A 112,320-nucleotide genomic window follows, 5' to 3' on the forward strand; every position below is an offset into this window, starting at 1 on the left:
CGGGACCGTGAACTTCGACGGCCTGATCGTGATCGGCGAGGGCGAGAAGGACAACGCACCGATGCTGTTCAACGGAGAGCACGTCGGAAACGGTCGGGGACCGGCGTGCGACATCGCCGTCGACCCGATCGACGGCACCTCCCTCACCGCGGCGGGCCGCCAGAACGCGCTCTCGGTGATCGCGGTGTCCGACCGCGGCACCATGCTCGACGCGTCCAGCGTCTTCTACATGTCCAAGATCGTCAGCGGTCCCGAGGGCCGCGGGGTCATCGACCTGTCGCAGTCGATCGGCGACAACATCCGGGAGCTGGCGAAGGCGAAAGGCAAGCCGGTGGGCGAGATCCGCGTCGCCGTGCTCGACCGGCCGCGGCACGAGGGCCTGATCGACGAGATCCGTTCGGCCGGCGCCGGCACCCGGCTGCTGCTCGACGGCGACGTCGCGGGCGGCATCAACGCGGCCCGCTACGAGACGCGGATCGACATGTGCATCGGCACCGGCGGCAGCCCCGAGGGCGTCGTCACGGCCTGCGCGATCAAGGCGCTCGGCGGCTTCATCGAGGGCCGGCTCGCGCCGAAGGACGACGAGGAGCGGCGCCGCGGCGAGGCCGCCGGGCTCGACATGAACCGCATCTACGACGCCGAGGGACTCGTCGCGGGCAACAACACGATGTTCGTGGCCACCGGCGTCACCGACGGCGGCCTGGTCGAGGGCGTGCGGCGCAAGGGCCCGATCATCCGCACGGAGTCGATCGTGCTGCGCTCCCGATCGGGCACCCTGCGTCGCATCGTCAGCGACCACGTCGCCGAGCGCTGGTTCTAGCCGCGGCGCGCGGCCCTCGTCCGCCCATCCGCCCTGCCCACGTCCCGGGTGTAGGGGAAGGTGCCGCCCGTAGGGCTCACCACGCGTGTCGGCCCTACGCCCGGCACCATCCCCTACGCCCGGCACGGCGCGGGGAAGCGGGGGCGGCTGCTCAGTCGACGGCGCTGAGGCGCGGGCGGTCGTCGGCCACGAGCTCCGCGGCGGTGAGCGGGCGGGGCACCACGTCGATCGGGGTGGGCTCGCCGAGCACCGCGACCTCGTCGAGGCGCCCGATCTGGCGGGCCGTGACGAGCACCCGCGTCTCCAGGGTGCCGACGAACTCGTTGTAGGCGCCGACGGACCGCTCGAGCGCCGCGCGCAGCTTCTCCGCCTTGCCCGCGAGGCCGCCGATCCGCTCGTAGAGGGTGCGGGAGAGGTCGAACAGCCGCCGGGCGTCGTCCGTGAGCGCCTGCTGCGTCCAGGTGTAGGCGACGGTCTTCAGCACGGCCCAGAGGTTCACGGGGGAGGCGAGCGCCACCCGCTTGCCGAAGGAGTAGTCGAGCAGCGACGGATCCGCGGACAGCGCCGCGGACAGCAGCGACTCGGACGGCAGGAACGCCACGACGAACTCGGGGCTGTCGATGTCGGTCCAGTAGCCCTTCGACGCGAGGGCGTCGATGTGGGCCCGGAGCGCCTTCACGTGGTCCTTCAGCAGCGCCTCACGCCGCGCGCCCTCGGCCCCTTGCGCGCCTGCCGGGATCTCGTTCGCCTCGATGAAGGCCGCGAGCGGCACCTTCGCGTCGACGGCGATGCACTTGCCCTCTGGCAGCCGGACGACGAGGTCGGGGCGGCGGGCGCCGTCCTCGTCGCGTGTGGTGACCTGCATGTCGAAGTCGACCCGGTTCGTGAGCCCTGCCGCCTCGACGAGGCGCCGCAGCTGCGTCTCGCCCCAGGCGCCGCGCACCGAGTTGCTGCGCAGCGCGGAGGCGAGCGACTCGGCCGTCGCGCGCACCTGCTCGGTCGAGCTGCGGGTCTGCAGCAGCTGCTGCTCGATGGCCCCGTACTGCGCGGCGCGCTGCTGCTCGAGCTCGCTCACCTTGCCCTGCATCGTGCGGAGCGTCTCCTGCACGGGCGCGAGGGCCTGCAGCACCCGCGCCTCCTGCCGGTCGCGCTCGGCCTGCTCGCGGCTGCGCTCGCCGGCGTCGGCGAGCTGCCGGCGGAGAGCGCCGATCGTCGCCTCGTGGGAGGCGAGCTCCGCCTCGAGGCGGGCCCGCTCGTCCGCCGACTCGGCGCGGGCGCGGAGCAGGTCGGCGGCGTGCTGGGCGGCGATCACCTGGGGGTTCGACTCGCCGTGCGTGCGGCGCAGGGTGACGGCGAGCGCGCCGAGCAGGGCGCCGACCACCAGGCCGAGGAGCAGGAGCAGGACTTCCATGCGGCGCACGCTGCCAGGCGCCTCCGACAGCGCCCGGCGGTCAGGCGAACAGGACCGGCCGGATGCCGCGCTCCGGGTCGAGCGGCGTGAGGCGGCTCAGCTCCGAGCCGACCGCGCCGAGCAGCGCGGGCACGTCGGACGCCCCGTGGCACCGCGCCGCGTGCACGACGATCGCCGCGCAGGCCTCCGCGTCCGCGATCGGGTCGTGGTGCGGGAAGTCCTCGAAGCCCGCCGCGCGCGCCGCCATCGGCAGCCGGTAGGAGTGCAGGGCGTAGGTGCGCCGGGCGATCTGCAGGCTGCAGAAGTAGTCGAGGGCGGGGGTGCCGACGCCGGTCGCGAAGCACGCGGCGCGGATCACGCCCATGTCGAACCGGGCGTTGTGCGCGACCACGGGCCGGTCGCCGAGCGCCGCGAGCAGGTCGTCCAGCTGCTCGGCCCAGCCCGCCGCATCCACCACCTGGTCGGGCGTGACGCCGTGGATGCGGATGTTCCACTCGCTGAACGCGTCGTGCCCGGCGGGCGGCCGGATCAGCCAGCCGCGCTTGTCCACCACCTGGCCGTCCTCGACGACCACCACCCCGACGGAACAGGCGGAGGCGCTGGACGGCCCCGCCGTCTCGAAGTCGACGGCGGTGAAGTCCAGTGGCACGGCACGGATGCTCGCAGCCCCCACCGACACCGCCGCAGGCCCGTCGCGCCGTTCCGGAGAAATCGGGCGACACGCCGGGTCTCGCGCCCTCAGCACGGCGCGTCGCGCAAGAACTCCGGAACGGCGCGATGAAGGCCGCCGGACGGGCGCCCATCCGCCACCGTCTACGGTTGACGGCCGTGGCTCTCACGATCGGCATCGTCGGACTTCCGAACGTCGGCAAGTCGACGCTCTTCAACGCCCTGACCAGGAACACCGTGCTCGCGGCGAACTACCCGTTCGCGACGATCGAGCCGAACGTCGGGGTCGTGGACCTGCCGGATGCGCGCCTGAAGACGCTCGCCGACCTGTTCGACAGCGAGCGGATCGTCCCTGCCGCGGTCTCCTTCGTCGACATCGCGGGCATCGTGAAGGGTGCGAGCCAGGGCGAGGGGCTCGGCAACCAGTTCCTCGCGAACATCCGCGAGGCGGACGCGGTCGCGGAGGTCGTGCGCGCGTTCGCCGATCCCGACGTGGTGCACGTCGCCGGCGCCGTCGACCCCGCCGGCGACCTCGAGACCATCAGCACCGAGCTGATCCTCGCCGACCTGCAGACGCTCGAGAAGGCGGAGCCGCGGGTCGAGAAGGAGGTGCGTGGCAAGCGCGCCCCGCAGGAGGTGCTCGACACCATCCGGGCCGCGCAGGCCGCCCTGAACGCCGGCACCCGGCTGGCCGCGGCCGGCATCGACCTCGCCCCCATCCGCGACCTCGGCCTGCTGACCGCGAAGCCCGCGCTGTTCGTCTTCAACGTCGACGAGGCCGTGCTGAACGACGAGAGCCGCAAGTCCGAGCTGGCCGCGCTCGTCGCGCCGGCGCCCGCGGTGTTCCTCGACGCGAAGATCGAGTCGGAGCTCATCGACCTCCCGCCCGAGGACGCGGCCGAGCTGCTCGCCTCGACCGGCCAGACCGAGAGCGGCCTCGACCAGCTCGCGCGGATCGGCTTCGACACCCTCGGCCTGCAGACCTACCTCACCGCCGGCCCGAAGGAGGCCCGCGCCTGGACGATCCGCCGCGGCGCCCACGCGCCCGAGGCGGCCGGGGTCATCCACACCGACTTCGAGAAGAAGTTCATCAAGGCCGAGGTCATCGGCTTCCAGGACCTCGTGGACGCGGGCTCGATCGCCGAGGCGCGCGCCAGGGGCCGCGCCCGCATCGAGGGCAAGGACTACGTCATGCAGGACGGCGACGTCGTCGAATGGCGGCACGGCTGACGGCCACCACCGCCTGAGCGCGGGTCGTCAGCGCGTCAGCGCCACCAGGCCGTCCCGAGCGGACGCACGCTCCCGCTCGACCGCCTCCACCGCGGATGCGAGCAGCGCCGTCACCTGCTCGGCGTCGCGTCCGGCGCGGTCGTTCCACGCCGTCAGCTCCCGGACCTGCACGGCCGCCTCCTCCGGCGAGCGCTGCCACCGCAGTGCCTCCCCGCCCCCGTGCACCCCGCGCCACGTCGCCTCGACGGCGGGCCGCAGCACCTGCGACGTGGTGCCGCCCGCGCCGACCACGAGCGCGCCGACGAGGCAGGCCCGCGTGACGGCGTCGAGCGGCACCGTGTGCGCCGCGCTCGAGCCCGCCGTCAGCTCCCGGCCGTCCGCGTCGCGCCATGCGAACCAGGTGTCCTGCAGCCAGCCCCGGGACACGACGTCGCCCGCGACCGTCAGCGCCTCGCTGGTGAGGGCGAGCACCGCGAGCCGTGCGGTCGCCCGGTCGATCGATTCGAGCCTCCGCCGCTCCGCCCGGGCTCGCGAGCGTTCGGTCAGCAGTCCGTGGAGCACCGTCATCGCCGCATTGTCGTCCCGGGCACCGCGGCCGAGAAGGGGTGGCGGCCCCCGATCCCGCGAAACGCCTGCATCCGCCCGCGACGTGGCCCGATTCGGGCGAGACCGGGCGGTCGCTTCAGCGCAGTCGTGATTGGCTTCGCGGATGCGACCCGTCGCCATGTTCCCGCTCGGCTCGGTGCTGTTCCCGCACATGCCGCTGCCGCTGCGGATCTTCGAGCCCCGCTACCTCGCGATGCTCGCCGACATCCTGAAGGAGGAGCCGGCGGAGTTCGGGGTGGTCCTCATCGAACGCGGGCAGGAGGTCGGCGGCGGCGACGTCCGCGTCGCGACCGGCACCCTCGCCCGGGTGGCCGACCTCGACACCGCCGACGACGTGGTGCTGATGATCGCGCAGGGGGCCGCCCGCTTCACGGTGGAGGAGTGGCAGGACGACGACCCCTACCCGAAGGCGATCGTGCGGGAGCTGCCCGAGCCCCCGTGGGACCCGGCGCTCGAGCCGCTGCGCCTGCAGGCCGACGCGCTCGTGCGGCGGGTGCTGAAGCGGCTCGCGGAGGAGGACCTGTCGCCGTGGCCGGCGGATGTGGGCCTCGACGAGGATCCCGCCGCCGCCTGCTGGCAGCTCGCCGCGATCGCCCCGCTGAACGAGATCGACCAGCTGGAGCTGCTCCGCAGCGACTCGTACGAGCGGCTGCTCACGCGCCTCGTCGAGATGGTCACCGAGGTCGACGAGACGTACTGATCGGCCCTGCCGCTGTCCGGGCGCGCGGCTAGACTCCGGATCACAATCGAACACGTTCGGCCGTACGGCCGGCGCGGGAGAGCCGGCCCCGGTCGGCACCGAAGGAGCAACTCCCCGGAATCTCTCAGGTCCAGCACCGCGTCGGATTGGCCGCTCTGGAAAGAGGAGCCGCACCTCGGGTGCCGGCTCCCGCCCACGGTGAAAGGTGCGGTCCTGCCGCGCCGAAGCTCTCAGGCGCAGCGACAGAGGGGGATCGGCCGGCACGTCCGGCACCACCGAAGCTGGAGAGAGCCCTCCCGATGTCCGATCCTGAGCACCGCGACCCCGAACGCCGCCGATCACCGCTGCACGAGGTGCACGCCGCCGCCGGCGCGACCTTCACGGAGTTCGCCGGCTGGTCCATGCCCCTGAAGTACGGCAGCGAGCTCGCCGAGCACGCGGCCGTCCGCTCCGCCGCGGGCCTCTTCGACCTCTCGCACATGGGCGAGATCGTCGTGCTCGGCCCCGAGGCGGCCGACGCCCTCGACGCCGCCCTGCTCGGCGAGGCCTCCGCGATGGAGACGGGCCGGGCGAAGTACACCCTGATGCTGAACGCCGAGGGCGGCGTGGTCGACGACCTCGTGCTCTACCGCACCGGTCCGGACCGCTTCCTCGTGGTCGCGAACGCGGCGAACCGGGAGCTGGTCGCCAGCGAGCTGCGCAGCCGGGCGATCGGCTTCCAGGCCGAGGTGCAGGACGAGTCGGACGACATCGGCCTGATCGCCCTGCAGGGCCCTCGCTCGCTCGAGGTGATGACGGAGGTCGGCGGGTTCTCGGCCGACCAGGACGAGCGCACCGAGCAGCGCTTCGTCGAGCTCATCACGGGCCTGCGCAACTACCGCTTCCTCGCCGCCTGGTACCTCGGGCACCCCGTGCTCGTCGCCCGCACCGGCTACACCGGCGAGATCGGCTACGAGCTCTACGTCGCCCCCGGGCTGCTGCCCGAGCTCTGGAACGCCCTGCTCGAGACGGGAAGGGGCTCCGGCGTGCTGCCGGTCGGCCTGGCCGCCCGCGACACGCTGCGGCTCGAGGCGGGCATGCCGCTCTACGGCAACGAGCTCACGGCGCTCACCCGGCCGCAGCAGGCGGGCCTCGGGCGACTCGTCCGGCCGGAGAAGTCCGCCGACTACGTCGGCCGCAGGTCCGTCGAGTCCTTCGATCCCGCCGGCCACCGGATCCTCGTCGGCCTCGTCTCCGAGGGCCGCCGCGCCGGCCGCCACGGCTACGCGGTCCGCGCCGGCGACGACGTGGTCGGCGAGGTGACGAGCGGTGCCCTCAGCCCGTCGCTCGGGCACCCGATCGCGATGGCCTACATCGATCCGGATGCGATCTCCCGCGACCTCGCCATCGACGTGCGCGGCACCGCGCTGCCCGCCCGCGTCGTCCCCCTCCCGTTCTTCACCCGACCCGATCGAAAGGCCTGACATGACCGGCGAGCAGGATCTGCAGTACACCGCGGAGCACGAGTGGGTCGACGCGGACGGCGACACCGCCACCGTCGGCATCACCGCCTACGCGGCCGCGCGCCTCGGCGACATCGTGTACGTCGAGCTGCCGGGCGTCGGCGACGAGGTCGTCGCCGGCAGCGTGGTCGGCGAGCTCGAGTCGACGAAGTCGGTCGGCGAGCTCTACGCCCCCGTCACCGGGGTCGTCACCGAGGTGAACGACGACGTCGCCTCCTCGCCGGAGGTCGTGAACAGCGACCCGTTCGGCGCCGGCTGGCTGCTCCGCGTCCGCATCACCGAGACGCCCGAGCTGCTCGACCACGCCGCCTACCAGCAGCTGACAGGAGAGGCATGACCGACATCGCCGTCCGCCCCGCGCGGATCCGCACCGGGGAGGCCGGCGCGGCCTTCGCCCGCCGCCACATCGGCACCACCGGCGAGACGCAGGGACGGATGCTCGAGGCGATCGGCCGATCGTCGCTGCAGGACCTGCTCGGCGCCGCCGTGCCCGACGCGATCAAGATCGACGCGGACGCGCCCTCGACGCTGCCGGCCGCCGCGACCGAGGCGCAGGCCATCGCGGAGCTCCGCCGGATCGCGGCGAGGAACACGGTGCGCACCTCGATGATCGGCCTCGGCTACTCGGGCACCGTCACGCCCGCGGTCATCCAGCGGAACGTGCTCGAGAACCCCAGCTGGTACACCGCCTACACGCCGTACCAGCCCGAGATCTCGCAGGGCCGCCTCGAGGCGCTGCTGAACTTCCAGACGATGGTCGCCGACCTCACCGGGCTCGACACGGCCAACGCGTCGATGCTCGACGAGGCCACCGCGGTGGTCGAGTCGATGCTGCTCGCCCGCCGCGCGAGCAAGGCGCGCACGAACCGCTTCGTCGTGGACGCCGATGCGCTGCCGCAGACCCTCGCGGTGCTCGCCGGCCGTGCCGCCGCAGTCGGCATCGAGCTCGCCGTCGCCGATCTCGCCACCGACGGGCTGCCCGACGGGGACTGCTTCGGCGTGCTGGTGCAGTACCCGGGCGCATCCGGCCGGGTCGCGGATCCGCGTGCGGTCATCGAGGCCGCCCACGAGCGCGGCGCCCTCGTCGTCGTCGCCGCCGACCTCCTCGCGATGACGCTGCTCGTGCCGCCCGGCGAGCTCGGGGCGGACGTCGCCGCGGGCACCACCCAGCGCTTCGGCGTGCCCATGGCGATGGGCGGCCCGCACGCCGGCTACCTCGCCGTGCGCAAGGGCCTCGAGCGGCAGCTGCCGGGGCGCCTCGTCGGCGTCTCGGTGGACGCCGACGGCGCTCCCGCCTACCGGCTCAGCCTGCAGGCCCGCGAGCAGCACATCCGGCGGGAGAAGGCCACGAGCAACATCTGCACCGCGCAGGTGCTGCTCGCCGTGATGGCGTCGATGTACGCCGTCTACCACGGGCCGGCCGGGCTCACCCGGATCGCGCAGGACGTGCACGACACCGCCCGACGGGCGGCCGCATCGCTGAGCGCCCGTGGCGCCGAGGTGCTCACCGAGGCGTTCTTCGACACGATCCAGGTGCGCGTGCCCGACGCCGCGGCGATCGTGCAGCGGGCGTCCGAGCGCGGCATCTGGCTGCGCCGCGTGGACGCCACCACCGTCGCGGTCGCCTTCGACGAGGTCACCGCCGCCGCGGAGTCCACGACGATCGGGCACCTGCTCGCCGTGTTCGGGCTCGAGGACGCCCCGTTCGACGACTCGGATCCGCTCGGCGGGGTGCTCGCGCATCCGCTGCACGCCGGGGACGCCGCGGTCGACGTGCACCTGCCGCACCGGCTCCCGGCCGGGCTCGGCCGCACGAGCGCGTTCCTCACCCATCCGGTGTTCACGACGTTCCACTCCGAGACGGCGATGATGCGGTACCTCAAGTACCTCGCCGACCTCGACTACGCGCTGGATCGGGGCATGATCCCGCTCGGCTCGTGCACGATGAAGCTGAACGCGGCGACCGAGATGGCCGCCGTGACCTGGCCGGAGTTCGCGGACCTGCACCCCTTCGCCCCCGCGGAGGACGTCGCCGGCTCGCTCGAGCTCATCGGGCAGCTGGAGGGCTGGCTCGCCGAGCTCACCGGGTACGACGCCGTGAGCCTGCAGCCGAACGCCGGCAGCCAGGGTGAGCTCGCGGGGCTGAACGCCATCCGCGGCTACCACCGCGCGAACGGGGACGAGCAGCGGATCGTCTGCCTCATCCCGTCGAGCGCGCACGGCACGAACGCGGCGAGCGCGGTGCTCGCCGGGCTCAAGGTCGTCGTGGTCGCCTGCGACGAGCTCGGGAACGTGGACCTCGCCGACCTGCGCGCGAAGATCGCCGAGCACGCGGACGCGCTCGCGGCGCTGATGATCACCTACCCGTCCACGCACGGCGTCTACGAGCACGAGGTGCGGACGGTCACCGACGCCGTGCACGCGGCGGGCGGCCAGGTCTACGTCGACGGCGCGAACCTCAACGCCCTGCTCGGCCGGGCGCGGTTCGGTGACTTCGGCGGCGACGTCTCGCACCTGAACCTGCACAAGACGTTCTGCATCCCGCACGGCGGGGGCGGTCCCGGCGTGGGGCCCGTGGCGGCGAAGGCGCACCTCGCGCCGCACCTGCCCTCGCATCCGTTCGCGCAGCAGCCGGACCCGAGCGCCCCGTTCGCGCCCGGCCGGTTCGGCGGTGCACCGGTGTCGGCGGCGCCGTTCGGCTCGCCCGGCATCCTGCCGATCTCGTGGGCGTACGTGCGGATGATGGGCCTCGACGGCCTGCGCGCGGCGACCGACGCGGCGGTGCTGGCGGCGAACTATGTGGCGGCGCGCCTCGGCGACGCCTACCCGGTGCTCTACCGGGGCGACGACGGCCTGATCGCGCACGAGTGCATCCTCGACCTGCGCCCGATGACGGCGGCGACCGGGGTGACCGTGGACGACGTGGCCAAGCGCCTCGTCGACCACGGCTTCCACGCGCCGACGATGTCGTTCCCGGTCGCCGGCACCCTCATGGTCGAGCCGACCGAGAGCGAGGACCTCGCCGAGATCGACCGCTTCATCGACGCGATGCTCGCCATCCGCGCCGAGGCGGATCGCGTGGGCGCGGGGGAGTGGCCGGCGGACGACAACCCGCTGCGGGGCGCGCCGCACCCGGCGCACATGGTCAGCGCGACGGCGTGGGACCACCCCTACACGCGCGAGGAGGCCGCGTACCCGTTCGAGGGCGGCGTGCACGGCGCCGACCGCCTGCGGGCCGTCCGGGGCAAGTACTGGCCGCCGGTGCGCCGGATCGACCAGGCCTACGGGGACCGCAACCTCGTGTGCCTGTGCCCGCCCGCGGAGGCCTTCGAGGACTGATCCGCACGGCACACCGCCCGTCCCGGCCGCATCCGCCCGGGACGGCACGCGAGGGTCAGCAGAGGTCGGTGACGGTCCTGCTCCCGCCGTCCCAGAGGCGGGCGCCTGTGATGCGGCACGGCAGGGGCGGCCCGCCGGCGTCGAGCGCGGCGCCGAGGCGCTCCGCCTCGATCCGGCGCGCCAGGGTGACGTGCGGCGTCCACGCGTCGGGCCGGGTCTGCGCGACGACCTCCGCCTCGGAGGCGTCGGCCGCGATCGCGCGGTGGACGGCGGAGTGCACGGTCAGGAGGGGCCGCGACGGGACGACGAGGCGGGCCAGCACCCACCGGTGCCGGTGGCCGCCGAACAGGACGGGTGCCCCGACCTCGGCGGCGAGGCCCCGCTCCGCGAGGTGCCAGCCGCGGAACACCGCCCGCAGCGCCTCCACCGCCGGCAGCAGGCCCGTCTCGGCCACGGCCACGGTGACGTGGGGCCGGTTCGAGGCGCCCTCATGCGAGGCGAGGCTCGGCAGGCCCGCGTCGGCGAGCGCGGCCCAGCCGTCGCGGATGCGCTGCTCCGCGTCGGGATCGAGCAGCAGCTCGACGCTCTGCACCATGGGATCGAGCCTACGAGGCGGCCATGCGGGTGAGCTGCACCCGGGTCTCGGCGTCCTGGAGCCCGAGCCGCCGGTCGAGCCCGAGCGCCGGGCCGTCCGCCTCGGCGACGACCAGGCCGACCTCGCGGAGTCCCAGCCACACGGCGCTGCCGGTGCACGGAGCACCACCGATCGCTCCGCGTCGAAGCCGGCGGCGATCCAGGCCGCCTCGTCCAGCCGGGGCATCCGCGTCGTCGACGCCGACCGCGACGAAGTCGAGGCCGGGGAACGCGTCGCGGTGCCGCTGCGCCCACGCGCCCGGGTCGCCCGGCTCCTCGCCGGCGTCGGCGAGGAGGAAGTCGGCCCATCGGAAGGCCGGGTCCGCGGGGGTGGGGACGATCCGGTATCCGTCCGCCTGCTCGACCTCGCCGCCCTCGGCCCGGCGCGCGACGAGGTCGGTGGCGAAGGCGAGCGACGCGGCCGTCAGGGCAGCAGGCCGGGGGCGATCGACTTCAGCAGGTCGTAGCCGACGAAGCTGACGAAGTCGAGCAGGAAGTGGGCCACGACCAGTGGCGCGACGCGCCCGAAGCGACGGTAGACGAGGCCGAAGACGAGCCCCATGATCGCGTTCCCGAGGAAGCCGCCGAAGCCCTGGTACAGGTGGTACGAGCCGCGCAGCACGGCGCCGGCGACGAGGACCGCCCACGGCCGCCAGCGCAGGTCGTCGAGCCGCGCGAAGAGGAACCCGACCACGATCACCTCCTCCTGCAGCGCCGCCCGGAGCGCGGACAGCACGAGGACCGGGATGGCGTACCAGTGCGGATCGAGACCGGAGGCCTGCACCTTGACGTCGAGGCCGAGGTGCACCGCCGCGAGGTAGAGGCCGAGTCCGGGCACGCCGATGAGCAGCGCGAGCAGGACCCCGCCGCCGAGGTCGGCGAGCGGCTTCCTCCCGTCGAGCCCGATGCGCCGGAACGGGTTCCCGTCGGTCGTCCACAGCAGGTAGAGCGCGAGCGCGACTGGCACGAGGTCGAACCCGATGCCGAGCAGCTGGTAGATCAGGTCGAAGACCGCCCGGCTGCTCCGGCTCGGGTTCAGGGTGGTGCTCTGCTGGTTCAGCGGTGCCCGGGTGAGGGCATCGGCGAGCTGCACCACCGCGTACACGCCGGACTGCCCGAGCGAGACCCCGAGCACGAGGAGCAGCTCGAGCCCTGGCCGGGTCCGACGGGCGCCGCCGAGGGGCGTGCCGGGTGGCTCCAGGGCGCTCACCGCACCTCCTGGGAGCACGCCAGGGGGCGTGTCGGACCTGTTCCGGAGTTTCCCGTGCGTTCACTCGCCTCGGCAGCGAGCGTGCGTCGAGTGGCCTGGAAACGCAACATCGTTGCCAGAACCTGCACCTTCCCGGTGCAATCGGTTTCTGGCATGTAACGAAACCCCCGCTCGTTTTGGTCCGGCTCCACGCGATCCTTACGCTACCTTCGACCTCGCCGGAGTCGACGTCGATCGGGCCATGCCCTGCGACGCGACGCCGTGCGAACACGCAGCACAGTCGGCGGGCGGATCCGTACAGGATCCGGAGAGGATGCGGCCATGAGTATCAGCGGCCCGACCGAGCTGGAAGTCGTCGGCAAGGAGGACGGCCTCAGCGGCCCCGGCCTGGACGACCCGAGCGCTGACACCGGCCCCGGCGCGATCCAGGGGCGGTCGCTGACCTCCATCGCCTGGCGGCGCCTCCGTCGTGACCGGCTCGCCCTCGCCGGCGGTGTCGTGATCGTCCTCTTCGTGCTGGCCGCGATCTTCGCCGGCCCGATCACCGCCCTCTACGGTCAGGACTACACGCAGTCCAACAACACCGGCCCGCACAGCCTGCTCGACCCGCTCGACTCGATGCCGCTCGGCGCGTTCGGTGGCATCAGCGCGACGCACTGGCTCGGTGTCACGCCGGTGACCGGACAGGACATCTTCGCGCTGCTCATCTACGGGGCGCGCACCTCCCTGATCATCGCCGGCGCCGCGACCGCCCTGTCGCTCGTGCTCGGTGTCACGCTCGGGGTCGCGGCCGGGTACTACCGCGGCTGGGCCGACAACGTCATCTCGCGCACGATGGACGTGCTGCTGTCATTCCCCGTGCTGCTGCTCTCCATCTCGCTGATCACCGTCGTCAGCTTCATCAGCAACACCGAGTTCGTCCGCTTCGGCGTGATCATCTTCGTGCTCGGATTCTTCGGCTGGCCGTACATCGGCCGCATCGTCCGCGGGCAGGTGCTGTCGCTCCGCGAGAAGGAGTTCGTCGAGGCGGCCAGGTCGCTCGGCTCGAGCAACTTCCGCATCATGGCGCGGGAGCTGGCGCCGAACCTCGTCGGGCCGATCCTCGTCTACACGACGCTGACCATCCCGAGCAACATCCTGGGTGAGGCGGGGCTCTCGTACCTCGGCATCGGCGTCACGCCGCCCACCTCCTCGTGGGGCCAGATGATCTCGGACGCCTCGCAGTACGTGCAGGTCGATCCGATCTACCTCTTCCTCCCCGGCCTCGCGCTCTTCATCGCGGTGCTCGCGTTCAACCTGTTCGGTGACGGTCTGCGCGACGCCCTCGATCCGAAATCCACCCGATGACCGGGTCCAGTTGTGCGGTCGTGCGGCGCCGCGGAAGCGCCGCCGCATCACCGCCCGGCCTCACGAGGCCGAACCCCCGCAGCGGATCCGCTGCAGACACAGCACAGACGAGAGGAAACCTTTCTCGATGAGGTACAAGCGAAGGGCGGCGGCGACGCTGACCGTCCTCACGGCGGGAGCGCTCCTGCTCGCCGGCTGTTCCAGCAGCGGCAGCGGCGGGACCAAGTCCAGCAGCAGCACCAGCAGCGCGCAGCCCGCGTTCAACGCCGCGGTCACCGGTTACGTGAACCCGTCCACCAAGAAGGGTGGCACGCTGAAGCTGCTGGCCTCCTCCGACTGCGACTCGTGGGACCCGGCCCGCACCTACTACGGCTACTGCTGGAACATGCAGCGCCTGTTCACGCGCACCCTGGTCGGCTACTCGCAGGTCAACAACTCCGGGCCGTTCAAGCTCTCGCCCGACCTCGCCACCGGCCTCGGCCAGCACAGCGCGGACTTCAAGACGTGGACCTACACGCTCCAGCCCAACCTGAAGTACTCCGACGGCTCGGCGATCACGCCGGCCGACATCAAGTACGAGATCGGCCGCATCTACGCCACCGACGTCATCAACGGCGGCCCGACGTTCTACTACACCGGCATCCTCAACGTGCCGTCCTCCTACAAGGGCGTCTACAAGAGCGGTGAGCTGCCCGACTCGGCGGTCTCGGTCTCCGGCCAGAGCATCACCTTCCACCTGAAGAAGCCGTTCGCCGACTTCGACTACCTGATGGCGCTGCCGACCGCCGCTCCCGTTCCCGACAAGAAGGAGAACGGCGCGGCCTACACGGGTGCGACCTACACGAAGAACCCGATCTCGTCGGGTCCGTTCGTCTTCGGGAGCTACACGCCGAACAAGTCGGTCACCTTCACGCGCAACCAGTACTGGCAGCAGAGCACGGACAAGATCCGCAAGCCGCTGGTCGACACGGTCGACTTCACGATCGACAGCGACCCGAACGACATCGACGCCAAGCTGAAGGCCGGCACGGCCGACGCGAAGGCCGACAACGTCATCGGCACCACGCTGCAGGCGCAGGTCCTCTCGAACCCGAAGCTCAAGGCGTACGCGGACGACGGTGCGGGCGACTCGCTCGACTACCTGGTGATCCCCTCCTCGGTGATCCCCAACGTCCACTGCCGTGCGGCGATCTTCTACGCGACGAACAAGGCCGGGCTGCTCTCGGTCCGCGGCGGCGCCGCGGCGGGCGAGATCGCGGGCTCGTTCACCCCTCCGGGCATCCCGGGTCACGACCCCAAGTACAACCCGTACCCCGTCGGATCCGACAACCAGGGTGACGTCGCGAAGGCCAAGTCGGAGCTCCAGGCGTGCGGGAAGCCGAACGGCTTCACGACCAACTTCGCCTACTCGACCCCGAGCGAGACCGGACCGAAGATCTACCAGACGGAGAAGGCGGCCCTTGCGCGCGTCGGCATCACGCTGAACGTCAAGACCGCTGCGGCCTCCAGCTACTACTCCACGTTCGCGGGTTCGCCGGCGAACGTGAAGTCGCAGGAGCTCGGCATCATCAACGCCGGCTGGGGTGCGGACTTCCCGACCGACTACGGGTTCTACAACAACATCGTGAACGGCAGCGCGATCCTGCCGACGGGTAACAGCAACTACGGCAGCATCAACGACCCGACGATCAACTCGATCCTCGACAACACCGGGACCCCAGTGGACCAGGCGACGGGCGAGAAGCTCAACCACGCGCTCATGGCCACGGCATCGGACCTGCCCTACATCTGGGGCAAGTACCTGTACTACCGCAACCCGCGGATGACGAACGTCACGGCGAACTTCGCCCTGGCCTTCGGCATCTACGACTTCGTCAACGTCGGAGTCCAGTGACCGCGGTGAGCTAGTTCCGCATCCGAGTACCGACTTCGTCAAGGAAGGATGCATCGGCGGTGGCCGGTCGGGCAGAGCGCCCGGCCGGCCACCGTTCCGAGTGACCCATGATCCGCTTCATCGCCATCCGGCTCATCGGCGCCGTCGTCGTCGTGTGGATCGTCAGCGTCGTGACGTTCCTGATCTTCCAGGCCGTGCCGCTGCTGTCGCACACGAACCCGGTGTACTTCTACACGGGCAAGGTGCCCTTCAAGCCCGGCTCCCCCCAGCTGCTGGCCCTCGAGCACCGGTTCGGGTTCGACCTGCCGCTCTACGCCCAGTACTGGCATTACCTCTCGGGGATCCTCTTCGGCCAGACCATCACCGACGGCGTCAGCACGCCGATTCCGTGCAGCGCCCCGTGCTTCGGCTACTCCTTCCGGCAGAACGAGCTGGTCGGCACCCTCATCCTCCGCGCGGCGCCGGTGAGCCTGAGCCTCACCATCGGTGCCGCGATCCTCTGGCTGATCGGCGGCGTGACCGTCGGCACCGTCTCGGCGCTCAAGCCCCGATCCGCCATCGACCGCATCGGCATGGGCGGCTCGCTCGCCGCCGTCTCCCTGCCGATCTTCTTCACCGGTCCGATCCTGCTGCTCATCTTCGAGTACACGCTCGGCTGGCTGCCCGACGTCTCCTACGCGCCTCTCACCCAGGACCCCGCGCAGTGGCTGCGGAGCATGATCCTGCCGTGGATCTCGCTGGCGTTCCTCTTCGCGGCGCTCTACGCCCGGCTCACCCGCTCCAACATGATGGAGACGATGGGCGAGGACTACATCCGCACCGCGCGCGCGAAGGGGCTCGCGCCGCGTACCGTGGTCGTCAAGCACGGTCTCCGGGCCGCATTGACCCCGATCGTCACGATCTTCGGCATCGACGTCGGCACCCTCATCGGGTCGACGGTGATCACCGAGACGGTCTTCAACCTGCGCGGACTCGGCTACCTGTCGATCCAGGCCATCAACCAGCAGGACCTGCCCGTCATCCTCGGTGTGACCGTCGTCGCCGCGGTGGCGCTGGTGCTCGCGAACTTCGTCGTCGACGTGATCTACGCGTTCATCGACCCCCGAGTGGCACTGTGAGCCCGGCACCTCTCCAGAAGGGCACCTCATGACGAGCGTCGCATCCGATCCCCGCGCGGCTTCGAGCCGGCCGGGCGGCCCGTTCCTCTCCGTCGAGGACCTCCGCGTGCACTTCCCGACCGACGACGGCCTCGTGAAGAGCGTCGACGGGGTCTCCTTCGAGGTGGACCGCGGCCAGATCCTCGGGATCGTCGGCGAGTCCGGCTCGGGCAAGAGCGTGACAGCGCAGGCCCTCCTCGGGCTGCACAAGGGCTCGAAGGCGCGGATCACCGGGCACATCTGGCTCGACGGCGTCGACCTCGTGCCGGCCTCCGAGAACGACATGCGGGAGGTGCGGGGCAGCGAGATCGCGATGATCTTCCAGGACCCGCTGTCGAGCCTGCACCCCTTCTACACGATCGGGGACCAGATCTCCGAGGCGTACCGGGTGCACAACAAGGTCTCCGCCCGCGACGCGCGGAAGCGCAGCGTGGAGATGCTCGAGAAGGTGGGCATCCCGAACGCCTCCCGCCGCTACGACGACTACCCGCACCAGTTCTCCGGCGGCATGCGGCAGCGCGCGATGATCGCGATGGCGCTGATCTGCGAGCCGAAGCTGCTCATCGCAGACGAGCCCACCACCGCGCTCGACGTGACGGTGCAGGCGCAGATCCTCCAGCTGATCAAGGACATGCGGAACGAGCTGAACTCGGCCGTCATCCTGATCACCCACGACCTCGGCGTCGTCGCGGAGACCTGCGACCAGGTCCTCGTCATGTACGGCGGGCAGTGCGTCGAGAAGGGCCCCGTCGAAGAGCTCTTCGACAAGCCCGAGATGCCGTACACGTGGGGCCTGCTGTCGTCGATGCCGCGGATGGACCGGGTGCGCCAGACACGGCTGACCCCGATCCCCGGTTCCCCGCCGTCGCTGATCCAGGTGCCGAAGGGCTGCGTGTTCAACCCGCGCTGCCGGTTCTCGGACCGGGTCGAGGGCGACCGCTGCTTCACCGTGCACCCGGACCTGCTGCCGACGTCGCCGCGGCACGAGGTGCGCTGCCACATCGATCCGGAGGAGCGGCGCCAGATCCTGCTCACCGAGATCCGCCCGAACCTGTGAGGACGCGAGGAACTTCGTCATGACGACCGAGACCGCAGCCAGCGCAACCGCGCCGAACGGCGCGCCGCTGCTCGAGGTGCGGGAGATCCGCAAGTACTTCCCCGGCCGCTCCGGTGGCCTCTTCGGCACCAGGGGCAACCCGGTGAAGGCCGTCGACGGCGTCTCCTTCACCGTGCACGAGGGCGAGACGATCGGGCTCGTCGGCGAGTCCGGCTGCGGCAAGTCGACCACGGGGCGGGTGATCGCCAAGCTGATCGAGCCGACCGCGGGGTCGATCGTCTACCAGGGCAAGGAGCTCGCGAACCTGCGGCCGGGTCAGATGCGCCCGCTGCGCCGGGAGATCCAGATGATCTTCCAGGACCCGTACTCCTCGCTGAACCCCCGGCACACCATCGGCACGATCATCGGCTCGCCCTTCCACATCCAGGGCACGAAGCCCGACGGCGGCGTGAAGAAGACCGTCCAGGGGCTGATGGAGCGCGTGGGGCTGAACCCCGAGCACTACAACCGGTACCCGCACGAGTTCTCCGGCGGCCAGCGCCAGCGGATCGGCATCGCTCGCGCGCTCGCCCTCCGGCCGAAGCTCATCGTCTGCGACGAGCCCGTCTCCGCGCTCGACGTGTCGGTGCAGGCGCAGGTCGTGAACCTGCTCGAGGACCTGCAGCACGAGTTCGGCCTCGCCTACATCTTCATCGCGCACGACCTCTCCGTCGTTCGCCACATCTCCGACCGCGTCGTCGTGATGTACCTCGGCAAGGTGATGGAGGAGACGGACCGCGACACGCTGTACGAGTCGCCGATGCACCCGTACACGCACGCGCTGCTGTCCGCCGTGCCGATCCCGGACCCGACCGTGGAGGCCCGGCGCGAGCGGATCCTGCTGACCGGCGACCTGCCGAGCCCGTCGAACCCGCCGTCGGGCTGCGTCTTCCACACGCGCTGCCCGAAGTTCCGCCTGGAGCTGTCGGACTCGGAGCGGGACCGCTGCCGGACCGAGGAGCCCGTGCTCGAGGAGAAGCGGCCGGGTCAGTCGGTCTACTGCCACTTCGCCGAGGCGCGCACCGACCTGATCGACGGCGCGGCGGCCCCGACGACGAGCGGCATCCGCGGGACGCGGCCGCGCTCCGCCGCCTGACATGGCGCGACACGCGGTCCCGGGTCCGGTCCACCGGCTCTGGACGCCCGACCACGAGCCCGTGCTCGAGGTCGCCGACGGCGACATGATCGAGTTCGACGCGCAGGAGTGCGCTGCGGGGCAGCTCGACGACTTCCGCAACGGTGACCCGGTGCCGCACCTCGACTACGACCTGCTCTATCCGCTCGTCGGGCCCGTGCTCGTCGCCGGCGCGGAGCCGGGCGACGCGGTCGAGCTCGAGGTCGTCGAGTACCGGTCCGGCACCTGGGGCTGGACGAGCGTGCTCGAGGACTTCGGGCTGCTCGCCGAGGACTTCCCCGACCTGCACGTGCACCGGTGGGAGCTCGATGCGACGACCGCCGACTTCCAGGGCGTCGCCACCGTGCCGCTCCGGCCGTTCCTCGGGGTGCTCGGCGCGACGCCCGACACGGCCGAGCCGCTGTCGCCGTTCCCGCCGGGCAGCTTCGGCGGCAACATCGACACCCGCGACATCACGAACGGCGCGAGCATCCTGCTGCCGGTGCAGGTGCCCGGCGCCCGCATCCTCGTCGGCGACCCGCACGCCGCCCAGGGCGACGGCGAGGTCTGCGGCGCCGCGATCGAGGCGAGCCTGTCGGGCGCGCTCCGCGTCAAGCTGCACAAGGGCCTCACCCTGCCGGCCCCGCAGTTCCGCACCGCGGGCCCGCTCCGCGCCGGCATCGAGGACCAGGGCTACTACGCCACCATGGGCGTCGGACCCGACCTCATGCGCGCCTCGCAGGACGCCGTCCGCGCGATGATCGACCACCTCGGCCGCACCTACGGCATCGAGCCGCTCGACGCGTACGTGCTCGCGAGCGTCGTCGTGGACCTGAAGATCAGCGAGGTCGTCGACCGGCCCAACTGGGTCGTCAGCGCCTACCTGCCGCTCTCCGTCATGCACTGACCACCGCGCCGTTCCGGAGATCCTGCGCGACACGCCACCCGGGTGAGTTGCCACTCCTCGCCCCTGAAGCCGCGCTTCGAGAGCCGGAAGTGGCGACCCACACCTCCCCATGCGCCCACAGCGCCTCGCACCTGCGTTGCCGGCGTCGGCGGAATACCGGGTCCCACTACCATGGTTGATCAGGTAGGCGCCGTCGACGGCGCCCTCGGAGCGGCTCGGCCCTCCACCTCTTCGCGCCGCTCGCTCGCGCGCCGTCCGGTCCTCAACGACCGGGACCGATCAGACAGGACCTCCCACCATGGCGCACGCCGCCCGCACCGATCTGCGTAACGTCGCGATCGTCGCCCACGTCGACCACGGCAAGACGACCCTCGTGGACGCGATGCTGAAGCAGACGCACTCCTTCGCCGACCACGCCCACGTGGACGACCGCGCCATGGACTCGAACGAGCTCGAGCGCGAGAAGGGCATCACGATCCTCGCGAAGAACACCGCGATCACGTACCGCGGCGCCCACTCGAGCGAGCCCGTGACCATCAACGTGATCGACACCCCCGGCCACGCCGACTTCGGTGGAGAGGTCGAGCGCGGCCTCTCCATGGTCGACGGCGTCGTGCTGCTCGTCGACGCATCCGAGGGCCCGCTGCCGCAGACCCGCTTCGTGCTGCGGAAGGCGCTCGAGGCGAAGCTGCCCGTCATCCTCGTCGTGAACAAGACCGACCGGCCGGATGCGCGCATCGAGCAGGTCGTCGAGGAGTCCCACGACCTGCTGCTCGGGCTCGCCTCGGACCTCGCCGACGACGTGCCCGATCTCGACCTCGACGCCATCCTCGACGTGCCCGTCGTGTACGCGTCCGGCCGCAACGGCGCGGCGAGCTGGAACCAGCCCGCCAACGGCGAGCTGCCCGACAACGACGACCTCGAGCCGCTGTTCGAGGCCGTCCTCAAGCACATCCCCGCCCCGTCGTACGACGACGAGGCGCCCCTGCAGGCCCACGTCACGAACCTCGACGCCTCGCCGTTCCTCGGCCGCCTCGCGCTGCTGCGCGTCTTCAACGGGACGATCCGGAAGGGCCAGACCGTGGCCTGGGTGCGCGCCGGCCAGGAGCCGTCGAACGTGCGGATCACCGAGCTGCTCGCCACCCGCGCGCTCGAGCGATACCCGACCGAGTCCGCGGCCGCCGGCGACATCGTCGCCGTGGCGGGCATCCCCGACATCACCATCGGCGACACCCTCGCCGACCCCGACGACGTGCGGCCGCTGCCGGCGATCCACGTCGACGACCCCGCGATCTCGATGCTCATCGGCACGAACACCTCGCCGCTCGCCGGCAAGGGCGGCAAGGGCCACAAGGTCACCGCGCGTCTCGTGAAGGACCGCCTCGACCGCGAGCTCGTCGGCAACGTCTCCATCAAGGTCCTCGACGCCGGCCGCCCCGACGCCTGGGAGGTGCAGGGCCGCGGCGAGCTCGCGCTCGCGATCCTCGTCGAGCAGATGCGCCGCGAGGGCTACGAGCTCACCGTCGGCAAGCCGCAGGTCGTCACGAAGCAGGTCGACGGACACCTGCACGAGCCGTACGAGCACATGACCATCGACGCGCCCGAGGAGTACCTCGGCGCCGTCACGCAGCTGCTCGCCGCCCGCAAGGGCGTCATGCAGGGCATGACGAACCATGGCACCGGCTGGGTGCGGATGACGTTCCGGGTGCCGTCCCGCGGCCTCATCGGCTTCCGCACCGAGTTCCTCACGGTCACGCGCGGCACGGGCATCGCGAACGCGATCTCCGACGGCTACGACCGGTGGGCCGGCCCCATCACCACCCGGGTCAACGGCTCGATGGTCGCCGACCGCTCCGGCGTCGTCACGCCCTTCGCCCTGCAGAACCTGCAGCAGCGCGGCACCTTCTTCGTCAAGCCGACCGAGGAGGTGTACGAGGGCATGGTCGTCGGTGAGAACTCGCGCCAGGACGACATGGACGTCAACGTCACCAAGGAGAAGCAGCTCAACAACATCCGCTCCTCCACGGCGGACGAGCTCGAGCGCCTCACCCCGTCGCGCGAGCTGTCGCTCGAGGAGAGCCTGGAGTTCGCCCGCGACGACGAGTGCGTCGAGGTGACGCCGGAGGCTGTGCGCATCCGCAAGGTCGAGCTCGACCAGACCGCGCGCGGCCGGGCCGCGTCTCGCCTCAAGCGCCAGACCGCCTGAGCCGGCCTCGTTCCGTCAGCGGCTGGAGATCCGCCCGAACCGGCGGATCGACAGCGGCACGAAGACGACCAGCAGCACGCCGATCCCGATCAGCACGGCGAGGATCGGGTGCTGCAGCGTCCATGACGAGGCCGTCGGGGTGCCCGGCGGCACGTTGCCGAAGAGGGTGCGTGCCGCGAGCACGAGGGCCGAGACCGGGTTCAGCTCCGCGAAGATCCGCAGCGGCGTCGGCAGGTTCTCGCTCGGCACGAACGCGTTCGAGATGAACGTGAGCGGGAAGAGCACGAGGAACGCCACGTTGTTGATCACCTCGGGGCTGCGCACGCTCATCCCGACCAGCGTCATCACCCAGGACAGGGCGTAGGCGAAGCCCAGCAGCAGGGCGACGCCCGCGAGCGCCTCGAGCGGGCTCGAGTGGACCCGCCAGCCCACGATCAGGCCGGTGACGATCATCACCACCATCGAGAGCGCGTTGATGAGCAGGTCGCCGTTCGTCCGGCCGATCAGCACGGCCGACGGCCGCATCGGCAGGGTCCGGAACCGGTCGATGATGCCGTCCCGGAGGTCGTTCGCGATCGCCGACCCCGAGAACGTGGAGCCGAACACGACCGTCTGGGCGAAGATCCCGGCCATGATGAACTCCTTGTAGCTGCTCCCCGGGATGCGGATGGAGCCGGCGTACACGTAGCTGAACAGCAGCACGAACATGATCGGCTGCAACGTCGTGAAGACCAGGATGTCGGGCACCCGGCGGATCTTGATCAGGTTGCGCCGCGTCGTGATCCAGCCGTCCGAGAGCCATTGGGCCAGGGGGCCGAGGGTGCGCGGGACCGGCGCGGTCCCGATCGGCGCGGTCATCGAGCTCCCTTCCCGGCGGTCTTCAGATCGGCGTCCTCCTCGGGGGCGGATGCGTGTCCGGTGAGGCCGAGGAACACGTCGTCGAGCGTGGGGCGCTCCATGCCGATGTCGTGCAGCGCGACGCCCCGGCCGCGGACCTCCCCGAGCACGGCCTGCAGCGCGCTCGCGCCGTCGGCGACGGTCACGCCGAGGGTCCGCCCGTCGGGGGAGACCTGCACCGGTCCGGTGCCGACGCGTTCGAGCACGGGCCGGACCTGCTCCGCGTCGGTCGGCGAGACGAGGGTGAGGTGCACGCGCTGGCCGCCGATCTGCGACTTCAGCTCGTCGGACGTGCCTCGGGCGATCACCTTCCCGTGGTCGATGACGGCGATGTCGTCGGCCAGCCGGTCGGCCTCCTCGAGGTACTGGGTGGTGAGCAGCACCGTGGTGCCGCCCTCGACGAGCCGCGCGATGACGTCCCAGAGCCCGAGCCGGCTGCGCGGGTCGAGCCCGGTGGTGGGCTCGTCGAGGAACAGGACCGGCGGGTCGATGACCAGCGCGCACGCGAGGTCGATGCGCCGGCGCATGCCGCCGGAGAAGCCCTTCACCGGACGGTTCCGGGCGTCCATCAGGTCGAACAGGTCGACGAGCTCGAGCGCCCTGCGCTTCGAGTCGGCGGCGGACAGGTGGTAGAGCCGGCCGACCATGTCGAGGTTCTCGACGGCGGTGAGGTTCTCGTCGACCGCCGCGTACTGCCCGGAGACGCCGATCATCCTCCGGATGCGATCGGGGTCCTTGACGACGTCGACACCGTCGATCGTCGCCGAGCCCGACTCGGGCGTGAGCAGCGTGGTGAGGACCTTGACGGCCGTGGTCTTGCCGGCGCCGTTCGGTCCGAGCAGGCCGAGCACGGTGCCGCTCGGCACGGCGAGGTCGAGCCCGTCGAGGGCGTGCACGACCGGGGCCTTCCGCGGCCGGTACGTGACGCGCAGCTCGTGCGCCTCGAGGAAAGCCATGGGGCAGGCTACCGACCGGCGCGGACACCGGTCGAGCGCGGGTCGGAGGCCGTCCGGCGAACAGCGGTGCGCCCACGAAGGAGCCCTTCGCGGCACCGGGCGGGATCGCGAAGGTCCCCGCTCCGACGGGCAGCAGGTGATCGGCCGTGCATCCGCCCGGCGCCAGCACGGCGGCCGCAACGGCGCGGAGGGCGGAAGACGGCATGGCAGTCCCTCGAGAGGGACGGACGCGGATGTGCCGGGTGCCGGTCAGTGCGCGGCGGCGACGGCCGCGACGGGCCGCCGCACGGGGCGCCGGCGCAGCGCGAGCACGAAGCAGGTGCCCACGATCGCGACATACGCGACCCAGACCGCGACCTCGAGCCAGGTGGCGGCGGGGGAGAAGTTGAAGACGCCCTTCAGCAGGGTGCCGTACCAGCTGTCGAGCGGCACGGCGGCGCTCACGTCATAGGCGATGCGGCCGATTCCGGGGAGGACGCCCGCCTCCTGCAGGTCGCGCACGCCGTAGCTGAGCACGCCCGCCGCGACGACGACGAGCAGCGCGCCCGTCCAGGTGAAGAAGCGGCTCACGTCGATCCTCACCAGGCCGCGGGAGATCAGCGCGGCGAGGGCGACGGCGGCGCCGATGCCGAGCAGGGCGCCGATCAGCGCGACCACCGACTGGCCGGTCGACTGCACCGCGGTCCAGAGGAACAGGGAGGTCTCGACGCCCTCGCGGCCGACGGAGAGGAACGCCAGCAGCACGATGCCCCAGCCGGCGCCGCCGAGCGAGCGGTCGACGTCGGAGCGCAGCGAGGAGGACAGCGCGGCGCTGTTGCGCACCATCCAGAAGATCATCCAGGTGACGAACCCGACCGCGACGACCGAGAGGGTGCCGGCGATCGCCTCCTCCGCGTCGCCCAGCTCGACCGTGCCGAACGTGAGCACGGCGCCGACCGCGACCGCCAGAGCCACGGCGAGGCCGATCCCCGCCCAGATCCGCGGTTTCAGGTCCGCGCGTCCGAGCTTCGTGGCGTAGCCGAGCAGGATCGAGACGATCAGCGCGGCCTCGAGGCCTTCGCGGAGTCCGATGAGGGAGATGGCGAGCACGGTGGGCTTCCTGATCGGGGGAGAAGGAAGGTAAGGATTACCTAACTTCGATGCTAGGTCAGTTCGTGGGGGTCGTCCACCCGCCGGCTGCCAGGATGGGCCGGTGCCCGCGCGTCCGTCCGCCCCGGAGCTGCTGGGCGGGATGCCGGTCGCCGCGCTCGCGGGCGCGCTCGTCGGCACCCTCGGCGCCTTCAAGCACCAGTCCGGCGTCTCGGCCGTGACGGGCGCCGGCTTCCCGTGGGGGCTGCTGCTCTCGCTCGCGATGGTGGCGGCGGTGCTGTCGGCCATCCGGGTCTCGTTCGTGTCGCGGCTCTACACGATCGCGGCGGCCGTCGGCGTGGTCGCGGCCGTCGGCCTCTTCGCGCTCCGCGGCCCCGGCGGGTCCCTCGTCGTGATCGGGAACGCGGAGGGGATCGTCTGGCTGATCGGGTCGGTGCTGATCGCGCTCCTCGTCGCCGTGCTCCCCGGCCGGCGCCGAGCGGGCTCCCCGCCCGCCGATGGGATACTGGAGGCCGACGCCCGAGAAGAGGATCCAGCCCCGTGACCTATGTCATCGCCCTGCCGTGCGTGGACGTCAAGGACCGCGCCTGCATCGACGAGTGCCCCGTGGACTGCATCTACGAGGGCGAGCGGATGCTCTACATCCAGCCCGACGAGTGCGTCGACTGCGGCGCGTGCGAGCCGGTGTGCCCCGTCGAGGCCATCTACTACGAGGACGACCTGCCGCCGCAATGGGCCGACTACTACAAGGCCAACGTCGAGTTCTTCGACGAGGTCGGGTCGCCGGGCGGCGCCGCGAAGGTGGGCGTGATCCCGAAGGACCACCCCCTGGTCGCCGCCCTTCCGCCCCAGGCGTGACGGGAAGCCACATCGACCTGCGCCGATAGGCTGCTGCGGTGACGGACGAGACGACCGCGAGCATCCGCTACCCGGGTGGCACCGCCGACTTCCCGATCCTGCCCGCCACCGAGGGTGCCTCGAGCATCGACATCGCGCAGCTCACCCGCAAGACGGGGCTCACGACGCTCGACAACGGATTCGTCAACACCGCATCGACGAGGTCCGCGATCACCTTCATCGACGGCGACAAGGGGATCCTCCGCTACCGCGGCTATCCGATCGAGGAGCTGGCGCAGCACTCCACCTACCTCGAGGTGGCGTGGCTGCTCATCCACGGCGAGCTGCCGACGCCCGACGAGCTGGCGGAGTTCGACGAGAAGATCCGGCGGCACACGCTCCTGCACGAGGACCTGCGCCGGTTCTTCACGGCGCTGCCGCACAACGCGCATCCGATGACGGTGCTCTCGAGCGCCGTCAGCGCGCTCGCGACCTACTACGAGGACTCGCTGTCGCCCCACGACCCCGAGCAGGTCGAGGCGTCGACCATCCGCCTCCTCGCGAAGCTGCCCGTCATCGCGGCCTACGCGCACAAGAAGACGCTCGGCCAGGCGTTCCTCTACCCCGACAACCGCCTGTCGTTCGTCGACAACTTCGTGCGGCTGAACTTCGGCACGAACGCCGAGCCCTACGAGGTGAACCCGGTCGTCTCGCGCGCGCTGGAGCGGCTGCTGATCCTGCACGAGGACCACGAGCAGAACGCGTCGGCCTCGACGGTGCGGATCGTCGGATCCACCGAGGCGAACCTCTTCGTATCCATCTCGGCCGGCATCGCGGCGCTGTCCGGGCCGCTGCACGGCGGGGCGAACGAGGCCGTCCTGGCGATGCTGGCCCGCATCCGCGACTCGGGCGAGGGCGTCGCCGCCTACGTCGAGCGCGTGAAGAAGAAGGAGGAGGGCGTGCGCCTGATGGGCTTCGGCCATCGGGTGTACAAGTCCTACGACCCGCGCGCGAAGCTCGTCAAGGAGAGCGCCGACGAGGTGCTCGAGGCCCTCGGGGTGCACGACCCGCTGCTCGACCTCGCCCGCGAGCTGGAGCAGATCGCGCTCTCGGACGACTACTTCATCGAGCGGCGCCTCTATCCGAACGTCGACTTCTACACCGGGGTGCTCTACAAGGCGATGGGCTTCCCGCCGCGGATGTTCACGGTGCTGTTCGCGATCGGGCGGCTGCCCGGCTGGATCGCGCACTGGCGCGAGGCGAACGACGACCCGTCGACCAAGATCGGCCGACCGCAGCAGCTCTACATCGGCCCGTCGGAACGCCACCTCGGCCGCTAGCCCGGCCGCGGTCCGCAATTCCGGGCGCCTTCCGTGATTCCGGGCGTCCTAAGACGCCCGCAATGACGGGTACCGCCCAGAATCTGCGGGGATCGAGACGTCGCGCTCGCGGGATCCGCTCCTCCACAGGCCATCTCGCGGCTCCGTCGTCCACAGGCCGGCGCCTTACGGCCGCGCGCCGCAGACGAATCCCCGATGCTCGCCCGCATGGACCCCATCGAAGGAGCCGCCGACCTGATCCTGGTCCGGCATCACAACCGCACCGGCGACGGCCGCGCGATGCAGCGGGCGGCGGACCGGGGCGATCTGACGCGGTTGCGCAGCGGAGCATACGTCTCCGCCGCGATCTGGGATCGGCTCCCGGAGGACGACCGCCGGCGCCTTGAGGCGGCGGCCATGGCGGAGATGCATCCCGCGTTCGTCGCCAGTCACCGGTCCGCCGCCGCGCTCTGGCACGTGCCCACCATCCGCCCACCCGACGGGCTGGTGCACGCGCGGGTGACCGTCGCGGCGGGCAGCAGAACCGAGCACGGCGTCCGCAAGCATGCGACGCACGATCCCGAGCAGCACCTCGCCGCGGTCGACGGGATCGCCTGCACCACGCTGGAGCGGACGGCGCTCGATCTCGCTGCGACCGAGGCCTTCGACGAAGCGGTGGTCGCACTCGACTGGGTGCTGGCCCAGGGCATCACGAAGGATCGGCTCCGCCAGGTGCTCGACGAGTGGGCGCCGGCGCGCGGCCGCCACCGGATCGAGGCCGCCCTCGCGTTCGCGGACCGCGACTCCGGTTCTCCGGGTGAATCGCTGTCCCGCGTCCTCATCGCGGATGCCGGGCTTCCGGCCCCGATCCTGCAGCAGCCGTTCTTCGACCGGCGTGGCCTGATCGGATACGTCGACTTCTGGTGGCCCGACTTCGGCCTGATCGGTGAGTTCGACGGGCTGAAGAAGTACCGCGAGGCGGATCTCCTGGCCGGCAGGACGCCCGCTCAGGTCGTCATCGCGGAGAAGGTGCGCGAGGACCGGCTCCGCGCCACTACCGGGCACCCTCACGTGCACCGCTGGACCTGGCCGACCCTGAGGACCCGCGGCGCCCTCGCCCGCGACCTGCAGCTCGCGGGCCTCCCGCGGCTGCGCTGAATCCGGGCGTGATCCGTCATTCCGGGCGCGAGAAGACGCCCGGAATGACGGAAGGCGCCCGGATTCGCGGGCTAGGCGTGGAGCGACTCGTTGAGGGCGATGCCCGCACCCGAGCGCTCGACCGCCTCGACCGCGCCCGTGAGGGAGTTGCGGCGGAAGAGCAGGTTCGGCCGGCCCGACAGCTCGCGGGCCTTGACCACCCGGCCGGACTCGCCCGGCAGCGTCACCTTCGTGCCCGCCGTCACGTAGAGGCCCGCCTCGATCACGCAGTCGTCGCCGATCGCGATGCCGAGGCCCGCGTTCGCGCCGAGGAGGCAGCGGCGGCCGATCGAGACGCGCTCCGTGCCGCCGCCGGAGAGGGTGCCCATGATCGAGGCGCCCCCGCCGATGTCCGAGCCGTCGCCGACGACGACCCCCTGCGAGATCCGGCCCTCCACCATCGAGGCGCCGAGGGTGCCCGCGTTGTAGTTGACGAAGCCCTCGTGCATGACGACGGTGCCGGGCGCGAGGTGCGCGCCGAGCCGCACGCGTGATGCGTCGGCGATCCGCACGCCCGACGGCACGACGTAGTCGGTCATCCGCGGGAAGCGGTCGAGGCCCTGGATGTCGATGCCGTCACGCCAGAGGTACTCCCGGCGGAGGAAGGGCGCCTCCTCGGGCGGCACCGCACCCCGCGAGGTCCAGAGCACGATCGGCAGCACGCCGAAGATCCCGTCGAGGTCGATCGTGTTCGGCGCGACCAGGCGGTGGGACAGCAGGTGGAGGCGCAGGTAGGCGTCGGGCGTCGTCGCCGGGGGAGCGTCGAGGTCGATCCGCACCGTGACCGGTGCACGGCGCACCCGCAGGCCCTCGTCCTCGCCGGCGAGCCGGAGGAGGTCGACCGGGGCCTCGCCCGGATCGCGGTCGCCGAGCTCCGGCGCCGGGAACCAGGTGTCGAGGACGGTCCCGTCGGCGGCGGAGGTGGCGAGGCCGTGGCCCCAGGCGCTTCGGGAGGCGTCGGTCACGGGCCCAGGCTAGCCGGGGGCCTTCCCCGGCATCGAGGCGGTGGCCGGTAGCCTTCGGAGGGTGCCGGGACTGGACCTCACCGCCGATGTCGTCGCGCTCACCCGGGCGATCTGCGACATCGAGACCGTCTCCGACCACGAGGGACCGCTCGCCGACGCGATCGAGGCCGCGGTGCGGGGGTTGCCCCACCTCGTCGTGCGCCGCTACGGCGACACCGTCGTCGCGCGCACCGAGCTCGGCCGCGACGCCCGCGTCGTGATCGCCGGGCACATCGACACCGTGCCGGTCAACGGCAACCTCCCGACGCGGATCGACTCGATCGCCGGCGAGGAGGTGCTGATCGGCCGCGGCACCGTCGACATGAAGGGCGGCGTCGCCGTCCAGCTGAAGCTCGCCGCCGAGGTCACCGAGCCCGTGATCGACGTGACCTGGATCTGGTACGACCACGAGGAGGTCGCCGAGGCCCTCAACGGCCTCAACGTGCTCTCGCAGACGCATCCGGAGGAGCTCGCGGGGGACTTCGCGATCCTCGGCGAGCCCACCGGCGCCGGGATCGAGGGCGGCTGCAACGGCAACCTGCGCGCCGAGATCCGCACCTTCGGCCGCCGGTCGCACTCGGCCCGCGGCTGGGTCGGCGTGAACGCCATCCACCGCGCCGCCCCGATCCTCGACCGGCTCGCCGCGTACGAGGCCGCGACGGTGGAGGTGGACGGGCTCGCGTACCGGGAGGGGCTGAACGCGGTCGGCATCTCGGGCGGCGTGGCCGGCAACGTCATCCCCGACGAGTGCATGGTGCATGTGAACTACCGCTTCGCGCCGAGCCGGTCGCCCGAGGAGGCGGTCGAGCACGTCCGCGAGGTCTTCGAGGGCTTCGACGTGCGGATCGTGGACCTCGCCGGCGGCGCCCGGCCCGGCCTCGACGTGCCCGTCGCCCGCGACTTCGTCGCCGCGGTCGGCGCCGTCCCGCGCCCGAAGTACGGCTGGACCGACGTCGCCCGGTTCGCCCGCCTCGGCGTCCCGGCCGTGAACTACGGCCCCGGCGATCCGCTGCTCGCCCACGCCGACGACGAGCGGGTGCCCACCGACCAGATCCGCGCCTGCGAGGCGGGCCTGCGCGCGTGGCTGACGCGGGCCTGACGACCGCGCCGACGCGCGCGGCCGACACGGACGGGGAGCAGCCGCGCCCCGGCCTCCGCGGGTCCTGGTCGGCGCTGTCCTGGTGGGGGCGGGCGCTCGCGGTCTTCGCCGCGTCCCGGCTCGTCACGACACTGCTCTACCTCTGGGTCGGCACGCAGGGCACGACCGCCTCCCGGGCCGGTCCGCATCCGGACCTCGTGACCCTCGCCACCGCCTGGGACGGCCAGTGGTACTGGTACGTCGCGGTGCACGGCTACCCGGCGGTGCTGCCGCTCACGGCCTCCGGCGCCGTCGACACGAACCAGTGGGCGTTCCTGCCCCTGTACCCGTACCTCGTGAAGGCGCTGTCGCTCGGGGTGACCGCAGCCTGGCCGCCGGTCGCCGTGCTCGTCTCGCTCGCCGCCGGATTCGTCGCGGCCGTGCTGCTGTCGCTGCTGCTGCGGCCGCGGATCGGGGCCGGCCGCGCGGACTTCGCCGTCGCGCTGTTCGCCTTCTCGCCCCTCGCGTTCGTGCTGCAGGCCGCCTACGCCGAGTCCCTCGGCCTCGCCCTGCTGCTCGGCGCGCTCTGCCTCGTCGACCGGCATCGCTACGCCGCCGCGATCCCCGTGACGGTGGCGCTGGCCTTCACCCGCCCGGATGCGCTGCCGCTCGCCCTCGCGATCGGGTTGCACCTGCTGGTGCGCATCCGCGGGGCGCGGGCGGGGCGGGATCCGCTGCCGAGGAGCGAGCTCGTCGCCGGCGTCGTGCTCACCGCCGTCACGCTCGTCGCCGGGCTCGCCTGGACCTGGATCGCGGCCGCCGCGACCGGCGTCCCCGACGCCTACCTGCGCACCGAGGCGGCCTGGCGGGCGCTCTGGATGGGCGACTCCGCCTTCGCGCTCTTCACGCCCTGGTGGTTCGCCGCGCACTTCTGGACGGAGCGCGCGGTCGGCTCGGCCGGGGCCGACATCGTCGCCGTCCTGCTCCTCGTGGTCGTCGTCGGCGGCTTCGTCGCCCTGCTGCTCTCGCCGGCGGCGCGTCTCCTCGGCGCGCTGAACCGGCTGTGGGCCGCCTCCTACGCGCTCTACCTGCTCGCGGTGTTCTTCCCGCAGTCGAGCCTCTTCCGGCTGCTGATGCCGATGGCGCCCCTGACCGGGGCGCTCGTGCCGCGCCGCACGGCGGCCCGCGCAGCACTGCTCGTGGCGTGCACGGCCATGCAGGCGCTCTGGCTGTGGTGCACCTACGGGCCCTTCCAGGTCTACTGGAGTGTGCCCTGATCAGGCCCTCGAGTGCCCGGCATTTGGGTGTGGCGCCCGCGGTAGGGGATAATGGGGATCGTTCTTCGGGAAGGAAGAGGTGCTCGCATGGCGGCGATGAAACCGCGAACGGGTGACGGTCCGATGGAGGCGGTCAAGGAGGGGCGCCTCATCATCGTGCGTGTTCCGCTCGAGGGTGGCGGCCGCCTCGTGGTGTCGGTCAACGACGCCGAGGCCAAGGAGCTCCGCGACGCGCTGTCCAACGCCGTCGGCTGACCGTCTGATCGCTCGGCTTCGAGCCTGATCCTTGACGTCTCGTGCGTCGCGTCAGCGGCGCACGAGCTGGAGCAGGCCGTCTCCGACCGGCAGCAGCGCCGCGAGCAGGTCGGACCGGTCCCGCACCGCTTTCAGCAGATCGCGGTGCGTCACCGTTGCGCGATCCCGCCTGGCGGGGTTCGCGACCTTGCCGCCCTGCAGCGCACGGGCGACGAGTACGGTGCCGCCCACTCGCGCGAGCCGCAGCGCCGCATCCACGTAGCCGGGCAGGGACTCCCAGTCCGCGTCGACGAGCACGAGGTCGTACGAGTCGTCGTTCATCCGCGGGAGCACGTCGCGCGCGTCGCCGGTGATGAAGCGCACCTGCTTCGGGTGCCCGGCCTCCGCGAAGACGCTCCGCGCGACCTGGTGGTGATCGAGGTCGACGTCGATCGTCGTCAGCTGCGCCGCGGGCGCTCCCCGCAGCAGCCAGAGGCCCGAGACGCCCGCGCCGGTGCCGATCTCGACGATCGATGCCGCCGGCCGCGCCGCCGCGGCGACCGCGAGCGCGGCGCCGACCGCGGGGGAGACCGGCTCGATGCCGAACTGCGCGGACGCGTCGCGAGCGCTGAGGATCGCCTCGTCCTCGGCTGCGAAGGCGTCGGCGAACACGGCGCCGGTGGTGCTGTCGGGCATCCCCGAAAGCCTAGTGTCGGCGCCGATCCGGGGAAGCGGGCGGCGCGGAGCGGATTCGGCGCTTACAGTTCCTCCATGGGTTTCGGGTTCGAGAAGCTGCTGGTGATCGGCGTGATCGCCCTCTTCCTGATCGGGCCCGAGAAGCTGCCCGACTACGCGTCCCGTCTCGCCCGCTTCGTCCGCACCGCTCGCCGCATGATCGACGACGCGAAGGACCGGGTGAAGGAGGAGATGGGGCCCGACTTCGACGAGGAGGAGTGGCGCAAGCTCGACCCGCGGCAGTACGACCCGCGCCGCATCATCCGCGACGCCCTGCTCGAGCCCCTCGACCGGGACGACCCGGCGCCCGAGCCGCAGCCCGTCGAGGTCCGCAGCGAGCCGCGGCGGGTGCGTGGCGAGGCCGCGGTCTTCGACTCCGAGGCGACCTGAGCCGCTAGCCCGGCCGCACCGGCAGGGAGCGTCCCGCCAGTCCACGGGGTCGCGCGCCGATCGCGGCCGCGAGCCGCGCGAGGGCGACCGCGGCCGGATCCGTGGGATCCGCCAGCACGACCGGCGTGCCCGTGTCGCCGTCGCGCCGCAACGTCGAGCTGAGCGGCACGGAGCCGAGCAGCGGGACCGGCTCGTCCGCCGTCGACAGCCGGGCGGCGACGGCCTCGCCGCCGCCGGAGCCGAACAGGTCGAGCAGGGAGCCGTCGGGGAGGACGGCCGGCGCCATCGTCTCCACGACGCCGATCACGCGCTGCCCGAGGCGTCGCGCGACGAGCCCCGAGCGCACCGCGACGTCCGCAGCGGCGGCCTGCGGGGTCGTCACGACGAGCACCTCCGCGGACGGCAGCAGCTGGCCGAGCGAGATCGCGACGTCGCCGGTGCCGGGCGGCGAGTCGACGAGCAGCACGTCGAGGTCGCCGAAGTGCACGTCGGTGAGGAACTGGTTCAGCGTGCGGTGCAGCATCGGTCCGCGCCAGGCGACTGCGCCGGTGCGGTCGTCGGGCGGGAGGAACATCCCGATCGACACCGCCTTCACGCCGTGCGCGACCGGCGGCAGGATGAGGCCGTCGAGGCTCGTCGGCGCCACGTCGGGCGCGATGCCGAGCAGGCCGGGGATCGAGAAGCCGTGCACGTCGGCGTCGACGACCCCGACCGACCGGCCGGCCGCGGCGAGCGCCACGGCGAGGTTCGCGGTGACCGTCGACTTGCCGACGCCACCCTTGCCGGAGGTCACTGCGATCACGCGGGTCAGCGACTCCGGGCCGAACGGGTTCGTGCGCACGCCGCGCAGCCGCTCGACGAGCGCCGCGCGGCGCGCCGGCGCCATCACCCCGAGGGCGAGCTCGACCCGCTCGACGCCGGGCACCGCGAGGGCCGCGGCCCTCGCATCCGCCTCGATCCGGTCCGCGGCCGGGCAGCCGGTGATGGTGAGGCTGAGCGCGATCCGCACGGTGCCGCCGTCGACCTCGACGCCGTCCACCATGTCGAGCTCCGCGATCGGGCGGCGGATCTCCGGGTCCCGCACCCGGCCGACCGAGTCGCGGACCGCGTCCGCCAGCGCGGTCATGAGCCGGACGGGTTGCCCGCCGCCCGGTCCGCTTCGCGCTTGTCGAGCTCCTCGAGCAGCCCGCGCAGCTCCGTCCGCACGAAGTCCTTCGACGCCATGTCGCGCACGAGCAGCCGCAGCGCGACGATCTCGCGGGCGAGGTACTCGGTGTCGTCGAGGTTCCGCTGCGCCTGCTGGCGGTCCTGCTCGACCTGCACCCGGTCGCGGTCGTCCTGCCGGTTCTGCGCGAGCAGGATGAGGGGCGCGGCGTAGGACGCCTGCAGCGACAGGATCAGCGTCATCACGGCGAACCCGTTGCTCACCGGGTCGAACTGGGCGGCCTTCGGGGCGAAGGCGTTCCAGGCGAGCCAGGCGAGGACGAAGACGGTCAGCCCGATCAGGAACCCGGAGGTGCCCATCGCGCGGGCGAACCCCTCGGAGAACCGCCCCATGACGTCGCGGCTCGTGCGCGGCTGACGGCGCCGGCCGAGTCCCTTCGGCTCCTCGAGCGGGTCGATCCGGCGCCGCTGCTGGCGGCTACCCGGCGCGGCCACGAGAGGTCCTCCGTGGTCGGGTCACGATGGCGGACGTGTCCGTCGACGGCCGGCGCAGCGGCGGCCGCGGCGACTCGGGGGCGTCGCCGGTGCGCCAGTCGTCGGGCAGCAGGCGGTCGAGCACGTCGTCCACGGTGACCACGCCGACGAGCCGGTGGCTCGCGTCGACGACGGGCACCTGGACGAGGTTGTAGGACGCGAGGATCCGGGCCACCTCGGCCGCGGACGTGTCGGCGCGCACGGGCTCGGTCGATGTGTCGAGCAGGGTGCCCATCCGCTCGTGCGGCGGGTAGCGCAGCATCCGCTGGAAGTGCACGATGCCGAGGAACCGGCCGGTCGGCGGCTCGTACGGCGGCAGCGTGATGCAGATCGCGGCGCCGAGCGCGGGGGCGAGCTCGTGCCGGCGGATGAGCGCGAGGCCCTCGGCGACCGTCGCGTCCGAGGACAGGATGATCGGGTCGGTCGTCATCAGGCCGCCGGCGGTGTCCGGCTCGTAGCGCAGCAGCATGCGCACGTCGTCGGCCTCGTCGGGCTCCATGAGGTCGAGGAGCGTCTCGCTGCGCTCGTCGGGCAGCGTGGCGATGAGGTCGGCGGCGTCGTCGGGCTGCATCGCCTCGAGCACGTCGGCGGCGCGGTCGTCGCCGAGCCCCGCGAGGATCCGGGCGCCCGAGGACTCGGGCATCTCCTCGAGGACGTCGGCCAGCCGCTCGTCCGGCAGCTCGGCGACGACCTCGTGCATCCGCTGCTCCGGCAGGTCGAGCAGGGTGGAGGCGAGGTCGGCGGCCTGCAGGTCGGCGTAGCTCTGGATGAGCTGCGCCGCGGACTGGCTCTGCCCGCTGAGGACCCGCTCGCGCACGTCCCCCCACTTGACGAACATCGTCGCGCCCTTCGCGAAGGGTGAGGGGCTCGTCTTCGGGCGGCGCACGAAGACCTGCGCGACCTCCCACTCGCCGGGGCCGACCTCCTCGATGGCGACGTCCTCGATGGTCGCGTCACCGGATCCGTCGGTCAGCGCCACGCGGCGGCCGAGCATCTCGGCGAGGATGCGGGTCTCGCTGGCGCGCTGCTCGAAGCGGCGCACGCTGATCAGCCCGGTCGTGATGACCTGCCCGGAGCCGATCGAGACGATGCGGCCGATCGAGAGGAAGACGCGACGGCGGCCGGGGATCTCGACGACCATGCCGACGACGCGCGGCGGGTCGGAGCGGCGGTAGACGACCACCACATCGCGCACCCGGCCCAGCCGGTCGCCCTGACGGTCGAAGACGGCGCACCCGGCCAGGCGGGCCACGAAGATGCGCGTCGTGCTCACAGGGCCCAGGCTAGTCAAAGGGTGCCCATCGACCCGCCAAGGCGCCCGATGGGATACTCCCCGGGTGACCAGCACGCAGGGCGCGTTCGGCGCCTCCCGGCAGATGTCGTTCCCGAAGCCGCCCTCGGGCGACGTGATCGCCACCTACGACTCCTACGAGGGCGCCCAGCAGGCCGTCGACGAGCTCGCCCACGCCGACTTCCCGGTGCGGTCCGCCTCGATCGTCGGCAACGACATGAAGAGCGTCGAGCGCGTGACCGGCCGGCTCTCGTGGGGCCGGGCCGCCGGTGCCGGTGCCGCGTCCGGGCTCTGGCTCGGACTCTTCCTCGGCGTCGTCACCCTCATCTTCTCGACCCGGGCGAACCCGGGCGTCGGCTACCTCGTCGGCGCGGTGCTGCTCGGCGCCGCGTTCGGGATCCTGTTCGGGCTCGTCAGCTACGCCGCCACCCGCAGCCGCCGCGACTTCAGCTCGGTGATGCAGGTGGTCGCGTCGACCTACTCCCTCGTCGTCGACCCCGAGGTCGCGAACCGGGCGCGCAACATCCTCGGCGTCGGGCTCGGCGGCACGGCCGTGACGCCGGTGACACCGGTCGGGGGCGTCGACGACGCCCCCGACGAGCCCCCGACGGGCCCGGTCGCCGGCGCCTGACTCATCGCTCGGGCGTCAGGCCTTCGCCCGCTCCGCGAGCCACGCCTCGACCTCGTCCGCGGTGCGCGGGATGCCGGCCGACAGGTTCTCGTAGCCGTCCGCGGTGACGAGCACGTCGTCCTCGATCCGCACGCCGATGCCGCGGAACTCCTCCGGCACCGTGAGGTCGTCGGGCTGGAAGTAGAGGCCCGGCTCGATCGTGAAGACCATGCCGGCCTCGACGACGCCGTCGATGTAGAACTCCTTGCGGGCCTGCGCGCAGTCGTGCACGTCGAGCCCGAGGTGGTGGCTCGTGCCGTGCACCATGTAGCGGCGGTGCGCCTGGCCCTCGAGCCCCTCCAGCACCGACGGATCGATCTTCGGCAGGCCCCATCCGCGGACCTTCTCGGCGATGACGGCCATCGCGGCCTCGTGCACCTCGCGGAACACGATGCCGGGCCTCACGATCGCGAAGGCGGCGTCCGCGGCCTCGCGCACGGCCTCGTAGATCTCCCGCTGCACGGGGGAGAAGCTGCCGTTCACCGGGAAGGTGCGGGTGATGTCCGCGGTGTAGAGACTCGGCATCTCGACGCCGGCGTCCATCAGCACGAGGTCGCCCGGCACGACGGGGCCGTCGTTGCGGGTCCAGTGCAGGATGCACGCGTGCGGGCCGGCGGCGGCGATCGTGTCGTAGCCGAGCTCGTTGCCCTCGGAGCGGGCGCGGGTGAAGAAGACGCCCTCGAGCACCCGTTCGCCGCGCTCGTGCTCGACGATGCGGGGGAGCGCCGCGAGCACGTCGTCGAAGCCCTGCTTCGTCGCGGCGACCGCGGCGCGCAGCTCCGCGACCTCCTCGTCGTCCTTCACCAGCCGCGCCTCGGAGAGGTCGCGCTCGAGGTCGGTGTCGTCGAGCGTCACGTCCGCGTCGCCGGCGGTGAACTCGGCGAGCGGCTTCGTGGCGAGGCCGAGCTCGGCGCCGACCTCGTCGACGGTGGGCCGCGGCCCGACCCAGAACTCGCCGATCGCCGCGTTCGCGTAGAACTCGTCGGTGTCGCGCCCGGCGGCGGGCGGGAAGTAGAGGGTGACGTCGTGGCCGTCGCCGGTCGGCTCGAAGACGAGCACGGCGCCCGCCACCGTGTCCGCGCCCCAGGCGGTGAGCCAGGAGAACGCGGAGTGCGCCCGGTACGGGTAGTCGGTGTCGTTCGAGCGCACCTTCGGGTCGCCGGCGGCGATCACGAGCCGCTTGCCCGTGTGGCGGGAGGAGAGTGCGGCGCGCCGCTCGGCGGCGGCCGCGGCGAGGGGCCGCAGCGGCGGCAGGGTCCTCGGCCGGTCGGCCCATCCCGATCCGATGTAGTCGGTGAACGCGCGCGACTTCGGGATCGCGGTGCGCTCGACCGGCTGCTCGACGTCCCGGTTCTCTGCGGTGTGCACCTGCTGGTCGTTCGACATGCTCCGATCCTCCCACCGTGGACCGGGGGCGCGCCCGGGGCGGGCCGCAGGCACCGTCCTCAGGGCGCCGGGCGCGTCCGGGTCGCGCGGCTAGGCTCGGCTCCGTGCAGGCGCGCGGGGGCATCGATCTGCACACCCACTCCCGCATCTCGGACGGCACCGAGCCGCCGGCGGACGTCGTCGCCGCGGCCGTTGCCGCCGGACTCTCCGCGATCGCGCTGACCGACCACGACACGACCGCGGGATGGGCGGAGGCGCGGGCCGCCGCCGAGGCGACCGGCCTCGGCCTGCTGCCGGGCGTCGAGCTCTCGACGCGCCTCGAGTGGCGCAGCGTGCACGTGCTCGGCTACCTGATCGACCCCGAGCATCCGGCGCTCGTCGCCGAGACCGCCAAGATCCGGGATGCCCGCCGCTCCCGCGCCCGGCGGATCGTCGAGCGGATCGGCGCGGACTACCCGGTCGCGTGGTCGGACGTGCTCGCCCAGACGTCGCCGGGCTCGACGGTCGGCCGGCCGCACATCGCCGACGCGCTCGTGGCCCTCGGCATCGAATCCGACCGCAGCGCCGCGTTCGCGGGCATCCTCCATCCGCGGCAGGGCTACGTGGAGCCGCACTACGCGCCGACGCCGCAGGACGGCGTGCGGCTGATCCGCGCGGCCGGCGGCGTGCCGGTGCTCGCGCATCCTGGGGCGGCGGGCCGCGACCGCGTGCTGGGGGAGTCGGTCGTCGGCGAGCTCGTCGACGCGGGCCTCTTCGGCCTCGAGCTGTACCACCGGGAGAACACCCCCGACGGGCGGGAGCGGGTCGCGGAGCTCGCCGCGCGGTTCGGCCTCGCGGTCACCGGATCGAGCGACTACCACGGCAGCGGCAAGCCCAACCGGATCGGCGAGAACACCACCGCCCCCGACGTCGTCGCGCGGATCGTCGCCGAGGCCACGGGATCGGCGCCGGTCCAGCCGGTGCCCTGACGAGCGCCGGCTGAAGCCTCAGTCGAGGCCGAGCCACCGCCGCACCGGGCCGAGGCCCTCCATGAGCACGTGCGGGCGCAGCTCGGCGGGACGCGCCTCCCACGTGGCGCGGTCGAGGCGGTAGTGCCGCAGCACCGTGGGCACGCCCTCGCGGTCCTGGCTCGCCTCGCCGTCGGCGACGTAGCCGAGCTTGCGGCTCACGGCGGACGACGCGACGTTGTCGGACCAGGCCCGGGTCGTGACCCGGGCGGCGCCGAGGCCCTCGAACGCGAAGGTGAGCACCGCGATCCGCAGCAGCGTGCCGATCCCGCGGCCCTGCCACTGCAGGCCGAGCCACGACATGCTCTCGGCCGACCGGTTCGTCGCGAAGTCGTTCGCCTCGAGCGCCTGCACCCCGATCAGCGTGTGGTCGAGCCGCGCCGCGAACTCGAGCGACCACGCCTCGGGGGAGAGGGTGGTGCGCAGCCCCGAGTGGTGCCGGTACACGTTCCGGGCCACCTCCACGTCGCTGCCGCGCGACCACGGGGTCGTGAACGGCAGCGCGTTGCCGTGGATCCCGGATGCGGCGAGCCGCCCCAGATCGAGCGCGGTGCGGTCGTCCACGGCCGAGAGCTCGACGTCGGAGACGGAGATCCGCAGTCCGAGCAGCGGCCAGATGTCGACGTCGGTGAGGGTCGGCATCGGGAAAGACTATCGGCGCGGTGCGGCTCAGGCCGACGGCGTGGCGGGGCGCGGGCCGCGGCGGCGACGGCGGCGCTGCCGGCTGCCGGCACCGTCGTGCGCGCCGGAGCCCGGCACGTGCTCGCTGTGCGCGGTCTCGCCGTGGTCGTGCCCGTGCTCGTGGTGTTGCTGCTCGCCGCGCTGCGCCGACTCGCCCCCACCGGAGCGGGTGCGGGTGCGCGTGCGGGAGCCCGCCCCGTTCGCGTCCGGTGCCGGCGCGCTCGCGGCGCGCGGCGGGGCGCTGTGGCCCTTCACGCGGCCCTTCGTGCCCTCCGGGATGTCGAGGTCCGAGTAGAGGTGCGGCGACGACGAGTACGTCTCCACCGGCTCCGGCTTGCCGAACTCGAGGGCGCGGTCGATGAGGGCCCACTTGTGCAGGTCGTCCCAGTCGACGAACGTGACCGCGATGCCGGTCTTGCCGGCGCGGCCGGTGCGGCCGGCGCGGTGCAGGTAGGCGTCCGCGTCCTCGGGCAGCGTGTGGTTGATCACGTGCGTGACGTCGTCCACGTCGATGCCGCGGGCGGCCACGTCCGTCGCGATCAGCACGTCCTTCTTGCCGGCACGGAACGCGTTCATCGCGCGCTCGCGCTGCTCCTGGCTGAGGTCGCCGTGCACCGCGGCGGCGTTGAAGCCGCGGTCGTTCAGCTCCTCGACGAGCCGGGCGGCGGCCCGCTTCGTGCGCGTGAAGATCACGGTCTTGCCGCGGCCCTCCGCCTGCAGGATGCGCGCGATGACCTCGTCCTTGTCGAGCGAGTGCGCCCGGTAGACGAGGTGCCGGATGTTCGCCTGCGTGAGGCCCTCATCCGGATCCGTCGCGCGGATGTGGACGGGCCGGTTCATGAAGCGGCGGGCGAGCGCGACGATCGGGCCGGGCATCGTGGCCGAGAACAGCATCGTGTGCCGGCCGGGCGGCGTCTGCGCGAAGAGCTTCTCGATGTCGGGCAGGAAGCCGAGGTCGAGCATCTTGTCGGCCTCGTCGAGCACCATCTCGCGGACGTCCGCGAAGCTGATGAGGCGCTGCCCGGCGAGGTCGAGCAGGCGGCCGGGGGTGCCGACGATGATCTGCGCGCCCGCCTTCAGCTGCTCGATCTGGCCCTCGTAGGCCTTGCCGCCGTAGATCGCGGCGACGGTGGTGGGCCGGTTCGAGGTGGCCATCTCGAGGTCCTCGGCGACCTGCACGCACAGCTCGCGCGTCGGGACGACGACGAGCACCTTGACGCCGGGCTCGGGGTCGTGGCCGAGGCGCTGGATGATGGGGAGGCCGAAGCCGAGGGTCTTGCCCGTGCCGGTCTTGGCCTGGCCGATGATGTCCTGGCCGGAGAGCCCGAGGGGGATGGTCTGGGCCTGGATGGGGAAGGGCTCGACGATGCCGCGAGCGGCGAGGGCGTCGACCAGGTCCTGGTCGATGCCGAGTTCTGCGAAGGTCAAGAGGATGTGCCTGTCGGTCGGGTGCTGGTGATCAGCGGCGAGACGCGGCCGCTGCGGCCGCGAGGGGTTTCGCGCCGATGTGACTGCCCGGACCGGCGCGGTGGCCCCGCTCCACGGCGGGCCCGAGCCCAGTGTACCGGCTGCCAATATGCTGAGGCGGTGATCCAGCAGGGACGAGGACGTCCGCGTCCCCAGTCCCTCCGCGGGCGGAGGCGGCCGCAGCGCGTCGAGCGCGTGCCGCTCGGCGACCTGCGACCGGACCCGGTCGCGCTGCTCGCGCGCACCGCCTATCTCGAGCTCACCCTCTTCGAGGCGGCGTCCACCGTCGCGGCGCGCGCCTCCGACCTCGCCGACCGCGAGACGGTCACGCGGGTCGCATCCGCGATCCTCGCCCAGCACACCGCCCTCGTCGACCTGCTCGCCGAGCAGGGGCAGGTCCCCGCCGAGGCGATGCAGCCCTACGTCGCCGAGGTCGACCGCTACTGGCGCCGCTTCGGCGAGACCGGCTGGCACGAGTCGGTGCTCACGCTGCACCTCACGACCGGTCTGCTGAACGACTTCTTCGCGCAGCTCGGCGCCGGCCTGCCGCGCCCGCTCGCCGACCGGTACTGCGCCGTGCTCACCGCCGACATCGGCCAGGAGGCGCTCGTCGGCGTGCTCTCGGCCGCCGTCGCGGCGGACCGGCGGATGACCTCCCGCCTCGCGCTCTGGGGTCGGCGCACCGTCGGAGACACCCTGCTGGCGGCCCGCGCGGCGCTCGACGCCGTCCGCGACCCCGACGGCCACCCCGCCGAGACCGAGGAGCGGCGCATCGAGCCGGTCCTGAACGACCTGATCGCGGCCCACACCCGGCGGATGGACCGCCTCGGGCTCACCGCCTGAGCCCCACCGGGAACAGCCGGAGCGGGCATACTGTTGACACGTCACAGATCTGCTCCGACGGGGCGGCGAAGGAGGACGGGATGACCGACACGAGCGCGCTGCGCTTCGGGATCGACACGTTCGGCGACGTGACACGGGGTCCGGACGGCGCGCCGACGCCGCAGGCGCAGGTCATCCGCGACGTGGTCGAGGAGGCCGTGCTCGCCGACCAGGTGGGCCTCGACGCGGTCGGGATCGGCGAGCACCACCGCGCCGACTTCGCCGTGAGCGCGCCCGACCTGCTGCTCGCCGCCATCGCCGCGCGCACCAGCCGCATCTCGCTCGGCTCCGCGGTCACGGTGCTCAGCTCCGACGACCCCGTGCGCGTGTTCCAGCGGTTCGCGACGCTCGACGCCATCTCGGGCGGCCGAGCCGAGATCACCCTCGGTCGCGGCTCGTTCACCGAGTCGTTCCCGCTGTTCGGCTACGACCTCTCCCAGTACGAGACCCTCTTCACCGAGAAGCTCGACCTCTTCGCCCACCTCCGCTCCGAGCAGCCCGTCACGTGGTCGGGCACCGTGCGGGCCGGGCTGACCGACCAGGAGGTCTTCCCGCACACCGAGTCCGGCGCGCTGCCGACCTGGATCGGCGTCGGCGGCAGCCCCGAGTCCGTCATCCGCGCCGCGCGATACGGCCTGCCGATGATGCTCGCGATCATCGGCGGCGCCCCCGACCGCTTCCAGCCGTACGTCGAGCTGTACCGCCGCGCGCTCAGCCAGTTCGAGCTGCCGTCCCTGCCGGTCGGCGTCCACTCGCCCGGCCACGTCGGCGCCACCGACGCGGAGGCGCTGCAGGAGTTCTTCGAGGACTACAAGGCGATGCGCGACCGCATCGGCCGCGATCGCGGCTGGCCGTCGATGAGCCGTCACGAGTTCGAGGCCGAGGTGGAGCACGGATCGCTCTACGTCGGATCCCCGGAGACCGTGGCGCAGAAGATCGCCCGCACCGTCCAGGTGCTCGGCGTGCAGCGCTTCGACCTCAAGTACAGCGCCGGCCCGCTGCCGCACGACGTGATGATGAGCGGCATCGAGCGCTACGGCACCCAGGTGGTGCCGCGGGTGCGTGAGCTGCTCGCCGAGGCGCCCGCGCTGGAGCCCACGACCGCCGGCTGAACGTCCGAAAGGGGCGTGCAGGATCGCGGGCGTTCTGCAGGACCGCAGGCCGCGATGCGTCCTGCAGCGTGCACCGGATCCTGCACATCGCACGGGCGGCGGAGGCGGCCCGGAGAGGTCAGGCGGGGGTGGCCGGCTGGCCGGCGAGCTCCTCGAAGCGGCGCTCGTCCGCCGCTGCGCGCGACCGGCCGATCAGGATGCCGGCGGCCGCGACCGAGAGCAGGGTCGCGGCGACCGTGAGGACCCAGATCCAGCCGCCGTCCCAGGCGAGCCGCGCCCAGGTCAGGGCGACCCAGACCACGGCGCCCGCCGCGCCGCCGACGGCCGGCAGCAGCAGGCCGCCGAGCAGCCCCCGGTTCGGCAGGACCACACGGCCGATGAGGCCGGCGATCAGGCCGATCAGGATGACGAAGAGCAGCTCCACGTCAGGCGACGAAGCCGACCCGGCGCGTCTTCTCGCTCCCGACCTCGACGTAGGCGAGCGAGGCGACGGGGACGATGTAGAGCCGGCCGCCCTCGTCGGTGAGCGTCAGGTGGGTCGCCTTCTTCTCGATCGCGTCCGCCACCTTCTTCTGCACGTCCGCGGGCGCCTCGGCGCTCTCGAAGCCGAGCTCGCGCGGTGAGTTCTGGATGCCGATGCGGATCTCCATGGGGGATCCCCTCCCGTTCGTCGCTGCCCGCGGCACCTGCCGCGCGGCGCATCAAGTATCGCCCGCATCCGCTGTCGGTCCGCCCCTCTACCGTGCTCGCGATGCGACCCACCGACCTCGACCCCTCCCAACGGGCGGTGCTCGACGTGCCCGTGGGGTCGAGCGCCGTCGTGCTCGGCGCGCCGGGCACCGGCAAGACCCGCACGGCCGTGGAGCTGATCGCCCACCGCGTGCTCGAGCAGGACCTCGAGCCGAACGAGGTGCTGCTGCTCGCGCCCCGCCGCACCCAGGCCGCGCGCCTCCGCGACCGGCTCGTCGTGCGGCTCGGGGTCCCGGTCGACGGGCCGCCGGCCCGCACCGCCGCGTCGCTCGCGTTCGACATCGCCCGCCGGTCGGCGATCGCCGAGGGCCGGCCGCAGCCCGTGCTGCTCGCGGGGGGCGAGCAGGACGCCCTGATCGCCCAGCTGCTCGACGAGTCGGCGGTGCGCTGGCCCGACCGCCTCGGCCCCGACGTGCGGGCTCTCACCGCGTTCCGCGGCGAGCTCCGCGACCTCTACGCGCGGTGCGTCGAGCACGCCGTCGACCCGGCCGGGCTGGAGCGGCTGGGCCGGCAGCACGAGCGGCCCTCCTGGGTCGCTGCCGCCCGGTTCTGGGACGAGTACTACGACGTGCTGACCGCGGTGCAGCCCGACGCGTTCGACTCCGCCGAGCTCGCGGCCCTCGCCGCGGCCGCCGTCGCCCGCGGCACGGCGGGTGAGGTCGCGGACCGGCTGCGGCTCGTCGTCGTCGACGACCTGCAGGATGCGGGGGAGTCGACCGTGGCGCTGCTCTCGGCGCTGGCCGAGCGGAGCACCGCGATCATCGCGTTCGGCGACCCCGACGTGGCGGCGGACACCTTCCGCGGCGGCGAGCCCGACCTGCTCGGCCGGTTCGAGTCCCGGCTCGGGATCGCCTCCGCGGTGCGACTCGAGCTCGGCACGGTGCACCGCCATCCGGCGGTCGTGCGGCGCTTCGTCACCACGGTCACCGCGCGGATCGGCACCGCCCTCGCCGGGTGGCAGCGGGACGCGAAGGCGGCCGTCGAGGGCGGCGCCCCCGTGACGGCCGTCGAGGCGGGCAGCGCGGGCGAGCTCGCGCTCGCGATCGCCCACCGGCTCCGCGCGCGGCACCTCGAGCGGGGCGTGCCCTTCGCCGACCAGGCCGTCGTGGTCCGGTCCGGTGCCCAGGCGGAGCCGCTCGCCCGGGCCCTGGAGGCGGCCGGGGTGCCGGCCGTCACCGCGACGACCGGGCTGCCGGTCTCGACCGAGCGCGCCGCCCGGGCGCTGCTGGAGGTGGTCGCGACCGCGCTCGGCATCACGCCCCTCACCCCGGAGTCGGCCGTCGACCTGCTCTCCGGTCCGTTCGGCGGCATGGACCGGCTCACCCTCCGGCGCCTGCGGCTCGCGCTGCGGGTCGAGGAGCTCGCGGGCGACGGCACCCGCAGCGCCGGCGAGCTGCTCGTCGACGCCCTCGATCGTCCCGGCCGGCTGATCACGATCGAGGCGGCCTTCGCACGCCGCGCCGCCCGGTTCGCGGAGACGCTCGAGGCCGTCCGCACGGCCGCCGCGGCCGGCGGGTCCGCGGAGGAGCTGCTCTGGCTCGTCTGGGAGCGCAGCGGCCTCGCCGGCACCTGGCGCGAGCGCGCGCTGGCGGGCGGCACCGGGGCGGCCGAGGCCAACCGTGACCTCGACGGCGTCGTCGCGCTCTTCACGGCGGCGGCCCGTGCCGCCGAGCGCGCGCCCACCGATCCCGCATCCGTCTTCGTCACGGCCCAGCTCGTCGCCGAGGTGCCGGACGACACCCTCGCCCCCCGCGGCATCCGGGACGGCGTGCTCGTCACGACGCCCGTCGGCGTCGCCGGCCTCGAGTTCGACACCGTGGTGCTCGCCGGGCTGCAGGACGGCGTGTGGCCGAACCTGAAGCCGCGCGGCTCCCTGCTCGGCGTGGGCGACCTGGTCTCCGTGCTCACGGCGGGTGCGACCCCCGCCGGACCGGCCGACGAGCGCCGCGCCGCGCTGTCAGACGAGCTGCGGCTCGTGGCCCTCGCCGCGTCCCGCACCCGGGACGTGCTCGTGCTCGCTGCGGTCGCGAACGAGGAGGAGGCGCCGAGCGTGCTGCTCACCCTCGCCGACGAGCAGACCGTCGCCCGCTCCTCCGACGCCGCGCCGAACGCGCTGCGCCCGCTCGTCGGCGCGCTCCGGCGCATCGCCGTGACCGGCGCGCCCCCGCAGCGGCACGAGGCGGCCGCCGCCCTCGCCCGGCTCGCCCGTGACGGCGTGCCCGGCGCCGCGCCCGAGCACTGGCACGGCCTCGCCGACCCCTCCACCGACGCCCCCCTCGAGCCCGACCCCGACGCGCCGGTCCGCGTGTCGCCGTCGAAGCTGGAGCAGTTCGAGCGCTCAGCGGTCGACTGGTTCGTCGACCGGATCGCCGGGGGCGAGCCGCTGCTCGCGGGCGCGATCGGCACGATGCTGCACCGCATCCTCGAGGAGGGCGGCGACGCCGACGAGGCGGCGCTGCTCGCAGCGCTGGAGGGCCGCTGGCACGAGCTCGACTTCGAGGCCGCCTGGATCGGCGCGAAGGAGCGCCGGCTCGCCGAGCGGATGGTCCGCGCCATCGCCCGCTACCTCGCCGACCGTCGTGCCGACGGCACGCGCCTCGTCGGCGGCGAGACCCCGTTCGCCTTCGAGCACGGGCGGGCGCAGGTGCGCGGCACCATCGACCGCGTCGAGCTCGACTCCCAGGGCCGGCTCCGCGTCGTCGACCTGAAGACCGGATCGACCAAGGTGCCGAAGGCCGACGCCGTCACCCACGCCCAGCTCGGCGTGTACCAGCTCGCGGTCCTCGAGGGCGTCGTGCCCGACGTCGAGCCGGGTGCGCCCCGGTCCGGCGCCAGCCTGCTCTACGTGCGCGAGAAGACGCAGCGCGGCTACGCGCTCGTCGAGCAGCCGCCCCTCAGCGACGAGGCGGCGGTGCAGATGCGCGCCCGCCTCGCGGCGGCGGCCGAGGGCATGGCCGCGGCCCGGTTCGAGGGGCTCGTCGAGCCCGAGGTGCGGCACGGCGGCTCGTCCTTCCGCGCGATGCTCGCCAGGATCCCGGAGGTCTGCGGTGATTGAACGACCGGTGATCGAACGACCCGTGATCGAACGACCGGGAACCGAACGGACCACGACCGAGCGGCTGAGCGCCGCCGAGATCGCCCGGCGGCTGGAGATGTTCCCGCCGACGCCGCAGCAGGCGGCGGTGATCGAGGCGCCGCTCGCTCCGGCGCTCGTCGTCGCGGGTGCCGGCAGCGGCAAGACCGAGACGATGGCGCTGCGGGTGCTCTACCTGCTCGCGAACGGCCTCGTCGAGGCGCCCCAGATCCTCGGCCTCACCTTCACCCGCAAGGCGGCGTCCGAGCTCGGGGAGCGCATCCGGAAGCACATCGGCCGGCTCTCGCACGTCGGACTCGCGGGGGACTACGACCCCTTCGACCCGCCGGTCGTCTCCACCTACAACGCGTTCGCGAACGGGATCTACCGGGACCACGCACCCCTGATCGGGCGCGAGTCCGGCGGCGTGGTGCTCGGCGAGGCGTCCGCGTGGCAGCTGGCCAGGCGGGTCGTGCTCGAGTCGAGCGACGGGGCGCTGGCGGACCTCGACCTCGGCGTCGACCGCATCACCGAGCTCGTGCTCGACACGGCGAACGGCCTCGGCGAGCACGCGGCCGACCCCGAGGCGGTGCGGGCCATGGCTCTCGAGTACGGCCTCGCCCTCGACGCGCTGCCGGCCGGCACGCCCGCCTACAAGGCGGAGTTCGACACCTGCCGGCGACCGGCGGCCACCCTGCCGCTGCTGCTGTCGCTCGTGGAGACGTTCCGGGAGCGCAAGCGGGCCTCCGGGGCCGTCCAGTACTCCGACCAGGTGTCCCTGGCGCTCGAGATCGTCGCCGCGTCCGACGAGCTCGTCGCCGACTTCCGCGACCGGTACCGCGTCGTGCTGCTCGACGAGTACCAGGATACCTCGGTCGTGCAGACCCGCATGCTCGCCCGCCTCTTCGCCGGCGGCGCAGTGATGGCGGTCGGCGACCCGCATCAGTCGATTTACGGATGGCGGGGCGCGTCGGCGGCGAACCTCGAGGGCTTCGCCCGCGACTTCGGCGGCGGCGCCGAGGTGCGCTCCTTCGCGCTCAGCACGAGCTGGCGCAACGGCACCGCGGTGCTCGACGCGGCGAACACGATCGCCGCCCCTCTCGCCGCCGCCTCCCGCATCGACGTCCCGCAGCTGGGGCCGTCGCCGACCGCGAGCGGGTACGCGGTCGACTCCGTCTTCGCCGAGACGCTCGACGAGGAGGCCGACGCCGTCGCCGGGTGGTTCGCCGCACGGCTCGCGGATGCCCGCACCCCGCCGTCCGCCGCCATGCTGCTCCGCGCCCGGCGCACGCTGCCGGCGTTCCTCGCGGCGTTCCGGCGCCACGACGTGCCGTACCACGTGCTCGGCGTCGGCGGCCTGCTGCAGGAGCCCGAGGTCGCCGACCTCGTGAGCGCGCTCCGCGTCGTGCACGACGCCGGGGCGGGTGCGGAGCTCGTCCGCCTGCTCGCGGGCGCCACATGGCGCATCGGGCCGGCCGACCTGGCCGGGCTGCAGCGGCTCGCCCGGTGGCTCGAGCAGCGGGACTTCGCCCAGCAGCGCCTCGGGGCGGAGGTGGCCGAGCTGCTCGGCCGTTCCGTCGCGGAGGGGGAGAGCGCCTCCATCGTCGACGCGCTCGACTTCCTCGCGCACCACCGGGGCCACGGGATGGAGGCCGCCTTCAGCCCGGAGGGCCTCCAACGGCTCCGCCGGGCGGGGCGCACCTTCGCCGACCTGCGCACCCGCTCGGGCGGCGACCTCGGCGACTTCGTGCACCTCGTGATCGAGGCGCTCGACATCGACATCGAGGTGCTCGCCAACGAGGGCCGGCCGGGCCTGTCCTCGCTGCACGCGTTCGACGAGGCGCTCGCCGGCTACCTGCAGGTGGCCGAGGGCGCCACCCTCGGGGGGTTCCTCGGCTGGCTCGCCGCCGCGGAGCAGAAGGAGGACCTGTCGCCGCGCAGCGATCCGCCCGAGGCGGGCACCGTGCAGGTGCTGACGGTCCACGGCGCGAAGGGGCTCGAGTGGGACCTCGTCGCGGTGCCGCGGATGGTGGCGGACGAGCTGCCGTCGAAGCCGAAGAGCACCCTCGGCTGGCTCGCGCCCGGCGTGCTGCCGTGGGAGTTCCGCGGCGACGCGGCCGAGCTGCCGGTCTTCCCGTGGCGCTCGCTCACCGACCGCGCGGGGCTGAAGGCGGAGCTCGCCGCGTACAAGGGCTCCGTCGCCGCGTCGCTGCTCGCGGAGGAGCGCCGGCTCGCCTATGTCGCGGTCACCCGGGCCCGGCACCGGCTGCTGCTCTCCGGCTCGTTCTGGGCGACCCAGAAGACGCCGCGGTCGCCCTCCTGCTACCTGACCGAGCTGGCGGAGGCGGGCGTGATCCCGGCGCCGCCCGAGGCGCCGCAGTCGGCGGAACGGCCGGAGGGCGCCCCCGCGGAACGGTTCCTCTGGCCCGCGGATCCGCTCGGCTCCCGCCGCCCCGCGGTCGAGGCGGCCGCGGCCGCCGTCCGTGCCGCCGACCCCGACGACGCCGGCCGCTGGCTCGCCTCGGTCGACGCCCTCCTCGCCGAGCGCGCGGAGCTGCTCGCGGGCGGCGGCCCCGTCCCGCTGCCCGACCGCATCCCGGCGTCCCGCTTCAAGGACTTCGTCGACGACCCCGACGCCGTGCTCGCGGCGCTGCGGCGGCCGATGCCGGAGCGGCCCTATCGCGCCACCCGCCTCGGCACCCTGTTCCATGCCTGGGTCGAGGAGCGCGCCCGGCTCGCGCCATCGACCGAGCTCGTCGACGCGCTGCTCGACGAGCGGGACGGCGACCCCGAGGTCGGCGACGAGGTGCAGGGCCTCGCCGCGCTGCAGGACCGCTTCCTCGCGAGCCCGTGGGGGCGGCTCGAGCCCGTGGAGGTCGAGACCGAGATCCAGGTGCCGTTCGAGGGCCGGGTGCTCGTCTGCAAGATCGACGCGGTCTATCGGCGGGAGGGCCGCATCGAGATCGTCGACTGGAAGACCGGGGCGCCCCCGAAGTCCTCGGCCGACCTCGAGCTGAAGCAGTTCCAGCTCGCGCTCTACCGGTTCGCCTACGCCGAGCGGGAGGGCATCGACCCGGCGCACATCGACGCGGTCTTCTACTACGTGGCGCACGACCGCATCGTGCGGCCGGAGCGGCTCTACTCCGCCGACGAGCTCCGCGCCCGCTGGGCGACGGTCGCCGGCAGGGGCACCGGGCCGGTCCTCGCGAGCATCATCGAGCGCTGATCGTCGAGCATCCGCTCGACCTCGTCGAGCGTGAGCACCGGCATCGGCTCGGGGCCGAGGGAGCCGGCCGTGTCGGCCTCCACGCCGCGGGCGAGCCCGGCGAGCATGCCGAGGGCGTCCGTGACGATCTCCTGCCGGCCCGTCGCCCGGCCGTGCAGCAGCCAGCGGGCGAGCTCGAGCTCCGCGTGCAGCATCGCGCGCTGCCGGAGGGACGGATCCGCGGCGCCGCGACGGATCGCGTGGTAGGCCGCGAAGAGGCCGCTCGCCGCACCGGTCCCGGGCAGCCCGAGCGCCCAGGCGAGGTCGCGGGCCGGGTCGCCCACCCGCAGCTCGGACCAGTCGAGCAGCCCCGAGACCGCCTCGTCCGGCGTGCCCCGCGGCGCGGTGAGCACGGTCTCCGGCCGCAGCGAGCCGTGCAGCACGGTCGAGGTGAACTGCCAGAGCGTGGCGTCGTCGAGCGCCTGCTCCCAGCGGTCGAGCAGCGCGCGCGGCACGGATGCGGTGGCCGCGGCGGCGTCGACGACCTCGGCGACCGCCCGCTGCGCATCCGACGCGCTCTGCACGGGCAGGCCGGCGTCCGCGACGAGGCCCGTCGGCAGGGCGTGCACCGCGGCGACGGCCGCGGCGATCGACGCGGCGAGCCGCCCGCCCGCCTGGACGGCCTCGGGCCGCAGCCGCGAGCCGGGCACGTAGCTCGTGACCACGGTGGTCGGATGCGCGCCGGTGCCGTAGACCGTCGGCACCCCGAACGGCAGCCGCGAGCGCGCCCCTGCGGTCAGCGCCGCGAGCGCGCGCACCTCGGCGAGCAGCCGGTCCTCGGCACGCGGCGTGGCGGGCGTGCGCACGACCGCGTGCCGGCCGTCGACGGCGGTGATGAGCGCGGCGTCGTGCTCGCCGCTCCCGCCGCCGGTGAACGGCCGGGCGACCGCCACCTCGAGGCCGGGCACGGCGGATGTCGCCAGCGCGGCTAGGGTGAAATGGTGCCTGGACATGGTTTCAGGCTAGGTCGAGGGCGGGACGGGCCCACGCAGGGGCGGCCGCCGGGCCCGGCGTGTCGGCCGTGACACGGGAGGTCGGCGACGCTATGAGCGACACGTTCTTCGACCGTCTGCCCCTGTCGCGCACCGCCGTGGACCGTGATGCGGGGGGCCGCGACGTGCCCGGCGCCCTCGAGGCCGCGTGGGCCGATCCGGCCACGCGCGTGCTCGTCCTGGCCCGCCGCAAGGCCCTGCTCGCCGATGACTCGAGCCGCCTCCGTCTCGGCCTGCTGCCGCCTGCGGAGGTCACCGATCCGCAGCTCGTGCTCTACCTGGGTCGCACGCTCGAGGACTCGGAGGACGGTCCGGCCGGCACCGTCGTGCTCGCGGCCCTCGTCGACGACGCGACCGCCGACGCGATCGCTTCCGACGAGTCGCGGTGGGCCGACCTGCGCACCCAGGGCGCGACGCTCGACGCGCGCGACGCCGGCCTCTTCACCGAGGCGCTCGGGCTCGCGAACTGGCACGGCACGCACGGCCACTCGCCGCGCACCGGCCTGCCCACCGTCGCCGGCCGCAGCGGCTGGGTGCGCTATCCCGAGGGCCACGAGGAGGAGTCGAGCGGCGAGCACGTCTTCCCTCGCACCGATCCGGCCGTGATCGTCGGGGTCGTCGACGGCCGCGAGCGGCTGCTGCTGGCCTCGAACGCCGCGTGGCCGGAGGACCGCTACTCCGTCGTCGCGGGCTTCGTCGAGCCGGGCGAGTCGTTCGAGGCCGCCGTCGTGCGCGAGGTGTGGGAGGAGACCCGGGTGGCGGTCGCCTCCACCGAGTACCTCGGCTCGCAGCCGTGGCCGTTCCCCGCCTCCGTGATGATCGGCTTCCTCGCCCGCACCGCGCCGGATGCGGTCCCGGAGCCGGAGGCGGACGGGATCGAGATCCGCGAGGCCCGCTTCTTCGAGCGCGAGGAGCTCGCCGAGGCGGCCGCGGCCGGCCGCATCCGCCTCCCGGGGCGCACGTCGATCGCCCGCGCGATCATCGAGCACTGGTACGGCGGCGAGCTGCAGGGCGATTGGTGAGCGGTGTCCGACGCTGACGCGCTGCTCGACCCCCTCGACGAGCAGCAGCGGGCGGCCGCGACGGCCCTGACGGGCGCGGTCTGCGTGCTCGCCGGCGCGGGGACCGGCAAGACGCGCGCGATCACGCACCGGATCGCCTACGGCGTGGCGACGGGCGTCTACCCGCCGAAGCGGGTGATGGCGCTCACCTTCACCAGCCGGGCCGCGAGCGAGCTGCGGTCGCGGCTCGGCGCGCTCGGCGCATCCGGTGTCGCGGCCCGCACCTTCCACGCGGCGGCGCTCGCGCAGCTGAACTACTTCTGGCCGCAGGTGCTCGGCGCGAGCGCCCCGAAGGTGCTCGACCACAAGGCGCGACTCGTCACGCAGGCCACCGAGGTGCTGCACCTCCGGCTCGACACGGCGGCCGTCCGCGACGCCGCGGCGGAGATCGAGTTCCGCAAGGCGAGCGCGATGTCGATGGCCGAGTACGCGGAGCGGGCGGTGGGCCGAGCCCTGCCGGCGGGGCTCGACGTGGAGAAGATGGTGCGGCTCCAGGAGCTCTACGAGACGCTGAAGGACGAGCGGCGCATGATCGACTTCGAGGACGTGCTGCTCGCGACGGCCGGCATGATCACGAGCGAGCCGCAGGTCGCCACCGAGGTGCGGGAGCAGTACCGCTTCTTCACCGTCGACGAGTACCAGGACGTCTCCCCGGCGCAGCAGCTGCTGCTCGACGCATGGCTCGGCGAGCGGTCGGACGTCTGCGTCGTCGGTGACGCGAGCCAGACGATCTACTCGTTCGCCGGCGCGAAGGCCGAGTACCTGCTCCGCTTCGGCGAGCGGACCGGCGGCGCGACCGTGCTGCGCCTCGAGCACAACTACCGCTCGGTCGACGGCGTCGTGCGCACCGCGAACGCCCTGATGAACACCCGTCCGGGCGCGCTCACCCTCACCGCGGCCCGAGCCGCGGCGGGAGCGCGCGAGGCGGCGGTGCAGCTGCGGGTGTACCCGTCGGATGCGGACGAGGCGGCGGGCGTCGCCGCCGACATCGCGGCGCTCGTGGCCGCCGGCACCCGCCCCTCCGAGATCGCGCTGCTGCTGCGCTACAACGGCCAGTCGGTGCTGTTCGAGCAGGCGCTCGCGGATGCGGGGGTGCCGGTGCGCACCCGCGGGTCGCTGTCGTTCTTCGAGCATCCGGTGATCAAGCAGGCGCTCATGCTGCTGCGGGGCGCGTCGGTCGCGGGCCTCGACGAGCCGCTGTTCAAGTCGGTGTCGGACGTGCTCCGCGAGCTCGGCCACACCCACCACGCCCCGCCGGGGCCGGGGGAGCAGCGCACCCGCTGGGAGCTGCTCGACGCGCTCGCGACGCTCGCCGAGCAGGCGTCCGCCGGCACCACGCTGCAGGCGTTCGTGGCCGAGCTCGCCGAGCGGGCGGCGGCGCAGCACGATCCTCCCGTCGAGGCGATCACGATCGCGACGCTGCACTCGGCGAAGGGCCTGGAGTGGCCCGTCGTGTTCCTGATCGGGCTCGCCGAGGGGCTGCTGCCGATCGGCTACGCGAACACGCCCGAGGCGGTGGAGGAGGAGCGGCGACTGCTCTACGTCGGCGTGACGCGGGCGCGCGACCGGCTGCGGCTGTCGTGGTCCCGCAGCGGAACGGGGCGGTCGGGGGAGCGCTCACCGTCGCGGTTCCTCGCCGACCTCAAGCTGCCGGAACCGGCGACCGGCACGAGCACCGCGCGTGCCAGGGTCGTGCGAGCCGGCTGACGGATCCGTCCGCCGCGACGCGGACGGCGCGACCGGACAGGCCGGTCCATGCGCCCTGCCGGCCCGCGCGCACGGCGTTCGCGAGCCGCGCCGCGAGCTCGAGCCGCAGCGCCGGTGCCCGGGTGGCCGGTGCCGGACCGCTCGCGAGCAGCTGCGCCGCGACGACCGGCCACGCGGGGTCCCGATCGATCCGGTGCTCCTCGGCGCAGCGCAGGCAGGGGCTGTCGCCCGGCACCACGAGCGGGCCGAGCACCGCTGCGCGCTCCCCGAACACGACCGGCAGGTGCGGCACGTCGACCGTCAGCCACCGGGCGGCGAGCCAGGGCGCGAGCACGTGATGACCGGCCAGCACCACCAGCGCCGGGCGCTCGGCGGGCAGCGGATCGTCCGGGTCCCGAGCGGTGAGGCCGTCCGCGACGCCGAGCAGTGGCAGGAGGTTCGGCGGCGCCTCCACGAGCACCGATGACGGCGTCGGCGCCGCCGGCCGCGTGAGGGCCGGCTCCAGCGCCTCGAGCAGGCGCTCGAGCTCGCCCGGCGTGAAGCCGCGCGCCTCGGCGAGCAGCCCGAGCGACGCCAGGTCCGTCCCGGCGACCAGGGCGGTGAGCAGTCGCTCGGCGGTCGGCGGCAGGTCGGGCAGCACCGCGAGCGGCGGGTCGACGCCGATCTGGAGGGTGTCCGGTGAGCGCCAGACGAGGGCGGCGGCGGGATCGATCCTCAGCACGGCCGGGATGATGCGCGAGACCTCCGCCGGCCCGCAGCGGTTCTCCACAGCCCGCCCCTCGGGGCGGACGGATCAGACCGGCGGTGGCGGGTCGTCGCCGCGGAGCAGGTCCTCGATCTCGCGGTCCACGTCGTCCGGGGGCTCGCCGCCGCCGGTGAGGCGGGCGACGATCCGGTCGGGGTCGTCGATGTCCGCGGCGGTCGGCAGCAGGTCGGGGTGGGACCAGAGCGAGTCGCGCGCCTCGACGCCGACGGCGTCGGTGATCCGCCGCCACATGGCCGCCGCCTCCCGCAGCCGGCGCGGCCGCAGCTCGAGGCCGACGAGCGTCGCGAACGCCTGCTCGCCCGGGCCGCCGGTCGCCCGGCGCCGGCGCACGGTCTCGGCCACCGCATCCGCGCGGGGCAGCCGTTTCGTCGCCTCGGCGGTGACGACGTCGACCCAGCCCTCGACGAGGGCGAGGACGGTCTCGAGCCGGCCGAGCGCCGCGAGCTGCGCCTCGGTCTTCGGCGGGATGAGCTCGCCGTTCGAGAACGCCTCGCGCAGCCGGTCGGTGTCGGTCGGATCGAAGTCGGCGGCGAAGGACTGCACCTGGTCGACGTCGATCGAGAGGTCCTTCGAGAAGTCGCCGACGGCGCTCGTCAGGTTGAGGCGCAGCCAGCGCGCCTGCCGGAAGAGGCGCGCGTGGGCGAGCTCCCGCACCGCGAGGTAGAGGGTGACCTCCTGCTCGTCGATGTCGAGGCCGGCCGCGAAGTCGGCGACGTTCTGCGGCAGCAGCGCCGCGTGGCCGTCGGGCAGCAGCGGGATGCCGACGTCGCCGCCCGACACCACCTCGCTCGCGAGTCCGCCGACGACCGCGCCGAGCTGGGCGGCGAAGATCGTGCCGCACACGCTGCGCAGCACGCGGCCCGCGTCGGGGATGGCTCCGGCGATCTCGCCGGGCAGCTGCTCGGTGAACACGTGCGTGAGCGACTCGGCGATCCGCGTGGCGACCGGCTCGGCGAGCTGGCTCCAGAACGGCATCGTCGCGCGGATCCACTGGGTGCGGGTCAGCGCCTTCGGCTGGTCGGGGAGCGCGCCGAAGCCGCTCGACTCGTCCAGCCAGAGCCCCGCGACCGTGAAGGCCCGGTCGACGCCCGCCGCCTGCGCGTCGGTCGGCGTCGTGGATCCGGCCCCCGCCGCCGAGACCGCCTGGTCGGTCGCGATCGACCAGTCGACCGTGCCGTCCGGGTTCTGCACCGCGTCGCGGAGCCGCCCCATCAGCTGCTCGAGGCCCGCCGCACCGCCAGGCAGCCCCATCGCCTTCGCGAGCTCGGCCGCATCCGGCCTGCCGCCCTGCTCGAGCATCCGGCGCAGGATCTCCTGGAGATCCGGGTCGGGCCCTTCGTCCGGCGTCTCGGCCATGCACGTACGCTAGCGCGCGCGCTTCGGGACGGGGCGCGGAGGTTCGGAGGGGATGGCGTGCGGCTTCGACGGATCCCGTGGCGCACGGTGCTCCCGATCGCGGCCCTGGTGCTCGTGCTGCTGACGGCCCTGCTCCCGTCGCCGTACGTGATCGAGTCGCCCGGGCCCGTGACGAACACCCTGGGGACGACGAGGATCGACGGCAAGGCGACGCCGGTGATCCAGGTGCCCGGCCGGCGCACCTACGCGACGTCGGGCGCCCTCGACCTGCTCACCGTCAGCGTGATCGGCTCCCCGGGGCGGACGCCGTCCTGGTTGACCCTCGCGGCCAGCTGGTTCGACCCCGCCCAGTCGGTCACGCCGCTCGAGGAGATCTACCCCGTCGGGCTGACCCAGCAGCAGTCGGACCAGCAGGGCGCGGCGCAGATGCAGGGCTCGCAGCAGAGCGCGGTCGCCGCAGCGCTCACGCAGCTCGGCTACCCGGTCACGGGCACCGTCACCGTGCGCTCCGTCGGCAAGGACACCGCGGCTGCGGGCGTCGTGCGGACGGGCGACGTCGTCAGGTCCTTCGCGGGTCGGCCCGTCGTCGACAGCTGCGGGCTGCAGGACGCCGTGCTCGGCCACGGCACGGCCCGCACCCCCATCACGCTCGGGCGCTCCGGCAGCACGCGCACCGCGCAGGTCGCCCCGCGGCTCACCGACGTCGGCGACGGCTCGAAGCGCCCCCTGCTCGGCATCACGACCTCGTCCACCTACCGCTTCCCCTTCCCGGTGAAGCTGCAGCTCGGGAACGTCGACGGGCCGTCCGCCGGGATGATGTTCGCTCTCGGCATCATCGACGAGCTCACCCCCGGCTCGCTCATCGGCGGCGCGCACGTGGCCGGCACCGGGACGATCTGCGGCGACGGCACCGTCGGGCCGATCGGCGGGATCGTGCAGAAGATGGCCGGTGCCAGGCGGGCCGGCGCGACCGTCTTCCTCGCCCCGGCGAGCAACTGCGACGAGGTCGTCGGCCACATCCCTGCGGGCCTCCATGTGTACTCGGTGAAGCGCCTGTCTGGCGCCTTGGCGGTGCTGAAGGCGGTGGCTTCGCGGGGTTCGACGGCGGGCCTCCCGACGTGTTCCGCGCAGGTAGGGTCGGGACGGTGACGACGCAGGCAGCAGCGCCGGCACGACGCCGGAGGGCCGTTCTCGCGATCACCTCGGGCGTCGTGGTGGTCCTTCTCATCGGGTTCTTCATCTTCGCCGGGCTCTACGCGGACGTGCTCTGGTACGACCAGCTCGGCTACCTGCGCGTGCTCCTCACGGAGTGGCTGACGATCGCGTCGCTGTTCGTGATCGGGTTCCTCGGCATGGCGGTGCCGGTCTCCGTGACGATCCAGCTCGCGTACCGGCTCCGGCCCGTCTACGCGAAGCTGACCGCGCAGCTCGACCGCTACCAGCAGGTCATCGAGCCGCTGCGCCGCCTCGTGATGATCGGCGTCCCCGCGGTGATCGGGCTCTTCGCCGCGGTGTCGGCCGCGACCCGCTGGCAGCCGGTGCTGCTCGCACTGCACGGCGGATCCGCCGGCAGGACGGATCCGCAGTTCGGCATCGACGTCGGCTTCTACCTCTTCCAGCTCCCCGCGCTGCACGGCCTGGTCGGCTTCCTGTCCGCCGTGCTCGTGGTCTGCGTGCTCGCCGCCATCGCCACCTCGTACCTCTACGGCGCGATCCGCATCTCCGGCCGCGAGGTGCGGGTCTCCCGCGCCGCGCGCGTGCAGATCGCGATCACGTTCGCGGTCTTCCTGCTCCTGCAGGCGATCAGCCTGTTCCTCGACCAGTACATGACGCTCTACGACACGAGCACCGGCGGCCTGCTGACGGGCGCGGCGTACGCGGATGCGAACGCGGTGATCCCCGGCCGGCTGATCCTCGCGGTGATCGCGCTGCTCGTCGCGATCCTGTTCGTCGTCACGGCGTTCGTCGGCCGGTGGCGCCTGCCGCTGATCGCCACCGGGCTGCTCATCGCCTCGGCGGTGATCGTCGGCTCGATCTTCCCGTGGGCGATGTGGAACCTCTACGTGAACCCGAGCGAGGGCAGCGTCGAGCAGCCCTACATCACCCGCAACATCAGGGCCACCCAGACGGCCTACGGGGTGAGCCCGAGCGACGTCCAGCAGATCCCCTACGCCGCGAAGACCACCGCGCAGGCCGGCGCCCTCAAGGCGGACGCGGAGACGACGGCGAACATCCGGATCCTGGACCCCAACGTGGTCTCGCCGGCGTTCGGGCAGTTCCAGAAGTTCAAGCAGTACTACCAGTTCCCGGACAACCTGGACGTCGACCGCTACACGATCAACGGCAAGAGCCAGGACGCGGTCGTCGCCGTCCGGGAGCTGAACCAGGACGGCCTCGGCGCGAACCGCACCGACTTCAACGACGCGTTCGTCTACACCCACGGGTACGGGTTCGTGGCTGCGTACGGCAACCAGCGCTCCCCGGACGGGACGCCGGTGTTCTTCGAGTCGAACATCCCCGAGGCCGGATCGCTCGGCGGCCTGCAGCCCCGGATCTACTTCGGCGAGAACTCGCCCACCTACTCGATCGTCGGCGCGCCGAAGGGCTCGAAGCCCATCGAGCTCGACTACGCCAGCAACGTCGGCCAGCAGTCCACGACGTTCACCGGCAACGGCGGCCCGTCGGTCGGCTCCTTCTTCAACCGGCTGATCTACGCGCTGAAGTTCCAGTCCGACCAGATCCTGCTGTCCTCCTCGGTGAACGCGAAGTCGCAGATCCTCTACGACCGCGCCCCGATCAGCCGGGTGCAGAAGGCGGCGCCGTACCTGACGCTCGACCGCGACGCGTACCCGGCGGTCGTGCAGGGCCGCGTCGTGTGGATCGTCGACGGCTACACGACCTCGTCCAGCTACCCCTACTCGGAGCAGCAGAGCCTCACGGCCGCGCTGTCGAACTCGACCGACAGCGCCACCCCGTACGCGACGGACCAGATCAACTACATCCGGAACTCCGTGAAGGCGACGGTCGACGCGTACACCGGCAAGGTGACCCTGTACGCGTGGGATGCGCAGGACCCGGTGCTGAAGGCGTGGCAGAACGTCTTCCCCGAGACCGTGAAGCCGCTGGCGGACATGCAGGGCGCGCTGATGGCGCACGTGCGCTACCCCGAGGACCTCTTCCAGGTGCAGCGATACGTGCTCGGCCGGTACCACGTGCAGAACGCCACCTCCTGGTACCAGACCCAGAACTCGTGGCGTCCGCCGTCGGAGCCGACCGGGCAGTCGACCACGCAGCTGCAGCCGCCCTACTACCTCACGCTGCGGCTGCCGGACCAGAACAGCTCGACGTTCACCCTGTACTCGACCTACATCCCGAACTCCACGTCGTCGAACTCGAGCAACAACCTCACCGGCTACCTCGCGGTCGATGCCGACGCCGGCTCGACCACCGGAACGCCGCGAGCCGACTACGGCAAGCTGCGGCTCCTCGTCCTGCCCGCGAACACGAACGTGGCGGGACCGGGCCAGGAGCAGACGCTCTTCAACGCGCAGGCGCAGAGCGAGATCGCGCTGCTCGAGCGCGGCAGCACGAAGGTGACCCGAGGGAACCTGCTCACGCTGCCCGAGGCCGGCGGCCTGCTCTACGTGCAGCCCGTCTACGTCACCTCGAACTCCGAGACCGCCTACCCCGTGCTGCAGAAGGTGCTGGCCGGCTTCGGCAACAAGGTCGCGTTCGAGAACACGCTCGACGAAGCCCTGAACTCGCTGTTCGGCGGGAACTCCGGCGCGAACGCCGGTGACAGCGGGGTGGCGACCGGTGGTTCGGGCTCGACCGGATCCGGATCCGGGTCGACCGGCTCGGGGTCCGGATCGGGATCGGGCTCCAGCACGGCGAACAACAAGGCGCTGCAGCAGGCCCTCGCGGACGCGAACGCCGCGCTGCAGGAGCGGCAGGCCGACTACGCGAAGAAGGATCTCGTGGCGGCGGCGCAGGCGGATGCCAGGCTGCAGGCCGCGATCCAGCGGGCGATCGCCGCCGGCGGATGACGCGCGGCCCGGCAGGTCGCCGAGCCGTCCCCGCACCCGTGGTAAAGTGATCAACGCATCGCGGGGTGGAGCAGTTCGGTAGCTCGCTGGGCTCATAACCCAGAGGTCGTAGGTTCAAATCCTGCCCCCGCAACCGAGTACGAAGGCCCTCGCCGACAGGCGGGGGCCTTCGTCGTTCCCCGGTGGTGTCATCGCCCGTCGGCCCGGAGGGAGCGCCGGGCGCGTCGCTCCGCGATCCGGCGCGGCGGCCGTGCCACCGTGGCGCCGCGGCCCGCTCGCGCCGCAGCACGGAGGAACGATGACCGCCACGCAGCCGGCACGCACCCGCCGCCGCCACTACGCAGCGCAGTCCGGGGCGTCACGCCGGGAGATCCTGGCCAACAGGAGCGCTCACCACCCGGCCGTCGTCGCCCTCGCGATGCGCCACGCGGGGGAGATCCAGCTCCGGGTCGCCGACGCGATCACCGCGTTCGCCGGGTCGATGCGGTTCGTCTACATCCACGTGGTGCTGTTCGCGGTGTGGATGCTCGTCTTCGAGCGGAGCCCCTGGCCGGCCCTGACGCTGGTCGTGTCGCTGGAGGCGATCTTCCTGTCGACCTTCGTGATGATCGGGCAGAACCGGCAGTCGGCGTTCCAGCAGGCGAAGGCCGACCACGAGTTCACGGTGCAGGAGAAGGAGCTCGACGAGAACACGATCCTCACCCGCGAGATCCACCGGCTGACCGTCGAGCTGCACCGGCTCCAGCAGGGCTCCGCCCCATCCGGCACCGCGACCCCTGCTGGACCGACGGCCTAGCATCGGGCGATGCCCCTCGTCGCTGTCGCCCAGTTCGCTCCTGGTCCCGACTCCGCCGCCAACGCGGAGACGATGCGGTCCCTCGCTGCGGAGGCGCAGGCGCTCGGCGCCGCGCTCGTCGCCTTCCCCGAGTACAGCTCGTTCTTCGAGCCCCGGATGGGACCGCGCTTCGCCGAGCACGCCGAGGACCTCGACGGGCCCTTCACGGCGGCCATGGTCGCCGCTGCCGAGGAGGCCGAGCTCACCGTGGTCTTCGGGCTCGTCGAGCGCGCGGGGGAGCGGTTCCGCAACGCCGCCGTCGCGGTGGACCGATCCGGCGTCCTGGCCGTCTACCGCAAGACGCATCTCTACGACGCGTTCGGCGCAACGGAGAGCCGCTGGGTGGAGCCGGGGCCGCTCGACGAGCCGGCGGTCTTCGACGTCGTCGGCGTGCGGGTGGGGCTGCAGACCTGCTACGACGTCCGCTTCCCCGAGGTGACCCGCCGGATCGCCGATGCGGGAGCCGACCTGGTCGTCATGCCGGCCGACTGGGTGCCGGGGCCGCGCAAGGTGGCCCACTGGCGCACCCTCGTGACGGCGCGGGCGATCGAGAACACCCTCTACGTGGCCGCCGCCGGGCAGGTGCCGCCGGGCGGCGTCGGCACGAGCCTCGTCGTGGATCCGCAGGGCGACGTGCTCACCGAGTTGGGGGATGCCCGGGGGGTGGGCATCGCCGCCGTCGAGGCCGCGCAGGTCGTCGCGACGCGGGAGGTCAATCCGGCCCTGACGCTCCGGCGCTACGCCGTCGTCCCGCGCGGCTGAGCCTCCGCGCACATCGCGCCGTTCCGGAGTTCCTGCGCGACACGCCGTGCCCGAGGCGCCGGATGCGGCGTGTCGTGCGGTTTCTCCGGAACGGCGCGATCCGGGCGGCGGTCAGCGGCGGCCGAGCGCGGCGAGCCGGTGAGCGGCCTCGGCGAGGACCGGCTCCGACTTGCAGAACGCGAAGCGGACGAGCGGCCGCACCTCGTCGGCGAGCGCCGGCCCGCAGAACGCGGAGACGGGCACCCCGACCACGCCGGCGAGCTCGGGCAGGCGACGGCAGAGCTCGGCGCCGTCGGTGAAGCCGAGCGGCCGGGCATCCGCGACGACGAAGTAGCCCGCCTGCGGCACCGACACCCCGAATCCGGCCGCGGTGAGGCCCGCGAGCAGCTGCTCGCGGCGGGCGGCGAGGTTCGCGGCGATCCCCGCGAACACCGCGTCGGGCAGGCCGAGTCCGACGGCGATGGCCGGCTGGAACGGGGCGCCGTTCACGTAGGTCAGGTACTGCTTCACCGCGACGATCGCCGCCACCAGGTCGGATGGCCCGGTGAGCCAGCCGATCTTCCATCCCGTCGTGCTGAAGGTCTTGCCGCCGGACGAGATGGAGACGGTGCGGTCGGCCGCGCCCGGCAGGGAGGCGATCGGCGTGTGCCTCGCGCTGTCGAACAGCAGGTGCTCGTAGACCTCGTCGGTGACGATGACGGCGTCGTGCCGGATCGCGAGTGCGACGATCCGCTCGAGCACGGCGGCCTCGAGCACGGCGCCGGTTGGGTTGTGCGGCGAGTTCACGAGGATCACCCGCGTGCGGTCGGTGACCGCCGCATCGAGCTCGGCGAGGTCGGGCCTGAAGTCCGGCCAGCGCAGCGGCACCGTGCGGTGCACGCCGCCCGCGAGACCGATCAGGGCTCCGTACGCGTCGTAGTACGGCTCGAAGGTGACGACCTCGTCGCCCGGCTCGACGAGGGCGAGCAGCGTCGCGGCGAGCGCCTCGGTGGCGCCGGCGGTGACGAGCACCTCCCGCTCCGGATCGACCCCGAGCCCGTACCAGCGCTGCTGGTGGGCCGCGATCGCACGGCGGAGCGGATCCGTGCCGCGGCCGGGCGGGTACTGGTTGAGTCCCGCAGCGATGGCGTCCCGCGCCGCCGCCAGCACCTCTGCGGGCCCGTCGGTGTCGGGGAACCCCTGGCCGAGGTTGATCGCGCCGGTCGCCGTGGCGAGCGCGCTCATCTCGGCGAAGATGGTGGTGCCGGGCGTGCCGTCCGGCGCAAGCAGGCCGGCGCCGGCCGCCGCGCGGCGCCACGGACCGGTCGTCGTCACCGTCTCAACCTAAGCCAGGCGGTCGACTCGGTCGTCGGCGCTGTCGTAGGAGCGCGACAGGGTCTTCATAAGATCTCCACAGGGGATGGACGCAGGCTTGATGCCGCTTGGAAGGAGCACCATGACCGACAGCACTGACCGGCCCGACGAGGGCCCGTCGGACATCGCCGGCACGCCCCGAGCGGCGGACAGCGCCTCACGAGGCGAGCCCGAGAACCCCTGGATCGCCGCGCGGCCTTTCGACGAGACGCCGGCTGCCGCCGTGGACACCGACGGCGACGCGGACACCACCCGGCCCATCCCCGAGCTGACGGACTCGTCCGCCGCCCGTGCGGACGACCGCTCGTCCTTCCGTGCGCCCGAGCGGCGCCGCGGCCTGCTCGTCCCCGTCGTCGCGGCGGCGGTCGTCGCGGCCCTGATCGGCGGCGGTGCCGGCGCGGGCATCGCGCTCGCCATCCGCCCGGCCGAGCAGACCACCTCGGCGAGCACGATCACCACCGGCGGCTCGAACGCCACGATCAACAACGCGAAGACCGCGACCGCGATCTCCGCCGTGGCGGCGAAGGCGTCGCCCTCGGTCGTGACCATCTCGGTGAACGCCTCCACCCAGTCCGGCACCGGATCCGGCATCGTCCTGTCCTCGGACGGCTACGTGCTGACGAACAACCACGTCGTCACCCTCGACGGCGCCTCGTCCTCCGGCACCGTCAGCGTGACCACCTCGGACGGCCACATCTACAAGGCGACCATCGTCGGCACCGACCCGGTCAACGACCTCGCGGTGATCAAGCTCACGGGCGCGAGCGGCCTGACGCCCGCCACCTTCGCGGACTCGAGCACCCTGAACGTCGGCGACACCGCGATCGCGATCGGCGCCCCGCTCGACCTGCCAGGCACCGTCACCACCGGCATCGTCTCGGCCCTGAACCGCAGCATCAGCATCCAGTCCTCGGCCGTGCCGAACGGTGGCGGCGACACGAGCGGCGGGAACGGCAACGGCGGCGACAGCGGCAGCAGCCCGTTCAACTTCTGGAACTTCGGCAACGGCGGTGGCTCCCAGGGCCAGAGCCGGTCGACGACCGGGACGAACAGCATCTCGCTCGCGGTCATCCAGACCGACGCCGCGATCAACCCCGGCAACTCCGGCGGCGCCCTCCTCGATGGCCAGGGGCGCGTCATCGGCGTCAACGTCGCGATCGCCTCGACCGGTTCGAGCGGGTCGACCGGCAGCCAGTCGGGCAGCATCGGCGTCGGGTTCGCCATCCCGTCGAACGTGGCCAAGCGGATCGCCGACGAGCTGATCCAGGACAAGAAGGCAACCCACGGCCTGCTCGGCGCGACGGTCCAGGACTCGACCAGCGCGGCGAGCAGCACCGTGGCCGGCGCGCTCGTGAAGACCGTCAGCGGGGGCGGCGCCGCCGCGGCCGCGGGCATCCAGGCGAACGACATCATCACCCGCTTCAACGGCGTGACGATCCAGAGCGCGACCGACCTCACCGCGCAGGTGCGGGCGCTCGCCGGCGGGTCCTCCGCCCAGGTCGTTTACGTGCGCGGCGGCACGACCCACACCGCGACCGTGAAGCTCGGCACCTACACCGGCTGAGCGGCGGTTCCAGCACGACGCGGGGCCGTCTCCATCGGATGGAGGCGGTCCCGCTTCATAGACTGCTCCTCGACGACGGATCGGGGACGTGGATGCTTTCGCTCGCTCAGCAGGCGAGGGCCGCGCGGGCCTTCGTCGACACCGCGCTGGCCGCTGCAGGCGCGATCGACGCGACGCTCGCCCGTCGCCTCGACACGCACTTCCCGCGGCTCTACGAGCTCTACACGTCGGTCTACGGGGACCGGGCGGACTGCCTCGACCGGCTGGCCGACCTGGTCCTGCTCGTAGCGCGGGTGACCGCGGAGCGCCCCGATGAGCTGCGCGCGCTCGACGCGGCCCGGGAGGCGGATCCGACCTGGTACCTGTCGAACCGGATGCTGGGCGGCGTCTGCTACGTCGACCGCTACGCGGGCGACCTCGCGGGCGTGCGGGAGCGCATCCCGTACTGCAAGGAGCTCGGCCTCACCGCGCTGCACCTGATGCCGCTGTTCCGGGCGCCGGAGCGCAACTCCGACGGCGGCTACGCGGTGTCGAGCTACCGCGAGGTGAACCCTGCGCTCGGCACGATGGACGACCTGCGCGCCGTCGCGGCCGACCTGCGGCAGGCGGGCATCTCGCTCGTCGTGGACTTCATCTTCAACCACACGAGCAACGAGCACGAGTGGGCGCAGCGCGCCCTCGCCGGTGACGCGGAGTACGAGGCGTACTACCGGATCTTCCCCGACCGCGCGATGCCCGACGCCTACGAGCGGACGACCCGCGAGATCTTCCCCGACGACCACCGGGGCTCCTTCGTGCAGCTGCCCGACGGCCGCTGGATCTGGTCGACCTTCTACTCCTTCCAGTGGGACCTCAACTACGCGAACCCCGCGGTCTTCAACGCGATGGCGGGGGAGATGCTCTTCCTCGCGAACGTCGGCGTCGAGGTGCTGCGGATGGACGCGGTCGCGTTCATCTGGAAGGAGCTCGGCACCACCTGCGAGAGCCTTCCTCAGGCGCATCTCCTGCTGCAGGCGTTCAACGCGGTCTGCCGCATCGCGGCGCCCGCGGTCGTGTTCAAGTCCGAGGCGATCGTGCATCCCGACGAGGTCGTGGAGTACATCGCGCCGAGGGAGTGCCAGCTCTCCTACAACCCGCTGCAGATGGCGCTGACCTGGGAGGCGCTCGCCACCCGGGACGCGACGATGCTGTCGCAGGCGCTCGAGCGCCGGCACGCGATCGACCCGGCCTGCGCCTGGGTGAACTACGTGCGCAGCCACGACGACATCGGCTGGACCTTCGCCGACGAGGACGCCGCCGAGCTCGGGATCGACGGCTTCCAGCACCGGCGGTTCCTGAACGCCTTCTACGTGAACCGGTTCCCGGGCAGCTTCGCCCGGGGGGTGCCGTTCCAGGAGAACCCGCGCACCGGGGACGCGCGGGTGTCCGGCACGACCGCCTCGCTCGCCGGCCTCGAGTCGGGGGAGCCCGGCGCCGCGCAGCGGATCCTCCTCGCGCACTCCATCGCCCTGTCCACCGGCGGCATCCCGCTCATCTACCTCGGCGACGAGGTCGGGCAGCTGAACGACTACGGCTACCTCGCCGACCCCGACCGGGCCGGGGACAGCCGTTGGGTGCATCGGCCGGCGTACCCCGCCGACCGCTACGCGCAGCGGAACGACCCGGATACGGACGCCGGCACGATCTACCGCGGCCTCCGCCGGCTCATCGCGGTCCGCCGCGCCACGGACGAGCTCGCCGGCGGCGCCCTGATCGGCTTCCACACCCACAACCGGCACGTGCTCGGCTACCAGCGGCCCGGCGCCGCGGAGACCGTCCTGGTGCTCGCGAACATGTCGGACGCCCCGCAGGTCGTGCCCGCGGAGGCGCTCTCGGCGCTGCCCGCGACCGCCGTGGACCTCATCACCGAGGCGGAGACCACGCTCTGGGCGGACCTCGAGCTCGCTCCGCTCGAGTTCCTCTGGCTGCAGGTCTAGCGGCCCTCGGCGTCCGCGAGCGCCGTGCGGCTCCGCTCGATGCTCTCCGGGAAGGCGACCGGCGCGGGACCGAACGCGTTCCTGGCGGAGGCGACCACCTTGCGGCCCGCGAGGTGGTTGCCGCTCCCGCCGAGCACGGCGCCGACGCCGAACGGCACCGCCCGCAGCACGACGGAGGCGCCCTGCCGGGTGGCGAACCGCTGCAGGAAGCGCTTGCGGATGCGGTCCGTCAGGCTGCCGAGCAGCTGCTTCGGCAGCCGCTCGGTCACCATCTCGCCCCAGTAGGCGGTGCGGCTCGGGCCTGTGCCGCTCGCCTCGCCTGCGAACTGCTGGACGAGGTTCGCGCCGGACGGGCCGAGCATGAGCGCCATGACCAGGGTGCTGGAGCGGTCGGGGTCGACGACCGCGACGCCGTGCAGCTCCGCCATCGACTGCGCGAGCAGCGCGCTCGCCTCGAGGAAGCCGACCGTCTCCGCGCCGCTGATCGCGATCGAGGCCGCCGTGCCGACCCCCGGGATGAGCGCTGCTGCGCCCGCCGCCGCCCCCGCGGTGGTCACCGCGGCGAGGTAGCGCCGCTCGAGCACGCGGATGATCTCCTCGGGGCTCGCGTCCGGCCGCGCCCGCCGCACGGCGCGCAGATGGGCGAGCACCGCGGGCCGCTGGACCGACAGCAGCCGGTCGAATCCCTGCTTGGTCCACCCGGACTGGAGCCGGTCGGGATCGAGGTCGGGGATCTTCTTCGCCATGGTCCGGATCCTAAGGAAGCGGTCCTGGCACATCGCCGTGCCCCCTGCCCGGTCGGGGATTCATGCCGGTGCTAGCGTCGGGCGGTCGCGCCCCCGAGCGTCCTGAGGAGTCGTGTGCCCATCCCGTTCTTCGGTCCCGCCCAGACGGACGCCTTCATCCCGGCGCTCGGCTGGTTCCTGGTCGCGACGGCGCTCGTCGCGGCGCCGGTCATCCTCGGCCCGCTCCTGCTGCGGCGTCGCTCGGGCCGGGCGCTGGTGATCGGGGCGTTCGTCCTCGCCGCGGTCGCGATCGTGCCCGGCGTTCTCGCCGCGGCGCAGGGCTTCCGCCTGCTCGGGGACGAGCACACGACGGTGCAGCGCACGCTCGCGGGCCGGTACGGCCTCGACCTGCCGGCTGCGGACGTGTCCAGCCTGCTCGAGGGCGGCACGGTCGGGGGCGCCGGCACCCCGGTCGCGAGCGCCACCGGCTCGACGCACCTCGTGCACCTGCAGGAGGATCCGGCGCAGCCGGGCAACTACGTGCCCGTGCAGGCGGCCGTCGGCCCCCTGCCCGCCCGCTGACGTCCAGCCAGGCGGCCGGCAGGGAGGTCAGCCGGAGTAGTCGCCCTCGTACCGCTCGAAGGCCTCCGCGATGCCGCCGTCGAACTGCAGGCGCCCCTTGTCGAGGTAGAGCCCCCGCTTGCAGAACCGCTTGAGGTCGCCGGCGTTGTGGGAGACGAAGAACAGGGTGCGGCCCTCGTCGAGCATCTCCTCGATGCGGGCGTAGCACTTGTTGCGGAACCCTCGGTCGCCGACGGCGAGCACCTCGTCGACGAGCAGGATCGGCTCGTCCATCCGGGACACGACGCTGAACGCCGCGCGCACCTTCATACCGCTGGACAGGTGCCGGTACGGGGTGTTCACGAAGTCCTTGATCTCGGCGAACTCGATGATGTCGTCGAACTCCGCGTCGATCTCGCCCTTGCGCTTCCCGTGCAGGCCGGCGGACAAGTAGATGTTGTCGCGCACGGAGAGGTCGTCGACGAAGCCGCCGGTGATCTCGATCAGCGGCGCGACGCCGCGGCGGACGGCGACGCGGCCCTCGTCGGGCAGCATCACCTCGGCGACGAGCTTCAGCAGCGTCGACTTGCCCTGGCCGTTGCGGCCGACGACGCCGATCGACTCGCCCTGCTGCACGTCGAACGACACGTTGCGGAGCGCCCAGAACTCGTCGGGCTTCGCTCGGCGCTCGCCGCTGGCGAAGAGGTCCTTGAAGCTGCGGGTGCGCTGCCGGTTCCGCTTGAAGCGGATGCCGACGTCCTCGACCGAGATGACGGGCGCGGCCACGTCAGATCTCCTTCAGGACGCGGGGCACGCTGCGCCGGAAGACGACCGTGCCGACCGCGAGCAGGATCAGCGAGACGATCGCGGCCTCCAGCACGTAGACCCAGTCGAGCACCTCGGGGAAGAAGCAGGCGCGGTACAGCTCGAGGAACCCGACGACGGGGTCGAGCCCGTAGAGGAAGTGCAGGGTCGGGTTGCCGAGCCTGAACGAGTAGATGACCGGGGCGCCGTAGAAGAGCAGGCGCGTGACGAGCTTCACGACCCGCTCGAGGTCGCGGAGGAACACCGACGCGGGCGCGATGATCAGGTTGATCCCGACCGTCAGCGTGATCTGCAGGATCAGCGCCAGCGGCAGGTAGACCAGGGCCTCGAGCACCGGCGCCTTCTGCGTGATGAGCGCGAAGAAGGCGATCACCGGCAGGCTGATCAGGAACTCGATGCCCTTCGAGGCGATCTGGCGGAGGATCCAGATGCTCCGGGGGATCTTCACCGAGCGGATCAGCTTCGCCTCGGAGCGGAACGCCTTCGTCGCGTCCGAGACGTTGCCGCTGAACCAGGTCCAGGGCAGCAGCGCCGAGAGCAGGAAGACGATGTACGGCTCCTGCCCCGCCTTGCCGTGCGGGATGATCAGCGTGAAGACGAACCAGTAGATCCCGGCCATCAGCAGCGGGTCGATGATCGACCAGAGGTAGCCGAGGGCGCTCGTCGTGTAGCGGACCTTGAGGTCGCGGGTCGTGAGCAGCCAGAGCGCGTGGCGGTACCGCGTCCAGTAGCCCGGGCGCCGCGACTCACGCACGGTGCGAGGCGCGGTCACGGCTGCGGTCACGGAGATCCTCACGTGTCGAGGGGGCGATCCGGCACGGATCGGGCGCACGGCGTGGGCGGAGCGCCGGGACGCCATGCTAATCGACGGGCCCGTCGGGGGACGGCTCACCCGTCGGCGCGCCCGGACGCCTCCTGGCCTCGGTTGCTACCGTGCCCGTGTGACCCCTGCAGCCGAGTCGGACCCCGTGGACCGCGATCCGGAGCAGGCGTCCGTCGCGCCGGAGTCGCCCGCCGCCCCGGAGGCGCCGTCCGCCCTGCCGCCCGTCCCGGCGGAACCGGCGGTCGCAGCGGATGCTGCGGAGCCGCCCACCGCACCGAAGCGGCCCGCACGCGCGAAGGCGGCGACCGGCGACGCGGCGTCCCCCGAGCGGCCCGCGCGAGCGAAGGCGGTGGCCACGAGGGCCGGCGCCGCGAAGGCCGCGACGGCGAAGGCTCCGGCCGCGAAGCCGGGCTCCGGCTCCACCGCTGCGAAGCGCACGACCGGCGCCGCGAAGGCCGGCACCGCCGCGAGCCGGGCCGGGGCCGCACCGGGCGAGGCGCCCCCGAAGCGAACGAGCACGCGGGCCCCGGCCCGCCGCATCGCCGCGGCCGACCAGGCGGCCGACACGGTGCGGGACCGCTCCGGGAAGGCCGGCGCGGCGCGGCCCGCTCCCGCGGCGGCGGCGGGCGAGGTCGAGGAGACCCGGACCGAGCAGCTTCCCCCGGCCGAGGAGGGGCCGACCAGGGAGCTCCAGCCGACCCTGCAGTCCGAGCCCGCCGTCGCCGCAGCCGACCGGACCACCGAACTCCTCGCCGTGCCCGACGACGAGCCGACGACCCTGCTACCCGTGGCGGAGCAGGCGCCCCCGCCGGCGGCCGCCGCATCCGATTCGTCGACGGCCCGCTTCAAGACGCGGCCGGTGCTGAAGATCGAGGGGCTCGCGAAACGGTTCGGCCCCACCCTCGCGGTGGCCGGCATCGACCTCACCGTGCAGCCCGGCTCGTTCTACGGGATCGTCGGCCCGAACGGCGCGGGCAAGACCACCACGCTGTCGATGATCACCGGGCTGCTGCGGCCCGACGCCGGCAGCGTGCACGTGCACGGCATCGACGTCTGGAAGGAGCCGGAGCGGGCCAAGCGCGCCATCGGCGTGCTGCCCGACGCGCTCCGCCTCTTCGACCGGCTCTCCGGCGCGCAGCTCCTCCACTACTCCGGGGTGCTCCGCGGGCTCGACGCCGCGACCGTGCGGCAGCGCAGCGCGGACCTCGTGCAGGCGTTCGGCCTCGAGGACGCGACCGGCCGTCTCGTCGCCGACTACTCCGCGGGCATGACGAAGAAGATCGCCCTGGCCTGCGCGATGATCCACTCGCCGCGGCTGCTCGTGCTCGACGAGCCGTTCGAGTCGGTCGACCCGGTCTCCGCGGCCAACATCGTCGAGATCCTGCAGCGCTATGTGCGCGCAGGCGGCACGGTCGTGCTCTCCAGCCACGGGATGGACCTCATCCAACGGGTCTGCGACCACGTCGCGATCATCATCGACGGGCAGGTGCTCGCGGCCGGCACCGTCGACGAGGTGCGCGGCGAGCAGAGCCTCGAGGACCGGTTCGTCGACCTCGCAGGCGGTCGCAAGGCCGCCGAGGGCCTGGAGTGGCTGCACAGCTTCTCGGACTGACCGGGCGCTGACCCCGGGGAGTGCGACGGATGCCACGGGTCTCGGTCGGGGTGCTGATCCGCGGCGGGCGGGTGCTGCTCTGCCATCGCGTCGTCGAGAAGGTGCACGACCCGGACCGGTGGGACTTCCCCGGGGGTCACGTGGAGCCGGGCGAGTCCGACGGCGAGGCGCTCGCCCGGGAGCTCGAGGAGGAGGTCGGCGTCGTGGTCGAGCCGCCGAGCCGGCCCTGCGACCTCGAGGTGAGGAGAGGCTCCGAACGCCCTCCACAGTCGGCCGCCGAGCGGGCATGCGGGGTGCACCGATCGCACATTCGGGTCGCGCAGCGGTGGCGCTTCGAACGTGCATCGCTGACGGTCAGCCACTGCCGCACACCCGTCCAGGTCCGCGCATTCGACACGCCGCGCCCACGCGTTACCGATTTGTGACCTGACGGAAGTGCTGCTACTTTCCACCGGTCGCCGGTCAGCCAGGACCGCGCAGGCGCCCATCACACCGCCGCCCCCCTCTCTCCGCCGCTGCCCGCCCTCGGCCGCGGAGGCGCTGCCGCACGCCCGTGCGCGCTCGCCGGGCGGCCCGACTGGAAGCTGCTCATCTTGCGATCCCTCGTCACGAAGGTCCGTGTCCTCACCCTCGCCGCCGCACTCGTGGTCGCCCCGGCCGTCACCGTGGCCGCCGCGCCCGCCGCTGAGGCGGCGACCGCGCACCACACGCCCGCGCGGCTGACGGCGCTGGCCTACGCGAAGCACAAGCTCGGCGACGCCTACCGCTACGGCGCCGCCGGCCCGAACGCGTTCGACTGCTCAGGCCTCACCATGCGCGCCTACGGCGCCGCGAAGAAGAGCATCGGCGGTCACTCGGCCACGGCCCAGTACCGCTCCGCCCGCGCGAAGCACCAGCTGCGCACGTTCAAGCACGTCCTGCGCGGCGACCTGCTCTTCTACGGGACGACCAGTGACGTCTACCACGTCGCCATCTACGCCGGCGGCGGCAAGATGATCGAGGCGCCCCACGCGGGCGCCAAGGTCCGCCTCGTGAAGGTGCGCAAGGGCGACCTGCTCTCCAACGTCGCCAACCCTTGAGGCGGTTCGACGCGCATCCCCGCGCGGGGGCGGCCTCGCTCGCTCCTGACGTCGAGCGGACCCGCCCTCCTCAGAGGCCCGTCGGGCGCCGCCAGTAGGCTTGAGGCCCCGCGAAGTTCCCGCGGTACCGAAGACCTGATCAGAGGCGTGTTGTAGGGTGATCGCGCAGTTCCTCCGCTTGAAGCTGCAGCTGACCGCGAACGCCTTCCGCCGCAGCACCTGGCAGGTCGTCGGGATCGCCATCGGCCTGCTCTACGGGGGAGCGGTCACGCTGCTGGCCGTCATCGCGCTGATCGGGCTCCGGTTCGTCTCCGTCGCCGTCACCGGGCCCGTGGTCGTGATCGGCGGCTCGCTGACCGTGCTCGGCTTCCTCGTGGTGCCGCTGCTGCTCGGCGTCGACGACACCCTCGACCCGCGCCGCTTCGCGCTCTTCGGGGTCGATCGCACCCGGCTCGCGGTCGCCCTCGCGGTCGCGGCGCTCGTCTCCATCCCGTCGATCGTGATCACCCTCGTGTCGCTCGCCACCCTCGTGACCTGGGCGCGGTCGCCCGGCGCGTTCGTCGTCGCGCTGCTCGCCGCGCCCTGCACCATCGCGATCTGCGTGCTCGTCGCGCGGATCAGCGCCGCGGCCGCCGGGCTGCTGCTCGCCACGCGCCGGTCCCGCGAGGCGCTCGCCGGCGTCGCGGTGGTCGGCCTCGTGATCCTCTCGCCGGTCATCGTGCTGCTCAGCACCGTGCGGATCGGCTCCGCCGGCGCGCACGACGGGGCCGTGGTCGCCGCGGTGCTCGGCTGGACGCCGCTCGGCGCCTCCTGGGCCGCTCCGGCGACGATCGCCGCCGGACACGCCACGGGCCTCCTGCAGCTGCTCGAGGCGATCGCGACGGTCGGGCTGCTCGCCCTCGCCTGGCGGGCCCTCGTCGCGAAGACCCTCGTCTCGCCGACGCGGCACGGCCGGCTGCAGTCGTACAGCGGCCTCGGCTGGTTCGGTCGGCTCCCGAGCACACCGGGCTGGGCCGTCGCCGCGCGCAGCCTCACCTACTGGAGCCGTGACGTGCGGTACCGGGTGAGCATCCTCGTCGTGCCGATCACGCCGATCGTGATCATCCTGGTCCTCGGCTTCGTCGGCGTGCCCGGCCCCGTGCTCGCGCTGCTGCCGATGCCGATCATCGCGCTGTTCCTCGGCTGGGTCTCGCACAACGACATCGCCTACGACAGCAGCGCCATCTGGCTGCACGTCGCGGCCGGGGTGCGCGGCCGGGCGGACCGGCTCGGGCGGCTGCTGCCCGTGATCGTCGTCGGTGTCCCCGTGCTCATCGCCGGCTCGATCATCTGCGCGGCGATCTTCGGCGACCTCGTCGCCGGGTTCGGGCTGCTCGGCGTCTCCGGCTGCCTGTTCCTCACCGGCATGGGGCTCGGCTCGGTCTCGTCGGCCCGCCTGCCATATCCGGTGCCCCAGCCCGGCTCCTCGCCGTTCCAGCAGCCGAACTCCTCCAGCGGGCTGACGGCCGCGGTGCAGTCGCTCACCTTCCTCGGCCAGTTCCTGCCGGCGATCCCCGCGATCGTGCTCGCCGTGCTCGGCCTGATCGGCCCCGACGGGTGGTTCATCGCGTCGTTCGTCGTCGGGCTCGCCATCGGCGCCATCGTCTTCGCGGTCGGGCTGCAGCTCGGCGCCCGGGTGTTCGAGGCCCGCGGCCCCGAGATCCTCGCGTCCGCGGTCCGGATGTGACACCGGGCGAGCCGAGGGCGGCATACCCTTGCCGCATGCCTCGCGACAGCATCTCCGACCCCGGCGGCGGCACCTCGACCCTCGACCGCGAGCTCGAGGAGCTGCTCAACGGCGAGCAGATCGAGGACGGCGACCACGACCGCTTCGCGCACTACGTGCAGAAGGAGAAGATCGTCGAGTCGGCCGTCACCGGCAAGCCCGTCCGCGCCCTCTGCGGCAAGGTCTGGGTGCCGGGCCGGGATCCGCAGAAGTTCCCGATCTGCCCCGACTGCAAGAAGATCTACGACACCCTGCGCAGCTGACGCCGCGGCGTCCGGTCAGGCGTCCTGGATCACCGTCGGGATCGCCGGGTCGCCTGCCGAGAGGCGCATGCCCTCGAGCGGCAGCTCCCGGATGACGACGGCGTGATGCTCCCGCGCTGCGCGGACGCCCGCCACGCCCATGAAGCCGGCCTCCGGCTGCCCGTCGATCACCAGGGGGACGGTGAGCGGCCTGCCCGTGCCCGGATCGGGCTCGCCGCCGATCACGACGCGCTCCGCGGTCGCCCTGCCCTCGGCGTCGAGGTCCCGCACCGACCACTTGCGGCCGCCGGTGCCGGCCTTCTCGCTCGAGCGCTTCGCCACCCGGCGCCAGGCGCCGCTCGCATCGGTGTGCTCCACGAGCTTGTAGACGAGGCCGGCCGCAGGGTGCCCCGAGCCGGACACCAGCGACGTGCCGACGCCGTACGCGTCGACCGGCATGGCGCCGAGCGTGCCGATCGCGTACTCGTCGAGGTCGTTCGTCACGGTGATGCGCGTGCGGTGCGCGCCGAGCGCGTCGAGCAGCCGCCGGGCCTCGCCGATCACGACGGGCAGATCGCCGGAGTCGATCCGGATGGCGCCGAGCCGGTCGCCGGCGACCCGCACCGCCGTCCTGATGCCCTCGGCGATGTCGTAGGTGTCGACGAGCAGCGTGGTGCCCTCGCCCATCGCGGCGATCTGCGATCGGAAGGCGTCCTCCTCCGAGTCGTGCAGCAGCGTGAACGAGTGGGCGGCGGTCCCCATGGTCGGCACGCCCCAGCGCCGGCCCGCCTCGAGGTTCGAGGTCGCCGAGAAGCCCGCGATGTACGCGGCGCGGGAGGCGGAGATCGCGGCCCGCTCCTGCGCACGGCGCGAGCCCATCTCGGACACCGGCCTACCGGCCGCGGCCTGCACCATCCGGGCCGCCGCGGTGGCGACGGCGCTGTCCGCGTTCAGCACGCTGAGGATCAGCGTCTCGAGCACCACCGCCTCGGCGAAGCTGCCCTCGACCGTGAGCAGCGGCGAGTACGGGAAGTAGAGCTCGCCCTCGCGGTAGCCGCGGATCGAGCCCGTGAAGCGGTAGTCGGCGAGCCACTCGAGCGTGCGGTCGGACACCATCCGCTCGCTGCCGAGCCAGTGCAGCGCGGCCTCATCGAACCGGAAGCGCCCGATCGCCTCGAGCAGGCGGCCCACGCCCGCGACGACGCCGTAGCGGCGGCCGCCCGGCAGGCGGCGGCCGAACACCTCGAAGACGCTGCGACGGTCGGCGGTGCCGTCGCCGAGCGCGGCGTCCAGCATCGTCAGCTCGTAGCGGTCGGTCATCAGCGCGGTGCTGCTCACGGCAGCAGCCTAGGGACGCCCGCGCCGCACTCGCCGAGTGCGCCCTCCGACCCCGACATCTCCACGGGGTCCGGGCGCGTTCCGCCATTCCGGGCGTGATAAGTAGCCCGGAATGGCGGAAGCCGCCCGGGATCGAGGCCGGGCGCCCCCGTACTGGGTACTGCCGAAGCGCCACCCCCGCTGCATACGCTCGACGGACGCCCGGTGCACCCACGCCGAGCGCTCCGCCGGCCACCCATCCGGTGCAGCAGCCTTTTCCCCGAAAGGTCCATTCCCCCATGCTCGGATCCCCGAGCGTCGCCGCCCGGCTCCTCGCCGTGCCCGCGCACCGCTCCTCGTTCGTCCTCTGGGACTACGTGCCGGCAGCGGTCGTCGCCGTCGTGCTCCTCGCCTTCGCCGTCACCCTCGTCGTGGTCGCCACCCACCAGCACCGCGACGTCGACCACTAGCCAGGCACCTCCCTCGGTTGCACCGTTAGGCTTCCCGCCCGTGACGGATGCACCGATCGGGGTCTTCGACTCCGGCGTCGGCGGCTTGACCGTCGCCCGCGCGATCCTCGACCAGCTGCCGAACGAGGCGATCCTCTACGTCGGAGACACCGCCCACTCGCCCTACGGCCCGAAGCCGCTCGCCGAGGTGCGGGCCTACGCCCTCGCGGTCCTCGACGACCTCGTCGCCCAGGGCGTGAAGCTGCTCGTCATCGCCTGCAACACCGCCTCCGCGGCGATGTTCCGCGACGCGCGGGAGCGCTTCACGATCGGCGCGGGCATCCCGGTCGTCGAGGTCGTGCTGCCCGCGGTCCGAGCGGCTGCGCGCCAGACGCGCACGAAGCGGATCGGCGTCATCGGCACCGAGGGCACCGTGCGGTCGAACGCCTACGTCGACGCGTTCGTCGCGGATCCGGCGATCCAGGTCGTGCAGGCCGCCTGCCCTCGCTTCGTCGACTTCGTCGAGGCGGGCGTGACCACCGGCCCGGAGCTGTTCGCGGCGGCGGAGGAGTACCTCGCCCCGCTGAAGGCCGCGCAGGTGGACACGGTGCTGCTCGGCTGCACCCACTACCCGCTGCTCTCGTCCGCCATCCGCTACGTGATGGGGGCCGATGTCGAGCTCGTCTCGTGCGCGGCGGAGACCGCCAACGACGTGTACCAGCAGCTCGTGCAGCACGGGCTGCTGCGCACCGCCGCCACCCCGCCGCGGCACGTGTTCGAGGCCACCGGCACCAGCGAGGCCGCCTTCCTCCGCCTCGCGCGACGGTTCCTCGGCCCCGAGGTGCCGTCCGTCGACCTCGTCCACACCGGCGCGATCCCCGTGCCGCCCGCCTCACACGGAGGATCCCGATGACCGAACGCCGTGACGGCCGAGCCCCCGACGAGCTGCGGCCCGTCACCATCGAACGGGGCTGGAGCAGCCAGGCCGAGGGCAGCGCGCTCATCTCGTTCGGGAGCACCCGGGTGCTCTGCACCGCCTCGTTCACCAACGGCGTGCCCCGGTGGCTGCAGGGCAAGGGCCGCGGCTGGGTCACCGCCGAGTACGCGATGCTGCCGCGCGCGACCAACGAGCGGAGCGACCGCGAGAGCGTGAAGGGTCGCATCGGCGGCCGCACCCACGAGATCTCGCGCCTCATCGGACGGGCGCTCCGCGCCGTCGTCGACACGAAGGCGCTCGGCGAGAACACGATCGTCCTCGACTGCGACGTGCTGCAGGCCGACGGCGGCACCCGCACCGCGGCGATCACCGGTGCCTACGTCGCGCTCGCGGATGCCATCGCCTGGGGCCGCGAGCAGCGCTTCCTCGGGCAGCGCTCGCAGCCGCTCGTCGACAGCGTGGCTGCGGTGTCGGTGGGCATCATCGACGGCGTCCCCATGCTCGATCTGGCATACACCGAGGACGTGCGCGCCGAGACCGACATGAACATCGTCACGACCGGCCGCGGCCTCTTCGTCGAGGTGCAGGGCACCGCCGAGGGCGCCCCGTTCGACCGTCGCGAGCTCGACGCCCTGCTCGACCTCGGCGTCGCCGGCACGGCCGCGCTGACCGCGCTGCAGCTCGACGCCCTCGGAACCGGGTCGTGACCGCCGCCGATCGCTTCCCGCGCATCGTGCTCGCCACCGGCAACGCCCACAAGCTGGCCGAGCTGCGGGCCATCCTCGAGCCGCTGCTGCCCGGCGTCGAGCTCATCGGCTACGACGGCCCGTCGCCGGTCGAGGACGGCGCCACCTTCCTCGCCAACGCGCTCATCAAGGCGACCGCCGCGAACGCCGCCACCGGGCTGCCCGCGCTCGCGGACGACTCCGGCATCGCCGTCACTGCGCTCGGCGGCGCCCCGGGCATCCATTCGGCCCGCTACGCCGGCACGGGACGCGACGACGACAACCGCGCGCTGCTGCTCAGCCGGATGGCGGACGAGGCGGATCGCCGGGCGCACTTCGTCTGCGCCGCGGTGCTGGTCGCCGGTGATGAGCGGTACGAGGTCGAGGCCGAGTGGCCGGGCGAGGTGCTGCGCGAGCCCGAGGGCGACGGCGGCTTCGGCTACGACCCGCTGTTCCAGCCGTCGGGGGAGCACCGGTCGGCGGCGGCGATGACCGCCGAGGAGAAGAACGCGGTGAGCCACCGCGGCACGGCGTTCCGCGCGCTCGCGGCGCAGCTGGACGCCTGAGTCACTCCGTCGCGGGCTCGTCGGTCGCGGCCCGCTTGGCCTTCCGCCGGTTCGACAGCAGGTGGAGCCCGGTGGGACCGAGGCTCAGCACGACGGCGGCCAGCAGGATCACGTCGATGTAGTGCACGACGAAGTAGCGCACCGGCGGGATGCCGCCGAGCAGGAACCCGAGGAACGTGATCCCGAAGCCCCACGCGATCGCGCCGATCAGGTTGTAGAGCGTGTACTTCCGCTTCGGCATCCGGCCGACGCCGGCCGCGATCGGCGCGAACGTCCGCACGATCGGCACGAACCGGGCGAGGATCACCGCGAGCGGCCCGTACCGGTCGAAGAAGCGGTTGGTGCGTTGCACCTGCTCCTTGCTGAAGAGGCCGGTCTCCCGCCGCTCGAAGATCCGTGGACCGGTCTTGCGGCCGATGAGGTAGCCGCACTCGCCCCCCAGGAAGGCGGCGATGCCGATCGCGGGGGCCGCGACCCAGATGCTGACGCCGAGGCCGTGCACGTCGTGCCGCGACAGCAGGCCCGTGATGATCAGCAGGGTGTCGCCGGGGAAGACGAAGCCGATCAGGAGACCGGTCTCGGCGAAGATGATCAGGCAGACGCCGATGATCGCGTAGGGCCCGAACGAGTGGATCAGCTGCGCGGGGTCGAGGAACGGGATCAGCGAGTGCAGATGCACGGCGTCCCTCCCTCGGCTCGAGCGGCGCGCGCCGCGACGATGCGGCGGGTGCGGAAGGAGGGACTCGAACCCTCACGCCGAAGCACAGGAACCTAAATCCTGCGTGTCTGCCAATTCCACCACTCCCGCATCGGGCGGGCTCAGTGTAGTGGGGAGGCACGACGGGACGAGGGCGCCGCGTGGCGGGCGTGGGGTCGCGAGGACCCGGCGTCCCCGATCCGCGTCGCCGGTCCCGCTGGACCGCATTCACCCGTACCAGGTGATGGTCCGGGATCATCCGGCGCGGATGCTGGGCCCGCAGCAGTCGTCGGGACCGTCACACCGACCCGTGAAGGTCACGGGCCGTCCGAGGGGTTCCACAACCCCGGCGCCCGCGAGCGAGCTTCGAGGGAGTCGAACTGTGAGCAAGTCGGATGTGCCACTTGAGCTGTACATCGCCGCCTACATGGACCCGGACGGCGCCCAGCAGGACTGGGACGGGATCAAGCAGATGGTCGCTGACAAGGTGATCGACGTCGAGGCGATGGCGCTGGTGAGCCGCGACGAGAACGGCAAGATCCACGTCAAGGACGATGCGCACCACGCCCGTCACGGTGCCAAGAAGGGCGCCATCGGTGGGGCGCTGGTCGGCCTGATCTTCCCGCCCACGATCATCGCCGGCGCGGTCGTCGGCGCCGCCGCCGGCGGGGTCGCCGGTGGCGTGCTGACCCGCGTCGAACGGCGGAAGATCAAGGCCGACGTGGAGGCCACCCTGCCCGTCGGGTCCTCCGCCATCGTGGCGCTGTTCGAGGAGCGGTGGCTCGGCGACCTGGAGAAGGCGCTGGCCAAGGCCGACCGCTTCCAGCTGGAGCACCTCCACGACGACGACCACGAGGTGGTCGACGAGGCCGACGAGACGCCGGCGCCCGCGACGGCTGCGGCGTCGTCCCCCTCCAGCGCCGCCTGAATCGCTCCGCCGAAGGGCCTCGGAGGGCGCTGACGCGACCTCCGAGGCCCTTCGGCCTGTGGAGAACCGGCGACGCGCTCGGCCCGGGGCCGACACACTGGCGGGCGTGGCGGATCCCATCCAGCTGATCAGCGCCGTCGTCCGCGACCGGGCGCGCCGAGGCGAGCTCGCCGACGACGGACCTGCCGACGCGGTCCGCGAGGAGCTGCGGCGGTACGCGGAGCACGCGGTCGCGTCGGGCGCGCCGCTGCTCGGCGACGAGCGCCAGGCGGAGCGGCTGATCGTCGCGGAGCTCACGGGTTTCGGGCCGCTGCAGCCGCTGCTCGACGACCCCGAGGTCGAGGAGATCTGGATCAACGGCCCCACGAGGGTCTTCGCCGCTCGTGGGGGCGTGGCCGAGCTGACGCCGATCGTGCTCGGCGAGCAGGAGGTGCGCGACCTCGTCGAGCGGATGCTCGTGACCAGCGGGCGGCGCGTCGACCTCTCCTCCCCGTTCGTCGACGCGTCGCTGCCCGACGGCTCGCGCCTCCACGTGGTGATCCCGGACATCACTCGGCAGCACTGGGCGGTGAACATCCGCAAGTTCTCCGATCGCGTGGTCGACCTCGACGCCCTGGTCGCGGGCGGCTCCCTGCCGGCGCACGCCGCGGAGTTCCTCCGCGCCGCGATGCTCGCCGGGATGAACGTGCTCGTGTCCGGGGCGACGCAGGCGGGCAAGACCACCCTGCTGAACGCCCTGCTCGCTGCGGGCCGGCCGTCGGATCGTGTCATCACGGTGGAGGAGACCTTCGAGCTGAGGTCGCCGGGCCGCGACGCCGTGGCGATGCAGTGCCGCCAGCCGAGCCTCGAGGGCGGCGGCGAGGTGACCCTGCGCCGGCTCATCAAGGAGGCGCTGCGGATGCGGCCCGACCGGCTCGTGGTCGGCGAGGTGCGTGAGGCGGAGGCCCTCGACCTGCTCATCGCGTTGAACTCCGGGATCCCCGGCGCGTGCAGCATCCACGCGAACTCCGCCCGGGACGCCCTGACGAAGCTCTGCACCCTGCCGCTGCTCGCGGGCCGCAACATCGACGCCGCCTTCGTCGTGCCGACGGTCGCGGCGTGCGTCGAGCTCGTGGTGCACTGCGAGCTGCTCGCCTCCGGACGACGGCGGGTCACCGAGATCCTCGCCCCGACCGGCGTCGTCACGGACGGCGGCGTGATCGAGGCGAGCCGCGTGTTCACGCTCGAGGACGGGGCGCTTCGGCCCCGCACCGGCGTGCTCCCGCGGTCGGCGAAGTTCGAGGCGGCCGGCCTCGACGTGCAGGCGCTGCTCGGACGAGCGGCGTGATCCCCGCGCTGGGGGCCCTCGGCGGCCTCGGCCTCCTGCTCGTGCTCGCCCCGCTGCTCTGGCCCGCCTCGCGCCGCATCGAGCGGCCGCGCCGTGCATCCGACCGGATCGCGGACCGCCTCGAGCGCGCGGGCGTCCGGGCGATCGCGCCGGGGATGTTCCTGCCCGTCTCCGTCCTGCTCGGCCTCGCCGCCGGCGCGCTCGCCCTCGCGGCCACCGGGCTGCCGGTCGTCGCGGCCTTGGCCACCCTCGCCGCCGCGGTCGCGCCGTGGACGGTGCTCGGCTGGCGGGCCCGCGCCCGCGTCCGGGCGGCACGAGCCCTCTGGCCGGTCGTCGTGGACGCCCTCGTCGCGTCGATCCGCGCCGGGATGCCGCTGCCCGACGCCGTCGCCGCGCTCGCCGACGAGGGGCCCGCCCCGCTCCGCTCCGGCTTCGCGCGGTTCGCCGCCCGCTGGCGCGAGACCGGCACGGCGTCCGTCGCGCTCGACGCGGCGAAGGCGCACTTCGCCGACCCGACCGCCGACCGGCTGATCGAGATCGTCCGGATGGCCCGGCAGGTGGGCGGCACGGAGCTGCCGTCCGTGCTCCGCGACCTCGCCGTGCACCTGCGCGCGGACCTCGCGCTCCGATCCGAGATGGAGGCCCGGCAGTCGTGGGTCACCGGCGCGGGCAAGCTCGGCCTCGCGGCGCCGTGGATCGTGCTCGTGCTGCTCGCCACGCGTCCCGAGGGCGCGGCGGCCTACGGCACGCCGGCGGGCGGTGTGCTCATCGCCGGCGCCGCGGTCGTCACGTTCGCCGCATACCGGGTGATGGTCGCGATCGGCAGGCTGCCGGAGGACCGGCGGTGGTTCCGGTGAGCCTCGAACCGGGCCTCGCGCTCGCGATGGCATGCGGCATCGGGATCGGGCTCGGCCTCTGGAGCATCGCGAGCCGCCTGCCAGCCTTCGCCCGGCCGCGGCTGGCGACGCGGATCGCCCCGTTCCTGCTCGACGTCTCGCCGGAGGCCCGGCGCCTGCACGAGCGCGCCCCTGCCGACCCGGTGCCCGTGCTCGGGGTGCTCGCGGTACCGCTGCTCGAGGGCTTCCAACGCGGGTTCGGCGCCGTGCTCGGCACTGAAGACCGCACCGCCGTCCGGCTCCGGCGCGCCGGCCTGGCGCGGAGCGTCGAGGCGCAGCGCCTCCGCCAGCTGGGCTGGACCGTCGCCGGGGCGGTCACCGGCGGCGGGGCCGCCGTGCTCGCGGGGCTCGCCGGATCCGCGTCGCAGCTCGCGATCGTCGCGGCGCCGATCGTCGGGGCGGGGATCGGGCTGGCCGCGTCCGACCACGCCCTCACCCGGGCCGCGCGGAAGCGAGCCGCTCGCCTCGAGAGCGAGCTGCCCACCGTTCTCGAGTTCGTCGCGCTCAGCCTCGCGGCGGGCGAGGGCGTGCACGACGCGCTGGCCCGCGTCGCACGCGTGGGCAGCGGCGTCCTCGCGGACGAGCTCGGCCGGGTCGTGGCCGAGACCCGCGTCGGGGTGCCGCTCGGGGCGGCCCTCGCCCGGCTCGGCGACGACCTCGTGCTGCCCGCGCTGACCCGCTGCCTCACCCACATCGCCGCGGCGCTGGAGCGCGGTTCGCCGCTCGCCGAGCTGCTGCGCGTGCAGGCGGCGGACGCGCGGGAGGAGGCGCGACGCGCGATGCTCGAGACCGCGGGCAGGAAGGAGGTCGCGATGCTCGTGCCGCTGGTGTTCCTGATCCTGCCGGTCACCGTCGCGTTCGCGGTCTGGCCGGGCATCGTGGTGCTGCAGACCCGCCTCTGAGCCAGCCGCCCGCGCCATCTGCAGGATCTCGGACGATCTGCGGGACCGATCGACCGGATCCCTGCGGCGGACGGCCGCGGATCCTGCGGATCGCTCGGCGGGGCTAGAGCTCCGGCGCGACCGGCTCCAGCGCGGCGCGCACCATCTCGGCCGGGCCCTCGTGCCGGCCGGCGAACTCGCGGTAGTCGACCTCGTACCCTTCCGCCTCGAGGGCGGGGACGAGGCGACGGCTGCAGCGCTCGATCGGCAGCACCGGGTCCTCGGTCCCGTGCGAGACGAAGACCGCGGGGCGTCCGGCCCTGGTCGGCGCGGCGAGGAAGCCGGGGAGAAGGCGAGGATGCGGCTGAAGAGCCGCCCGTTCGTCGTGCCGAGCGACAGCGCGTAGGACGCGCCGTCGGAGAAGCCGCCGATCACGATCCGGGCGGCGTCGACCTCGAACCGGTCGAGCACGAACGCGATCGTGCGGTCGATCTCGGCGACGTCGGGGCCGAATCCGCCGCGGCTCACGTCCCAGGTCGCGTCGCCGGACTTCGGCGCGAGCACGAGGACGCCGCGGCGTTCGGCCTCGACCTGCAGGAACGGGAGCATGCCCGCGGGGCCGCCGCCCGCGCCGTGCAGCAGGACGACCAGCGCCGCCGGATCCGCGCGCCGCCGTGGCACGAGGAGCGCGGGCCCGACGCCGGGGCTGCCGTCGAGCCAGGTGATGCCGGGCTCCAGGGCGTCGCGCGTCGGCGGTGCCGGCAGCACGGACAGCTGGCCGCGCCGCCATCCCTCGCGCAGGTCGTCGGGCACGTCGAGCGGCAGCTTCGTCACGCCGGCCACGCTAGGAACCGGGCCTGAGGCGTTCAGGAGCGGCAGCTGGCAGCGCTCCGAGGGCCGGCCATGCGCGGAGCGACATCAGTCGAAGAGTGCGCTCCAGCCGTCGAGGCGGCTGCGGCCGTGCGCCCATCCGGCGATGAGCATCGTGCGCACCCAGTCGTCGAGGCCGGCGGCGGTCACGGTGACCTCCGGCGTCGTGCCGTGCACCGACCACTCGTCGACCTCGGTCTCGGGCGAGCGCACGTCGACCTCGTAGTCGCCCTCGGTCTCCAGGTACTCGGCGAGCTCGTCCGCGATGTCCTGGTCCTGCGCCGCGAAGGCGAACTCGATCCGCACCGCGCCCGTGGCATCTCCTGCCACCGACTCCGCCGTGTCGCCGTTCATCTCCTCGAGCTCGGCGAGGTTCTCCGCCACCCAGTCCGCCGGCGCCGCACCGCGCTCCGGCTCGGGCAGCGTCTCCTCGATCGGGACCGCCACGTCGGTCTCCTTCCTCGTCGTCGACCCCCATCGTGCCCTGCCGCGCCCATGGCGAGAGAATGGGGTGTGCCAGACGCCGATGGAGCCGCGCCCTTCCGCCTCGACGTGGGCGGCGATCCCGGCACCGACCCGCTCGCCCTCGCGCGCCGCGCCGCCGAGGCGGAGGCGGAGGGCTTCGACGGGATCGGAGCGTCCGAGACCCGGCACGACCCGTTCCTGAGTCTCGCGCTCGCCGCCCGCGAGACGACGACCATCGACCTGCTCAGCACCGTGGCGGTCGCGTTCGCCCGCAACCCGATGACCGTCGCCCAGAGCGCCTACGACCTGCAGGCGATCTCCGGCGGCCGCTTCCTGCTCGGGCTCGGCTCCCAGGTGCAGCCGCACATCGAGAAGCGGTTCTCCATGCCGTGGTCGAAGCCCGCCGCCCGGATGGCCGAGTTCGTCCGCGCCGTCCGCGCGATCTGGGCGACGTGGCAGACCGGCGAGCCGCTGCGCTTCCGCGGCGAGTTCTACACGCACACCCTCATGACCCCGTTCTTCAGCCCGCCCGCGGTCCCCGAGGGGCCGCCGCCGGTCTGGATCGCCGCGGTGGGGGAGCGGATGACGGAGGTCGCCGGCGAGGTCGGTGACGGCCTGCACGCGCACAGCTTCACCACCCCGCGCTACGTCACCGAGGTGAGCGTGCCCGCGCTCGCCCGCGGCGCGGAACGCGCCGGCCGGGACGTCGCTGAGGTCGGGATCTCGCTGCCCGCCCTGATCGCCGTCGGCGACGACGACGCGGCGCTGCAGGTGGCCATCCGCGCGACGAGAGCGCAGATCGGCTTCTACGGCAGCACGCCCGCCTACTTGCCGGTGCTCGCGGCGCACGGCTGGAACGACCTGCACGAGCGGCTGCACGAGGCCTCCCGTCGCGGCGACTGGGCCGCGATGGGCGACCTCGTGTCCGACGAGGTGCTCGAGACCTTCGCGGCGATCGGATCCGCCGAGTCGGTGGCGCGGGAGCTCCGATCCCGGTACGCCGGCGTCGTGTCGCGCCTCTCGTTCAGCGCGAGCTACCCGATCGCGCCGCAGACCACCGCCGCGCTCGTCCGAGGGCTCCGCACCGGCTGACCCGGCCCGTCACTCCTCGGGCGGCGCGTTCCGGCGGCTCGCCCGCACGAGCACCACGATGCCGGCGATGATCACGACGGCCCCGATCACGCTGACGACGACCCAGAGCACCTCGGCGAGCCCGTCGGTCACGGCGAGCTGCGCGATCACGCCGACGAAGAGGATCAGCACGCCGAGCAGCGTCAGGGCGACGCCGAGGCGGGAGGGTCGGCTGGGCACCCGGTGACGCTACTCCCGGACCGTATGAGCGCCCCACCCGCGCCCGCTGCGTGCGTTCTGCAGGATCCCGCGCGGTCTGCAGGACGACGCGCCGATATCGGTCCTGCACACCGCACGCCGTCCTGCACTCCGATCATGGCCGGCGGCGCCGCCCGGGCTAGCCGCCGATGGCGAGCAGCACGCAGAGCACGGCGAGCGCGGCGGTGATGCCGCCCATGCCCCAGCGCTCGAGCGGATGCCGCCCGGCGAGGTTGCCCGCCGTGTTCAGCGCGAACAGTCCGGCGACGATCCAGACGCCGACACGGACGACGGGGCTGCCCGGCTGGGCGGCCCCGAGCATCCCGCCGTGGAGCAGGAGCAGGCCGCCGATGCCGAGCAGCACGATCGCGGTGATGGCGCTGGCGACGCGGAGCCGCTGGGGGAGGCGGCCGTCCGGTTGCGCCGACCGACCGCCGTACGCCGCGCCGGCGAGCGGGGCGCCGGCCGCCAGCGCCACCTGGAAGGCGGCGCCGAGCAGCAGCAGCACGAGGGCGACCGCCGTGAGGACCGCGACGACGGTGTGGGGCATGCCGGTTCCTTCCCTGTCGACCCTCCGGAAGGCCGGCGCGGGTGCTCCTCACCGTATCGATGGGGGAGCGGAGCCCGAGGCAGCGCGCGGCAGCGCCCGCCGCTGTCGCAGCGCGGGCCCGCATCCCACCCTTCGTGTGCGTTCTGCAGGATCCCGCGCGGTCCGCAGGACGACACATCGATATCGGTCCTGCGCACCGCTCGCCGTCCTGCAGAACGACCGAGGTCGCCCGGCGCCCTGTGGACAACTCCTGCGGGCCGGCCCCGGCGCGCGTCACACTGCGCGGGTGGCGAGGGAGGCCGACGTGAAGACACTGCTCACTGACGTGCGGACGCGGATCGACGACGAGCGGGGCGACGTGCCCGGCTGGGTGCTCGTGACGTTGATGACCGCAGGACTGGTGGTGCTGCTGTGGGGCGTCGCCGGCCCGGCGCTCACGAACCTGTTCCAGCAGGCGATCTCGAGCGTCTCCGGCATATGACCCCGTTCGGCGAGCGCGGCTCCGCCCCGGTGGAGTTCGTGCTGGTCGGGGTGCTGCTCGTCGCGCTCGTGATCGGAGTGCTGCAGGTCGCGGCCGTGCTCTTCGTCCGCAACACCGCCCTCGACGCCGCGGCGGAAGGCGCCAGGTGGGCGGCGATCGATGGCGCGCCGGCCGCGGGCGTCGCCCGCACCCGCCAGGTGCTGACGACGGCGCTCGGACCGGGCTACGCCCGCGACGTGGTGGGCGGCACGTCCGCCGAAGCCGGTATCCCCGTCGCGGTCGTCACGGTCCGCACGCCGCTCCCGGTGCTCGGCCTGCTGGGGCCCGCGGCCGCGCTCGAGGTGTCCGGTCATGCGGCGCTCGAACCCGCTCCCTGACGGCGGCGCGGAGTCCGGCTCCGCCGCGGTCGAGTTCCTCACCCTCGGGGTGCTGCTGCTCGTCCCCGTCGTCTACCTGGTGCTCGTGCTGGCGACGCTGCAGGGCGCGGCCTTCGCGGCGGAGGGTGCGGCGAGGCAGGCGGCGCGCGAGCTCGTGCTGGCGCCCACGGATGCGGACGGGCGCCGTGCGGCAGCCGCGGCCGTCGAGGTCGGGCTCGTGGACTGGCGGATCCCCGAGTCCGCAGCCGCGGTCGACGTGCGCTGCGCGCCGGACCCCGCCGACTGCCTCGTGCCGCGCGGCTCGGCGACCGTGACGGTGCGGGTCGCCGTCGCACTCCCGCTGCTGCCGCCGGCGCTTCGGCTCGGCACGCCGGGCGCCATCCCCGTCGAGGCGACGGCGGTCCAGCGCGTGTCGATGTTCGAGGTGGCGCGGTGAGACGCGGGGACGAGGGCTCGACGGTGCCGCTCATCCTCGTGTTCCTGATGATCGCCGCCGGCTTCGTCGTCGTGGCCGCGGGCGCGACCGCCCTGCACCTCGAGCGGCTGCGGCTGCTCACGATCGCGGACGGCGCGGCGCTCGCCGCGGCGGAGTCGTTCCGGGTCGCCGATGCTCGGGTCAGCGGGAGCACGGTGGTGCCCTCCCTCGGCGACGCGGACGTGCGGGCGACGGCCGCCGCCTATCTCGGTGCGGCGGACACCGCCGGGCTCAGCGACCTGCGGCTCGACGAGGCGCGCACCCCCGACGGGCGGTCCGCGCTCGTCCGGCTGACCGCCACGTGGCATCCGCCGATCGCGAGCGCGCTGCTGCCGGTCTCGGTCCCCGTCACGGTGGAATCGACCGCCGCTGCGCGCTTCCGCTGAGGGATCCGGCGACGTTCAGCCGCTTCAGGTGATCCGCGCCGCCCGGGATGCTGGTTGCGTCGCTCCATGGACGCTGTGGAGCGAGCGTGAGCGCGAACGGACGCGCCGTGCTGAAGCCGGACGCACCTGCTGAGGCCGCCGAGGACGGCCCGGCCGGGAGCGAGACGCCCTCCCTGCTGCAGGTGCTGCGTCGGCCGCTCGCCGATGCCGCGTCGGTGGAGTCGGTCGGCCTCGTGGCCGGCGCAATCGTCTTCGTCGTCGGGGGCGTCACGACGTTCCTGATCGCGGACGGCCGCGACCTCCCCATCTCCGGGCCGGGCTCCGTCGGTGAGATCGTCGCGATCGGCGGCGCGATCGTCGCCGCCGTGGTCCTGGTGGCCGTCGCCCTGCTGCTCCGCAGGCGCGAGGCCCGGCTCCACGGCACGGTCCGGCCAGGGCGGCTGCGGCTCCATCCGTTGGACGCGATCGCCCTCGCGGTCGCGCACGCGATCATCGCCCTGCTCGCCTGGACGGCGATCGCGGCCGTCGTCGAGCTGTCCTTCATCGACGCCGTGGTCTTCCCGTTCTCGGCGGCCCTGCTCGCCGGCGTGGCGATGGCGGTGACCGCCTACGCCGCCTTCCTGTCCGCGGCGCACCTCAGCGCGACGTCGCTGTCGCTGGTGCTCGCCGTCTTCCTGGTCGTCGGGATGTTCGCGAGCATGCTCACCGCATCCGATCCGCACTGGTGGCAGAAGAACCTCAGCTCGCTCGGGATCACCGGAGACGTCTCCGCGCTCGCGTTCAACCTCACCCTGATCATCGCGGGCGTGATCGTCTCGGCGATCGCGCATGCGGCGACCGTCGCGCTGCCCGACGGGACCCGGGCCGAGCGCCGGGGCAGGGCGTCGGTGCGCACGTCGCTCGTCCTGATCGGCGTCTTCCTGGCGTGCGTGGGCATCTTCAAGGCGGACGTGTTCTTCTGGGTCCACACGCTCGTCGCGGTCGGCATGCTCGTCGTCTTCGCCGTGCTGGTGGTGCGGCTGCCGCGGACCATCCCGGCGATGCCGCGCGTGTTCCGGCTCCTCGGCGACGTCTTCCTCGGCGTGATCGCGTTCCTCGCCGTGCTCTACGTGACCGGCTACTACAACCTCACCGCGGTCGAGCTGGTGTCGGCCATCCTGATCTTCAGCTGGATCATCCTCTTCCTGCGGAACACCGGTGCCATCACGTCGGCTCCGGTGCAGGATGTCGTCGAGGGCTCGTCCGTGCCGGCGACCGGGGTCGCGTGAGCACGGCGGGGTGATCCGGTCGGTTCAGCCCTGCGGTCCCATGACGAGCAGGCTCGAGGTCGCCGTCGCGTAGACGGTGCCCGCCTCGTCGGTGAGCACCCCTTCGGCGAACGCGACCCGGCGCCCGCGCTTCACCACGGTGCCGGTCGCCGTCACGGGACCGACCGACGGCAGCAGCGGGCGCAGGTAGCTCACCGAGAGGTCGATGGAGGTGTAGCCGGTGCCGGCGGGCAGCGTCGTGTGCACGGCGCAGCCGACCGCCGTGTCGAGCATCGTGCAGGCGAGTCCGCCGTGGACCACGCCGAGCGGGTTGAAGAACGCCTCCCGGGGGTCGCAGCCGACGGTGATCCGGCCGTCCTCGACGTCGCTGAAGCGCATGCCGAACACCCGCGCGATCGGTGGCGCCGGTAGGCGGCCATCGCTCATCCGGCGGAGGTACTCGATGCCGGGGAGGTCCGCGAAGCGAGGCAGCGCCTCCGCGGGATCGGTCCATTCGACGACCAGGCGGCGATCCGTGTCCACACGACGACGCTAGCCGACCCGCGCCACACTTCGCGAAATGTTGCAACCGACAGGCCTCGGTTCCTGCGGCACCCGAAGTGGGAGCGGGTGTGCGGGCCGAGGCTGACCTAGGGTCGGCTCGTGCCGGGGGGCGAGGAACGAGGGGGACGGCTGCGCGCTCGGACCCTGGGGATCGCGCTCACCTTCGCCCTCCTCACGCTCGGCGCCCCGGTCGCCGCCGGGGCCGACGAGCTCCCGGCACCGGTCACGGTCGCTCCGGCCGACAGCCCGTCGCCGGACCCGGCACCCACGGTGGGCGAGCCGGCGCCGCTGCCGTCCGCGCAGGACCCGGCGCCCGCGACCGACCCGCCGACGGGCGACCCGAGCCCGACCGGCCCGCCGTCGGGTCCGGCGGCGTCGCCGACGCCTGAGCCCTCCATGATTCCGACCGAGACGCCCTCGCCTGCGCCCACCGCCTCCGCGACCCCGCCGCCGCCCGCACCGCTGCCGCTCGCGATCACCCTGCCCGCCGATCCCGTGCTCACGCTGCCGAACGGCGACGGATTCCGGGACGCCCTCACGGTGACCGCGACCGCGCCGATCGCCGCTCCGATCACGATCACGGCCGTCCGCCTCGGAAGGACGATCACCGTCGCGAGGTCCGTCTCGACCACCCCCGACCATGGCGGGTGGTCGGCCAGGGTGCGGGTCCCGCTCGGATCCCTCGCCGCGGGCTCCTGGACGCTGCATGTCGCGCAGACCGGCCGGAACGTCGCGGCGGCGCACGTCCTTCGGGTGGGCTCCGGAGCCGTCCGGACCCTCTCGGTCACCCTGGATCGGTCGGCGTACTTCCCCAAGAGTCCCGGCGCGCCCTCGCGGGTCGGCGTGACGGTGCGGGCCGCCGACGAGACCGGCGCGGCCCTGCCGATCGCCGGCACGCTCACCGCCTCCGCCGGCCGCGCCTCCCGGACCGCGACGATCAGCCGCGTCGCTCGGGGCGCCGGGCGCGTGTCCGTCAGCGGGTTCCCGGACGGCACCGGGGTGGTGTCGGTCCGCGTCACCGGTCCGTCGGGCGCGTCGCGCACGGCCACCCGGTCGATCCACCTGGAGCCGACGCTGATCCGCAAGGTCACCGCCGCGCGCTCGTGGCCGACCGTGCAGCCCGTGATCGACGACCAGCTCGACACGGTGACCGTCTCGGCGAGTGCGACGACGAGCTCCGGCGTCGTCGTGCCGGTGCACGGGGACATCCGGATCAGCCGCGGCGGCAGGGTCGTACGCACCTGGTCCCTGACCTCCTCGGCGATGCGACACGGGGTCTGGGACGGTCGCGTCAAGGGCCTGATCGTCGCCGGCACCTACACCGTCACCGTGCGCGAGCGCGGCCCCGACGGCGGCACCGTGACCGCCGCGACCACCGTCTCGGTCAGCACGGCCCACCTGCCCTACCGCATCCGCGTCCTCGCGCAGCTTCGAAGCGGCAACGAGCAGGGCCTCGCGATCGGGCGGATCGGCGGCGCGACCCGCGTCTTCGCGGGCGTCGACGTCGGCGGCGGCAAGGCGCGGATCGACGAGTACGACCTCTCGGGGAAGCACATCGCCTCCTCAGCACCCCTGTCGCTCGGGCACGCCGCCGAGATCGCCGTGGGCGCGAAGGACGGCCTGCTCTACGTCGCGAACGGCAGCGCGGCGGCCCCGACGAGCATCGGGGTCGTCGACCCGATCGGATGGCGCCTCGTGCGGACGATCGACGCGGCGGCCCTCGGCGTGAACGGCATGATCGCCACCGACCCGACGCGGGGGTTCGTCGTCTTCGCGAACCTGCCCGGTGCGCCGTACACGGTGACGCCGATGGCCGCCGACGGGACCTTCGGTGCATCCGTGCCGATCCCCGATCCGGGTGGCGTGCCACAGGGGATCGAGGTCGTCGGCCACCAGTGGTGGATCTACACGAGTCTCGCGGGTGGCGGGAACCGGATCACGAAGGTCGACCCGGCGACGGGCCACAGCCTCGGGACGATCGAGCTGGCGATGCCCGGCGAGGGGGAGGGCGAGGCCATCGATGCCGCTACCGGTCGCGTCTACGTCGGCTGCCACGGCCCGAACCGCTTCGGCGTGCTCGAACGGGTGGTCGTCCGCTAGGCCGCCCGCGTCCTCGGGATGTAGCGGGGCACCCACCTCAGGATGAGCCCGGCGCCCACGAGCCCGACCAGGCCCATCACGCCGGCGGCCGCCGCCACCGAGGCGACGGCGGTGACGCCCGCCACGACGAGGGGCGCCGCCGCGTTGCCGGCATCTCCCGTGAATCGGTAGGCGCCGAGGAACGGCGCAGGATCGTGCCGGGGCGCGAGGTCGGCGCCGAAGGTCATCAGGATGCCGCTGCCGATGCCGTTCGCGACGGCGAGGAACATCGTGATGGCGACGAACCAGGCGACCGCCGAGTGGAGCCCGGCCGTCGCGAACAGCGCGAGGTGGCCGATCGCGAGCCCGATCATCGAGGGCAGGGCGCTCCACAGGCGGCCGAAGCGGTCCATGATCTGGCCGCTCGAGAAGAACAGGGCGAAGTCGATGGCGCCGGCGACGCCGATCACGAGCGCGATCGTCGGCTCGGGCAGGTGCAGGCTCACCCCGATGAGCGGCACGATCACCTGCCGGCTCGCCCGCAGGCCACCGATCAGGGCGGCGTTGGTCCCCATCCGGGTGAGGACGCCGCGATGCTCCACGAGGGTGCGGAACAGTCCGACGCGATCGGGCGGTGCCGGTTCCCCGACGGCGTCGACCTGGGGGCGCGCGGCGGCCGCCCGGATCGCCGACATCCGTCGGGCGGCGAGGACCTCGGTCGGGTCCGGCAGCGCGAGCAGCACCGCGCCCGCGGCGAAGCAGGCGATCGCGTCGATCCAGAACGCCGCCTGCGTGCTGCCGGCCAGCCCGATCACGGCCGCGGCGATGAAGGGGCCGACGAAGTAGCCGGCCCGGAACATCCCGCCGAGCAGCGACAGCGCCCGCGCCCGGTAGGCGAGCGGCACGAAGGAGGTCATGAAGGCCTGACGGGCGAGCGCGAACGACGCCGTCGCGATGCCGACGAGCAGCACGCCGATGGCGAGCACGAACGGGTTCGGCGACAGCAGCGCGACGACGAGGCCGAGCAGCGCCGCGGTGGCCGACCACAGCATCGCGTTCCGCTCGCCGATGCGGGCGACGATCCATCCGCTCGGCAGGTCGCCGATCAGCTGGCCGAGGGTGATGCACGCCGCGATCAGGCCGGCGAGGGCCAGCGAGGCGCCGAGGTGCACGGCGGCGACGGGGATGATCGGGATGATCGCGCCCTCGCCGGTCGCGAACAGCAGCGACGGCAGGTAGACCGGCAGTGCGACGGATCCGAGCCGGAAGGATTCGGTCGTCGTCATCGCCTTCGAGCCTACGCCGCGGCGGATGCGGCCCCGGCGGGGTGCGCCCGGCGCCAATAGACTGGCGGCACTCATGGTGCAACTCGATTACGCCGCCCGGCTCGCCTCGCTCAAGAGCACCCTCGACGACGTGCTGTCCGTCGTGGACCTGGACTCGCTGAAGGCTCGGATCGCGACGCTCAGCGAGCAGGCCGGGGTGCCCGACCTGTGGGACGACCCGGAGGCCGCGCAGAAGGTGACGAGCGCGCTCAGCCACGCGCAGTCGGAGCTCGCGAGGATCACCGCGGTGCAGCGGCGGCTCGACGACCTCGAGGTGCTCGTCGAGCTCGTCAACGCGGAGGAGGACGAGGGCCAGGCGGCCGAGACCGCCGCGGAGGCCGAGTCCGAGCTCGCCGGCGTGCAGGCGACCATCGACGAGCTCGAGGTCCAGACCCTGCTGAACGGCGAGTACGACCCGCGACCAGCGGTCGTCACGATCCGGGCCGGCGCCGGCGGCGTGGACGCGGCCGACTTCGCGGAGATGCTGCTGCGCATGTACCTGCGGTGGGCCGAGCAGCACAAGTATTCCGTCACGGTCATGGACACCTCCTACGCGGAGGAGGCGGGCATCAAGTCCGCCACCATCGAGGTCGACGCCCCCTACGCGTTCGGCACGCTCTCGGTCGAGGCGGGCACCCACCGGCTCGTCCGGATGAGCCCGTTCAACTCCGCCGGCAAGCGGCAGACGAGCTTCGCCGCCGTCGAGGTCATCCCGCTGCTCGAGGAGTCGAGCGTCATCGAGGTGCCGGAGAGCGACATCCGCGTCGACGTCTTCCGTTCGAGCGGCCCCGGCGGCCAGAGCGTCAACACCACCGACTCCGCTGTGCGCATCACCCACCTCCCGACGGGGATCGTCGTCTCGATGCAGAACGAGAAGAGCCAGATCCAGAACCGCGCCGCCGCCCTGCGGGTGCTGCAGTCCCGGCTGCTCATCCAGAAGCGCGAGGAGGAGGCCGCGAAGAAGAAGGAGCTGGCCGGCACCATCACCGCGAGCTGGGGCGACCAGATCCGCTCCTACGTGCTCGCTCCCTATCAGATGGTCAAGGATCTCCGGAGCGAGTACGAGGTGAACAACCCGTCCGCCGTGTTCGACGGCGACCTGGACGGCTTCCTCTCCGCCGGCATCCGCTGGCGGAAGCGAGCGGTGGACTGATCAGGGGCTTTCCCGCCGTCACCACCCCGTCTCGCGTGCTCGGCCGGTCCGTCGGTCTCGCCGCTCCGACACGCCGAGGAGTAGGCTTCCCGCCACCTCTCACACGTCCCCGATCCGGCCAGCCTGCGCGGAGCCCCCGCCGGATGTGCCTAGGCTGCCAGCCGTCATGATCCGCTTCGATTCCGTCACCAAGCGCTACCGCGGTGCTCCGCGAGCCGCCCTCGACGACGTGTCCCTCGAGATCGGCAGCGGCGAGTTCGTCTTCCTCGTCGGTGCCTCCGGCAGCGGCAAGTCCAGCCTGCTGCGCCTCATGCTCCGCGAGGAGCGCCCGACGTCCGGCGAGATCCACGTGCTCGGCCAGCGGCTCACGTCCATCTCGAGCCGCAAGGTGCCGTACTTCCGTCGCAGCCTCGGGGTCGTGTTCCAGGACTTCCGGCTGCTGCCGAACAAGACCGTCTTCGACAACGTCGCCTTCACCCTGCAGGTGATCGGCAAGTCCCGCGGGTTCATCGAGTCCGCGGTGCCCGACGTGCTCGGCATGGTGGGTCTCAGCGAGAAGGCGCAGAACCTGCCGACGGAGCTGTCGGGCGGTGAGCAGCAGCGGGTCGCCATCGCCCGCGCCGTCGTGAACAAGCCGGCGATCCTGCTCGCGGACGAGCCCACCGGCAACCTCGACCCGACCACGAGCGACGAGATCATGTCGGTGCTCGACCGGATCAACGACGCCGGCACGACCGTCGTGATGGCCACCCACGACGTGACCATCGTCGACCGGATGCAGAAGCGCGTCATCGAGCTCGTCGGCGGCCGCATCATCCGCGACGAGGAGGAGGCGACCTACGTCACCTCCTCCATCCCGATCCAGCGCCCCGCGGCGCAGGACGTGGCGCCCGGCGACACCGGTTCGCTGCCGGTCTGGGCCCGCCGCGGACGCGACCGCAAGGAGCCGCCGGTCACGACCGGGCCGACGGTCGCCCCCGGAGCACCGCCGCAGACCGCGTGGCAGCAGCCGCCCCTCGCGGTCGCGCCGGCGGCGCCCCGCCCGGCCACCGGCCCGCAGCCCACCGTCGAGCCGCCCACAGGGCCGAGCTCGCACGCCGTGCCGCACGAGGAGCCGGCGCGTCCGCCCGTGTGGGCGCGGTCCGACACCGGCCCGGTGCTCACCGCGACGGGTGACAGCACGCCCTGGCGGCGCCCTGAGCCGACGCCCCGCGCGACGCCCGAGGCGACGAGCCTCTTCTTCGCCGCGCCCCTGCCGCCGCGCCGCCCCGCCGACGAGGACCTGCCGGCGGCGGACCCGGGCCTCGACGCCGACGACCGGCCGCGCTTCGACCTTCGGCCCGGGCCGCGGACGGTGCAGGAGCCGACGCCGGCGGAGCGGACCGATCCGCGGATCGCCGTGCGCCCGCGGACCGGACCCATCGACCTCGATGACACCGGCGACCCGGAGGGCCTCGCCCGCCGGGCCGGTCGGCACCGCGTGCCGCCGCTGCCGGACCATCTCGACTTCATCACCGGGCTCGGGCTGCGCGACCAGCGCCCGGCCGGTGACGAGGAAGTAGGGCCCTCCTCATGAGACTCGGACTCGTGCTCGCGGAGGCCGGCAACGGCCTGCGCCGCAACCTCTCGATGGTCGTCTCCATCGTGCTCGTCACCTTCGTCTCGCTGACGTTCGTCGGCGCCGCGGCCCTGCTGCAGCTGCAGATCGGGCAGATGAAGAACTTCTGGTACGACAAGGCCCAGGTGGCCGTCTACCTCTGCAACGGCGAGGTGCCGAGCGCCCACTGCGGCGGCGGCAGCGCGACCCCCGCGCAGATCAAGGCGATCGGCGCCGCGCTGCACGACCCGACGCTGAAGAAGTTCATCAACAAGACGTACTTCGAGGACCACCAGCAGGCGTACGACAACTTCAAGGCGCAGTTCAAGGGCAACCCGGTCGCCGACTACGTGACGCCGGACCTCCTGAACGAGGCCTACTGGGTCAACCTCAAGGACCCGTCGCAGTCGCCGATCATCGCGCAGGCCGTGGGCGACCTGCCCGGCGTCGACGCGGTCACCGACCAGCGCCGGCTGCTCGACCAGATCTTCGCGGTGCTGAACACGGCGTCGATCACGGCGGCGAGCATCGCCGCGCTGATGCTGGTCGCCGCGGCCCTGCTGATCTCCACGACCATCCGCCTGTCGGCGTTCTCGCGGCGCCGGGAGATCGGGATCATGCGGCTCGTCGGCGCCTCGAACCGGTTCATCCAGACCCCGTTCATCCTCGAGGGCGTGCTGGCGGCCCTGATCGGGTCGGTGCTCGCGGGCGCCGCGACGGTCGGGATCGTGCAGTTCTTCGTGCAGGGCTTCCTCGCCCAGGCGCAGAAGGAGATCGCCTTCGTGACGGTGCCGGATGCGCTGGGGGTGGTGCCGATCCTCATCGGCGTCAGCGTGCTCCTCGCGGCCGTCTCGGCGAACATCGCGATCAGCCGCTACCTCCGCGTCTAGCCACGACGTGCCCGGCTGTTCAGCGGGTGCACCGCTGTAGACTGCTGGGCTGCCCGTTCGGGCGGTACGACGACGGAGGTGGCCCGGATGCCCAGGGAGCAGGGGCGCAAGGTCGTGGCCAGCAATCGGCGCGCCCGCCACGACTACACGATCGAGGACACCGTCGAGGCGGGCCTCGTTCTGACCGGCACGGAGGTCAAGTCGCTGCGCCAGGGGCGCGCGTCGCTGATCGACGGCTACGCCTTCATCGACGGCGGCGAGGCCTACCTCGACGCCGTGCACATCCCCGAGTACAACCAGGGCACCTGGACCAACCACCCGCCCCGCCGCACCCGGAAGCTGCTGCTGCACAAGCAGCAGATCCTGAAGCTCTCCAGCCGGGTGAAGGAGGGCGGCTACACCCTCGTGCCGCTGTCGCTCTACTTCAGCGACGGCAGGGCGAAGGTGGAGCTCGCGGTGGCGAAGGGCAAGCGCGAGTACGACAAGCGTCAGGCGCTGCGCGAGCGCCAGGATCGCCGCGAGGCCGAGCGGGCGATGTCCACGCGCCGGAACCTCGGCGAGTAGCACCCTTCCGACTGCTCGACCCTGGGAACCCTGGGCGCTAAATCCGTTCATCGACACCACTTCGCGGGTGTTTCGGCGTGGCCGGAGCAACCGACCGGTAGCGTCGCGGCGTGCCTCTCACCGCCCTCCGCGACGATCCGCTCAGCCCCGACGTCATCGCCTTCCTGGCGGAGCACCTCGCGGACATGCGGCGGATCTCGCCGCCGGAGAGCGTGCACGCGCTGGAGCCGGCGGCGCTCGCCCGCTCGGGTGCCGCGTTCTGGACCGTCCGCGAGGCGGATCGGCCGATCGGATGCGGCGCGCTCACGGCCCTCGGCGAGGACGAGGGCGAGCTGAAGTCGATGCGGACTGCGCACACCGCGCGGGGCCGCGGCGTCGCGACCGTACTCATCGCCGCGATCGTGGCCGAGGCGAAGGCGCGCGGCTACCGCCGGCTGCTGCTGGAGACGGGCACCGAGCAGTACTTCCAGGCGGCACGGCGCCTCTACGAGCGAGCGGGCTTCCGGCAGCGCGGGCCGTTCGCCGGCTACCGCGAGGATCCGCACAGCGCCTACTACGAGCTGGAGCTGCAGCCGGATCCGGGAATGGCCGTGCCGGCAGAACGGTTCTAGACTGTCGGAACCTCCACGAGGGGGTGCCTCCAACTCCACAGTGCGACAGCGGCTCCGCGCCGTCATGGGGATGATCGGTTTCGACATTGCCTGATCTACGACGGAAAGCGGGCCGAGGATGCGTGCTTATCTCGATAACGATGCACGCAAACAACAGGTGCCAGTAAGACTCGCACCGCCTTCGCTCTCGCTGCGTAAGCAAGAGTAGACAAGGCCGTCGGACCGGGTTCGCCTCCGCCCCGGTATCCGGCGTCATCTAGGGGGCTTGCTGCGGAAGTCCTGCCTCGGGGCTCCGTGGGACTCGAACCGGGACTGGGCCTGTCGTCCGTAACCTGCCTGTGGCAAGGGACGGGGCCGAGCAGAACGTCACACACAGGCTGCGCCCGGAGAAGACGTCGTTCTCCAGCAGTGGACGGGGGTTCGATTCCCCCCATCTCCACTCCTCGCGCGGACCGCTGTCGCACTGCGGAGTCGATCGCATCGATCGTCGTCTCAGGCCGTGCCCGTGAACGTCAGGCCGAGCAGCACCACGTTCAGCGCGATCACCAGCGCGGCCGATGTCCAGCCTGCGATCCGCAGGCTCCGGCCGGCGACGTACGCGCCCATCACCGCGGGATCCGAGTTGAGGCGGATGAGCGGCACCACCGCGAACGGGATCCCGAAGCTCAGCACGACCTGGCTGAGCACGAGGGTCGCCGTCGGCGGCGTGCCGATCGCGAGCAGGGCGAGCGCGGGCAGCAGCGTGACGGTCCGACGCACGAGCAGCGGCACCCGCACCTTGAGCAGCCCCGCCATCACCTCGGAGCCCGCGTAGGCGCCGACCGACGACGAGGCCAGGCCGGAGGCGAGCAGCCCGACCGCGAACAGCACGCCGACGACGGGCCCGAGCGCCGAGGTGATCGCGGCGTGCGCGCCCTCGATCGTCCCGGTGCCCGCGTGCCCCTGCAGGTTGGCCGCGGCGACGACGAGCAGCGCGATGTTCACCGCGCCGGCGAGTGCGAGGGCGACGATGACGTCCCACCGCGTGACCTTCAGCAGGTGGGGCAGCCGGTCGCCCGCGTCGCCGTGCCGGTCGCGGGTGAGCGACGAGTGCAGGTAGATCGCGTGCGGCATCACGGTGGCCCCGAGCATCGAGGCGGCCAGCAGGACGGATCCGCCGTCCTTGAGGCGGGGCACGAGGCCGCCGGCGACACCGGGCCAGCTCGTCGAGCCCGTGAAGACGCCCGCGGCGAAGCCGATCGTCAGCACCGCGAGGAGACCGACGACGATGCCCTCGAACAGCCGCTTGCTGCGGTGCCGCTGCGCCGCGAGCATCACCAGCGACACCCCGCCGACGATGAGGCCGCCGAGCAGCAGGGGCAGCCCGAAGAGCAGTCGGAGCGCGATCGCGCCGCCGATCACCTCGGCGACGTCGGTCGCGGCGGCCACGCTCTCCGCCTGCAGCCAGAACGCGATGCGGCCGCGGCGCGACAGCCGCCGGCCGAGGAGCTCGGGCAGGCTCGCGCCGCTGACGAGCCCGAGTCGCGCCGAGCAGTACTGCACCACGGCCGCGATCGTGTTCGCCACGACCAGCACCCAGACGAGCGCGTAGCCCTCGGTCGCGCCCGCGGTGATGTTGGCGGCGACGTTGCCCGGATCGACGTAGGCGATCGCGGCGACGAAGGCGGGCCCGAAGCCGGCGACGAGCCGGACGATCGGCACCCGGGGTCGCGCGACGGTCGTCGTGTCGGGCGCGGTCACGGGGGCATCCTGCCTCACTCCGGCCGGATCGGGATCCCTCCTGGCTGGGGAAGCACCCCGTCGCGCTCGAGCGCGAGCAGCTGGACCTTCGCGGCCGCGCCGCCCCGGTAGGCGCCGGTCGTGCCGTCGGAGCGGACGACGCGGTGGCACGGCACGACCAGGGGCACCGGGTTCGTGGCGCACGCGGTGCCGACGGCCCGGACCGCGCGCGGGTTGTCCGTGCGGGCGGCGAGCGCGGCGTAGCTGATCCGGACGCCGTACGGCACGGCCTTCAGCTGCTCGAGCACGGCCAGCCGGAAGCCCCGCGCGAGGCGCAGGTCGATCGCGCCGGTGTAGGGCTCCGCGCCGCCGGCGAAGTAGGCGTCGAGCCAGGCGGCGACCGCGTCGAGCCGCTTCGGCGACCGCAGCACCCGCGGGCCGACTCGGGTCGCGAGCTCGTCGAGCACGCCGTCCTCGTCCTCGATGGCGAACGCGAGCCGGGCGACGCCGGCCTCGGTCGCCGCGACGAGCAGCGGTCCGAGGGGCGAGTCCACCCGGCGGTAGTGCACGTCGGGGGAGTCGTCGCCCACCGCTGCCGCCTCGAGGCGGGCGTGCAGCCGGGCGAGCAGCGCCGGATCCGCGTCCGGCACGGTCAGCGGGGCGAGTGTCTCGGTCATGCGATCTCCTTCCCGGCGAGCAGGGCGCGGAGCCGCTGCACGCCGTCCGAGGCGGCCTTGCGAGCCGCGGCCGGGGTGGTGCCGGTGAGGTCGGCGACCTCCGTGAACGGCACCCCGGCGAGGTGGTGGTGCACCACCGCGGCGCGCTGCCGCGGTGGCAGGAGCTGCAGCGCGGCCCACAGGTCGAGGTCGCGGTCTCCCGGGACCCCGAGCCGCGAATCCGTCTCGGGCAGCTCGTCCGTGGGGATCGCGGTCCGCGCCTGTGCCCGCAGCACGTCGATGGCCTTGCGGTGCGCGATGGTGACGAGCCAGCCGGCGGTGTTCCCATCGAAGGCGGGCCAGGCGCGCATCGCGGCGAGGAAGGTCTCGCTCCAGGCGTCCTCGGCGTCGTGCTCGACCAGCATCCCGCGGCAGACCCGCCAGACGAGGGCGCCGTGCTCCTCGACCACGCGCTCGAACGGGGCCCTGCCGGCGGCGAGGTTCGCGGGCCGGATCGCTCGGGTGGGGGATGCGCTCACATCAGGTCAACGCGCGGCGGCGTCGGGATGTGAGGTGCGCAGCCCGATCTTCTCGAGCGCGGCCTCGTGCAGGAGGCCGTTCGTGGCGAGCGCCGTGCCGTGCCAGGGGCCCGGCCGGCCGTCGAGGGAGGTGAACCGGCCGCCCGCCTCGGTGATGATCGGCACGAGCGCGGCCATGTCCCACACCTTCAGGTCCGGCTCCCCGGCGACGTCGACCTGGCCCTCGGCGACGAGCACGTACGACCAGAAGTCGCCGAGGCCGCGGGTGCGCCAGCAGCTGCGGGCGAGCGCGAGCAGCCCGTCGAGGGCGCCGGCGTCGTCCCAGCCCTGCAGCGAGTTGTAGCTGAGCAGGGCGTCGGGCAGCTCCGCCACCTGCGACACCGAGATCCGGGCGGGGGCGCCGGTGCCGCGCTCGGTGACCGTGGCCGTCCAGGCGCCGTTGCCGCGCGCGGCCCACCAGCGGCGCCGCAGCGCGGGGGCGGCGACGACGCCGAGCACCGGCTCGCCGTCGACCGCGAGCGCGATGAGGGTGGCCCAGATCGGCAGGCCGCGGAGGAAGTTCGTCGTGCCGTCGATCGGGTCGATGATCCACTGGCGGCCGGGCAGCGGCTCGCCGCCGTACTCCTCGCCGAGCACCCCGTCGTCGCGGCGGGCGTCCCGGAGCGCTGCGCGGAGGGCCTGCTCGATCGCCTGGTCCGCATCCGTGACCGGCGTGCGGTCGGGCTTCGTGGTGATCGTGAGGTCGGATGCGCGGAAGCGGTCGCTGGCGAGCACGTGGGCCATGTCGGCGAGATCGAGCGCGAGCTGCAGGTCCTCGAAGATGCCGGCGGTCACGGGCTCAGCCTAGGGATCCTCGTCGTCCGCGCCCACGACCCGTCCGCCCCTGGCCTCCAGCAGCCGCTGCAGCGACTCGAGCCGCCGCCGGCCCGCCTCGCCGAGCTCGCCGCCGTTCACCCGGTCGACGATCTCCCAGTCGTGGGCGTCCTGCAGCAGGATGCCGTCGGGCGGGTCCACGACGGGGCGGCTCCGCGCGACGAACGACCGCAGGATGTTCGCCGGGTCGACGTGGCCGAGGCCGAACGACCGGATGCCCGGGGTGTCGATGACCCAGCCGGTGGCGGGGAACCCGGCTGCGACGTCCTCGGGGGTCGCGCGCACCCGCAGCGAGATGCTCGACGACGAGGTGTGCCGGCCGCGGCCGGTGACCGCGTTCACGACGCCGGTCGCCCGGCCGGCCTCGGGCACGAGCACGTTGACGATCGTGGACTTGCCGACGCCGGAGTGCCCGACCGCGACCGTGGTGCGGCCGAGGAGCAGGCGGCGCAGGTCCGTCAGGTCCTCGCCGCGCTGCGTCGTGACGGCGGTGAGGTCGAGCGGCGCGAACTCGGCGAGCAGCGGCGCCGGATCGGCGAGGTCGGTCTTCGTGACGAGCAGCACGGCGTCGAGCCCGGCGTCGAACGCGGCGACGAGGTAGCGGTCGATGAGCGCCGGCCGCGGCTCGGGGTCGGCGGCCGCGACGACGATGAGCAGCTGGTCGGCGTTCGCCACCACCACCCGCTCCACCTCGTCCGTGTCGTCGGCGCTGCGGCGGAGCACGGTGCGGCGGGGCTCGATCCGGACGATGCGGGCGAGGGTGCCGGCTTCGCCGCTCGTGTCGCCGACGACGTCGACCGCGTCGCCCGTGACGACGCCCGCCTTGCCGAGCTCGCGTGCGCGTGTCGCCGGCACGTCCCGCTCCTCGGGCGTCCCCTCGAACAGGAGCACCTGCATCCGTCCGCGATCGACGGTCAGCACGCGCCCGGGCACGGCGTCCTCGTACGCGGGCCGCTGCTTCGTGCGGGGCCGGGAGCCGCGCGGGTTCGGGCGGACGTGCGCGTCGGACTCGTCGTACTCCCCGTACGGGCGGTCGTCGTCATCGTCGTCCGTCAGCCAGCTCATCCGAGCATCCGCCCCCAGCGGTCCGGGAAGTCGGGCATCGTCTTGCTCGTCGTGCCGATGTCGTCGACCGTCAGGCCGTCCACGGCGAGGCCGAGCAGGGCGCCCGTCGTCGCCATCCGGTGGTCGCCGTAGGCACCCCACGGCCCCGCGGGTGTGTGCAGCGGGCCGGGATCGACGACGAGTCCGTCCTCGGTCTCCGTCGTCGTGGCCCCGACGGCCGTCAGCTCGGCGGCGAGCGCCGCGAGACGGTCGGTCTCGTGGCCGCGCAGGTGGCCGATGCCGGTGAAGGTGCTGCGGCCGTCCGCGAAGGCCGCGAGGCCCACCAGCGTCGGGGTGAGCTCGCCGGCCTCCGACAGGTCGAGGTCCACCGCCGTCAGGGGCCGCGCGAGGGCACCGGCGCCGCCGTCCACCACCAGCGTGTCGTGCTCGCGGCGCACCTCGGCTCCGAACGCGGCGAGGAGCTCGCGGAGCCGGGCGCCGACCTGCGTCGTCTCGCCGGGCCAGCCGGGCACCGCGACGGTGCCACCGGCCACGAGCGCCGCGGCGAGGAACGGGGCGGCGTTCGAGAGGTCGGGCTCGATCGAGACCTCGCGCCCGCGGATGCGGTGCGGCCAGACCCGCCAGGACGCGGCCGGGGGCTCGAGGCCGATCTCCTCGGCGTGCGCGCCGCGACGCCGCAGCGCGTCGATCGTCATGTCGATGTGCGGCGTCGAGGGGAGCCGGCTGCCGCGGTGCTCGATGACGATCCCGTCGGGCAGCCGCGCACCGACGAGCAGCAGGCCCGAGACGAACTGGCTCGATCCCGATGCGTCGATGGTCACGCGGCCGCCGCGCACGCCGTCGCCGCCGGTCACCGTGAAGGGCAGGGTCCCGCGGCCGTCGTCGTCGACGGTCGCCCCCAGCGCGCGCAGGGACAGCACGGTGGTGGCCATCGGCCGGGCGCGCGCCCGCTCGTCGCCGTCGAAGCGGACGGGGCCGTCGGCGAGGAGGGCGACGGGTGGCAGGAACCGCATCAGGGTACCGGCGAGGCCGCAGTCGATGTCGGCGCCGCCGGCGACGGGCGCGGGCGTGATCCGCAGGTCCCCGTCGTCCGTCCGCTCGATCGAGGCGCCCAGCTGCCGGAGGGCGTCGACCATGAGATCCGTGTCGCGTGCCTGCAGCGGACGCCGCAGCGTGGAGGGGCCGTCGGCGAGCGCGGAGAGGACGAGCTCCCGGTTGGTGAGGCTCTTGGAGCCCGGCAGCTCGACCCTCGCCGCGAGCGGTCCGGACGCCGTCGGCGCGCGCCACCCCGAGGATCCGGAATAGGTCGGCGCGGGCATCGGTTCCACCCTAGGTCCGGCGAACGTGAAGTGAAGGAGGGCGTGATGGCGGCAGCAGTGCTCGACGCGCCGATCCGCGCTCAGCCCGCGCTCGCCCCACGTCCGATCCGCGCCGAGTGGCCGCCCGTAGAATCCTGGGCCATGTCCACTCCGTCCGACCGCCCCGTCGACGACCACGAGGTCGTCCCCTCCGTCGATCAGGACGAGGACCTCGAGACGCAGGACGAGGACCTCGACGAGCAGGTCGACGAGGCGCCCGACGCAGAGACGCTCGAAGACGAGACCGAGGCCGTCGAGGAGGAGCTCGAGGACGTCCCGATCGCGATCGGCGACGAGGAGCTGCGCAGCCTCTTCGAGGAGCAGGCGCTGCCGTTCCTCGACCAGCTCTACGCGGCGGGCATGCGGATGACCCGCAACCCGGCCGACGCGCAGGACCTCGTCCAGGAGACGTACGTGAAGGCGTTCAGCGCCTTCCGCCAGTTCCAGCAGGGGACGAACCTGAAGGCCTGGCTGTACCGCATCCTCACGAACACGTTCATCAACAGCTACCGCAAGAAGCAGCGGGACCCGTACAAGAACACCATCGACGACCTCGAGGACTGGCAGCTCGGCGAGGCCGTCTCCACCACGTCGGCGTCGCGGGTGTCGCGGTCCGCCGAGGCGGAGGCGATCGACCACCTGCCCGACTCCACGGTGAAGGACGCGTTGCAGTCCATCCCCGAGGACTTCCGGCTGGCGGTCTATCTCGCCGACGTCGAGGGCTTCTCCTACCAGGAGATCGCCGACATCATGAAGACGCCCGTTGGCACCGTGATGAGCCGCCTCCACCGAGGCCGCCGGCTCCTCCGGGACCGTCTCACCGATTACGCACAGGAACGCGGGATCGCGATGGGCGCCGTGTCGCGCCGCGCCGCGCCCGCTCGGAGAGGGGCAGTGACGCCATGACCGACTGCGGTTGCGAGAAGGCCAAGCAGGATCTGGAGGAGTACCTCCACCAGGAGCTGGAGCGCTCCGAGTACGCGGACATCACCGAGCACATGGCCGGGTGCGTGGACTGCGCGGAGGAGCACCACATCGGTGTCGTGCTCACCGAGGCCGTGCGCAGGGCCTGCCGCGACACGGCGCCCGAGGAGCTCCGCGAGACCGTGATGCTGCAGCTGCGCCTCATCGCGCGGCACGCGTAGGCGCCGAGCTCACCTCCCGCCGAAGAGCCTCCGCAGGGGGCCCGGCAGCCGCTCGAGCAGCGCGTCGACGTCGACGCCGTACTTCTTGAGGGTCTCCGCGTACTGCATCGGATCGACCTGCTCCGGCAGGTGCTGCTCCGCCTGATCGGCGAGCGCGCCCCTGCCGCGCTGCCGCAGGAAGTCGACGATGGTCGATCGCGGGATCTGCATGCCGCCAGCCTGACGCATCCGCCTGGACCGGTCCCGGGCGTAGGGGATCGTGCCCGGAGTAGGGGCCGAGGCGGTGTGTCGGCCTACGCCTGGCACGAATGCCTACGCCCGGCACCGGGCTGCGGCTCACCCCCATGCAGCGGGACGGCGACCGGCTGCGGGCTCCCTCGGTGGGGCGAGGGGCAGGGACGGATGGTGGGTGGCCGGCTTCTCGAGGCGGGTCGCCACGTATTGATGGCTGGGTCGGTCGGCGACGGAGGATCTGGTCGGTAGCGGAGGACGCGGAGGCCGATTCTGTCCTCCGGTAGCGACGGAATCCTCCGTTCGCGCCGCCCTCGGTGCCGGGCGTAGGGGACCGTGCGCGTCGTAGGGGCATATCCGGCGTGTCGGCATACACCCGGGACGATTGCCCACGGCCGGGACGTGGTGGCCGGCGGCGCGGCCCGCACATGCGGATGGGAGGGGCCGACCGGCCCCTCCCATCCGGGCCACGCGTTCGTCAGCGCTCGAAGACCCGCTGGATCAGCTCCGCCTGCTCGGCCGCGTGCCGCTTCGCGCTGCCCGCCGCAGGCGACGCCGACGCCGGACGCGAGATGAGGCGCAGGGCCCTGGGCACGGGGGAGTTCAGCGCCTGCAGCTGCACGAACGGTGCCGCGCCCTGGTTCGCCGGCTCGTCCTGCGCCCACACCAGCTCGGCGTCCTCCGGGTAGGAGGCGACGAGGTCGAGCAGCTCGTGCTTCGGCACCGGGTAGTACTGCTCAACCCGCACGAGCGCCGTCCTCAGGTCGTTCCGCTTCGTGGCCTCGGCGAGGAGGTCGTAGTGGATCTTGCCGCTGTGCAGCACGATCCGGTCGACCTGCGACCGGTCCTGGATCCGCGCATCGTCGATCACCGGCTGGAAGCGGCCCTCGGTGAGGTCCTCCACCGAGCTGACCGCGCCGCGGAGGCGGAGCATCGACTTCGGGGTGAACACCACGAGGGGGCGCCGCGGCTGCGCGTACGCCTGGCGGCGCAGCAGGTGGAAGTACGAGGCGGGCGTCGACGGCTGGGCGATCGTCATGTTCCGCTGCGCGGCGAGGATGAGGAACCGCTCGATCCGCGCGGAGGAGTGGTCGGGGCCCTGGCCCTCGTAGCCGTGGGGGAGCAGCAGCACGAGGCTCGAGTGCTGGCCCCACTTCTGCTCCGACGACGAGATGAACTCGTCGATCACGATCTGCGCACCGTTCGCGAAGTCGCCGAACTGGGCCTCCCAGCAGACGAGCGCATCCGGCCGCTCCACCGAGTAGCCGTACTCGAACGCCATCGCCGCGTACTCCGACAGCAGCGAGTCGTAGATCCAGAAGTGGCCCTGGTCCTCCGACAGGTTCGTCAGCGGGATCCACTCCGCGCCCGTCTCGCGGTCGTGCAGCACCGCGTGCCGCTGCGTGAACGTGCCACGGCCGCTGTCCTGGCCGGAGAACCGCACCGGCGTCCCGTCGAGGAGCAGGGTGCCGAGCGCGAGCAGCTCCCCGAACGCCCAGTCGATCCCGCCGCTGCGGGTCATCTCGACCCGCTTGTTCAGGACGGCCTGGAGCTTCGGATGCACGGTGAAGCCCTCGGGGGCGTCGCCGAACGCGTCCCCGACGCGCTGCAGCATGTCGAGCGGCACCCGGGTCTCCGGGTCCTGGTCCTCCGGCGCCTCGGCGCGCTCCTTGCCGATGCCGCCGGGGGCGCCGACCTGCGTGACGGTGGGGATCGTGCCGGTCTGCGCCGCGTGGGTCTCCGCGAACGCCTGCTCGAGCCGCGACTGGAAGTCGCGGTGCGCCTCGTCGTAGATCTCCTGCGTGATGTCGCCGCGGCCGACGAGCGCCTCGGTGTAGAGCTTGCGGACGCTGCGCTTCGCCTCGATGAGGTTGTACATCAGCGGCTGCGTCATCGACGGGTCGTCGCCCTCGTTGTGCCCGCGGCGGCGGTAGCAGACGAGGTCGACCATCACGTCGCGGTGGAACTCCTGGCGGTACGCGAAGGCGATCTCCGCGACGCGGGCGACGGCCTCGGGGTCGTCGCCGTTCACGTGGAAGATCGGCGCCTGGATCGTCTTCGCCACATCCGTCGAGTACACGGACGAGCGCGAGTCGACCGGCGGCGTGGTGAAGCCGATCTGGTTGTTCACCACGATGTGGATCGTGCCGCCGGTGCGGTAGCCGCGGAGCTGGCTCATCTGCAGCGTCTCCACGACGACGCCCTGGCCGGCGATCGCCGCGTCGCCGTGCACGAGCAGCGGCAGCACGCGGAACGTCGCGACCGGGTCGCGGTCCTGCTTCGCCCGCACGATGCCCTCGAGCACGCCGTCGACGGTCTCGAGGTGCGACGGGTTCGCCGCGAGGGTGACGGGGAGCGTGGCGCCGGTGGCGGAGACGTACTCGCCCTCGGTGCCCAGGTGGTACTTCACGTCGCCGGACCCGTGGATGGTCCGCGGGTCCTGCGTGCCCTCGAACTCGCGGAAGATCTGGCCGTAGGTCTTCCCGCAGATGTTCGTCAGCACGTTGAGCCGGCCGCGGTGGGCCATGCCGATCGCGGCCGCGTCGAGGGCGTCCGCCTCCGTCGCGCGCTGCAGCACGGTGTCGAGCATCGTGATGAGGCTCTCGCTGCCCTCGAGGCTGAACCGCTTCTGCCCGACGTACTTCGTCTGCAGGAAGGTCTCGAAGGCCTCCGCCTGGTTCAGCTTCGAGAGGATCCGCATCTGCTCGTTGTTCGTCGGCTTCTTGTACGGCCGCTCGAGGGACTCCTGGAACCAGGCGCGCTGCACCGGGTCCTGGATGTGCATGTACTCGACGCCCACCGTGCGGCAGTAGGTGTCGCGCAGCAGGCCGAGCACGTCGCGCAGCCTCATCGACCGGCGGCCGCCGAACCCGCCCACCACGAACTCGCGGTCGAGGTCCCAGAAGGTGAGGCCGTGGTTGCGGATGTCGAGGTCCGGATGCATCCGCTGCTGGTAGACGAGCGGATCGACGTCCGCGAGCAGGTGGCCGCGCACCCGGTAGGAGTTGATCAGCTCCTGCACCCTGGCGGTCTTGGAGACGTCGTCCGCGAGGTCGACGTTGACGTCCTGCGCCCAGTGGATCGGGTCGGACGGGACGCGCAGGGCGGCGAAGATCTTCTCGTAGAAGTGCTGCTCGCCGATCAGCAGCGAGTGCACGATCTTCAGGAACTCGCCGGAACCGGCACCCTGGATGACGCGGTGGTCGTAGGTCGAGGTCAGCGTGATCGTCTTGCTGATGCCGAGGTCGACGAGCGTGCGCTCGCTCGCGCCCTGGAACTCGGCCGGGTACTCGAGCGCGCCGGCGCCGATGATGCAGCCCTGGCCGGGCATGAGCCGCGGCACGGAGTGGACCGTGCCGATGCCGCCGGGGTTCGTCAGCGAGATCGTGGTGCCGGCGAAGTCGTCGGCGCCGAGCTTGTTCGCGCGGGCGCGCTGCACGAGGTCGTCGTAGGCGGCGACGAACTCCGCGAAGGTCATCGTCTCGGCGCGTTTGATGCTCGGCACGAGCAGCGCGCGGGTGCCGTCGGGCTTCGGGATGTCGATCGCGAGCCCGAGGTTGATGTGGCCCGGCTGCACGAGGGACGGCTTGCCGTCGGCCTCGGTGTAGTGGACGTTCTGGCTCGGGAACTGCATGAGCGCCTTGACGAGCGCCCAGCCGATGATGTGGGTGAAGCTCACCTTGCCGCCGCGGGCACGGCGCAGGTGGTTGTTGATGACGATCCGGTTGTCGATCATCAGCTTCGCCGGGATGGTGCGCACGCTCGTCGCCGTCGGGATCGACAGCGAGGCGTCCATGTTCGTGGCGAGCGTCTTCGCCATGCCGCGCAGCGGCGACACCTGGTCGTCGTTCGCGGTGGCCGGCCGAGCCGCGGCGCGGGGCGCGTCGGCGGGGATCGCTCGCGTCTTCGGGCCGACCGACGTGCGGGCGGCGCTGCGGGGCGCCGCGCTCGGGGCGGATGCGAGGGCGACCGCATCCGGAGCCGGCGTGGTGGTCACCGCGGTCGGCGAGGGCTCGGGGCGGGCGGCGATCTTCGCGGCCTCGGCGGCGTTCGGCGCTCCGGGGGAGACGGCCGGCGCGTCGGGGACAGTGGCGCCGGCGCGGGGCTCGCGGGGGGCGTCGGAGGTCGGAGCGGCGGCGCCGTCGGTGGAGGGGGCTCCGCCGTTCGTGGCGGCGGCCCCGTCGGTCGCCGGCGCGCCGCCGTTCTCGGTGTGGCCGAGCCCGGCCTCGCCGTCGACGGGGTGGTAGGCCTCGAGCACCGGCCACCAGGACCGGTCCACCGAGTCCCGGTCCGCCAGGAACCGCTCGTAGAGCTCGTCCACGAGCCACTCGTTGGCGCCGAACTCGTTTCCAGCGCCCTCCTCGGTCCCGGTCAACTGACTCGACACGGTGCTCCTCGCCCACTTCCGTTGCACATCGCTGATCTGCTCGTCCGAGGGTACGCCTCGGCGTCCGAGCGGCCGGTCAGACGGATACCGTTTCGGCCATGCGTTTCCTCGCGGCGCGCCCCGCCCACGACCTCACGTACTCCGATGTGTTCCTCGTCCCGGGGCGATCGGGCATCGGCAGCCGGCTCGACGTCTCGCTGGCGCCCGCGGACGGCACCGGTGCGACCATCCCCATCGTCGCCGCGAACATGAACTCGGTGACCGGACCGCGGTTGGCGGCCGTGCTCGCCCGGCGTGGCGGCCTCGGCGTGCTGCCTCAGGACATGTCGCCCGCGGCGACCGCGGAGGCCGTCGCGTGGGTGAAGGAGCAGTCGCCGCGGTGGGACTCCCCGTTCGTGCTCGGGCCGGACGACACGGTCGCCGATGCGCTCGAGGTGCTGCCGCCGGTCCCCGGGCGTGGCGTGGTGCTCGTGGACGGCGAAGGCGCGCTGCTCGGCGGCCTCGAGGCCACGCGGCTCGCCACCGCGCTGCTCGACGCACGGCTCGGTGACCTGCTGCGCGGCGGCTTCGTGCTCGACGGGACGGTGGAGGACCCGGAGGCGGTCTTCCACGCGCTCGTCGACGCGGATGCGGACTTCGCGCCGGTCGTCGTCGACGGCGTGCTGGCCGGCACCGTGAGCCGGCGCAGCGCCGTCCGCGGCGCCATCTACAGCCCCGCCCTCGACGGCCTGGGGCGCCTGAAGGTCGCCGCAGCGGTCGGGATCAACGGCGACGTGGCGGCGCGCGCATCCGCGCTCGCCGGCCTCGGCGTCGACGTGCTCGTGCTCGACACGGCGCACGGGCACCAGGAGGGCATGCTCGGCGCCCTCGAGCGGGTCGCCGCGCTCGACCTCGGGCTGCCGCTCGTCGCGGGCAACGTCGTGACGGCCGAGGCCGTCGAGGACCTCGTCGATGCCGGTGCCGACATCCTCAAGGTGGGCGTCGGGCCGGGCGCCATGTGCACGACCCGGATGATGACGGCGGTCGGGCGGCCGCAGTTCTCCGCGGTGCTCGAGACGGCGGAGGCGGCCCGCGAGGCCGGCGCCCACGTCTGGGCGGACGGCGGGGTGCGCTATCCGCGTGACGTGGCGCTCGCGCTCGCGGCCGGCGCGAGCTCGGTGATGATCGGCTCCTGGTTCGCGGGCACGATCGAGGCGCCGGGGAGGCTCGAGCACGCCTCCGACGGCGGCCTGTTCAAGCAGAGCTGGGGCATGGCGTCGACGAAGGCCGTCGAGGCGCGGTTCGGCGCGGAGGACCCGTGGCGCCTCGCCCGGCGCACCCTCTTCGCGGAGGGGATCTCGTCGTCGCGGATCGCCCTGGACCCGCTCCGTCCGGGCCTCGAGGACCTGCTCGACATGATCACCACCGGCGTGCGGTCGTCCTTCACCTACGCGGGTGCGGCGGATCCGGCGCAGTTCCACGAGCGCGCGGTGGTGGGCGTGCAGTCCGCGGCCGGATACGAGGAGGGCAAGGCGCTCCCGGTCAGCTGGTGACCGCCGCCAGCAGGTCGGCCGCCCGGCGCGAGCCGGGCTCGGCGCGCTCGGTGACGAGCCGCCACATCTCGCGCTGCAGCAGCAGGTTCACCGGCGTCCGCACGCCGTGCAGCCGCCCGACGCGCACGATCTCGCCGTTCAGGTGGTCGGTCTCGACCGAGCCCTGACCGCGGGCGACGCTCTGCCAGGTCGAGCCGCCCCGCCGATCCTGCCCGCCGACCGGCGCCGTGCGGACGCCGCCCGCGAGCGCCGCGCTCCAGGTGGCGTCGTCGACGACCGGGAGCCCGGCGGCCGCGAACGCCGCCAGGCCCTCCTCCGCCGCGCGGGCCGCGAGCGCGTCGACGACCTCCTCCGCATCCGGCGGCAGATCGGATCCGCAGAGCGCGTCGAGCGCGTTGCCGAGGTTGCGGAGCAGCTTCGCCCGCTTGAACGCCATGACGTCGTCGACGACGTCGGCGCGGAACCCGGCCGAGGCGAGCGCGCCTGCGACCGTGCGGTCGATCTCGTCGGCGCCGCCCGGTGCGAGCCCCAGCTGGAGGATGCCGGCGACGTCGGCGCCCTCGCCGATCACGACGCCCGGCTCGAGGTGCGTCGCCGGCAGGTTCACGCACACGCCGTGGACGGCCGCGAACATCCGGAGGGCGGCGTCCTCGTTCGCGACGCCGTTCTGCAGATGGAGGATCGGCAGCACGTCGCCGGCGCGCTCGCCCCCGACCGCGAGCGACGCGATCTCGTCGAGCAGCGCCGCGGTCTGCTGCGACTTCACCGCGAGCAGCAGCATGTCGCCGGCGGCGAGCCCGAGCTCCGAGACGGTCGTGGCCGTCCGCGGCCGCACGTGCAAGGTCCGATCGGGCCGACGCACCTCGAGGCCGCGGTCCCGGATCGCGTCGCCGTGCGCGCCGCGGGCGACGAGCGCCACCTCATGGCCCTGGTCGACGAGCAG

Annotated in this window: 107 protein-coding genes, 2 tRNA genes, 1 other RNA gene, 1 pseudogene and 2 riboswitches (1 of these 113 only partly in view); of the genes and pseudogenes, 66 read left to right on the forward strand and 45 right to left on the reverse strand. The window is 73.1% G+C overall.

Features of this window, described 5'->3' with window-relative positions:
- Window positions 1–820: class II fructose-bisphosphatase (glpX, locus tag VIG76_RS13640; RefSeq protein ID WP_331955072.1), on the forward strand; the 820-nt coding region annotated here is incomplete at its 5' end.
- A 151-nt stretch (window positions 821–971) separates the two neighbouring features.
- Here the strand turns inward: glpX and VIG76_RS13645 are convergent.
- Together VIG76_RS13645 and VIG76_RS13650 are read right to left on the reverse strand one after the other, a co-directional pair.
- A complete protein-coding gene (locus VIG76_RS13645) occupies window positions 972–2,231 on the reverse strand; it encodes a DNA recombination protein RmuC (protein ID WP_331955074.1) in 1,260 nt (419 codons plus the stop codon).
- A 40-nt stretch (window positions 2,232–2,271) separates the two neighbouring features.
- Window positions 2,272–2,880, reverse strand: a complete 609-nt coding sequence (locus tag VIG76_RS13650; protein ID WP_331955076.1) for an exonuclease domain-containing protein — start codon at window positions 2,878–2,880, stop codon at window positions 2,272–2,274.
- 179 nt (window positions 2,881–3,059) lie between these two features.
- On the opposite strand from VIG76_RS13650, the gene ychF reads away from it, so the two are divergent.
- Entirely contained in the window at window positions 3,060–4,130 is a 1,071-nt protein-coding gene (gene ychF, locus VIG76_RS13655; protein ID WP_331955078.1) for a redox-regulated ATPase YchF, read from the forward strand.
- Between the two features lie 27 nt (window positions 4,131–4,157).
- On the opposite strand, the gene VIG76_RS13660 is transcribed toward ychF, so the two are convergent.
- Window positions 4,158–4,697 carry a DUF6197 family protein gene (locus VIG76_RS13660; RefSeq protein WP_331955080.1) on the reverse strand — a complete coding sequence of 180 codons (540 nt, stop codon included), beginning with the start codon at window positions 4,695–4,697 and terminating at the stop codon, window positions 4,158–4,160.
- Window positions 4,698–4,839: 142 nt separating this feature from the next.
- Here VIG76_RS13660 and VIG76_RS13665 point away from each other — a divergent pair, with 142 nt between their 5' ends.
- From VIG76_RS13665 to gcvP, 4 genes are all read left to right on the forward strand, one after another.
- A complete protein-coding gene (locus tag VIG76_RS13665) occupies window positions 4,840–5,436 on the forward strand; it encodes an LON peptidase substrate-binding domain-containing protein (RefSeq protein WP_331955082.1) in 597 nt (198 codons plus the stop codon).
- Between the two features lie 64 nt (window positions 5,437–5,500).
- A riboswitch (glycine riboswitch) is annotated at window positions 5,501–5,585 on the forward strand.
- 1 nt (window position 5,586) lies between these two features.
- Window positions 5,587–5,690: riboswitch (glycine riboswitch) on the forward strand.
- 45 nt (window positions 5,691–5,735) lie between these two features.
- Entirely contained in the window at window positions 5,736–6,899 is a 1,164-nt protein-coding gene (gene gcvT, locus VIG76_RS13670) for a glycine cleavage system aminomethyltransferase GcvT (RefSeq protein WP_331955084.1), read from the forward strand.
- Window position 6,900: 1 nt separating this feature from the next.
- The gene (gene gcvH, locus VIG76_RS13675) at window positions 6,901–7,275 is read left to right on the forward strand and encodes a glycine cleavage system protein GcvH (protein WP_331955086.1); all 375 of its coding nucleotides are present in this window, start codon (window positions 6,901–6,903) and stop codon (window positions 7,273–7,275) included.
- Window positions 7,272–10,277: an aminomethyl-transferring glycine dehydrogenase gene (gene gcvP, locus VIG76_RS13680; protein WP_331955088.1), complete on the forward strand. Its 3,006-nt coding sequence runs from the start codon at window positions 7,272–7,274 to the stop codon at window positions 10,275–10,277. Before gcvH ends, gcvP begins: the two co-directional genes overlap by 4 nt.
- Before the next feature lie 55 nt (window positions 10,278–10,332).
- On the opposite strand, the gene VIG76_RS13685 is transcribed toward gcvP, so the two are convergent.
- The 3 genes from VIG76_RS13685 to VIG76_RS13695 all read right to left on the reverse strand — a co-directional run bounded on the left by VIG76_RS13685 (window position 10,333) and on the right by VIG76_RS13695 (window position 12,120).
- Complete coding sequence (locus tag VIG76_RS13685; protein WP_331955090.1) at window positions 10,333–10,872, reverse strand: 2'-5' RNA ligase family protein; 540 nt, start codon at window positions 10,870–10,872, stop codon at window positions 10,333–10,335.
- A 10-nt stretch (window positions 10,873–10,882) separates the two neighbouring features.
- Complete coding sequence (locus tag VIG76_RS13690) at window positions 10,883–11,014, reverse strand: hypothetical protein (RefSeq protein WP_331955092.1); 132 nt, start codon at window positions 11,012–11,014, stop codon at window positions 10,883–10,885.
- Between the two features lie 320 nt (window positions 11,015–11,334).
- Complete coding sequence (locus VIG76_RS13695) at window positions 11,335–12,120, reverse strand: CPBP family intramembrane glutamic endopeptidase (RefSeq protein ID WP_331955094.1); 786 nt, start codon at window positions 12,118–12,120, stop codon at window positions 11,335–11,337.
- A 321-nt stretch (window positions 12,121–12,441) separates the two neighbouring features.
- Here VIG76_RS13695 and VIG76_RS13700 point away from each other — a divergent pair, with 321 nt between their 5' ends.
- From VIG76_RS13700 to typA, 7 genes are all read left to right on the forward strand, one after another.
- Entirely contained in the window at window positions 12,442–13,467 is a 1,026-nt protein-coding gene (locus VIG76_RS13700) for an ABC transporter permease (protein WP_331955096.1), read from the forward strand.
- A 127-nt stretch (window positions 13,468–13,594) separates the two neighbouring features.
- Entirely contained in the window at window positions 13,595–15,361 is a 1,767-nt protein-coding gene (locus VIG76_RS13705) for an ABC transporter substrate-binding protein (RefSeq protein ID WP_331955098.1), read from the forward strand.
- A 107-nt stretch (window positions 15,362–15,468) separates the two neighbouring features.
- On the forward strand, window positions 15,469–16,479 hold the full coding sequence (locus VIG76_RS13710) for an ABC transporter permease (RefSeq protein ID WP_331955100.1): 1,011 nt from the start codon (window positions 15,469–15,471) through the stop codon (window positions 16,477–16,479).
- Window positions 16,480–16,507: 28 nt separating this feature from the next.
- Entirely contained in the window at window positions 16,508–17,575 is a 1,068-nt protein-coding gene (locus tag VIG76_RS13715; protein WP_331955102.1) for an ABC transporter ATP-binding protein, read from the forward strand.
- 19 nt (window positions 17,576–17,594) lie between these two features.
- Window positions 17,595–18,710: an ABC transporter ATP-binding protein gene (locus VIG76_RS13720; RefSeq protein WP_331955104.1), complete on the forward strand. Its 1,116-nt coding sequence runs from the start codon at window positions 17,595–17,597 to the stop codon at window positions 18,708–18,710.
- A gap of 1 nt (window position 18,711) precedes the next feature.
- Window positions 18,712–19,635 (forward strand): acetamidase/formamidase family protein, encoded by a 924-nt coding sequence (locus VIG76_RS13725; protein WP_331955106.1) that lies wholly within the window; start codon window positions 18,712–18,714, stop codon window positions 19,633–19,635.
- A gap of 298 nt (window positions 19,636–19,933) precedes the next feature.
- Window positions 19,934–21,841, forward strand: coding sequence for a translational GTPase TypA (typA, locus tag VIG76_RS13730; protein ID WP_331955108.1), 1,908 nt, complete (start codon window positions 19,934–19,936; stop codon window positions 21,839–21,841).
- 15 nt (window positions 21,842–21,856) lie between these two features.
- Here the strand turns inward: typA and VIG76_RS13735 are convergent, their stop codons facing one another.
- The 3 genes from VIG76_RS13735 to efeU form a co-directional block, all read right to left on the reverse strand.
- Window positions 21,857–22,699, reverse strand: coding sequence for an ABC transporter permease (locus VIG76_RS13735; RefSeq protein ID WP_331955110.1), 843 nt, complete (start codon window positions 22,697–22,699; stop codon window positions 21,857–21,859).
- Window positions 22,696–23,694, reverse strand: a complete 999-nt coding sequence (locus VIG76_RS13740; RefSeq protein ID WP_331955112.1) for an ATP-binding cassette domain-containing protein — start codon at window positions 23,692–23,694, stop codon at window positions 22,696–22,698. The genes VIG76_RS13735 and VIG76_RS13740 overlap by 4 nt, the downstream gene beginning before the upstream one ends.
- A 249-nt stretch (window positions 23,695–23,943) precedes the next feature.
- Window positions 23,944–24,783 (reverse strand): iron uptake transporter permease EfeU, encoded by an 840-nt coding sequence (gene efeU, locus VIG76_RS13745; RefSeq protein WP_331955114.1) that lies wholly within the window; start codon window positions 24,781–24,783, stop codon window positions 23,944–23,946.
- 103 nt (window positions 24,784–24,886) lie between these two features.
- Between efeU and VIG76_RS13750 the strand changes: the two genes are divergently transcribed.
- The 4 genes from VIG76_RS13750 (at window position 24,887) to VIG76_RS13765 (ending at window position 28,097) form a co-directional block, all read left to right on the forward strand.
- Window positions 24,887–25,327 carry a hypothetical protein gene (locus tag VIG76_RS13750; protein ID WP_331955116.1) on the forward strand — a complete coding sequence of 147 codons (441 nt, stop codon included), beginning with the start codon at window positions 24,887–24,889 and terminating at the stop codon, window positions 25,325–25,327.
- Complete coding sequence (fdxA, locus tag VIG76_RS13755) at window positions 25,324–25,641, forward strand: ferredoxin (RefSeq protein ID WP_331955118.1); 318 nt, start codon at window positions 25,324–25,326, stop codon at window positions 25,639–25,641. The genes VIG76_RS13750 and fdxA overlap by 4 nt, the downstream gene beginning before the upstream one ends.
- Before the next feature lie 38 nt (window positions 25,642–25,679).
- Complete coding sequence (locus VIG76_RS13760) at window positions 25,680–26,960, forward strand: citrate synthase (protein WP_331955120.1); 1,281 nt, start codon at window positions 25,680–25,682, stop codon at window positions 26,958–26,960.
- A gap of 195 nt (window positions 26,961–27,155) precedes the next feature.
- On the forward strand, window positions 27,156–28,097 hold the full coding sequence (locus VIG76_RS13765) for a hypothetical protein (protein WP_331955123.1): 942 nt from the start codon (window positions 27,156–27,158) through the stop codon (window positions 28,095–28,097).
- Window positions 28,098–28,168: 71 nt separating this feature from the next.
- On the opposite strand, the gene dapD is transcribed toward VIG76_RS13765, so the two are convergent.
- Window positions 28,169–29,101, reverse strand: coding sequence for a 2,3,4,5-tetrahydropyridine-2,6-dicarboxylate N-succinyltransferase (gene dapD, locus VIG76_RS13770; protein ID WP_331955125.1), 933 nt, complete (start codon window positions 29,099–29,101; stop codon window positions 28,169–28,171).
- A 61-nt stretch (window positions 29,102–29,162) separates the two neighbouring features.
- Here dapD and dapE point away from each other — a divergent pair, with 61 nt between their 5' ends.
- The 3 genes from dapE (at window position 29,163) to VIG76_RS13785 (ending at window position 31,750) form a co-directional block, all read left to right on the forward strand.
- Window positions 29,163–30,239, forward strand: a complete 1,077-nt coding sequence (gene dapE / locus VIG76_RS13775; RefSeq protein ID WP_331955127.1) for a succinyl-diaminopimelate desuccinylase — start codon at window positions 29,163–29,165, stop codon at window positions 30,237–30,239.
- Window positions 30,221–31,495 (forward strand): hypothetical protein, encoded by a 1,275-nt coding sequence (locus VIG76_RS13780; protein ID WP_331955129.1) that lies wholly within the window; start codon window positions 30,221–30,223, stop codon window positions 31,493–31,495. The genes dapE and VIG76_RS13780 overlap by 19 nt, the downstream gene beginning before the upstream one ends.
- An 87-nt stretch (window positions 31,496–31,582) precedes the next feature.
- Window positions 31,583–31,750 (forward strand): DUF3117 domain-containing protein, encoded by a 168-nt coding sequence (locus VIG76_RS13785; RefSeq protein WP_331955131.1) that lies wholly within the window; start codon window positions 31,583–31,585, stop codon window positions 31,748–31,750.
- A 51-nt stretch (window positions 31,751–31,801) separates the two neighbouring features.
- On the opposite strand, the gene VIG76_RS13790 is transcribed toward VIG76_RS13785, so the two are convergent.
- Window positions 31,802–32,425, reverse strand: coding sequence for an O-methyltransferase (locus VIG76_RS13790; RefSeq protein ID WP_331955133.1), 624 nt, complete (start codon window positions 32,423–32,425; stop codon window positions 31,802–31,804).
- Window positions 32,426–32,500: 75 nt separating this feature from the next.
- Here VIG76_RS13790 and VIG76_RS13795 point away from each other — a divergent pair, with 75 nt between their 5' ends.
- Entirely contained in the window at window positions 32,501–32,854 is a 354-nt protein-coding gene (locus tag VIG76_RS13795) for a twin-arginine translocase TatA/TatE family subunit (RefSeq protein WP_331955135.1), read from the forward strand.
- 4 nt (window positions 32,855–32,858) lie between these two features.
- Here VIG76_RS13795 and VIG76_RS13800 read toward each other — a convergent pair whose 3' ends face one another.
- From VIG76_RS13800 to VIG76_RS13810, 3 genes are read right to left on the reverse strand one after another with little or no spacing between them, the layout of a single operon-like run.
- Window positions 32,859–33,980 (reverse strand): P-loop NTPase, encoded by a 1,122-nt coding sequence (locus VIG76_RS13800; protein ID WP_331955137.1) that lies wholly within the window; start codon window positions 33,978–33,980, stop codon window positions 32,859–32,861.
- The gene (locus VIG76_RS13805) at window positions 33,977–34,513 is read right to left on the reverse strand and encodes a DUF1003 domain-containing protein (protein ID WP_414640648.1); all 537 of its coding nucleotides are present in this window, start codon (window positions 34,511–34,513) and stop codon (window positions 33,977–33,979) included. Before VIG76_RS13805 ends, VIG76_RS13800 begins: the two co-directional genes overlap by 4 nt.
- Window positions 34,497–35,825, reverse strand: coding sequence for a magnesium transporter MgtE N-terminal domain-containing protein (locus tag VIG76_RS13810; protein ID WP_331955139.1), 1,329 nt, complete (start codon window positions 35,823–35,825; stop codon window positions 34,497–34,499). Before VIG76_RS13810 ends, VIG76_RS13805 begins: the two co-directional genes overlap by 17 nt.
- A 64-nt stretch (window positions 35,826–35,889) precedes the next feature.
- Here VIG76_RS13810 and VIG76_RS13815 point away from each other — a divergent pair, with 64 nt between their 5' ends.
- The gene (locus VIG76_RS13815) at window positions 35,890–36,474 is read left to right on the forward strand and encodes a YflT domain-containing protein (protein WP_331955141.1); all 585 of its coding nucleotides are present in this window, start codon (window positions 35,890–35,892) and stop codon (window positions 36,472–36,474) included.
- 15 nt (window positions 36,475–36,489) lie between these two features.
- On the opposite strand, the gene VIG76_RS13820 is transcribed toward VIG76_RS13815, so the two are convergent.
- Complete coding sequence (locus VIG76_RS13820) at window positions 36,490–37,899, reverse strand: aminopeptidase P family protein (protein ID WP_331955143.1); 1,410 nt, start codon at window positions 37,897–37,899, stop codon at window positions 36,490–36,492.
- 104 nt (window positions 37,900–38,003) lie between these two features.
- Between VIG76_RS13820 and VIG76_RS13825 the strand changes: the two genes are divergently transcribed.
- Window positions 38,004–38,867, forward strand: coding sequence for a PHP domain-containing protein (locus VIG76_RS13825; RefSeq protein WP_331955145.1), 864 nt, complete (start codon window positions 38,004–38,006; stop codon window positions 38,865–38,867).
- Between the two features lie 18 nt (window positions 38,868–38,885).
- Here the strand turns inward: VIG76_RS13825 and VIG76_RS13830 are convergent, their stop codons facing one another.
- Window positions 38,886–39,548 (reverse strand): GNAT family N-acetyltransferase, encoded by a 663-nt coding sequence (locus VIG76_RS13830; protein ID WP_331955147.1) that lies wholly within the window; start codon window positions 39,546–39,548, stop codon window positions 38,886–38,888.
- Between the two features lie 27 nt (window positions 39,549–39,575).
- Window positions 39,576–41,015, reverse strand: a complete 1,440-nt coding sequence (locus VIG76_RS13835) for a DEAD/DEAH box helicase (RefSeq protein ID WP_331955149.1) — start codon at window positions 41,013–41,015, stop codon at window positions 39,576–39,578.
- A 159-nt stretch (window positions 41,016–41,174) separates the two neighbouring features.
- On the opposite strand from VIG76_RS13835, the gene VIG76_RS13840 reads away from it, so the two are divergent.
- On the forward strand, window positions 41,175–41,897 hold the full coding sequence (locus VIG76_RS13840; RefSeq protein ID WP_331955151.1) for a ferritin-like fold-containing protein: 723 nt from the start codon (window positions 41,175–41,177) through the stop codon (window positions 41,895–41,897).
- A gap of 80 nt (window positions 41,898–41,977) precedes the next feature.
- Window positions 41,978–43,048, forward strand: a complete 1,071-nt coding sequence (locus tag VIG76_RS13845) for an LLM class flavin-dependent oxidoreductase (protein WP_331955153.1) — start codon at window positions 41,978–41,980, stop codon at window positions 43,046–43,048.
- A 118-nt stretch (window positions 43,049–43,166) separates the two neighbouring features.
- Here VIG76_RS13845 and VIG76_RS13850 read toward each other — a convergent pair whose 3' ends face one another.
- Both VIG76_RS13850 and VIG76_RS13855 read right to left on the reverse strand, forming a co-directional pair.
- Window positions 43,167–43,472, reverse strand: a complete 306-nt coding sequence (locus tag VIG76_RS13850; RefSeq protein ID WP_331955155.1) for a hypothetical protein — start codon at window positions 43,470–43,472, stop codon at window positions 43,167–43,169.
- A 1-nt stretch (window position 43,473) separates the two neighbouring features.
- On the reverse strand, window positions 43,474–43,698 hold the full coding sequence (locus VIG76_RS13855; protein ID WP_331955157.1) for a DUF3107 domain-containing protein: 225 nt from the start codon (window positions 43,696–43,698) through the stop codon (window positions 43,474–43,476).
- A gap of 101 nt (window positions 43,699–43,799) precedes the next feature.
- Here VIG76_RS13855 and VIG76_RS13860 point away from each other — a divergent pair, with 101 nt between their 5' ends.
- Complete coding sequence (locus VIG76_RS13860) at window positions 43,800–46,853, forward strand: ATP-dependent DNA helicase (protein WP_331955159.1); 3,054 nt, start codon at window positions 43,800–43,802, stop codon at window positions 46,851–46,853.
- 7 nt (window positions 46,854–46,860) lie between these two features.
- Entirely contained in the window at window positions 46,861–50,097 is a 3,237-nt protein-coding gene (locus tag VIG76_RS13865; RefSeq protein WP_331955161.1) for an ATP-dependent helicase, read from the forward strand.
- On the opposite strand, the gene VIG76_RS13870 is transcribed toward VIG76_RS13865, so the two are convergent.
- Window positions 50,010–51,089 carry a phosphotransferase gene (locus tag VIG76_RS13870; RefSeq protein ID WP_331955163.1) on the reverse strand — a complete coding sequence of 360 codons (1,080 nt, stop codon included), beginning with the start codon at window positions 51,087–51,089 and terminating at the stop codon, window positions 50,010–50,012. The genes VIG76_RS13865 and VIG76_RS13870 overlap by 88 nt on opposite strands.
- A gap of 92 nt (window positions 51,090–51,181) precedes the next feature.
- Here VIG76_RS13870 and nudC point away from each other — a divergent pair, with 92 nt between their 5' ends.
- Both nudC and VIG76_RS13880 read left to right on the forward strand, forming a co-directional pair.
- Window positions 51,182–52,150, forward strand: a complete 969-nt coding sequence (gene nudC / locus VIG76_RS13875) for an NAD(+) diphosphatase (RefSeq protein WP_331955165.1) — start codon at window positions 51,182–51,184, stop codon at window positions 52,148–52,150.
- A gap of 3 nt (window positions 52,151–52,153) precedes the next feature.
- On the forward strand, window positions 52,154–53,896 hold the full coding sequence (locus VIG76_RS13880) for an ATP-dependent helicase (RefSeq protein ID WP_331955167.1): 1,743 nt from the start codon (window positions 52,154–52,156) through the stop codon (window positions 53,894–53,896).
- Here VIG76_RS13880 and VIG76_RS13885 read toward each other — a convergent pair.
- Together VIG76_RS13885 and VIG76_RS13890 are read right to left on the reverse strand one after the other, a co-directional pair.
- Complete coding sequence (locus VIG76_RS13885) at window positions 53,832–54,617, reverse strand: hypothetical protein (RefSeq protein WP_331955169.1); 786 nt, start codon at window positions 54,615–54,617, stop codon at window positions 53,832–53,834. The genes VIG76_RS13880 and VIG76_RS13885 overlap by 65 nt on opposite strands.
- Window positions 54,618–54,689: 72 nt before the next feature.
- Window positions 54,690–56,018 (reverse strand): zinc-dependent metalloprotease, encoded by a 1,329-nt coding sequence (locus VIG76_RS13890; RefSeq protein ID WP_331955171.1) that lies wholly within the window; start codon window positions 56,016–56,018, stop codon window positions 54,690–54,692.
- 57 nt (window positions 56,019–56,075) lie between these two features.
- Between VIG76_RS13890 and VIG76_RS13895 the strand changes: the two genes are divergently transcribed.
- The 5 genes from VIG76_RS13895 to VIG76_RS13915 all read left to right on the forward strand — a co-directional run bounded on the left by VIG76_RS13895 (window position 56,076) and on the right by VIG76_RS13915 (window position 61,661).
- A complete protein-coding gene (locus tag VIG76_RS13895; RefSeq protein WP_331955173.1) occupies window positions 56,076–57,167 on the forward strand; it encodes a YlbL family protein in 1,092 nt (363 codons plus the stop codon).
- Window positions 57,164–60,064, forward strand: a complete 2,901-nt coding sequence (locus tag VIG76_RS13900) for a UPF0182 family membrane protein (protein ID WP_331955175.1) — start codon at window positions 57,164–57,166, stop codon at window positions 60,062–60,064. The genes VIG76_RS13895 and VIG76_RS13900 overlap by 4 nt, the downstream gene beginning before the upstream one ends.
- Window positions 60,065–60,123: 59 nt before the next feature.
- Window positions 60,124–60,197 (forward strand) — tRNA-Met (locus VIG76_RS13905).
- Window positions 60,198–60,362: 165 nt separating this feature from the next.
- Entirely contained in the window at window positions 60,363–60,860 is a 498-nt protein-coding gene (locus VIG76_RS13910) for a DUF1003 domain-containing protein (RefSeq protein ID WP_331955177.1), read from the forward strand.
- A gap of 9 nt (window positions 60,861–60,869) precedes the next feature.
- Entirely contained in the window at window positions 60,870–61,661 is a 792-nt protein-coding gene (locus VIG76_RS13915) for a carbon-nitrogen hydrolase family protein (protein WP_331955179.1), read from the forward strand.
- A gap of 111 nt (window positions 61,662–61,772) precedes the next feature.
- Here the strand turns inward: VIG76_RS13915 and VIG76_RS13920 are convergent, their stop codons facing one another.
- Window positions 61,773–62,975 (reverse strand): aminotransferase class I/II-fold pyridoxal phosphate-dependent enzyme, encoded by a 1,203-nt coding sequence (locus VIG76_RS13920; RefSeq protein ID WP_331955181.1) that lies wholly within the window; start codon window positions 62,973–62,975, stop codon window positions 61,773–61,775.
- A gap of 121 nt (window positions 62,976–63,096) precedes the next feature.
- Here VIG76_RS13920 and VIG76_RS13925 point away from each other — a divergent pair, with 121 nt between their 5' ends.
- A complete protein-coding gene (locus VIG76_RS13925; protein ID WP_331955183.1) occupies window positions 63,097–64,578 on the forward strand; it encodes a S1C family serine protease in 1,482 nt (493 codons plus the stop codon).
- Window positions 64,579–64,670: 92 nt separating this feature from the next.
- Window positions 64,671–66,554 (forward strand): amylosucrase, encoded by a 1,884-nt coding sequence (locus VIG76_RS13930; RefSeq protein WP_331955185.1) that lies wholly within the window; start codon window positions 64,671–64,673, stop codon window positions 66,552–66,554.
- On the opposite strand, the gene VIG76_RS13935 is transcribed toward VIG76_RS13930, so the two are convergent.
- A complete protein-coding gene (locus VIG76_RS13935; protein ID WP_331955187.1) occupies window positions 66,551–67,300 on the reverse strand; it encodes a hypothetical protein in 750 nt (249 codons plus the stop codon). The two genes, VIG76_RS13930 and VIG76_RS13935, sit on opposite strands and share 4 nt — an antisense overlap.
- Window positions 67,301–67,414: 114 nt before the next feature.
- Between VIG76_RS13935 and VIG76_RS13940 the strand changes: the two genes are divergently transcribed.
- On the forward strand, window positions 67,415–67,861 hold the full coding sequence (locus tag VIG76_RS13940) for a hypothetical protein (RefSeq protein WP_331955189.1): 447 nt from the start codon (window positions 67,415–67,417) through the stop codon (window positions 67,859–67,861).
- Between the two features lie 27 nt (window positions 67,862–67,888).
- Here VIG76_RS13940 and VIG76_RS13945 read toward each other — a convergent pair whose 3' ends face one another.
- Both VIG76_RS13945 and VIG76_RS13950 read right to left on the reverse strand, forming a co-directional pair.
- Window positions 67,889–68,626: an ABC transporter ATP-binding protein gene (locus VIG76_RS13945; RefSeq protein ID WP_331955191.1), complete on the reverse strand. Its 738-nt coding sequence runs from the start codon at window positions 68,624–68,626 to the stop codon at window positions 67,889–67,891.
- A 1-nt stretch (window position 68,627) separates the two neighbouring features.
- Entirely contained in the window at window positions 68,628–69,449 is an 822-nt protein-coding gene (locus VIG76_RS13950; RefSeq protein WP_331955193.1) for an ABC transporter permease, read from the reverse strand.
- 157 nt (window positions 69,450–69,606) lie between these two features.
- On the opposite strand from VIG76_RS13950, the gene VIG76_RS15220 reads away from it, so the two are divergent.
- The 5 genes from VIG76_RS15220 (at window position 69,607) to VIG76_RS13975 (ending at window position 74,207) form a co-directional block, all read left to right on the forward strand.
- Window positions 69,607–71,100: an ATP-binding cassette domain-containing protein gene (locus tag VIG76_RS15220; RefSeq protein WP_414640649.1), complete on the forward strand. Its 1,494-nt coding sequence runs from the start codon at window positions 69,607–69,609 to the stop codon at window positions 71,098–71,100.
- 29 nt (window positions 71,101–71,129) lie between these two features.
- A complete protein-coding gene (locus tag VIG76_RS13960) occupies window positions 71,130–71,525 on the forward strand; it encodes an NUDIX hydrolase (RefSeq protein ID WP_331955195.1) in 396 nt (131 codons plus the stop codon).
- A 168-nt stretch (window positions 71,526–71,693) separates the two neighbouring features.
- Window positions 71,694–72,179 (forward strand): C40 family peptidase, encoded by a 486-nt coding sequence (locus tag VIG76_RS13965; RefSeq protein WP_331955197.1) that lies wholly within the window; start codon window positions 71,694–71,696, stop codon window positions 72,177–72,179.
- A 157-nt stretch (window positions 72,180–72,336) separates the two neighbouring features.
- Window positions 72,337–73,905, forward strand: a complete 1,569-nt coding sequence (locus VIG76_RS13970; RefSeq protein WP_331955199.1) for an ABC transporter permease — start codon at window positions 72,337–72,339, stop codon at window positions 73,903–73,905.
- A gap of 35 nt (window positions 73,906–73,940) precedes the next feature.
- Window positions 73,941–74,207 carry a DUF3039 domain-containing protein gene (locus VIG76_RS13975; RefSeq protein ID WP_331955201.1) on the forward strand — a complete coding sequence of 89 codons (267 nt, stop codon included), beginning with the start codon at window positions 73,941–73,943 and terminating at the stop codon, window positions 74,205–74,207.
- A 15-nt stretch (window positions 74,208–74,222) separates the two neighbouring features.
- On the opposite strand, the gene VIG76_RS13980 is transcribed toward VIG76_RS13975, so the two are convergent.
- Window positions 74,223–75,506 carry a nicotinate phosphoribosyltransferase gene (locus tag VIG76_RS13980; protein WP_414640651.1) on the reverse strand — a complete coding sequence of 428 codons (1,284 nt, stop codon included), beginning with the start codon at window positions 75,504–75,506 and terminating at the stop codon, window positions 74,223–74,225.
- A gap of 296 nt (window positions 75,507–75,802) precedes the next feature.
- Here VIG76_RS13980 and VIG76_RS13985 point away from each other — a divergent pair, with 296 nt between their 5' ends.
- From VIG76_RS13985 to rdgB, 4 genes are read left to right on the forward strand one after another with little or no spacing between them, the layout of a single operon-like run.
- Complete coding sequence (locus VIG76_RS13985; protein ID WP_331955205.1) at window positions 75,803–75,973, forward strand: hypothetical protein; 171 nt, start codon at window positions 75,803–75,805, stop codon at window positions 75,971–75,973.
- Between the two features lie 40 nt (window positions 75,974–76,013).
- Window positions 76,014–76,865, forward strand: coding sequence for a glutamate racemase (murI, locus tag VIG76_RS13990; RefSeq protein WP_331955207.1), 852 nt, complete (start codon window positions 76,014–76,016; stop codon window positions 76,863–76,865).
- On the forward strand, window positions 76,862–77,596 hold the full coding sequence (rph, locus tag VIG76_RS13995) for a ribonuclease PH (RefSeq protein ID WP_331955209.1): 735 nt from the start codon (window positions 76,862–76,864) through the stop codon (window positions 77,594–77,596). The genes murI and rph overlap by 4 nt, the downstream gene beginning before the upstream one ends.
- A complete protein-coding gene (rdgB, locus tag VIG76_RS14000; RefSeq protein WP_331955211.1) occupies window positions 77,593–78,180 on the forward strand; it encodes an RdgB/HAM1 family non-canonical purine NTP pyrophosphatase in 588 nt (195 codons plus the stop codon). The genes rph and rdgB overlap by 4 nt, the downstream gene beginning before the upstream one ends.
- 1 nt (window position 78,181) lies before the next feature.
- On the opposite strand, the gene VIG76_RS14005 is transcribed toward rdgB, so the two are convergent.
- Entirely contained in the window at window positions 78,182–78,853 is a 672-nt protein-coding gene (locus tag VIG76_RS14005; RefSeq protein ID WP_414640652.1) for a DedA family protein, read from the reverse strand.
- A 55-nt stretch (window positions 78,854–78,908) separates the two neighbouring features.
- Window positions 78,909–78,988, reverse strand: a tRNA-Leu gene (locus VIG76_RS14010).
- A gap of 271 nt (window positions 78,989–79,259) precedes the next feature.
- On the opposite strand from VIG76_RS14010, the gene VIG76_RS14015 reads away from it, so the two are divergent.
- The 4 genes from VIG76_RS14015 to VIG76_RS14030 all read left to right on the forward strand — a co-directional run bounded on the left by VIG76_RS14015 (window position 79,260) and on the right by VIG76_RS14030 (window position 82,930).
- The gene (locus VIG76_RS14015; RefSeq protein WP_331955215.1) at window positions 79,260–79,805 is read left to right on the forward strand and encodes a DUF1269 domain-containing protein; all 546 of its coding nucleotides are present in this window, start codon (window positions 79,260–79,262) and stop codon (window positions 79,803–79,805) included.
- Between the two features lie 106 nt (window positions 79,806–79,911).
- Window positions 79,912–81,132, forward strand: coding sequence for a TadA family conjugal transfer-associated ATPase (locus VIG76_RS14020; RefSeq protein ID WP_331955217.1), 1,221 nt, complete (start codon window positions 79,912–79,914; stop codon window positions 81,130–81,132).
- Window positions 81,129–81,989, forward strand: coding sequence for a type II secretion system F family protein (locus VIG76_RS14025; protein ID WP_331955219.1), 861 nt, complete (start codon window positions 81,129–81,131; stop codon window positions 81,987–81,989). Before VIG76_RS14020 ends, VIG76_RS14025 begins: the two co-directional genes overlap by 4 nt.
- A complete protein-coding gene (locus VIG76_RS14030; protein WP_331955222.1) occupies window positions 81,977–82,930 on the forward strand; it encodes a type II secretion system F family protein in 954 nt (317 codons plus the stop codon). Before VIG76_RS14025 ends, VIG76_RS14030 begins: the two co-directional genes overlap by 13 nt.
- A 103-nt stretch (window positions 82,931–83,033) precedes the next feature.
- Here the strand turns inward: VIG76_RS14030 and VIG76_RS14035 are convergent, their stop codons facing one another.
- The 3 genes and pseudogenes from VIG76_RS14035 to VIG76_RS14040 form a co-directional block, all read right to left on the reverse strand.
- The gene (locus tag VIG76_RS14035; protein ID WP_331955224.1) at window positions 83,034–83,183 is read right to left on the reverse strand and encodes an alpha/beta hydrolase; all 150 of its coding nucleotides are present in this window, start codon (window positions 83,181–83,183) and stop codon (window positions 83,034–83,036) included.
- A 38-nt stretch (window positions 83,184–83,221) separates the two neighbouring features.
- Window positions 83,222–83,518: pseudogene (locus VIG76_RS15225) on the reverse strand (alpha/beta hydrolase); the annotation flags it as partial.
- A gap of 309 nt (window positions 83,519–83,827) precedes the next feature.
- The gene (locus tag VIG76_RS14040; protein ID WP_331955226.1) at window positions 83,828–84,226 is read right to left on the reverse strand and encodes a ribonuclease E inhibitor RraB; all 399 of its coding nucleotides are present in this window, start codon (window positions 84,224–84,226) and stop codon (window positions 83,828–83,830) included.
- Window positions 84,227–84,292: 66 nt separating this feature from the next.
- Between VIG76_RS14040 and VIG76_RS14045 the strand changes: the two genes are divergently transcribed.
- Window positions 84,293–85,336 carry a TIGR03617 family F420-dependent LLM class oxidoreductase gene (locus VIG76_RS14045; RefSeq protein WP_331955228.1) on the forward strand — a complete coding sequence of 348 codons (1,044 nt, stop codon included), beginning with the start codon at window positions 84,293–84,295 and terminating at the stop codon, window positions 85,334–85,336.
- A gap of 9 nt (window positions 85,337–85,345) precedes the next feature.
- On the opposite strand, the gene VIG76_RS14050 is transcribed toward VIG76_RS14045, so the two are convergent.
- Window positions 85,346–85,555 (reverse strand): hypothetical protein, encoded by a 210-nt coding sequence (locus tag VIG76_RS14050; RefSeq protein ID WP_331955230.1) that lies wholly within the window; start codon window positions 85,553–85,555, stop codon window positions 85,346–85,348.
- Window positions 85,556–85,712: 157 nt separating this feature from the next.
- A complete protein-coding gene (locus tag VIG76_RS14055; RefSeq protein ID WP_331955232.1) occupies window positions 85,713–86,123 on the reverse strand; it encodes a hypothetical protein in 411 nt (136 codons plus the stop codon).
- A 286-nt stretch (window positions 86,124–86,409) separates the two neighbouring features.
- On the opposite strand from VIG76_RS14055, the gene VIG76_RS14060 reads away from it, so the two are divergent.
- The 5 genes from VIG76_RS14060 (at window position 86,410) to VIG76_RS14080 (ending at window position 89,110) form a co-directional block, all read left to right on the forward strand.
- Complete coding sequence (locus VIG76_RS14060; protein ID WP_331955234.1) at window positions 86,410–86,604, forward strand: hypothetical protein; 195 nt, start codon at window positions 86,410–86,412, stop codon at window positions 86,602–86,604.
- Window positions 86,601–86,981: a TadE/TadG family type IV pilus assembly protein gene (locus VIG76_RS14065; protein ID WP_331955236.1), complete on the forward strand. Its 381-nt coding sequence runs from the start codon at window positions 86,601–86,603 to the stop codon at window positions 86,979–86,981. The genes VIG76_RS14060 and VIG76_RS14065 overlap by 4 nt, the downstream gene beginning before the upstream one ends.
- Window positions 86,956–87,417: a hypothetical protein gene (locus VIG76_RS14070; RefSeq protein ID WP_331955238.1), complete on the forward strand. Its 462-nt coding sequence runs from the start codon at window positions 86,956–86,958 to the stop codon at window positions 87,415–87,417. Before VIG76_RS14065 ends, VIG76_RS14070 begins: the two co-directional genes overlap by 26 nt.
- The gene (locus VIG76_RS14075; protein WP_331955240.1) at window positions 87,414–87,842 is read left to right on the forward strand and encodes a pilus assembly protein TadG-related protein; all 429 of its coding nucleotides are present in this window, start codon (window positions 87,414–87,416) and stop codon (window positions 87,840–87,842) included. The genes VIG76_RS14070 and VIG76_RS14075 overlap by 4 nt, the downstream gene beginning before the upstream one ends.
- An 86-nt stretch (window positions 87,843–87,928) precedes the next feature.
- Window positions 87,929–89,110 (forward strand): DUF998 domain-containing protein, encoded by a 1,182-nt coding sequence (locus VIG76_RS14080; RefSeq protein ID WP_331955242.1) that lies wholly within the window; start codon window positions 87,929–87,931, stop codon window positions 89,108–89,110.
- Window positions 89,111–89,134: 24 nt separating this feature from the next.
- Here the strand turns inward: VIG76_RS14080 and VIG76_RS14085 are convergent, their stop codons facing one another.
- Window positions 89,135–89,632: a PaaI family thioesterase gene (locus VIG76_RS14085; RefSeq protein WP_331955244.1), complete on the reverse strand. Its 498-nt coding sequence runs from the start codon at window positions 89,630–89,632 to the stop codon at window positions 89,135–89,137.
- 120 nt (window positions 89,633–89,752) lie between these two features.
- Here VIG76_RS14085 and VIG76_RS14090 point away from each other — a divergent pair, with 120 nt between their 5' ends.
- Window positions 89,753–91,753, forward strand: coding sequence for a hypothetical protein (locus VIG76_RS14090; RefSeq protein ID WP_331955246.1), 2,001 nt, complete (start codon window positions 89,753–89,755; stop codon window positions 91,751–91,753).
- Here VIG76_RS14090 and VIG76_RS14095 read toward each other — a convergent pair.
- Window positions 91,750–93,018, reverse strand: coding sequence for an MFS transporter (locus VIG76_RS14095; RefSeq protein ID WP_331955248.1), 1,269 nt, complete (start codon window positions 93,016–93,018; stop codon window positions 91,750–91,752). The two genes, VIG76_RS14090 and VIG76_RS14095, sit on opposite strands and share 4 nt — an antisense overlap.
- A 73-nt stretch (window positions 93,019–93,091) precedes the next feature.
- On the opposite strand from VIG76_RS14095, the gene prfB reads away from it, so the two are divergent.
- The 6 genes from prfB (at window position 93,092) to ssrA (ending at window position 98,314) form a co-directional block, all read left to right on the forward strand.
- Entirely contained in the window at window positions 93,092–94,210 is a 1,119-nt protein-coding gene (gene prfB, locus VIG76_RS14100) for a peptide chain release factor 2 (protein WP_331955250.1), read from the forward strand.
- Between the two features lie 166 nt (window positions 94,211–94,376).
- Window positions 94,377–95,786: a cell division ATP-binding protein FtsE gene (gene ftsE / locus VIG76_RS14105; protein WP_331955252.1), complete on the forward strand. Its 1,410-nt coding sequence runs from the start codon at window positions 94,377–94,379 to the stop codon at window positions 95,784–95,786.
- Window positions 95,783–96,697 (forward strand): permease-like cell division protein FtsX, encoded by a 915-nt coding sequence (gene ftsX, locus VIG76_RS14110; RefSeq protein WP_331955254.1) that lies wholly within the window; start codon window positions 95,783–95,785, stop codon window positions 96,695–96,697. The genes ftsE and ftsX overlap by 4 nt, the downstream gene beginning before the upstream one ends.
- An 87-nt stretch (window positions 96,698–96,784) precedes the next feature.
- Window positions 96,785–97,261, forward strand: a complete 477-nt coding sequence (gene smpB, locus VIG76_RS14115) for an SsrA-binding protein SmpB (RefSeq protein ID WP_331955256.1) — start codon at window positions 96,785–96,787, stop codon at window positions 97,259–97,261.
- A gap of 110 nt (window positions 97,262–97,371) precedes the next feature.
- Window positions 97,372–97,872 carry a GNAT family N-acetyltransferase gene (locus VIG76_RS14120; RefSeq protein WP_331955259.1) on the forward strand — a complete coding sequence of 167 codons (501 nt, stop codon included), beginning with the start codon at window positions 97,372–97,374 and terminating at the stop codon, window positions 97,870–97,872.
- 66 nt (window positions 97,873–97,938) lie between these two features.
- Window positions 97,939–98,314: a transfer-messenger RNA gene (gene ssrA, locus VIG76_RS14125) on the forward strand.
- 50 nt (window positions 98,315–98,364) lie between these two features.
- Here the strand turns inward: ssrA and VIG76_RS14130 are convergent.
- From VIG76_RS14130 to aroA, 6 genes are read right to left on the reverse strand one after another with little or no spacing between them, the layout of a single operon-like run.
- Complete coding sequence (locus VIG76_RS14130; RefSeq protein ID WP_331955261.1) at window positions 98,365–99,612, reverse strand: Nramp family divalent metal transporter; 1,248 nt, start codon at window positions 99,610–99,612, stop codon at window positions 98,365–98,367.
- 14 nt (window positions 99,613–99,626) lie between these two features.
- Window positions 99,627–100,268: a methylated-DNA--[protein]-cysteine S-methyltransferase gene (locus tag VIG76_RS14135; RefSeq protein WP_331955263.1), complete on the reverse strand. Its 642-nt coding sequence runs from the start codon at window positions 100,266–100,268 to the stop codon at window positions 99,627–99,629.
- A complete protein-coding gene (locus VIG76_RS14140; protein ID WP_331955265.1) occupies window positions 100,265–100,786 on the reverse strand; it encodes an RNA polymerase sigma factor in 522 nt (173 codons plus the stop codon). The genes VIG76_RS14135 and VIG76_RS14140 overlap by 4 nt, the downstream gene beginning before the upstream one ends.
- 6 nt (window positions 100,787–100,792) lie before the next feature.
- Entirely contained in the window at window positions 100,793–101,620 is an 828-nt protein-coding gene (locus VIG76_RS14145) for an inositol monophosphatase family protein (RefSeq protein WP_331955267.1), read from the reverse strand.
- A 9-nt stretch (window positions 101,621–101,629) separates the two neighbouring features.
- Window positions 101,630–102,724, reverse strand: coding sequence for a ribosome small subunit-dependent GTPase A (rsgA, locus tag VIG76_RS14150; RefSeq protein ID WP_331955269.1), 1,095 nt, complete (start codon window positions 102,722–102,724; stop codon window positions 101,630–101,632).
- Window positions 102,721–104,043: a 3-phosphoshikimate 1-carboxyvinyltransferase gene (aroA, locus tag VIG76_RS14155; protein WP_331955271.1), complete on the reverse strand. Its 1,323-nt coding sequence runs from the start codon at window positions 104,041–104,043 to the stop codon at window positions 102,721–102,723. Before aroA ends, rsgA begins: the two co-directional genes overlap by 4 nt.
- A 141-nt stretch (window positions 104,044–104,184) precedes the next feature.
- On the opposite strand from aroA, the gene VIG76_RS14160 reads away from it, so the two are divergent.
- The gene (locus tag VIG76_RS14160) at window positions 104,185–104,988 is read left to right on the forward strand and encodes a sigma-70 family RNA polymerase sigma factor (protein ID WP_414640653.1); all 804 of its coding nucleotides are present in this window, start codon (window positions 104,185–104,187) and stop codon (window positions 104,986–104,988) included.
- Window positions 104,985–105,227 carry a zf-HC2 domain-containing protein gene (locus VIG76_RS14165; RefSeq protein WP_331955273.1) on the forward strand — a complete coding sequence of 81 codons (243 nt, stop codon included), beginning with the start codon at window positions 104,985–104,987 and terminating at the stop codon, window positions 105,225–105,227. Before VIG76_RS14160 ends, VIG76_RS14165 begins: the two co-directional genes overlap by 4 nt.
- A gap of 9 nt (window positions 105,228–105,236) precedes the next feature.
- Here the strand turns inward: VIG76_RS14165 and VIG76_RS14170 are convergent, their stop codons facing one another.
- Both VIG76_RS14170 and VIG76_RS14175 read right to left on the reverse strand, forming a co-directional pair.
- Window positions 105,237–105,437, reverse strand: coding sequence for a hypothetical protein (locus VIG76_RS14170; RefSeq protein WP_331955275.1), 201 nt, complete (start codon window positions 105,435–105,437; stop codon window positions 105,237–105,239).
- A 499-nt stretch (window positions 105,438–105,936) separates the two neighbouring features.
- Complete coding sequence (locus VIG76_RS14175; RefSeq protein ID WP_331955277.1) at window positions 105,937–109,845, reverse strand: multifunctional oxoglutarate decarboxylase/oxoglutarate dehydrogenase thiamine pyrophosphate-binding subunit/dihydrolipoyllysine-residue succinyltransferase subunit; 3,909 nt, start codon at window positions 109,843–109,845, stop codon at window positions 105,937–105,939.
- 98 nt (window positions 109,846–109,943) lie between these two features.
- Here VIG76_RS14175 and guaB1 point away from each other — a divergent pair, with 98 nt between their 5' ends.
- Window positions 109,944–111,377 carry a GMP reductase gene (guaB1, locus tag VIG76_RS14180; protein WP_331955279.1) on the forward strand — a complete coding sequence of 478 codons (1,434 nt, stop codon included), beginning with the start codon at window positions 109,944–109,946 and terminating at the stop codon, window positions 111,375–111,377.
- On the opposite strand, the gene VIG76_RS14185 is transcribed toward guaB1, so the two are convergent.
- On the reverse strand, window positions 111,367–112,320 hold the 3' portion of the coding sequence (locus VIG76_RS14185) for a ketopantoate reductase family protein (protein ID WP_331955281.1). The gene runs 51 nt beyond the window's last position; the window shows 954 of its 1,005 coding nt (coding positions 52–1,005); its start codon lies off the right edge, out of view; it ends in the stop codon at window positions 111,367–111,369. The genes guaB1 and VIG76_RS14185 overlap by 11 nt on opposite strands.

The organism is Amnibacterium sp., from assembly GCF_036559085.1.
Taxonomy (GTDB): Bacteria; Actinomycetota; Actinomycetes; order Actinomycetales; family Microbacteriaceae; genus Amnibacterium.

Bases quoted from the DNA above. Each gene is read 5' to 3' on its own strand.
- VIG76_RS13645 (WP_331955074.1), bottom strand. From the start codon at position 2,231: ATGGAAGTCCTGCTCCTGCTCCTCGGCCTGGTGGTCGGCGCCCTGCTC.
- VIG76_RS13660 (WP_331955080.1), bottom strand. From the start codon at position 4,697: ATGACGGTGCTCCACGGACTGCTGACCGAACGCTCGCGAGCCCGGGCG.
- VIG76_RS13665 (WP_331955082.1), top strand. From the start codon at position 4,840: ATGCGACCCGTCGCCATGTTCCCGCTCGGCTCGGTGCTGTTCCCGCAC.
- gcvT (WP_331955084.1), top strand. From the start codon at position 5,736: ATGTCCGATCCTGAGCACCGCGACCCCGAACGCCGCCGATCACCGCTG.
- gcvH (WP_331955086.1), top strand. From the start codon at position 6,901: ATGACCGGCGAGCAGGATCTGCAGTACACCGCGGAGCACGAGTGGGTC.
- gcvP (WP_331955088.1), top strand. From the start codon at position 7,272: ATGACCGACATCGCCGTCCGCCCCGCGCGGATCCGCACCGGGGAGGCC.
- VIG76_RS13685 (WP_331955090.1), bottom strand. From the start codon at position 10,872: ATGGTGCAGAGCGTCGAGCTGCTGCTCGATCCCGACGCGGAGCAGCGC.
- VIG76_RS13700 (WP_331955096.1), top strand. From the start codon at position 12,442: ATGAGTATCAGCGGCCCGACCGAGCTGGAAGTCGTCGGCAAGGAGGAC.
- VIG76_RS13705 (WP_331955098.1), top strand. From the start codon at position 13,595: ATGAGGTACAAGCGAAGGGCGGCGGCGACGCTGACCGTCCTCACGGCG.
- VIG76_RS13710 (WP_331955100.1), top strand. From the start codon at position 15,469: ATGATCCGCTTCATCGCCATCCGGCTCATCGGCGCCGTCGTCGTCGTG.
- VIG76_RS13715 (WP_331955102.1), top strand. From the start codon at position 16,508: ATGACGAGCGTCGCATCCGATCCCCGCGCGGCTTCGAGCCGGCCGGGC.
- VIG76_RS13720 (WP_331955104.1), top strand. From the start codon at position 17,595: ATGACGACCGAGACCGCAGCCAGCGCAACCGCGCCGAACGGCGCGCCG.
- VIG76_RS13725 (WP_331955106.1), top strand. From the start codon at position 18,712: ATGGCGCGACACGCGGTCCCGGGTCCGGTCCACCGGCTCTGGACGCCC.
- typA (WP_331955108.1), top strand. From the start codon at position 19,934: ATGGCGCACGCCGCCCGCACCGATCTGCGTAACGTCGCGATCGTCGCC.
- VIG76_RS13735 (WP_331955110.1), bottom strand. From the start codon at position 22,699: ATGACCGCGCCGATCGGGACCGCGCCGGTCCCGCGCACCCTCGGCCCC.
- VIG76_RS13740 (WP_331955112.1), bottom strand. From the start codon at position 23,694: ATGGCTTTCCTCGAGGCGCACGAGCTGCGCGTCACGTACCGGCCGCGG.
- VIG76_RS13765 (WP_331955123.1), top strand. From the start codon at position 27,156: ATGCTCGCCCGCATGGACCCCATCGAAGGAGCCGCCGACCTGATCCTG.
- VIG76_RS13785 (WP_331955131.1), top strand. From the start codon at position 31,583: ATGGCGGCGATGAAACCGCGAACGGGTGACGGTCCGATGGAGGCGGTC.
- VIG76_RS13790 (WP_331955133.1), bottom strand. From the start codon at position 32,425: ATGCCCGACAGCACCACCGGCGCCGTGTTCGCCGACGCCTTCGCAGCC.
- VIG76_RS13795 (WP_331955135.1), top strand. From the start codon at position 32,501: ATGGGTTTCGGGTTCGAGAAGCTGCTGGTGATCGGCGTGATCGCCCTC.
- VIG76_RS13800 (WP_331955137.1), bottom strand. From the start codon at position 33,980: ATGACCGCGCTGGCGGACGCGGTCCGCGACTCGGTCGGCCGGGTGCGG.
- VIG76_RS13820 (WP_331955143.1), bottom strand. From the start codon at position 37,899: ATGTCGAACGACCAGCAGGTGCACACCGCAGAGAACCGGGACGTCGAG.
- VIG76_RS13830 (WP_331955147.1), bottom strand. From the start codon at position 39,548: ATGCCGACCCTCACCGACGTCGACATCTGGCCGCTGCTCGGACTGCGG.
- VIG76_RS13845 (WP_331955153.1), top strand. From the start codon at position 41,978: ATGACCGACACGAGCGCGCTGCGCTTCGGGATCGACACGTTCGGCGAC.
- VIG76_RS13855 (WP_331955157.1), bottom strand. From the start codon at position 43,698: ATGGAGATCCGCATCGGCATCCAGAACTCACCGCGCGAGCTCGGCTTC.
- VIG76_RS13860 (WP_331955159.1), top strand. From the start codon at position 43,800: ATGCGACCCACCGACCTCGACCCCTCCCAACGGGCGGTGCTCGACGTG.
- VIG76_RS13870 (WP_331955163.1), bottom strand. From the start codon at position 51,089: ATGTCCAGGCACCATTTCACCCTAGCCGCGCTGGCGACATCCGCCGTG.
- nudC (WP_331955165.1), top strand. From the start codon at position 51,182: ATGAGCGACACGTTCTTCGACCGTCTGCCCCTGTCGCGCACCGCCGTG.
- VIG76_RS13890 (WP_331955171.1), bottom strand. From the start codon at position 56,018: ATGGCCGAGACGCCGGACGAAGGGCCCGACCCGGATCTCCAGGAGATC.
- VIG76_RS13910 (WP_331955177.1), top strand. From the start codon at position 60,363: ATGACCGCCACGCAGCCGGCACGCACCCGCCGCCGCCACTACGCAGCG.
- VIG76_RS13915 (WP_331955179.1), top strand. From the start codon at position 60,870: ATGCCCCTCGTCGCTGTCGCCCAGTTCGCTCCTGGTCCCGACTCCGCC.
- VIG76_RS13925 (WP_331955183.1), top strand. From the start codon at position 63,097: ATGACCGACAGCACTGACCGGCCCGACGAGGGCCCGTCGGACATCGCC.
- VIG76_RS13930 (WP_331955185.1), top strand. From the start codon at position 64,671: ATGCTTTCGCTCGCTCAGCAGGCGAGGGCCGCGCGGGCCTTCGTCGAC.
- VIG76_RS13935 (WP_331955187.1), bottom strand. From the start codon at position 67,300: ATGGCGAAGAAGATCCCCGACCTCGATCCCGACCGGCTCCAGTCCGGG.
- VIG76_RS13960 (WP_331955195.1), top strand. From the start codon at position 71,130: ATGCCACGGGTCTCGGTCGGGGTGCTGATCCGCGGCGGGCGGGTGCTG.
- VIG76_RS13975 (WP_331955201.1), top strand. From the start codon at position 73,941: ATGCCTCGCGACAGCATCTCCGACCCCGGCGGCGGCACCTCGACCCTC.
- VIG76_RS13980 (WP_414640651.1), bottom strand. From the start codon at position 75,506: ATGACCGACCGCTACGAGCTGACGATGCTGGACGCCGCGCTCGGCGAC.
- VIG76_RS13985 (WP_331955205.1), top strand. From the start codon at position 75,803: ATGCTCGGATCCCCGAGCGTCGCCGCCCGGCTCCTCGCCGTGCCCGCG.
- rph (WP_331955209.1), top strand. From the start codon at position 76,862: ATGACCGAACGCCGTGACGGCCGAGCCCCCGACGAGCTGCGGCCCGTC.
- VIG76_RS14055 (WP_331955232.1), bottom strand. From the start codon at position 86,123: ATGCCCCACACCGTCGTCGCGGTCCTCACGGCGGTCGCCCTCGTGCTG.
- VIG76_RS14065 (WP_331955236.1), top strand. From the start codon at position 86,601: ATGACCCCGTTCGGCGAGCGCGGCTCCGCCCCGGTGGAGTTCGTGCTG.
- VIG76_RS14070 (WP_331955238.1), top strand. From the start codon at position 86,956: ATGCGGCGCTCGAACCCGCTCCCTGACGGCGGCGCGGAGTCCGGCTCC.
- VIG76_RS14095 (WP_331955248.1), bottom strand. From the start codon at position 93,018: ATGACGACGACCGAATCCTTCCGGCTCGGATCCGTCGCACTGCCGGTC.
- prfB (WP_331955250.1), top strand. From the start codon at position 93,092: ATGGTGCAACTCGATTACGCCGCCCGGCTCGCCTCGCTCAAGAGCACC.
- ftsE (WP_331955252.1), top strand. From the start codon at position 94,377: ATGATCCGCTTCGATTCCGTCACCAAGCGCTACCGCGGTGCTCCGCGA.
- ftsX (WP_331955254.1), top strand. From the start codon at position 95,783: ATGAGACTCGGACTCGTGCTCGCGGAGGCCGGCAACGGCCTGCGCCGC.
- smpB (WP_331955256.1), top strand. From the start codon at position 96,785: ATGCCCAGGGAGCAGGGGCGCAAGGTCGTGGCCAGCAATCGGCGCGCC.
- VIG76_RS14135 (WP_331955263.1), bottom strand. From the start codon at position 100,268: ATGACCGAGACACTCGCCCCGCTGACCGTGCCGGACGCGGATCCGGCG.
- rsgA (WP_331955269.1), bottom strand. From the start codon at position 102,724: ATGAGCTGGCTGACGGACGACGATGACGACGACCGCCCGTACGGGGAG.
- aroA (WP_331955271.1), bottom strand. From the start codon at position 104,043: ATGCCCGCGCCGACCTATTCCGGATCCTCGGGGTGGCGCGCGCCGACG.
- VIG76_RS14160 (WP_414640653.1), top strand. From the start codon at position 104,185: ATGTCCACTCCGTCCGACCGCCCCGTCGACGACCACGAGGTCGTCCCC.
- VIG76_RS14165 (WP_331955273.1), top strand. From the start codon at position 104,985: ATGACCGACTGCGGTTGCGAGAAGGCCAAGCAGGATCTGGAGGAGTAC.
- VIG76_RS14170 (WP_331955275.1), bottom strand. From the start codon at position 105,437: ATGCAGATCCCGCGATCGACCATCGTCGACTTCCTGCGGCAGCGCGGC.
- guaB1 (WP_331955279.1), top strand. From the start codon at position 109,944: ATGCGTTTCCTCGCGGCGCGCCCCGCCCACGACCTCACGTACTCCGAT.